104 protein-coding genes, 1 tRNA gene and 1 pseudogene (2 of these 106 running past the window's edge) are annotated in these 112,039 nt (G+C 65.1%); 46 read left to right on the top strand and 60 right to left on the bottom strand.

The genetic code is table 11. The features are described 5' to 3' along the window. Positions 1–300 carry the final stretch of an EAL domain-containing protein gene (locus tag E3U47_RS00775; protein ID WP_177414178.1) on the top strand. It extends 1,320 nt beyond the left edge of the window, so the window shows 300 of its 1,620 coding nt (coding positions 1,321–1,620); the start codon falls outside the window, past its left edge; the stop codon is at positions 298–300. Between the two features lie 38 nt (positions 301–338). Here E3U47_RS00775 and E3U47_RS00770 read toward each other — a convergent pair whose 3' ends face one another. Beyond that, positions 339–2,117 (bottom strand): KinB sensor domain-containing domain, encoded by a 1,779-nt coding sequence (locus E3U47_RS00770; protein WP_134689038.1) that lies wholly within the window; start codon positions 2,115–2,117, stop codon positions 339–341. Next, positions 2,114–3,460, bottom strand: a complete 1,347-nt coding sequence (gene algB, locus E3U47_RS00765; RefSeq protein WP_134689037.1) for a sigma-54-dependent response regulator transcription factor AlgB — start codon at positions 3,458–3,460, stop codon at positions 2,114–2,116. Before algB ends, E3U47_RS00770 begins: the two co-directional genes overlap by 4 nt. Before the next feature lie 212 nt (positions 3,461–3,672). On the opposite strand from algB, the gene E3U47_RS00760 reads away from it, so the two are divergent. The 6 genes from E3U47_RS00760 (at position 3,673) to E3U47_RS00735 (ending at position 9,144) form a co-directional block, all read left to right on the top strand. Further along, positions 3,673–4,494, top strand: coding sequence for a BON domain-containing protein (locus tag E3U47_RS00760; RefSeq protein WP_134689036.1), 822 nt, complete (start codon positions 3,673–3,675; stop codon positions 4,492–4,494). A gap of 174 nt (positions 4,495–4,668) precedes the next feature. Further along, a complete protein-coding gene (locus E3U47_RS00755; RefSeq protein ID WP_134689035.1) occupies positions 4,669–4,953 on the top strand; it encodes a hypothetical protein in 285 nt (94 codons plus the stop codon). A gap of 45 nt (positions 4,954–4,998) precedes the next feature. Continuing rightward, positions 4,999–5,160, top strand: a complete 162-nt coding sequence (locus E3U47_RS00750; protein WP_008092060.1) for a DUF1328 domain-containing protein — start codon at positions 4,999–5,001, stop codon at positions 5,158–5,160. A 5-nt stretch (positions 5,161–5,165) separates the two neighbouring features. Further along, entirely contained in the window at positions 5,166–5,636 is a 471-nt protein-coding gene (locus E3U47_RS00745) for an inhibitor of vertebrate lysozyme family protein (RefSeq protein ID WP_134689034.1), read from the top strand. Positions 5,637–6,365: 729 nt separating this feature from the next. Next, a complete protein-coding gene (gene gltP / locus E3U47_RS00740; protein ID WP_134689033.1) occupies positions 6,366–7,700 on the top strand; it encodes a glutamate/aspartate:proton symporter GltP in 1,335 nt (444 codons plus the stop codon). Positions 7,701–7,914: 214 nt separating this feature from the next. Beyond that, positions 7,915–9,144 (top strand): nucleoside recognition domain-containing protein, encoded by a 1,230-nt coding sequence (locus E3U47_RS00735; RefSeq protein ID WP_134689032.1) that lies wholly within the window; start codon positions 7,915–7,917, stop codon positions 9,142–9,144. On the opposite strand, the gene E3U47_RS00730 is transcribed toward E3U47_RS00735, so the two are convergent. The 9 genes from E3U47_RS00730 to E3U47_RS00690 all read right to left on the bottom strand — a co-directional run bounded on the left by E3U47_RS00730 (position 9,126) and on the right by E3U47_RS00690 (position 19,279). Continuing rightward, positions 9,126–9,740 (bottom strand): ABC-type transport auxiliary lipoprotein family protein, encoded by a 615-nt coding sequence (locus E3U47_RS00730; RefSeq protein WP_134689031.1) that lies wholly within the window; start codon positions 9,738–9,740, stop codon positions 9,126–9,128. The two genes, E3U47_RS00735 and E3U47_RS00730, sit on opposite strands and share 19 nt — an antisense overlap. After that, entirely contained in the window at positions 9,737–10,675 is a 939-nt protein-coding gene (locus tag E3U47_RS00725) for an MlaD family protein (RefSeq protein WP_134689030.1), read from the bottom strand. Before E3U47_RS00725 ends, E3U47_RS00730 begins: the two co-directional genes overlap by 4 nt. Before the next feature lie 3 nt (positions 10,676–10,678). Continuing rightward, positions 10,679–11,464 (bottom strand): ABC transporter ATP-binding protein, encoded by a 786-nt coding sequence (locus tag E3U47_RS00720; protein WP_134689029.1) that lies wholly within the window; start codon positions 11,462–11,464, stop codon positions 10,679–10,681. Continuing rightward, positions 11,461–12,594: an ABC transporter permease gene (locus tag E3U47_RS00715; RefSeq protein ID WP_134689028.1), complete on the bottom strand. Its 1,134-nt coding sequence runs from the start codon at positions 12,592–12,594 to the stop codon at positions 11,461–11,463. Before E3U47_RS00715 ends, E3U47_RS00720 begins: the two co-directional genes overlap by 4 nt. A gap of 62 nt (positions 12,595–12,656) precedes the next feature. Next, positions 12,657–13,682, bottom strand: a complete 1,026-nt coding sequence (locus E3U47_RS00710) for a DUF5924 family protein (protein ID WP_134689027.1) — start codon at positions 13,680–13,682, stop codon at positions 12,657–12,659. Between the two features lie 122 nt (positions 13,683–13,804). Continuing rightward, positions 13,805–15,211 carry a pitrilysin family protein gene (locus tag E3U47_RS00705; protein ID WP_134689026.1) on the bottom strand — a complete coding sequence of 469 codons (1,407 nt, stop codon included), beginning with the start codon at positions 15,209–15,211 and terminating at the stop codon, positions 13,805–13,807. 31 nt (positions 15,212–15,242) lie between these two features. Next, a complete protein-coding gene (locus tag E3U47_RS00700; RefSeq protein ID WP_134689025.1) occupies positions 15,243–16,901 on the bottom strand; it encodes a Na/Pi cotransporter family protein in 1,659 nt (552 codons plus the stop codon). A gap of 227 nt (positions 16,902–17,128) precedes the next feature. Then, positions 17,129–17,899 (bottom strand): TerC family protein, encoded by a 771-nt coding sequence (locus E3U47_RS00695; RefSeq protein WP_134689024.1) that lies wholly within the window; start codon positions 17,897–17,899, stop codon positions 17,129–17,131. A gap of 72 nt (positions 17,900–17,971) precedes the next feature. Further along, positions 17,972–19,279 carry a CitMHS family transporter gene (locus E3U47_RS00690; RefSeq protein WP_134689023.1) on the bottom strand — a complete coding sequence of 436 codons (1,308 nt, stop codon included), beginning with the start codon at positions 19,277–19,279 and terminating at the stop codon, positions 17,972–17,974. A 268-nt stretch (positions 19,280–19,547) separates the two neighbouring features. Here E3U47_RS00690 and E3U47_RS00685 point away from each other — a divergent pair, with 268 nt between their 5' ends. Further along, complete coding sequence (locus tag E3U47_RS00685) at positions 19,548–19,949, top strand: GFA family protein (RefSeq protein WP_134689022.1); 402 nt, start codon at positions 19,548–19,550, stop codon at positions 19,947–19,949. A 164-nt stretch (positions 19,950–20,113) separates the two neighbouring features. Here the strand turns inward: E3U47_RS00685 and E3U47_RS00680 are convergent, their stop codons facing one another. The 6 genes from E3U47_RS00680 to E3U47_RS00655 all read right to left on the bottom strand — a co-directional run bounded on the left by E3U47_RS00680 (position 20,114) and on the right by E3U47_RS00655 (position 25,417). Beyond that, the gene (locus tag E3U47_RS00680; protein WP_134689021.1) at positions 20,114–22,072 is read right to left on the bottom strand and encodes a DUF4105 domain-containing protein; all 1,959 of its coding nucleotides are present in this window, start codon (positions 22,070–22,072) and stop codon (positions 20,114–20,116) included. After that, entirely contained in the window at positions 22,069–22,389 is a 321-nt protein-coding gene (locus E3U47_RS00675) for a DUF2388 domain-containing protein (protein ID WP_134689020.1), read from the bottom strand. Before E3U47_RS00675 ends, E3U47_RS00680 begins: the two co-directional genes overlap by 4 nt. A gap of 36 nt (positions 22,390–22,425) precedes the next feature. Next, positions 22,426–22,719 (bottom strand): DUF2388 domain-containing protein, encoded by a 294-nt coding sequence (locus E3U47_RS00670; protein WP_134689019.1) that lies wholly within the window; start codon positions 22,717–22,719, stop codon positions 22,426–22,428. An 86-nt stretch (positions 22,720–22,805) separates the two neighbouring features. Then, a complete protein-coding gene (locus E3U47_RS00665) occupies positions 22,806–23,123 on the bottom strand; it encodes a DUF2388 domain-containing protein (RefSeq protein ID WP_134689018.1) in 318 nt (105 codons plus the stop codon). A gap of 299 nt (positions 23,124–23,422) precedes the next feature. After that, positions 23,423–23,635, bottom strand: coding sequence for a DUF1127 domain-containing protein (locus tag E3U47_RS00660; protein WP_011531561.1), 213 nt, complete (start codon positions 23,633–23,635; stop codon positions 23,423–23,425). A gap of 393 nt (positions 23,636–24,028) precedes the next feature. After that, entirely contained in the window at positions 24,029–25,417 is a 1,389-nt protein-coding gene (locus E3U47_RS00655) for a NorM family multidrug efflux MATE transporter (protein WP_134689017.1), read from the bottom strand. A 156-nt stretch (positions 25,418–25,573) separates the two neighbouring features. On the opposite strand from E3U47_RS00655, the gene E3U47_RS00650 reads away from it, so the two are divergent. The 3 genes and pseudogenes from E3U47_RS00650 (at position 25,574) to E3U47_RS25340 (ending at position 28,616) form a co-directional block, all read left to right on the top strand. Continuing rightward, positions 25,574–26,503: a LysR substrate-binding domain-containing protein gene (locus tag E3U47_RS00650; RefSeq protein ID WP_134689016.1), complete on the top strand. Its 930-nt coding sequence runs from the start codon at positions 25,574–25,576 to the stop codon at positions 26,501–26,503. Between the two features lie 205 nt (positions 26,504–26,708). Continuing rightward, positions 26,709–27,749, top strand: a pseudogene (locus E3U47_RS25345) (Cache 3/Cache 2 fusion domain-containing protein); the annotation flags it as partial. Beyond that, the gene (locus tag E3U47_RS25340; RefSeq protein WP_372239464.1) at positions 27,747–28,616 is read left to right on the top strand and encodes a methyl-accepting chemotaxis protein; all 870 of its coding nucleotides are present in this window, start codon (positions 27,747–27,749) and stop codon (positions 28,614–28,616) included. The pseudogene E3U47_RS25345 and the gene E3U47_RS25340, both read left to right, overlap by 3 nt. Positions 28,617–28,679: 63 nt before the next feature. Here the strand turns inward: E3U47_RS25340 and E3U47_RS00640 are convergent, their stop codons facing one another. Both E3U47_RS00640 and E3U47_RS00630 read right to left on the bottom strand, forming a co-directional pair. Then, complete coding sequence (locus E3U47_RS00640) at positions 28,680–30,065, bottom strand: VOC family protein (RefSeq protein WP_134689014.1); 1,386 nt, start codon at positions 30,063–30,065, stop codon at positions 28,680–28,682. A gap of 226 nt (positions 30,066–30,291) precedes the next feature. Then, positions 30,292–31,182 (bottom strand): LysR family transcriptional regulator, encoded by an 891-nt coding sequence (locus E3U47_RS00630; RefSeq protein WP_134689012.1) that lies wholly within the window; start codon positions 31,180–31,182, stop codon positions 30,292–30,294. A gap of 135 nt (positions 31,183–31,317) precedes the next feature. On the opposite strand from E3U47_RS00630, the gene E3U47_RS00625 reads away from it, so the two are divergent. Continuing rightward, positions 31,318–32,808, top strand: coding sequence for an aldehyde dehydrogenase family protein (locus tag E3U47_RS00625; RefSeq protein ID WP_134689011.1), 1,491 nt, complete (start codon positions 31,318–31,320; stop codon positions 32,806–32,808). A 143-nt stretch (positions 32,809–32,951) separates the two neighbouring features. Further along, positions 32,952–34,238 carry an FAD-binding oxidoreductase gene (locus E3U47_RS00620; protein ID WP_134689010.1) on the top strand — a complete coding sequence of 429 codons (1,287 nt, stop codon included), beginning with the start codon at positions 32,952–32,954 and terminating at the stop codon, positions 34,236–34,238. 34 nt (positions 34,239–34,272) lie between these two features. Here the strand turns inward: E3U47_RS00620 and E3U47_RS00615 are convergent, their stop codons facing one another. Then, positions 34,273–35,700, bottom strand: a complete 1,428-nt coding sequence (locus E3U47_RS00615; protein ID WP_134689009.1) for a mechanosensitive ion channel family protein — start codon at positions 35,698–35,700, stop codon at positions 34,273–34,275. 207 nt (positions 35,701–35,907) lie between these two features. Here E3U47_RS00615 and E3U47_RS00610 point away from each other — a divergent pair, with 207 nt between their 5' ends. From E3U47_RS00610 to E3U47_RS00600, 3 genes are all read left to right on the top strand, one after another. Next, positions 35,908–36,234 (top strand): hypothetical protein, encoded by a 327-nt coding sequence (locus E3U47_RS00610; RefSeq protein WP_134689008.1) that lies wholly within the window; start codon positions 35,908–35,910, stop codon positions 36,232–36,234. Positions 36,235–36,389: 155 nt separating this feature from the next. Continuing rightward, the gene (ycaC, locus tag E3U47_RS00605) at positions 36,390–37,019 is read left to right on the top strand and encodes an isochorismate family cysteine hydrolase YcaC (protein ID WP_134689007.1); all 630 of its coding nucleotides are present in this window, start codon (positions 36,390–36,392) and stop codon (positions 37,017–37,019) included. A gap of 269 nt (positions 37,020–37,288) precedes the next feature. Then, the gene (locus E3U47_RS00600; protein WP_167659418.1) at positions 37,289–39,127 is read left to right on the top strand and encodes an amidohydrolase; all 1,839 of its coding nucleotides are present in this window, start codon (positions 37,289–37,291) and stop codon (positions 39,125–39,127) included. Positions 39,128–39,159: 32 nt separating this feature from the next. On the opposite strand, the gene E3U47_RS00595 is transcribed toward E3U47_RS00600, so the two are convergent. The 11 genes from E3U47_RS00595 to E3U47_RS00545 all read right to left on the bottom strand — a co-directional run bounded on the left by E3U47_RS00595 (position 39,160) and on the right by E3U47_RS00545 (position 51,381). Further along, positions 39,160–40,071: a LysR substrate-binding domain-containing protein gene (locus E3U47_RS00595; protein ID WP_134689005.1), complete on the bottom strand. Its 912-nt coding sequence runs from the start codon at positions 40,069–40,071 to the stop codon at positions 39,160–39,162. A gap of 89 nt (positions 40,072–40,160) precedes the next feature. After that, complete coding sequence (locus tag E3U47_RS00590; RefSeq protein ID WP_134689004.1) at positions 40,161–40,445, bottom strand: DUF6124 family protein; 285 nt, start codon at positions 40,443–40,445, stop codon at positions 40,161–40,163. 538 nt (positions 40,446–40,983) lie between these two features. Beyond that, complete coding sequence (locus E3U47_RS00585) at positions 40,984–41,550, bottom strand: PBECR2 nuclease fold domain-containing protein (protein WP_134689003.1); 567 nt, start codon at positions 41,548–41,550, stop codon at positions 40,984–40,986. 126 nt (positions 41,551–41,676) lie between these two features. Then, positions 41,677–43,464 carry a monovalent cation:proton antiporter-2 (CPA2) family protein gene (locus tag E3U47_RS00580; RefSeq protein ID WP_134689002.1) on the bottom strand — a complete coding sequence of 596 codons (1,788 nt, stop codon included), beginning with the start codon at positions 43,462–43,464 and terminating at the stop codon, positions 41,677–41,679. Between the two features lie 224 nt (positions 43,465–43,688). Beyond that, entirely contained in the window at positions 43,689–44,705 is a 1,017-nt protein-coding gene (locus E3U47_RS00575) for an alpha/beta hydrolase (RefSeq protein WP_134689001.1), read from the bottom strand. Between the two features lie 31 nt (positions 44,706–44,736). Then, positions 44,737–44,988, bottom strand: a complete 252-nt coding sequence (locus E3U47_RS00570; protein ID WP_134689000.1) for a DUF2790 domain-containing protein — start codon at positions 44,986–44,988, stop codon at positions 44,737–44,739. A gap of 178 nt (positions 44,989–45,166) precedes the next feature. Beyond that, positions 45,167–46,654, bottom strand: coding sequence for a YifB family Mg chelatase-like AAA ATPase (locus E3U47_RS00565; RefSeq protein WP_134688999.1), 1,488 nt, complete (start codon positions 46,652–46,654; stop codon positions 45,167–45,169). 51 nt (positions 46,655–46,705) lie between these two features. Further along, positions 46,706–47,140 carry a DUF2493 domain-containing protein gene (locus E3U47_RS00560; RefSeq protein WP_134688998.1) on the bottom strand — a complete coding sequence of 145 codons (435 nt, stop codon included), beginning with the start codon at positions 47,138–47,140 and terminating at the stop codon, positions 46,706–46,708. A 10-nt stretch (positions 47,141–47,150) separates the two neighbouring features. Next, positions 47,151–49,862 (bottom strand): magnesium-translocating P-type ATPase, encoded by a 2,712-nt coding sequence (mgtA, locus tag E3U47_RS00555; protein ID WP_134688997.1) that lies wholly within the window; start codon positions 49,860–49,862, stop codon positions 47,151–47,153. 802 nt (positions 49,863–50,664) lie between these two features. Then, positions 50,665–51,093 carry a molybdopterin-binding protein gene (locus E3U47_RS00550; RefSeq protein ID WP_110697037.1) on the bottom strand — a complete coding sequence of 143 codons (429 nt, stop codon included), beginning with the start codon at positions 51,091–51,093 and terminating at the stop codon, positions 50,665–50,667. A 24-nt stretch (positions 51,094–51,117) separates the two neighbouring features. Continuing rightward, entirely contained in the window at positions 51,118–51,381 is a 264-nt protein-coding gene (locus E3U47_RS00545) for an accessory factor UbiK family protein (RefSeq protein ID WP_134688996.1), read from the bottom strand. Positions 51,382–51,785: 404 nt separating this feature from the next. On the opposite strand from E3U47_RS00545, the gene glnK reads away from it, so the two are divergent. The 3 genes from glnK to sutA all read left to right on the top strand — a co-directional run bounded on the left by glnK (position 51,786) and on the right by sutA (position 54,266). After that, positions 51,786–52,124 (top strand): P-II family nitrogen regulator, encoded by a 339-nt coding sequence (glnK, locus tag E3U47_RS00540; protein WP_002555808.1) that lies wholly within the window; start codon positions 51,786–51,788, stop codon positions 52,122–52,124. A 46-nt stretch (positions 52,125–52,170) separates the two neighbouring features. Further along, positions 52,171–53,502: an ammonium transporter gene (locus tag E3U47_RS00535; protein WP_134688995.1), complete on the top strand. Its 1,332-nt coding sequence runs from the start codon at positions 52,171–52,173 to the stop codon at positions 53,500–53,502. 434 nt (positions 53,503–53,936) lie between these two features. Then, on the top strand, positions 53,937–54,266 hold the full coding sequence (gene sutA, locus E3U47_RS00530; RefSeq protein ID WP_134688994.1) for a transcriptional regulator SutA: 330 nt from the start codon (positions 53,937–53,939) through the stop codon (positions 54,264–54,266). A 75-nt stretch (positions 54,267–54,341) separates the two neighbouring features. On the opposite strand, the gene E3U47_RS00525 is transcribed toward sutA, so the two are convergent. Genes E3U47_RS00525 through E3U47_RS00500 form a run of 6 tightly spaced genes read right to left on the bottom strand, consistent with a single transcriptional unit; the run spans position 54,342 to position 58,952 of the window. Continuing rightward, complete coding sequence (locus E3U47_RS00525; protein WP_134688993.1) at positions 54,342–55,037, bottom strand: HAD family hydrolase; 696 nt, start codon at positions 55,035–55,037, stop codon at positions 54,342–54,344. After that, entirely contained in the window at positions 55,034–55,933 is a 900-nt protein-coding gene (xerC, locus tag E3U47_RS00520; RefSeq protein ID WP_134688992.1) for a tyrosine recombinase XerC, read from the bottom strand. Before xerC ends, E3U47_RS00525 begins: the two co-directional genes overlap by 4 nt. Next, complete coding sequence (locus tag E3U47_RS00515; RefSeq protein WP_134688991.1) at positions 55,933–56,631, bottom strand: DUF484 family protein; 699 nt, start codon at positions 56,629–56,631, stop codon at positions 55,933–55,935. The genes xerC and E3U47_RS00515 overlap by 1 nt, the downstream gene beginning before the upstream one ends. 13 nt (positions 56,632–56,644) lie before the next feature. Continuing rightward, positions 56,645–57,475, bottom strand: a complete 831-nt coding sequence (gene dapF / locus E3U47_RS00510) for a diaminopimelate epimerase (protein WP_134688990.1) — start codon at positions 57,473–57,475, stop codon at positions 56,645–56,647. 4 nt (positions 57,476–57,479) lie between these two features. Continuing rightward, the gene (gene lysA, locus E3U47_RS00505) at positions 57,480–58,727 is read right to left on the bottom strand and encodes a diaminopimelate decarboxylase (protein WP_134688989.1); all 1,248 of its coding nucleotides are present in this window, start codon (positions 58,725–58,727) and stop codon (positions 57,480–57,482) included. Between the two features lie 9 nt (positions 58,728–58,736). Then, the gene (locus E3U47_RS00500; RefSeq protein WP_134688988.1) at positions 58,737–58,952 is read right to left on the bottom strand and encodes a lipoprotein; all 216 of its coding nucleotides are present in this window, start codon (positions 58,950–58,952) and stop codon (positions 58,737–58,739) included. 207 nt (positions 58,953–59,159) lie between these two features. Between E3U47_RS00500 and cyaY the strand changes: the two genes are divergently transcribed. The 3 genes from cyaY to rnk all read left to right on the top strand — a co-directional run bounded on the left by cyaY (position 59,160) and on the right by rnk (position 60,280). After that, positions 59,160–59,492: an iron donor protein CyaY gene (cyaY, locus tag E3U47_RS00495; RefSeq protein WP_134688987.1), complete on the top strand. Its 333-nt coding sequence runs from the start codon at positions 59,160–59,162 to the stop codon at positions 59,490–59,492. A gap of 1 nt (position 59,493) precedes the next feature. Beyond that, positions 59,494–59,712, top strand: a complete 219-nt coding sequence (locus E3U47_RS00490; protein WP_134688986.1) for a DUF1289 domain-containing protein — start codon at positions 59,494–59,496, stop codon at positions 59,710–59,712. A 157-nt stretch (positions 59,713–59,869) separates the two neighbouring features. Beyond that, positions 59,870–60,280: a nucleoside diphosphate kinase regulator gene (gene rnk / locus E3U47_RS00485; RefSeq protein WP_134688985.1), complete on the top strand. Its 411-nt coding sequence runs from the start codon at positions 59,870–59,872 to the stop codon at positions 60,278–60,280. Here the strand turns inward: rnk and E3U47_RS00480 are convergent. From E3U47_RS00480 to E3U47_RS00465, 4 genes are all read right to left on the bottom strand, one after another. Further along, positions 60,247–61,137, bottom strand: coding sequence for a hypothetical protein (locus E3U47_RS00480; protein WP_134688984.1), 891 nt, complete (start codon positions 61,135–61,137; stop codon positions 60,247–60,249). The two genes, rnk and E3U47_RS00480, sit on opposite strands and share 34 nt — an antisense overlap. A 90-nt stretch (positions 61,138–61,227) precedes the next feature. Beyond that, on the bottom strand, positions 61,228–64,086 hold the full coding sequence (locus E3U47_RS00475) for a class I adenylate cyclase (RefSeq protein ID WP_134688983.1): 2,859 nt from the start codon (positions 64,084–64,086) through the stop codon (positions 61,228–61,230). 167 nt (positions 64,087–64,253) lie between these two features. Beyond that, a complete protein-coding gene (locus E3U47_RS00470) occupies positions 64,254–64,505 on the bottom strand; it encodes a TIGR02647 family protein (RefSeq protein WP_028688612.1) in 252 nt (83 codons plus the stop codon). Positions 64,506–64,556: 51 nt separating this feature from the next. Then, positions 64,557–64,859 (bottom strand): hypothetical protein, encoded by a 303-nt coding sequence (locus E3U47_RS00465; protein WP_134688982.1) that lies wholly within the window; start codon positions 64,857–64,859, stop codon positions 64,557–64,559. A gap of 143 nt (positions 64,860–65,002) precedes the next feature. On the opposite strand from E3U47_RS00465, the gene E3U47_RS00460 reads away from it, so the two are divergent. After that, entirely contained in the window at positions 65,003–65,665 is a 663-nt protein-coding gene (locus tag E3U47_RS00460; RefSeq protein WP_134688981.1) for a glutathione S-transferase, read from the top strand. A 99-nt stretch (positions 65,666–65,764) separates the two neighbouring features. On the opposite strand, the gene argH is transcribed toward E3U47_RS00460, so the two are convergent. Beyond that, complete coding sequence (gene argH / locus E3U47_RS00455; protein WP_134688980.1) at positions 65,765–67,159, bottom strand: argininosuccinate lyase; 1,395 nt, start codon at positions 67,157–67,159, stop codon at positions 65,765–65,767. Between the two features lie 298 nt (positions 67,160–67,457). Between argH and E3U47_RS00450 the strand changes: the two genes are divergently transcribed. The 7 genes from E3U47_RS00450 (at position 67,458) to rsd (ending at position 73,921) form a co-directional block, all read left to right on the top strand. Then, a complete protein-coding gene (locus E3U47_RS00450; RefSeq protein WP_134688979.1) occupies positions 67,458–68,207 on the top strand; it encodes a LytTR family DNA-binding domain-containing protein in 750 nt (249 codons plus the stop codon). Positions 68,208–68,344: 137 nt separating this feature from the next. After that, positions 68,345–69,286, top strand: coding sequence for a hydroxymethylbilane synthase (gene hemC, locus E3U47_RS00445; RefSeq protein WP_134688978.1), 942 nt, complete (start codon positions 68,345–68,347; stop codon positions 69,284–69,286). Further along, a complete protein-coding gene (locus E3U47_RS25160; RefSeq protein ID WP_256660209.1) occupies positions 69,283–70,050 on the top strand; it encodes a uroporphyrinogen-III synthase in 768 nt (255 codons plus the stop codon). The genes hemC and E3U47_RS25160 overlap by 4 nt, the downstream gene beginning before the upstream one ends. A gap of 45 nt (positions 70,051–70,095) precedes the next feature. Continuing rightward, complete coding sequence (locus tag E3U47_RS25155) at positions 70,096–71,196, top strand: uroporphyrinogen-III C-methyltransferase (protein WP_256660208.1); 1,101 nt, start codon at positions 70,096–70,098, stop codon at positions 71,194–71,196. Further along, complete coding sequence (locus E3U47_RS00435) at positions 71,193–72,431, top strand: heme biosynthesis HemY N-terminal domain-containing protein (RefSeq protein WP_134688977.1); 1,239 nt, start codon at positions 71,193–71,195, stop codon at positions 72,429–72,431. The genes E3U47_RS25155 and E3U47_RS00435 overlap by 4 nt, the downstream gene beginning before the upstream one ends. Positions 72,432–72,713: 282 nt before the next feature. Next, positions 72,714–73,220, top strand: a complete 507-nt coding sequence (locus E3U47_RS00430) for a disulfide bond formation protein B (RefSeq protein ID WP_134688976.1) — start codon at positions 72,714–72,716, stop codon at positions 73,218–73,220. Positions 73,221–73,450: 230 nt separating this feature from the next. After that, positions 73,451–73,921 carry a sigma D regulator gene (gene rsd / locus E3U47_RS00425; RefSeq protein WP_134688975.1) on the top strand — a complete coding sequence of 157 codons (471 nt, stop codon included), beginning with the start codon at positions 73,451–73,453 and terminating at the stop codon, positions 73,919–73,921. Between the two features lies 1 nt (position 73,922). Here rsd and E3U47_RS00420 read toward each other — a convergent pair whose 3' ends face one another. Next, complete coding sequence (locus E3U47_RS00420; RefSeq protein ID WP_134688974.1) at positions 73,923–74,588, bottom strand: FKBP-type peptidyl-prolyl cis-trans isomerase; 666 nt, start codon at positions 74,586–74,588, stop codon at positions 73,923–73,925. A 224-nt stretch (positions 74,589–74,812) separates the two neighbouring features. Here E3U47_RS00420 and E3U47_RS00415 point away from each other — a divergent pair, with 224 nt between their 5' ends. After that, a complete protein-coding gene (locus E3U47_RS00415) occupies positions 74,813–75,811 on the top strand; it encodes an AlgP family protein (RefSeq protein WP_134688973.1) in 999 nt (332 codons plus the stop codon). Here E3U47_RS00415 and E3U47_RS00410 read toward each other — a convergent pair. Beyond that, a complete protein-coding gene (locus E3U47_RS00410; RefSeq protein ID WP_134688972.1) occupies positions 75,787–76,266 on the bottom strand; it encodes a TIGR02444 family protein in 480 nt (159 codons plus the stop codon). The two genes, E3U47_RS00415 and E3U47_RS00410, sit on opposite strands and share 25 nt — an antisense overlap. A 50-nt stretch (positions 76,267–76,316) precedes the next feature. Here E3U47_RS00410 and E3U47_RS00405 point away from each other — a divergent pair, with 50 nt between their 5' ends. From E3U47_RS00405 to E3U47_RS00395, 3 genes are all read left to right on the top strand, one after another. Beyond that, on the top strand, positions 76,317–78,227 hold the full coding sequence (locus E3U47_RS00405) for an ATP-binding cassette domain-containing protein (protein ID WP_134688971.1): 1,911 nt from the start codon (positions 76,317–76,319) through the stop codon (positions 78,225–78,227). Next, the gene (locus E3U47_RS00400; protein ID WP_134688970.1) at positions 78,227–78,814 is read left to right on the top strand and encodes a mechanosensitive ion channel family protein; all 588 of its coding nucleotides are present in this window, start codon (positions 78,227–78,229) and stop codon (positions 78,812–78,814) included. Before E3U47_RS00405 ends, E3U47_RS00400 begins: the two co-directional genes overlap by 1 nt. An 86-nt stretch (positions 78,815–78,900) precedes the next feature. Further along, positions 78,901–79,533 (top strand): LysE family transporter, encoded by a 633-nt coding sequence (locus E3U47_RS00395; protein ID WP_134688969.1) that lies wholly within the window; start codon positions 78,901–78,903, stop codon positions 79,531–79,533. 89 nt (positions 79,534–79,622) lie between these two features. Here the strand turns inward: E3U47_RS00395 and E3U47_RS00390 are convergent, their stop codons facing one another. Further along, a complete protein-coding gene (locus E3U47_RS00390) occupies positions 79,623–80,375 on the bottom strand; it encodes a slipin family protein (RefSeq protein WP_134688968.1) in 753 nt (250 codons plus the stop codon). Positions 80,376–80,378: 3 nt separating this feature from the next. Next, positions 80,379–81,722, bottom strand: a complete 1,344-nt coding sequence (locus E3U47_RS00385; RefSeq protein ID WP_134688967.1) for a nodulation protein NfeD — start codon at positions 81,720–81,722, stop codon at positions 80,379–80,381. A gap of 96 nt (positions 81,723–81,818) precedes the next feature. Between E3U47_RS00385 and E3U47_RS00380 the strand changes: the two genes are divergently transcribed. From E3U47_RS00380 to E3U47_RS00370, 3 genes are all read left to right on the top strand, one after another. Further along, positions 81,819–82,277, top strand: coding sequence for an aminoacyl-tRNA deacylase (locus E3U47_RS00380; RefSeq protein ID WP_134688966.1), 459 nt, complete (start codon positions 81,819–81,821; stop codon positions 82,275–82,277). Positions 82,278–82,337: 60 nt separating this feature from the next. Next, positions 82,338–82,580, top strand: coding sequence for a DUF2789 domain-containing protein (locus E3U47_RS00375; protein WP_134688965.1), 243 nt, complete (start codon positions 82,338–82,340; stop codon positions 82,578–82,580). 70 nt (positions 82,581–82,650) lie between these two features. Next, positions 82,651–83,289: an NADH:ubiquinone oxidoreductase subunit N gene (locus E3U47_RS00370; RefSeq protein ID WP_134688964.1), complete on the top strand. Its 639-nt coding sequence runs from the start codon at positions 82,651–82,653 to the stop codon at positions 83,287–83,289. Between the two features lie 6 nt (positions 83,290–83,295). Here the strand turns inward: E3U47_RS00370 and E3U47_RS00365 are convergent, their stop codons facing one another. The 5 genes from E3U47_RS00365 to E3U47_RS00345 all read right to left on the bottom strand — a co-directional run bounded on the left by E3U47_RS00365 (position 83,296) and on the right by E3U47_RS00345 (position 88,370). Further along, entirely contained in the window at positions 83,296–83,733 is a 438-nt protein-coding gene (locus tag E3U47_RS00365; RefSeq protein WP_134688963.1) for a CBS domain-containing protein, read from the bottom strand. 141 nt (positions 83,734–83,874) lie between these two features. After that, positions 83,875–85,605: a dipeptidase gene (locus E3U47_RS00360; protein ID WP_134688962.1), complete on the bottom strand. Its 1,731-nt coding sequence runs from the start codon at positions 85,603–85,605 to the stop codon at positions 83,875–83,877. 159 nt (positions 85,606–85,764) lie between these two features. After that, positions 85,765–85,841, bottom strand: a tRNA-Arg gene (locus tag E3U47_RS00355). 85 nt (positions 85,842–85,926) lie between these two features. Next, positions 85,927–86,790 carry an ABC transporter ATP-binding protein gene (locus E3U47_RS00350; protein ID WP_134688961.1) on the bottom strand — a complete coding sequence of 288 codons (864 nt, stop codon included), beginning with the start codon at positions 86,788–86,790 and terminating at the stop codon, positions 85,927–85,929. Further along, complete coding sequence (locus tag E3U47_RS00345) at positions 86,787–88,370, bottom strand: ABC transporter permease (RefSeq protein ID WP_134688960.1); 1,584 nt, start codon at positions 88,368–88,370, stop codon at positions 86,787–86,789. Before E3U47_RS00345 ends, E3U47_RS00350 begins: the two co-directional genes overlap by 4 nt. A 299-nt stretch (positions 88,371–88,669) precedes the next feature. Here E3U47_RS00345 and E3U47_RS00340 point away from each other — a divergent pair, with 299 nt between their 5' ends. Next, positions 88,670–89,710, top strand: a complete 1,041-nt coding sequence (locus tag E3U47_RS00340) for an ABC transporter substrate-binding protein (RefSeq protein WP_134688959.1) — start codon at positions 88,670–88,672, stop codon at positions 89,708–89,710. 27 nt (positions 89,711–89,737) lie between these two features. Continuing rightward, positions 89,738–90,643: a TauD/TfdA family dioxygenase gene (locus E3U47_RS00335; RefSeq protein WP_134688958.1), complete on the top strand. Its 906-nt coding sequence runs from the start codon at positions 89,738–89,740 to the stop codon at positions 90,641–90,643. A gap of 32 nt (positions 90,644–90,675) precedes the next feature. On the opposite strand, the gene E3U47_RS00330 is transcribed toward E3U47_RS00335, so the two are convergent. After that, entirely contained in the window at positions 90,676–91,581 is a 906-nt protein-coding gene (locus E3U47_RS00330; protein ID WP_134688957.1) for a LysR family transcriptional regulator, read from the bottom strand. Positions 91,582–91,773: 192 nt separating this feature from the next. On the opposite strand from E3U47_RS00330, the gene E3U47_RS00325 reads away from it, so the two are divergent. The 6 genes from E3U47_RS00325 (at position 91,774) to E3U47_RS25150 (ending at position 101,372) form a co-directional block, all read left to right on the top strand. After that, positions 91,774–94,107: a TonB-dependent receptor gene (locus E3U47_RS00325; RefSeq protein WP_134688956.1), complete on the top strand. Its 2,334-nt coding sequence runs from the start codon at positions 91,774–91,776 to the stop codon at positions 94,105–94,107. Between the two features lie 17 nt (positions 94,108–94,124). Then, positions 94,125–95,798: an aryl-sulfate sulfotransferase gene (locus E3U47_RS00320; protein ID WP_134688955.1), complete on the top strand. Its 1,674-nt coding sequence runs from the start codon at positions 94,125–94,127 to the stop codon at positions 95,796–95,798. A 278-nt stretch (positions 95,799–96,076) separates the two neighbouring features. Next, on the top strand, positions 96,077–97,519 hold the full coding sequence (gabD, locus tag E3U47_RS00315; RefSeq protein WP_023632033.1) for an NADP-dependent succinate-semialdehyde dehydrogenase: 1,443 nt from the start codon (positions 96,077–96,079) through the stop codon (positions 97,517–97,519). A gap of 182 nt (positions 97,520–97,701) precedes the next feature. Next, positions 97,702–98,979 carry a 4-aminobutyrate--2-oxoglutarate transaminase gene (gabT, locus tag E3U47_RS00310; protein WP_134688954.1) on the top strand — a complete coding sequence of 426 codons (1,278 nt, stop codon included), beginning with the start codon at positions 97,702–97,704 and terminating at the stop codon, positions 98,977–98,979. 135 nt (positions 98,980–99,114) lie between these two features. After that, entirely contained in the window at positions 99,115–100,452 is a 1,338-nt protein-coding gene (locus tag E3U47_RS00305) for a response regulator (RefSeq protein ID WP_256660207.1), read from the top strand. Positions 100,453–100,919: 467 nt separating this feature from the next. Then, entirely contained in the window at positions 100,920–101,372 is a 453-nt protein-coding gene (locus tag E3U47_RS25150) for a hypothetical protein (protein ID WP_256660206.1), read from the top strand. 6 nt (positions 101,373–101,378) lie between these two features. Here the strand turns inward: E3U47_RS25150 and E3U47_RS00295 are convergent, their stop codons facing one another. Together E3U47_RS00295 and desA are read right to left on the bottom strand one after the other, a co-directional pair. After that, positions 101,379–102,368, bottom strand: a complete 990-nt coding sequence (locus tag E3U47_RS00295) for a sensor domain-containing diguanylate cyclase (RefSeq protein WP_134688953.1) — start codon at positions 102,366–102,368, stop codon at positions 101,379–101,381. 140 nt (positions 102,369–102,508) lie between these two features. Beyond that, positions 102,509–103,693 (bottom strand): delta-9 fatty acid desaturase DesA, encoded by a 1,185-nt coding sequence (desA, locus tag E3U47_RS00290; RefSeq protein ID WP_134688952.1) that lies wholly within the window; start codon positions 103,691–103,693, stop codon positions 102,509–102,511. Positions 103,694–103,843: 150 nt separating this feature from the next. Between desA and dibA the strand changes: the two genes are divergently transcribed. Beyond that, positions 103,844–105,739, top strand: a complete 1,896-nt coding sequence (gene dibA / locus E3U47_RS00285; protein WP_134688951.1) for a phosphodiesterase DibA — start codon at positions 103,844–103,846, stop codon at positions 105,737–105,739. A 150-nt stretch (positions 105,740–105,889) separates the two neighbouring features. On the opposite strand, the gene E3U47_RS00280 is transcribed toward dibA, so the two are convergent. The 6 genes from E3U47_RS00280 to E3U47_RS00255 form a co-directional block, all read right to left on the bottom strand. After that, complete coding sequence (locus E3U47_RS00280; RefSeq protein WP_023632119.1) at positions 105,890–106,534, bottom strand: methionine ABC transporter permease; 645 nt, start codon at positions 106,532–106,534, stop codon at positions 105,890–105,892. After that, a complete protein-coding gene (locus E3U47_RS00275) occupies positions 106,524–107,633 on the bottom strand; it encodes a methionine ABC transporter ATP-binding protein (protein ID WP_134689224.1) in 1,110 nt (369 codons plus the stop codon). Before E3U47_RS00275 ends, E3U47_RS00280 begins: the two co-directional genes overlap by 11 nt. Before the next feature lies 1 nt (position 107,634). Then, positions 107,635–108,435: a MetQ/NlpA family ABC transporter substrate-binding protein gene (locus E3U47_RS00270; protein WP_134688950.1), complete on the bottom strand. Its 801-nt coding sequence runs from the start codon at positions 108,433–108,435 to the stop codon at positions 107,635–107,637. Continuing rightward, on the bottom strand, positions 108,428–109,816 hold the full coding sequence (locus E3U47_RS00265; RefSeq protein ID WP_134688949.1) for an LLM class flavin-dependent oxidoreductase: 1,389 nt from the start codon (positions 109,814–109,816) through the stop codon (positions 108,428–108,430). The genes E3U47_RS00270 and E3U47_RS00265 overlap by 8 nt, the downstream gene beginning before the upstream one ends. Next, positions 109,816–110,997, bottom strand: coding sequence for an SfnB family sulfur acquisition oxidoreductase (locus E3U47_RS00260; protein WP_134688948.1), 1,182 nt, complete (start codon positions 110,995–110,997; stop codon positions 109,816–109,818). The genes E3U47_RS00265 and E3U47_RS00260 overlap by 1 nt, the downstream gene beginning before the upstream one ends. 136 nt (positions 110,998–111,133) lie before the next feature. Beyond that, positions 111,134–112,039 carry the 3' portion of an SfnB family sulfur acquisition oxidoreductase gene (locus E3U47_RS00255; RefSeq protein ID WP_134688947.1) on the bottom strand. Its footprint extends 336 nt past the window's final position, so the window shows 906 of its 1,242 coding nt (coding positions 337–1,242); the start codon falls outside the window, past its right edge; it ends in the stop codon at positions 111,134–111,136.

Here is a 112,039-nt window from a genome sequence, read left to right as displayed (position 1 = left end):
TATCTGCAGACTTTGCCGGTGGACTGCCTGAAGATCGACAAGTCGTTCATCGATGCCCTTGGTCACGATGCCGCCAGCAGCGGCGTGGCCCCGCACATCATCCGCATGGCCCACGACCTGCACCTGCGGGTGATAGCCGAGGGCATCGAGTGCGAGGACCAGGCAGTGCTGCTCAACGCCGAGGGGGTTCACTATGGCCAGGGCTGGCTGTTCGCCCACCCGCTGAATGCCCGTCAGTTCGCCGAGTTGATCACCCGCGGTCGGCGGGTGGCGGGCCGGCGCATCGACGATGAGCCTTGAGGCTACCCTCGCGTGCCAGCGGCACCCTGCAGGGCATGTCAGACCGGCAAGGCCATGTAGAACTGCGTGCCCTGCCCTGGCCGGGAGAACACCCCCATGCGCCCGCCATGCAGCTGTACGATTTCCTTGCACAGCGCCAGGCCCAACCCCGCCCCGCCTTTCTTGCGGCCAACCTGCACGAAGGGCTCGAAAATCCGCCCCTGTTGGCCATAGGCGATACCCTCGCCGCTGTCCTCGACACTGATGATCACCCGTTCGGCGTGCCGACGCGCATGCAGACGAATGCGCCCGCCGCTGCCGGTATGGCGGATCGCGTTGTGCAGCAGGTTGTCCAGCACTCGGTCGAGCTGGGCGATGTCGGCCTGGATCCGCGGCAGTGGCGGCTCCAGTTCGGCAACCAGTTCGACCTGCTTGGTCGTGGCCTGCTCGGCGAAGCGCGCCTGGGCGCGCTCGAACAGCTCGCCGAGGTTGCACGGTTGCAGCTCCAGTTTCTGCAGGCCGCTCTGGTAGCGTGAGAAGTTCAGCAGGTCATTGATCAGCTGGGTCAGGCGCTGCATCTCCTCGCCAATGGTCTCCAGCAGGTCGGTCTCGCGCGCTTCGGGCGGGAAGCTGACGCGTTCGCGCAGCAGGCCGAACGCCATGTGCATGCCGGTGACCGGCGTGCGCAGCTCGTGGGAGGCACGCAGCACGAATTCGCTGCGCACCCGCTCGAAGGCGCGTTGCTCGGTGACATCGTGCAGCACCATCACCGCCCCGAGAATCGGCCCCTCGGGGTGGCTGACCGGCGTCAGGCTGTAGGTCAGCAGGCGGCTTTCCTCGTCCACCTCCAAGCTCAGGTCGTCGGGCGGGCGATCCAGGCTGCCACCGCGCAGCACCTGGCGCAGTTGCTGCTCCAGCTCTGGGCGTTGCAGGGCCTCGGCCAGGCTTACCCCCAGGCGGCTGGGGTCCCAGCCGAGCTGGCGCTGGGCTACCGGGTTGAGGTGTTCCAGGCGCCCCTGGCGGTCGATGATCAACAGCCCGTCGTCGATGCTGTCAAGCACGGCTTGCAGCCGCTGCTGCCCGGCCAGCAACTCGTCGATATTGGTGGCCTGGTGCTTGCGCAGGGCATCGGCCATCAGCCCGAAGCGCCGGGTCAGCTGGTTGAGCTCGGTGGCTTGGGTGACCGGCAGGGTCACGTCGAAGTTGCCCTGGCCGACCTGGTCGGCGGCTTTGGCCAGGGCCTCGATCGGCTGGCCGAAGCGCCGGGCGATGTTGTGCGCGGTAATGAAACCCAGGACCAGCACGGTCAGGCCCATCAGGCCGAGGACGCCGCCGACCAGCAGGGCGTGGTCGCGGGACTGTTCCTCGCTGCGGGTGATGTGCTCCAGGGCCTGCTTGTGCGAGTCGATCAGGTCGTTGCGCACCTGGTTGAACGCCGCGCCCAGCGGCTGCTCGACCCCCATGCTGCGGGCCGGTACCGGGCTGTCGCGGTAGGCCTGGAGGAAGGCCTGGTAGTTGCTGCTGGCCTTGCTGAACCCGGTGCGCTCGCCACCCTGCTCCAGGCCTTGGTTGAGCAGGTGCTGGAACTGGTTCTGCAAGGTGACCAAGTTGTTTGGATCGGTGTCCAGATCGAGCATCAGATTCAGCTGTTCGCCGAGATTCTGTCGCAGTTGCAGGCCCAGGGACAGGGTGTGGGTGGTGTCCTGCACCAGGCGCTGCTGCAGGGTCGCCATCTGCAGCACGCTGACCAGCCCCAGCAGCAAGCCCAGCAGCGCCACGGTCACCAGCGCAGAGATGCTGAGGAACAGCCGTGTGCGCAGCTTCATCGGCCATCTCATAGGTTGTACTGCTTGCGCTTGCGGTACAGGGTGGAGGCGTCGATGCCGAGGGTCTTGGCGGCCTGGTCGAGGGTGTCGCTGGCGGCCAGCACCGCACCGATATGGGCCCGCTCCAGTTCATCCAGGCTGAGTGCGGCGCCGACTCGTGGGGCGTTGCTGGCGGGCGCCTCGGCCATGCCCAGGTGGCTGATTTCCACGCGCTCCTGAGGGCAGATGATGCTGGCGCGTTCGATCACGTTGCGCAGTTCGCGGATATTGCCCGGCCAGCGGTAGTTCAGCAGCGCGGTACGGGCTTCGTCGCTGAAGCCCCGGGCTGGGCGCGAGTACTCCTTGACGAAGCGCGCCAGGAAACGGTCGGCCAGGGTCAGGATGTCCTCGCTGCGCTCGCGTAGGGGCGGCAGGTGCAAGGTGATGACATTGAGGCGATACAGCAGGTCTTCGCGGAAGCGGTTTTCGCGCACCATCTCATCGAGGTTGAGGTTGGTCGCGGCCAGGATGCGTACATCCGCGCGACGGGTGACGGGGTCGCCGACCCGCTCGTATTCCTTGTCCTGGATGAAACGCAGCAATTTTGGCTGCAAGGTGAGGGGGAAATCACCGATCTCGTCGAGGAACAAGGTGCCGCCGTCCGCCTGGCTGACCCGTCCCAGGGTGCTTTCGCTGGCACCGGTGAAGGCGCCGCGGGTATGGCCGAACAGTTCGCTTTCCATCAGTTCGGCGTTCAGCGACGGGCAGTTGATGGTCACGCAGGCCTTGCGCGCCCGCTTGCTCCAGCCATGGATGGCCCGGGCCAGCTCGCCCTTGCCGGTGCCGGATTCGCCAAGGATGAGGATGTTGGCGTCGGTGGTCGCTACCTGCCGGGCGGTCTCCAGTACCGCCATCATTGCCGGGCTGTGGGAGTCCAGGCCGTCCTTGGGCTTGCGCACCTCGCCTTCGAGGGCTTCCAGGCGTGCCGACAGCTGGCGCACCTCCAACTGCTTGGCGGTCGCCAGGCGCAGCTGGTCGGGGCTGCACGGCTTGACCAGGTAGTCGGCGGCGCCGGCCTGGATCGCATCCACCGCGGTGTCGATGGCCGAGTGGGCGGTGACGATCACCACCCGCATCCACGGCGCCTGGATACGCATCTGTGCCAGGACATCCAGGCCGTTGTCCTCGCCCAGGCGCAAATCGAGGAAGCACAGGTCGAACACCTGGCGTTGCAGCAGGGTCTCAGCCTGTGCGGCGCTGTTGGCGGTGGCCACGCTATAGCCCTCGTCTTCGAGGCAGTAGCGGAAGGTACGCAGGATGGCGGACTCGTCGTCCACCAGCAGAATGCGGCCTTGGTTGTCCTGGGCTGATTCCATTTTTCCTGCGCTCCTTAGGGATTGGTCTCAATTAGTGTCGGAAAAATCGGGCAAGTTGCATGGTCGATTCTGATTGATTCCGCGCCATGCATGCTAGCTGAGTGCCTTCATGATGGCTAAGTGATTGATAAACCGCAGGATGGTTCCCTGTTTTGCACTGGCACGCCGCTTGCGCCTGCCTTGGGTTGAGCTATTCGCAAGGAGATCTCTTCATGTTTCGTTCCCTCCGAATGACCGCGCTGGCTGCCTGCCTGCTCCCGATGATTGCCCCGGCGCTGGCCGACCCGGTGCAGGATGCCCGCCTGGAAGGCGCCCTGCAGACGGCGTTGTCACTCAATCGCATGCTCAATCCCTTCTCTATAAAGGTGCAGGTCGATGGCCAGCGGGCACGGCTGACCGGCGAAGTCGAGAACCCGGTAGAGCGCGCCTTGGCCGAGCAGGTGGCGTTGGCCACCCGTGGCGTGGAACAGGTCGACAACCAACTGCGGGTCAATCCGCAACTGGTGGAGCGGCCACTGGAGCTGCGGGCTTATGCCCAGCGCCTGGAGGACGCCACCTTGGCCGCGGTGATTCGTGCCCGTTTGTTGTGGAGCCGGGTGACGGAAAAGGCCCCCATCGAGGTTCAAAGCCGCGACGGCGTGGTGACCTTGCGCGGCAAGGTGGACAGCCCGCAGGCCAAGGAACTGGCCGGTGTGTTGGCGCGCACCAGCACCGGCGTGCACCTGGTCAACAACCTGGTCAGCCTGGACAGCACCGCGCTGGCCAGGGCTCGGGAGGTGCCGGTGGATGCGCCGGATGGCCCGCAGCCCAGCGATAGCTGGATAGTGGACAAGATCCAGGCCAGCTATCGCTTCAGCCGCAACCTCGACGGCCTGAACCTCAAGGTTGCCAGCGAGCAGGGGCTGGTCAGGCTGGCCGGCGAGGTGGTCAGCAGCGAGCAGAAGACCATCGCCGTGGAGGTGGCGCGGCAGATAGTCGGTGTGCGTGGTGTGGACGCCGACCTGCTGAAGGTGGCGACCAAGGTGGAAGGCTGAATCGTGCAATTCGCACGGTTCGCTAGCCGGCATCGTGCAGGATACGTCCTTTAGGTTTTTCTGATTAACAGTTAAGTATCTGATTTGTAAGTATTTTTTTAGATAGTAAACACTGGCATGCAGCCTGCAACAGTCCTTCCAGCATGGATAACAAGTACAGCAGGAGGAGCCGGCATGAATCGCCACAACGTCAACCGCGCACAGGTCACCGACTGGCCGCTGCGTCAGCTGCTGTTCCTTGGCATGGCCGTATTGCTCACCCTGGCGGCCGGCCAGGCGTACTACAGCTGGCAGACCGCTCGGCTGGCCGAGCAGGTGGCGGCGCAGACCGCCCTGTTGACGCAGTTGAGGGCCACTACCGGCAACACCTTGGTTCGGGCCGCCGAACCGCTGCCCCAGGGCGACGCCGCGCCGGCAGTGCTTGAACGTGTCGAGCCTCAGGAACGCTGGGTGTTCTGATCCTGCCACCGCATACCGATTTCGCACGAGAAAAGGAGAAACATCATGCTGAGTTGGGCTATCACCTTCCTGATCATCGCCATCATCGCCGCGGTTCTGGGCTTTGGTGGTATCGCCGGCGCCGCGACCGGCATCGCGAAGATTCTGTTCATCGTCTTCCTGGTGCTGTTCGTGGCGTCCTTCTTCTTTGGCCGCGGCAGGGGTTGACGATCATGGGCAGGATGCTCCCCAAGCTGCTGGTCACCGCCCTGTTGCTGGGCGGTGGCACGGCGGTGATGGCCGCCAACGACGGCCAGGCCCGGGTCAACCAGCTGCTGGGCAGCGACCCGGAATACCGCCAGACCTGGCAGAAGACCATCAAGGATGAAGAACGCTTGCCCGAGTGGGTGATCAACCTCAGCGGCAGCTCGGCGCAGCAGATGTCGGCGGTGACCGAGGATGGCGATCGCTACCTGGTCGGACCGCTATGCGAAGCTGAGGACAAGTGCACCTACAAGCGCCTGATCGTCGCATTCAGCTGGGACAAGGACGATGCCTACGGGATGCTCGTGGAAGTGCCCGAAGGCTTGCCCACGGACAAGTCGCCTACCCGCCATGCGGACTACCGCTGGCTGGGCAAGCCGGACGACGGCATGAAGGCCTTGTTGCAAGAGCAACTCAAGCGCGACCCGAACTGGTACTGACCAACGGTCGCGCGCTGTAACGCTATAGAAGCTGAACCTTTTTATCTTTCTGGCTTCTATGATGCGCCGCCCCGAGGAGGGGTAGCGCATGACCAGGGGGCCGGGCTGTTCTGATTGTTGCAGGATCGGAGTGGCCTAGGGGCACAGGGAGTGCCTCCGTCATGGGCCGGGTCAGGAGAAGGTGGCATCGGAAGTTGCAGGTCGGTTGGCGCGCATTTGGGTGTGACTGATCTGGCTTCCGAAGCGCCTTATGTAGGAATCCTTTCCTATATACGGGCGACATTTTTCTCAGACACATTTTGTCGCTACCGTACATCGAAATTTTTTTACCTGTCCGACACGTCAGCTTGAGTGGCATTTCAGCCATTCGGATTGTCGAACACGCCACGTCCACCCATATCGTCACCCCGCCAAATCTGCCGGAAAATGGCGTTTTGGTCTTGTTCGGAAATCCGAACGTTGAAAATCAAGGGCTTGGCGATGCCCGATTTTGCCTTCCGGTATCATGCCGATTCGGCATAGGGTAGTCGTTTCCGGCATTAGACTGCCCCCTCCCCGCATCGCAATAGTTGCCGCCTTTTTCCTCGGCCCGAGCGCCAGTCAAGCTCGCTCGCGGTGTCCTTACAGAGGGGCAGCGGCCCGCAAAGTTGTCATCCAAGATCCTTTCCAAGGCTCTGGGATGCGCTTTTCAGACCGATGCTCGTGACCACTACAACAAAGGGTAATGACATGAAGAAGGCAAAACTGAGCCTCGCCTGGCAGATCGTCATCGGTCTGTTGCTGGGCGTTGCAGTCGGCGCGCTACTGAATCATTTCAGTGCAGAAAAGGCATGGTGGATCAGCAACGTCCTCCAACCTGCCGGCGACATCTTCATTCGCCTGATCAAGATGATCGTCGTCCCGATCGTGATTTCGTCGCTGATCGTGGGCATCGCCGGGGTTGGCGACGCGAAGAAACTGGGCAGCATCGGTCTGAAGACCATCATCTACTTCGAGGTGGTGACCACCATCGCCATCGTCGTCGGCCTGGTCCTGGCCAATGTGTTCCATCCGGGCGCCGGCATCGACATGAGCACCCTGGGCACCGTCGACATCTCCAAGTACCAGGCCACCGCGGCCGAGGTGCAGCATGAGCACGCGTTCATCGAGACTCTGCTCAACCTGATCCCGTCGAACATTTTCGCGGCGCTGATGCGTGGCGAAATGCTGCCGATCATTTTCTTCTCGGTGATGTTCGGCATGGGCTTGTCGAGCCTCAACGCCGACCTGCGCGAGCCGCTGGTGCGTACCTTCCAGGGTGTGTCGGAGACCATGTTCAAGGTCACCCACATGATCATGAACTACGCCCCGATCGGCGTGTTCGCCCTGATCGCCGCCACCGTCGCCAACTTCGGCTTCGCCTCGCTGCTGCCGCTGGCCAAGCTGGTGCTGCTGGTGTACTTCGCCATCGCTTTCTTCGCCTTCATGGTGCTGGGCCTGGTGGCGCGCGTGTTCGGTTTCTCGATCATCCGCATCATGCGCATCATGAAAGACGAGCTGATCCTCGCCTACTCCACCTCCAGCTCCGAGACCGTGCTGCCGCGCGTGATCGAGAAGATGGAGAAGTTCGGTGCGCCGAAGTCGATCTGCTCGTTCGTGGTGCCGACTGGCTACTCGTTCAACCTCGACGGCTCGACCCTGTACCAGAGCATCGCGGCGATCTTCATCGCCCAGCTGTACGGTATTGACCTGTCGTGGAGCCAGCAGTTGCTGCTGGTGCTGACCCTGATGGTCACCTCCAAGGGCATCGCCGGCGTGCCGGGCGTGTCGTTCGTGGTGCTGCTGGCCACCCTGGGCAGCGTGGGCATTCCGCTCGAAGGCCTGGCCTTCATTGCCGGTGTCGACCGCATCATGGACATGGCCCGTACCGCGCTGAACGTGGTGGGCAACGCCCTGGCCGCGGTGGTCATCGCCAAGTGGCAGGGCATGTACGACGCCGAGAAGGGCGAGGCGTACTACCAGTCGCTGGTGCTGGCCAAAGGCGCCCAGCCAGCGTCGGTGGCGGGCAAGACCGTCAACCAGTAAGCCTTTTGCGCTGAACGAAGAGCCCCGACCTGGTCGGGGCTTTTTGCATTATGCAGGGCGACATGGCCCCCGTAGGAGCCGGCTTGCCGGCGAATCAGGCGACGCGAATGTGGCACCGGCCTTGCCGGTGTTCGCCGGCAAGCCGGTTCCTACAAGGGCAGTGCAATGCCAGTTTGCGCTATCATTCGGGCATTTTTCACGGGGGACTACACGGATGCTCAACGGCCTGTGGCTCGGCTTTTTCCTGGTGGCGGCCATCTCCGCCCTGGCCCAGTGGCTGGTAGGCGGCAACGCTGGCATCTTCGCCGCCATGGTCGAGAGCATCTTCGCCATGGCCAAGTTGTCGGTGGAGGTCATGGTCCTGCTGTTCGGCACCCTGACATTGTGGCTGGGCTTTCTCAAGATCGCCGAGAAGGCCGGCATCGTCGAATGGCTGGCCAAGGTCCTTGGCCCGCTGTTCGCCCGGCTGATGCCGGAGGTACCGCCGGGCCACCCGGCCCTGGGCCTGATCACCATGAACTTCGCCGCCAACGGCCTGGGCCTGGACAACGCCGCCACGCCGATCGGCCTCAAAGCCATGCGTGCGTTGCAGGAGCTCAACCCCAGCAGCAGCACGGCGAGCAACGCGCAGATCCTGTTCCTGGTGCTCAACGCCTCGTCGCTGACCCTGCTGCCGGTGACCATCTTCATGTACCGCGCCCAGCAAGGCGCTACCGACCCGACCCTGGTGTTCCTGCCGATCCTGCTGGCCACCAGCGTTTCTACCCTGGTCGGCCTGCTGTCGGTGGCGGTGATGCAGCGCTTGCGCCTGTGGGACCCGGTGGTGCTCGCCTACCTGATCCCCGGCGCGTTGTTGCTGGGCGGCTTCATGGCGTTGCTCGGCAGTTTGTCAGCCGTGGCCCTGGCCGGCTTGTCGTCGATCCTCGGCAACCTCACGCTGTTCGGGGTGATCATCGTGTTCCTGGTGATTGGCGCGTTGAAACGGGTGCAGGTGTACGAAGCCTTCATCGAAGGCGCCAAGGAAGGCTTCGACGTGGCCAAGGGGGTGTTGCCCTACCTGGTGGCGATGCTGGTGGCGGTTGGTGTGCTGCGTGCCTCGGGTGCCCTGGAGCTGGCCCTGGACGGCATCCGCCATGCGGTGGGCTGGCTGGGCCTGGACACCCGCTTCGTCGAGGGCCTGCCAACCGCGCTGGTCAAGCCGTTCTCCGGCAGCGCGGCGCGAGCCATGTTGATCGAGACCATGCAGACTCATGGCGTCGACAGCTTCCCGGCGCTGGTGGCCGCGACCATCCAGGGCAGCACCGAGACCACTTTCTACGTGCTGGCCGTCTACTTCGGCGCGGTGGGTATCCAGCGCGTGCGCCACGCCGTTGGCTGCGCCCTGCTGGCCGAGTTGTCCGGGGTGATCGCGGCGATCTTCGTCTGCTACTGGTTCTTCGCCTGAGCCTGGGCGACCGTCCAGGCGATCACCTGGCGCGTCAGTGTGTCACTGGCCGCGCCAAAGCCGGCGACCACGGCCGGTACCTTGCCGTCGTTCAATGGCTGGCGTACTTCGAAGCGCTGACTGGCGAGGATGCGCTGGTTGCGCCCCTGCACCAACCGGGCATCGTAGCGGATCACCACTTCCAGTTGGGCGCCCGCGTGGTATTCGCTCTGGAACGCCTGTAGCTCACCGCCCAGTTCGTAGTCGGCCTGCAGATTGCTGTCGTCGGCGCTCAGGCGCTGTACTCGGCCGTCACGCTGGAAACCGTCGAGCAGGCGGTTGCGCAGCAGCATCGGCACCGGGTCGCTCCAGCGCGCGCCCTTGTAGCTGCTGATCACGTCACCCTGGGGGATCACCGCGATGCGCGGGCCGGCCAGGGCTTCGCTGGTTAGCGGCTTGTTCAGGCGCAACGACCAGTCCAGCGGCGCGGCGTTGGCCGTGGCCTGGCCCACCGGCAGGCGGTAGACATCCACAGGCTCGCTCTGCGGCAGGATCGAGCAGGCCGAGACCAGGCCCAAGGTGGCGGCCAGCGCGGCCAGGCGCAGCGACGGGATCATGGCTGGAACTCCTTGTTGTTGTCGCGACCTAGCAGGTAGCCGCTGGGGTCGGCCTCCAGGCGCCGGGAAATGCCCTTGAGGGCGTTGAGGGTCTCGCGCAGTTCACGAATGGCCGGGGCCAGCTGGTTGAGGCCTTGGGCGCCGTCGTCGAGGGACTGGCGGTTGTCCTTGAGCAGGTTGTTGATGGTCGCGGTGCTCTCGGCCAGTGACTGCATGGCCTGCTCGGCGCTGCCGATAGCCTGTTTGCCCTGGTTGCCGAGCAGGCCGTTGGCGTTGCGCATCAGTGCCTGGGTCTCGGCGAGGGTGGCGTTGGCCTGGCGGCCGACTTCGGCCAGTTGCGCCAGGGCGTCGGCGATGCCGCCGCGCTTGCTGGCGAAGGCGCCGGTGGTCTGGTCGAGATTGGCCAGGGTGTTGCTCAGGTGCTCGACGTTGCTTTGCGAGAACATCTGGTTGGCGTTGTGCAGCAGCAGGTTGATGTTGGTCACCAGGTCGCTGCTGTCGTTGAGCAGGCGCGAGATTGGTGATGGCGAGGCGACGATCACCGGCAGCTTGCCGTCCTTGCCCTTGAGCTCGGGGCTTTGTGGGGTGCCGCCGCTGAGCTGGATGAACGAGTTGCCAGTCACCCCGGCCAGGGTCAGCTTGGCCTGGGTGTCCTGCTTGACTGGCGTGTCGGCGCTCAGGCGCACCCGCGCCAGTACCCGGCGCGGGTCCTTGGGGTCCAGGCGCAGGGTGCTGACGTCGCCGACCTTGATGCCGTTGTACTGCACCGGGCTGCCGCGCGACAGGCCCGACACCGCTTCGTTGAACACCACCTCGTAGTCCTTGAAGGTGTCGTCGACGCTGGCTTTGGTCAGCCACAGGCCGAACAGCATGGCGCCGGCCACCACCAATACGGTGACCAGGCCGATCAGGACATGATGAGCTCGGGTTTCCATCGTTCAGCGCTCCTGGCGGGCGCGCAGGGCGGCATCTTCGGCCGCCCGGCCGCGCGGGCCGTGAAAGTATTCATGGATCCAGGGATCAACGGTCTGCTCGACCTCGGCCAGCGGGCCGGCTACCAACACCTTCTTCTGCGCCAGCACGGCGATGCGGTCGGTGATGGTATACAGGGTGTCGAGGTCGTGGGTGATGAGGAACACCGACAGGCCCAGGGCGTCGCGCAGGGTCAGGATCAACTGGTCGAAGGCGGCGGCGCCGATCGGATCGAGGCCGGCGGTGGGTTCGTCGAGGAACAGGATGTCTGGGTCCAGGGCCAGGGCGCGGGCCAGCGCGGCGCGCTTGACCATGCCGCCGGACAGCGAGGCTGGGTACTTGTCGGCGGCGCTGATCGGCAGCCCGGCCAGAGCCAGCTTGACCCCGGCCAGGTGCTCGGCGTCGGCCCGCGACAGCCCGGCGTGCTCGATCAACGGCAGGGCGACGTTCTCGGTCACGGTCAGCGACGAGAACAGCGCGCCCTTCTGGAACAATACGCCGAAGCGCCGCTCGATCAGCGAGCGCTGCGTCTCGCTGGCCGTGGCCAGGTCCTCGCCGAACACCTTTACCTTGCCCTCGTTGGGCCGGCGCAGGCCGACGATGCTGCGCAGCAGCACCGACTTGCCGCTGCCCGAGCCGCCGACCACGGCGAGGATCTCGCCGCGGTACAGGTCCAGGTCGAGGTTCTCGTGCACGCTCTGGCTGCCAAAGCGGTTGCACAGGCCCCGGGCTTCGATCACCGCTTCGCTCACCAGCCCATCTCCATGAGGAACAGCGCGGCCACGGCGTCCAGGACGATGACCACGAAGATCGATTGCACCACTGCCGAGGTGGTGTGGGCGCCGACCGACTCGGCGCTGCCGCTGACCTTGAAGCCTTCCAGGCAGCCGATGGCGGCAATCAGGAAGGCGAAGAACGGCGCCTTGGCCAGGCCCACCAGGAAGTGCTGCACGCCGATGTCGCTTTGCAGCAGCGAGAGGAACATGGCCGGCGAGATGTCCAGGGTCAGGGCGCAGACCACCGCGCCGCCGACCATGCCGCAGATCATCGCGACGAAGGTCAGCAGCGGCAGCGCGATCAGCAGTGCCAGTACCCGCGGTACGACCAGCAGCTCGATGGGGTTCAGGCCCAGGGTACGGATGGCGTCGATCTCTTCGTTGGCCTTCATCGAGCCGATCTGCGCGGTGAAGGCGCTGGCGGTGCGCCCGGCCATGAGGATGGCGGTCAGCAGCACGGCGAACTCACGCAGGAAGGAGAACGCCACCAGGTCGACGGTGAAGATGGTCGCGCCAAAGTCGGCCAGCACCGTGGCGCCGAGGAAAGCCACCACCGCGCCCACCAGGAATGTCAGCAGGGCGACGATCGGCGCGGCGTCCAGGCCGGTCTGCTCGAGGTGGGCGACCACCGGGGTTACACGCCAGCGGTGCGGCTGGAACAGGCGCAGGAACAGGGTCTGCAGGATCAGGCCGATGAAGCCCAGCACCTGAAGGGTATCCTGCCAGAGCTGATCGACGGCGCAACCGATGCGCGCCAGCAGCAGGATCAGCACCGGTCGTTCGGGTTGCTTGACCGGGATGCAGTAGTCCTGCACCGAGCGATACACGTTCTCCAGTAGCGCGCGGCTGGCTTCGGGGAGCTCGTCGGTGCAGTGGGCCAGGCGCTTGGCACCGAGCAGTTCGGCCAGCAGCGAAGCGCCGGCGGTGTCCAGGCGGCCAAGCTGGCTGAGGTCGGCGAGGGTATCCTCGCCGTACTGGCTGCCCAGGTGCTCGCATTCGCGCTTGAGCTCGGCGTAGTGGGCCAGGGTCCAGTCGCCGACGATGCGCAGGCGCGAGGGCTGCTCGGTGGTGTCCAGGGTGGCGCTCGGAACGGTCATGGGCTCCATGCTTCTGACAATGGGCGGCGAGTCAGATCATAGCGCAGCAGGCAGCGATGAGCAGTGCATTCCTACAAGGGCTTTGGGGTGTCTTCCACCACCTTGAACCGCAACACCCCGATCACCTGCCCGTCCTCGGTCAGCACCCTCACCTGCCACTTGCCCACCGCGTTGGGCGGGAAGTTCTGCTTGTGGGTCCAGGCGCGGTAGCCTTCCTTGCGCCCGCCGTGGATATCCAGGGCGATACGGTCGACCTCTTTGCCGTCGAGCTGCCACACATGGTAGATGCGCTCGTTCAGCCCGCGCGGCGCGTTGATGGCGGTGTAGGCATACAGCCCACCACTGCGGATGCGGCTGGCCGCCACTTCCTCCAGCGACGCGCCTGGCTGGCGGTTGAGCACCTCGGTGCTGATCGCCACGTCGGTCATCCACAGCGTGGCCGGCGGCACCCACGAGCGCAGCAGCCAGCCGCCGCCGCCCACTGCCAGGGTGACCAGCACCAGGGCCACGCCGCGGCGCCAGTTGTTGATCGGGAAGCTGCTGGCCAGACTCGGGAACGACAGCGCCATGGCGGCGATCAGTGCCAGCTTGAAACTTTGCGCGGTAGTCAGATGCAGGATGATCGGCAGCGCCGTGAGCATGGCCGCGAACAGCGTCAGGGTGTGCAGCGCCAGGAATAGCCAGCGCCGCGGCGCCAGCCACTTGTGGTACAGCGGGTCGACGATCGAGATCAGCCCCGCGGCACCGAGCAGGCCGGTGAACACCAGCTGGCCGCTGTTCCAGGTGGTGGTGATGAAGAAGAACGGCAGGACGAAGAACAGGCTTTCCTGGTGGATCATCTGTGTCGCGAAGCGTAGCAACGGTTGCGGGATCTCGCGCTTGAAGGTGCGGGCGAACAGCTCGGTGAGAGTGTTCTCCAGCATCAGCCAGACCCAGCTGACCAGCATCGCGATGGCGATCCACCTGGCCAGGCCGGCCTGGCGGTCGACCAGGATGAAGCTGCCGATCCCCGAGAGGAAACCGTAGAGCGCGATGATGCCGGGGTAGCGCTTGAGCAGCTCGATGATGCGCAGGATGAAGCTGGGGAGTGGGGGCATGGGTTTACAACAGGAAAAGGCGTGTTCGAGGCGTCGTGGGAGCGGGCTTGTCCCGCGATGACCTCATCGCGGGGCAAGCCCGCTCCCACGCAGACGCTGTTGGCCGACAGGATACCGCCGAATCAAGGCTCCCGTGTAGCGCCACTGGGGCGATTGGCCACCACGCGGCGCCGGCGGACCAGCCCCGCGGCCAGGATCAACCCCAGCAACAACGCTACCAAGCCATACAGCTCGTCATACCCCAGCAACGGCTTTTCGATGCGCAGGTATCCCGGCTCCTTGAGCAGCTCGCGCAGCGCCGCATCGGCCTGTTGCAGGCTGACTTGGCGAAGTTCTCGCACCGGGTCGGTGAAACGCCCGTCCTCGTAGGCGTTGAGCGCCCCCCAGTAGTAGTCGGCGAGCGCCGCGTTGCCCTGGGTGGTCCAGCTTTCCCGGGCAATCGTCGCCTCCTTGATGCGGGCGAAGGTGTCCGGGTCCAGGCCATGCTTGCGCAGGTGGTCGAACAACTGCTCGAGTACCTTGAGTGCCTTGTCGAGGTCCTGGCGCTCGAGGTCGGCATTCAGGCTAAGCAGCCCGCTGTCGCCAAAGCTCTCGCGTTGCGCCGACGGCCCGTAGGACAACCCATGGCGCAGGCGCAACTGGTCGTACAGCGCCCAGTCGAGGTAGCGCGACAGCAGTTCGAGGGTCTGGTCGTGCCCCTCCTCCAGGGTCGGCTCGATGAACAGCCAGTGCAACTTGACGTTGTCGCCCAGCCAGCCGCGGGTCAGGTCGCGACGCGGCTCGGCCTGCTGGCTGATGCTTTCGAGGTTGCGGCGTTCTTCGGGCTCGGTCGCCGGCAGCTCGCCAAAGGTGCGTTCCAGGTAGGCCGGCAGCAGGCGGTCGAGGCCGCCGACGACGATCAGCGACATGTTGTTGGCCACATACCAGTGCTCGCGCAGCTGCTGGACCTGTTCCAGGGTCATGTCGTCGAGGTTGGAGCGCTCCGGGCATTTCAGGCCCAGCTCGGTAGCCAGCTGGTCACTGGCTGGGTGACCGATGTCCTGGCGGTCCAGCCAGCGCTGCAGTCGGCCGTAATGGCCACCGTCCTCGCGTTCGATGATCTTTTTCGCGGTGGCCAGCGCCTTGGCGTCGATTTGGGTATCGCGGACCACCGCCAGCAGCAGGTCGAGCACCTTGCGCTGGTTGCGCGCCGGGGCTTCGATGACGAAGGTGGTGTCGGCGCTGCTGGTGAAGGCGTTCCACTCCCCGCCCAGGGCCTGGATGCGTTCCTCCAGGCCGCCCTCGCCCGTCTCGTCGATACCGCTGAACAGCAGGTGCTCTAGCAAGTGTGGCAGCTCGCGCTGGTCACAGTCGAAGTCGTCCAGGCCCACGCCTACCACCAGGCGGATCGACACATGGTCGCGCTCGTAGCCGGACTTTAGGATCACCTGCAAGCCGTTGGGCAACAGGTAGCCCTCCACCCGCGAGCGGTCGAGGGCGAATGTGGGCAGGCTGCAGATCAGCAGGCAAACGAACATCAGGCAACGCATGGGCGAGCTTCGGTCTCCGGGGTGTGTCGATTCAGGGCTGACGGGCTTCGTCCGGCACGCTGTCGAGCATCAGCCCGCCGGTGTCGGTGCCGCCCAGTACCACATAGGCACTGCTGCAGAACAAAGAGTTCAAACGCTTCATGTCGGCAATCAGCTCCAAGTGTAGCGAACTGGTTTCGATACTCTGCACCACTTTACGTTGCAGGCGGCTGACATGGGCGTGGGCCAGGCGTCGCTCCTGGGCGCGGAAGCGACGTTTTTCGCGCAGCAGCTGGCGCGCGCTGTGCGGGTCGGCGCTGAGGAATACCGACAGGCCCAGGCGCAGGTTGGCCAGCAATTGTTCCTGCAAGCCGGTCAGTTCTTCCAGGCCTACCTGAGAAAACTCCCGGCGTTGCGAGGTCTTCTGCTGCTGGACCTTGCGCAGCATGCGCTCGATCAGGTCGCTGGCCAGCTTGAGGTTGATCGCCAGCTCGATGATTTCCGCCCAACGCCGGTTGTCCTGCTCGCCGAGGTCTTCGCGGGGCATCTGCGCCAGGTACAGCTTGATGGCGTTGTACAGCGCCTCGGCGTCCTCGCCCAGGGTGCGCACCTGTTGCGGCATGGCGGTCTGGGTGCCGCGCAGAGCGCCGAGCATGGCCTCGAGCAGGCTGTCGACGATGTCGCCCAGGCGCAAGGTTTCGCGCACGGCGTTGGCCAGGGCCAGGCTGGGGGTGTTCAGCGCGGTCGGGTCGAGGTGGCGTGGCTGGGTATGGCCGTTGCCATTGTCGCGCTCAGGCAGCAGGTAATTGCACACCCGCCCCATGGGCTTGACCGTCGGCAGCATCAGCAGGCAGCGCAAGGTGTTGTAGAGCAGGTGGAAGCCGATCACCAGCTCCTGCGGGCTGAAGCTCAGGTTGTCCATCCAAGCCACCAGCGGGTGCAGCACCGGGATGATCAACAGCAGGCCGATGACCTTGTACAACAGGCTGCCCAGCGCCACGCGGCGCCCGGCGCTGTTCTGCAGGCTGGTGGTGAGGAAGGCGAGCAGGCCGCTGCCGATGTTGGCGCCGATCACCAGGCCGATGGCCACCGGCAGGCTGATCACCTCGGCGCCGGCCAGGGTGGCGGTGAGCAGCACGGCGGCCAGGCTGGAATAGGAAATCATGGCAAACAGCGCGCCGATCAGGGCATCGAGGAGGATGTCTCCGGTCAGCGAGGCGAACAGCACCTTCACCCCTTGGGCATGGGTGATCGGCGCGGCGGCATGGACGATCAGTTGCAAGGCCAGGATGATCAGGCCCAGGCCGATGCCCACCCGGCCCAGTTGCCCGGCGCGGGTCTGCTTGCGCGAAAGAAAGAAGATCACCCCGAGGAAGATCAGCAGTGGCGACAGCCAGGACAGGTCGAAGGTCAGTACCCGCGCCATCAGCGCGGTCCCGACGTCGGCGCCGAGCATGATCGCCAGGGCTGGGGTCATGGCCATGAGGCCCTGGCCGACGAACGAGGTGACCAGCATGGCGGTGGCGTTGCTGCTCTGCACCATGGCGGTGACCAGGATCCCGGCGATGAAGGCCAGCGGACGCTTGTTCATGTTCTGGCCGAGCACGCGGCGCAGGTTCGAGCCATAGACCCGCAGGATGCCGGTACGCACGATATGGGTGCCCCACACCAGCAACGCCACGGCGGAGAGCAGGTTGAGCAGGGTCAGCATGGTCGGGCCCCCTTTTCTTCTATGCCCCTGGGCGGGGCCAATGGGTGCAGCGGTGAGCCTGGCCCGGGGGTGGGCTGTTTTTTCCAGTGCTCACTGAAGCTTTAGTTGTTTTGCCTGGCTGGCGCCAGCTTGGCATGGGTGAAACCTATTTGAAACATGCGCTAGCACAGTCCAGAACGCAAAAAGGGCCCTGCGAAGGGCCCTTTGTCTTTCTGCGCTTCCTGGGTTTATTGACCCGGGATGTCCTTGCGCAGTTTCACTGGGTCGTGTTCCTTGCCCTTCTTGCGCGCCAGGGCGGTGCGCATGCGGATGTTGATCGCCTCCACCGCCAGCGAGAAAGCCATGGCGAAGTAAACATAGCCCTTGGGCACATGCACATCGAAGGATTCGGCGATCAGCACCGTACCGACGACGATCAGGAACGAAAGTGCAAGCATCTTCAGAGACGGGTGTTTGTCGATGAAGTCGCTGATGGTGCCGGCGCAGAGCATCATCACCAGCACCGCGACGATGATCGCGGCGATCATCACCGGCACGTGGGAGACCATGCCCACCGCGGTGATCACCGAGTCCAGCGAAAACACGATGTCGATGATGGCGATCTGGATGATGGTGTAGAAGAACTTGCCGCCCGCGCCTTTCGGTTCCTCGGCACTTTCGTCCTCGCCTTCCAGGCCGTGGTAGATCTCCTGGGAGCTTTTCCACAAGAGGAACAGGCCGCCGAAGAACAGGATCAGGTCGCGGCCGGAAATACCCTGGCCGAGCACATGGAACAGGTCGTCGGTCAGGCGCATGACCCAGGTGATCGACAGCAGCAGCATGATCCGCGTGACCATGGCCAGGGCCAGGCCGAAGATCCGCGTGCGCGGCTGCATGTGCTTGGGCATGCGGCTGACCAGGATCGAGATCATGATGATGTTGTCGATCCCGAGCACGATCTCAAGCGCGGTGAGGGTGAAAAAGGCAACCCAGATTTCCGGGCTGGTCAGCCATTCCATGTGTATTCCTTCGAGCGGTAAAGGCAAAGCGCCCTGATGGCGGGCGCTTTGCGGTTGGATGAGGCGCTTGTATTACAGACTGCTGAACAGCGGGAAAGTCCGCAGTGCCAGTGCGCCGAACATTATGCACAGGCACACCAGCACTGCCCACTTGAGGGTGAAGCGCTGGTGATCGCCGAACTCGATGCCGGCCAGGGCCACCAGCAGGTAGGTGGAGGGTACCAGCGGGCTGAGCAGGTGTACCGGCTGCCCGACGATCGACGCGCGGGCCATTTCCACCGGGGTGACGCCGTAGTGGCTGGCGAACTCCGACAGCACCGGCAGCACGCCGTAGTAGAAGGCATCGTTGGACATGAAGAAGGTGAACGGCATGCTGACCAGTGCGGTGATCACCGCCATGTAGGGGCCGAACGCTTCCGGGATCACCGCCAGCAGGCTCTTGGACATGGCATCGACCATGCCGGTACCCGACAGGATGCCAGTGAAGATGCCGGCGGCGAAGATCAGCCCGCTCACGGCCAGCACGCTGGAGGCGTGGGCGGCGATGCGGTCCTTCTGCTGCTGCAGGCACGGGTAGTTGACGATCATGGCGATGCTGAAGGCGATCATGAACAGCACCGGCAGCGGCAGCGCGCCAGCGATCAGCGCGACCATCAGCGCGGCGGTCAGCGCGCCGTTGAACCAGATCAGCTTGGGCCGGCGGGCTTCCGGGAACTGCGACACGCTGATTTCGCTGTGGTCGATGTCGTCGGTGGGCAGGTGCAGCTCGCCCAGGCGGGCGCGCTCGCGCTTGCCGTACCAGTAGGCGATGGCCAGGATCGCCGCCACGCCGAAGGCCATGGCCGGGATCATCGGCACGAAGATGTCCGAAGGGTCCACGTGCAGGGCGCTGGCGGCGCGGGCGGTGGGGCCACCCCAGGGGGTCATGTTCATCACCCCGCCGGCGAGGATGATCAGGCCGGCCATGATTCGCGGGCTCATGCCCAGGCGGCTGTACATCGGCAGCATGGCGGCGCAGCAGATCATGTAGGTGGTGGCGCCGTCACCGTCCAGCGACACCACCAGGGCCAGCACCGCGGTGCCGACCGAGACTTTCAGCGGGTCGCCCTTGACCAGCTTGAGGATCTTGCGCACGGCGGGGTCGAACAGGCCGGAGTCGATCATCAGGGCGAAGTAGAGAATGGCGAACATCAGCATCACGCCAGTGGGCGCGAGCTTGCTGATGCCCTGCAGCATCATCGGGCCGATGTCGCTGTAGAAGCCGCCGAACAGGGCGAACAGGATCGGTACCAGGATCAGCGCGATCAAGGCCGACAGGCGCTTGGTCATGATCAGGTACATGAAGGTGATGACCATGGCGAAGCCGAGGAAGGTCAGCATGGCAGTACTCCAGGCGTGGCGCGGCGAAAGGAAGGACGCTTCGGGCGGATCAGCGCGTCAGGCGCTGCGCGGGGAGTAGCTGCGGGGGTACGGCGGGAAGGCGGGCACAGGAAAACATCGGGAATCACCATTGTTGTTGTTGATTGGGCCGGGCACGGAAAATTCCGGGTGCCCTGGCTGACCGGTCTTTGCCGGTGGTGGCGCTATCCTAGGTGGGCAAGCTTTCAGCCAGCTTTCGGCTGGCGCCAGGCGACGGGAGGTCGTTTCGATGGTGGATGTCGTGGAAGGCGGGTGCCATTGCGGTGCCCTGCGTTATCGCTTGTCGGGCGCCTTGGGCGATGTCGCCCATTGCCATTGCTCGATCTGCCGGCGGGTCAGCGGGGGCACTCTGGTGACCTGGGTCACCCTGCCCTTCGAGGCTTTCCAGTGGTTGGCGGGCTCACCGCAGCGCTACATGGCGCCGGAAACCTGCAACCGGTACTTCTGTGGCAGTTGCGGGGCGCACGTGGCATTGGTGACGACTCGTAGCCCGGATTCGATCGATGTAACCGTGGCGACGCTGGATCACCCGGAGCGGGTGCCGGCCAATCGGCATATCTGGGTGGGGAGCCGGTTGCCGTGGTTGCAGGTGGATCAAGGGTTGCCGGAGGAGGATGAGGAGCGCCTTTGAGGCGAGGGGCTGCGAGGCTTTCTGTAGGAGCGGCCTTGTGTCGCGAATGGGCTGCAGAGCAGCCCCCGGCGATCTCTGCTGCGACGCTGAAATCTGGGGCCGCTTCGCGGCCCTTTCGCGACACGAGGCCGCTCCTATAGCAATGAAGGTGTACCTGGCATGCCTCAGGGCAGCTGCAACCCGCCTGCGGCCTTGTGCAGTGCCCGCAGGCGCTCGCCGATCTGCTTGATGTTGGCCTCCACCGCCTTGATCTGCTTGCCTCGTTCTGGCCCCAGCAGCGCCCTCACCTGCTGGTCGAGGTCAGTGCTCAGGCGCAGCAGCTGCGCCTGGCGCTCGCTGCTCACCTGCTCCAGTTGCTTGCGCTCGTCTGGCTGCGGCAGGCCGTAGCCCCCTGCCCCGAGCAACTCCGCCGGGCGGCTGAGGAAGCCGCTGTTGGCCAGCATCGCCTGCAAGGTTTCGTTGGCCTTGTCGAAGCTGCCATCCTTGAGCGCTCGCCCGTTCAGGTAGCGTTGCTTGACCTCATCCTGGGCCAACAGCAACTGGCGGCGCAGGCCGGCCTGTTCGAGCAGCAGCAAGGCCGCGCTGGTGCGCAGGTCGGCACGCTCGAACCACGGGCGGCGTTGTTCGGCATCCAGCGCCAGCCAGTCTTCCACCGCCGTCTGCTTGATCGGCAACTGCTTGCGCAACACGTCGAACATGGCCTGGTAGCGTTCGCGGTAGGAATCGAAACGATAGCCCAGGCGTAACGCCTCGCGTGGGTCGTCGAGCACGCTGGTATCGGCCAGCCCCCTACCCTTGAGCACCTCCAGCAGGCCGTTGGGCATGATGTTGTCGAGATCGTTCAGGCGCGGGTTGCCCGTGCCACTGCGCAGCAGCTTGAGCGACTCCACCGCGCAGTTGTTGGACAGGAAGTAGTAGTTGCCGTCGTAGCTCCAGTGCATCTCGGCGGCCTGGCGCACCAGGTTCTCGATTTCGTCGCGGCTGAGCTTGAGCGGCACCGAGGCCAGGCTGCGCAGTTCGGTCTTGGTGTACTCGTCGATCACCTGCCCCAGCGGCAGCACGAACAGTCGCGACGGGTAGGCACCGACCAGGCCGTCCCAGCTGGACAGCTGCACATCGTTGACGAAGGCGCGGTATGACAGCACCAGGCTCTGGTCGAGGTCCAGGCGACAGGCCGGCCCGCGTGGGCGGCCCGGGGCGCAGATCACCAGACGCAGCATGCTGTGGCCCCAGCGGCTGACCCAGTTCTGGTTGGCCTCGGCCAGCAGGTAGTCCACCTCGTAGACCCGCTCCGGGTCGATCTCGCCCAAGGGCTGGCGGGCGAAGTCGTTGCCGGCGTTGAGGAACGGCAGGCCCTTGGCGCAGGCATCTTGTTGCGGCGCCCAGGCAAAGTGTTCGCGCAGATACTGGTTCAGTGCCGGTCGGCGGCAGCCGTAGCTGGGGTCGAGGAGGAAGTACTCCATGTTGACCGCGACGAACTCCTTCGGGCTGCTCAGCTCGTAGGGATCCGGGCTGCGCACCAGCTGGCCATTGTGCTGCTCGCGCTCGCCGCGCCGGCCGACGTACTGCGGCCAGCCGGCCAGGTCTAGCAGGCGCGGGTCATCGCTCAAGGTGAAGCGGCGTTCGGCCTGGCCGCGGCAGTCCTGCGGCAGGCCGACCTTGCCCAGGGCGCCCTGCTGGCGCGCGCAACGGCTGATCAGCCGGCGCTCGGCGCTGGGCCATAGGCGCGCGCGGTCGTAGATATGGGTCAATTCGTGCAGCACGGTGGCCAGCAGCTCCTGGCGGACCGTGCCGTGGGGGCGGTTGGTCTGTTCACGGGCGGCGCTGCCATCGACCAGGCCTGGCAGCAGGCGGCGGTTGAGGTCGAGGGTGGCCACCGGCGAGGCCTGCCCGTAGGCGTCCTCGGGCATGCGCGCGCTCCAGCTGACCAGGATCTGCCGGTCAAGTTGCTGCTTGAAGCGCGGTGGCAGCTTGGCCATGGCCTCGTCGAGCAGTGCCTGGCTGGCCTGCTGTTGGGTTGAATCGAGGCCGTCGCGTTGCAACAGCAGTTGCAGGTCGGCCAGGGCGGGCGTGCCGAGCAGCGTCAGGGCGCAGCCCAGCAGCCAGGCACGCACGCGCTTCACAGGGCGAGGATAGCTTCGGCCAGCACTTGGTCGCTGGCGTCACGGGCCTCTGGCACACGGGCGCGCAGGGTGCCGAACGCGGCTTCCAGCTGGGCGCCACGGATGTCGCCGTTGCTGGCGACGAAACTGGCGGCGTCGTCGTGGGCCTCACGCACCACTTTGGAGTCGCGGATCGAGGTGGTGGTGTCCGAGGTGAAGTCGATCGAACGGCCGAAGGCACGGACGATGATGTTGCTGGTGGCCACCAGGGTGTGCGCCTGGGCCAGGTCGGCGAGCAGCAGCATGCCGAGGGTGGCGGCGATCAGCGGTTTACGCATGGAGCATCTCCGGGAATGCAAAAGGAGCAGGTGTAGTTATTGGACGAGAATCGCTTCGGCCAGTTCACGGTCGCCGACAGAGTGCCGGGTGCAGCCCTGGCGCAGGGTGTCGAACGCCGCTTGCAGGCGCGCGCCGCGGATCAGGCCGTCACTGGCGACGAACGCGGCGGCATCGTCACGGGCGGCGACGATACGCTTGCGGTCGAACGGCGCGGCGGTCACCTGGCTGGTGACATAGCCGGTGATGACCAGGCTCTGGGTGGTGGCATCCATGGCATGGGCGCTGCCCACGCAGGTGAGGGCGAACAATGATGGCAACAGATAACGCATGGCTGGCTTGAAAGCAGTTGTCTCGGGCGGCGAAGGCTACCCCGGATGCACCGGCCGGGGCCAGTGAATCCGGGCTGATAGCGGGATCAGAGGGCGAGGATGGCGCTTGCCAGTTGCGCGTCGCTGGCCTGCAGCGCCGGCAACTGCTGGCGGATATGCACGAACGCGCTCTCCAGCTTGGCGCCGCGGATCGCGCCTTGGCTGCCGACGAAGCTGGCGGCGTCGTCGCGGGCGGCCTGGACGATCTTGTCGTCACGGAACGAGGAGGAAATGTCGGAGGTGGCGTCGGTGGAAGCGGCCACCGCGCCGACCACGGCATCGGTGGTGACGACGAAGCTGGTGGCATTGGCCGCGCCGGCCAGGGACAGCAGCAAGGCGGCGCCAAACAGGTGATAACGGGACATGATCGGTGGACTCCTGCACAGGGTCTTGGGTGGTTCTGGTTATCGGACGCTCGCTTGGCTCGTCACGGTACTTTATCTGCCAGGCGCGTAGGACAAGCGTAACACGCGCAGGTTCTAACGCTTGGCTTGGGTAAACATCACAAAACGTAACTGTACTGGTTGTATTTTTACTCTATAGAACTGTACATGTTTAGGTCCGAGGCGCTCTAACTCGGGGCATACAAACAAAAAACCCGTCGCAGTAACCTGCGACGGGTTCTTGGGCATTCGCGGTGCCGGGCCAGGCCGGCAGCCGGGGCTTAGCGCCAGAACGGCTTGCTGAGCTCTTCGTAGCGCTGCGACTCGCTGATACCGGCGTCGGCCAGCAGGCGAGAGTCCAGGCGCGCCAGCTGGCGGCGGCTGGCCATGCGGCGCTGCCACAGTACCAGGGTGGACAGAACGCGCAGCGGCAGGGCAGCGTTGGAAGCTTGGGCGTTTTCGAAAACCAGGTCGGAACTGAGGGTACGTTCCATGATGTGTCATCCTTCCGCTTGTGGCGGGATTAGGTAGTGATTTAACTGGTGCCCATCTTCCTCCTCTCTCGTCCAGAACAGTAGGTACAGTTCAGTTGTATTGCGATGGCTCAGTTAACTGTTGGAAGGGACTGTTGCACCAGTTATTGAGGGAACTGTACTGGCGCGCACTAGTTTGGTGCGATTTTGTGGTGTTGGTAGAGAAATGGAACGCAGGAAGTGATGTTTTAGGCGGTACAGTAGTACAGTTTTAGATGGTTTATGCTTCAAGGTGTTCGACGATACAGTTGCAGCGCCTATGAGATCGAGCGCCGCCCGCGCGGCGCTCGATCTCAAGGGCCCTGCAAGACCATTGCCAGGCACCTGTCCGCCATTACGCGATCCCCAACCCCCTCAAACCGAAACCGTCACCCCTCGAGCCCGCCCGGCCTTGCCCAACAACCGCTTCATCCGCCACTCAAAGCCAAGCGTCAGCGCCACTGCCGCACACGCCAGGCCCAGCGCCAGCCCCCACCAGATCCCCGGAGCGCCACCGCCAAGGGTGAACGCGAACAACCATGCGCTCGGCGCGCCCACCAGCCAATAGCACACCAACCCGATCAGGAACGTGGTCTTGGCATCCTTCAAGCCCCGGATAGAGCCCATGGCAATGGTCTGCACGCCATCGAACAACTCGAACCACGCCGCAACCATCAGCAACTGTACTGCCAGCATGAAGATGGCCGCGAAGGCCGGGTCGTTGCGATCGATGAACAACGCCACCAGGCTATCAGGCAGCAACCAGAACAGCGCGGCGAAGGCGAACATCAGCGAGGCGCCGAAACCAATGCCCACGCGCCCGGCACTGCGCGCCGCCAGCAGGTTGCCAGCGCCATAGTAGAGGCCGACGCGCATGGTCACCGCATAGGACAGCCCAGTCGGCACCATGAACGCGGTGGAGACGATCTGCAGGGCGATCTGGTGCGCCGCGAGCTCGGTGCTGCCCAGCACGCCCATGCACAGGGCTGCGAAGGCGAACAAGCCAACCTCGACCATGTAGGTGCCGCCAATCGGCAGGCCCAGCCGCCACAGTTCGCGCAGGGCCGGCAGGGAAGGGCGCGACAGGCCTTTGCGCAACGGGTAGTCGGCATAGGCCTTGTGCCAGCGGATGTACAGCGCCAGGGCAATGGCCATGCCCAGGGTCACCAGCGCAGTGACCAGGCCGATACCCATCAGCCCCAGCTTGGGCAGGCCGAACATGCCCTCGATCAGCGCGTGGTTGAACAGGTAGTTGAACACCGTGCCGACCAGGCTGATGACCATCACCGGCGTCGAGTGGCCAAGGGCGCTGGTAAAACCGCGCAGGGCCATGAAGGTCATGTAGCCGGGCAGGGCCAGCGGCAACAGGGTCAGCAGTTGCATGGCCGAGTCGACGTTCTCGGGCTGCTGCCCGAACAACAGCAGCACCGGCTTGAGGTTCCACATCACCAGCGCCGCCACCAGCGCCAGGCCCCAGGCCAGCCATAGGCCGCTCTGCGCCAGGCGGGTGACGCCCTCGGTGTCATCGGCGCCCTTGCGGATGGCCACCAAGGTACCGACTGCGGCGATCACCCCCAGGCAGAAGATCGATACGAATGAGTAGCTGGCCGCGCCCAGGCCGCCACCGGCCAGGGCCTGCGGGCTGATACGGGCCATCATCAGGGTGTCGGTGAGCACCATCAGCATGTGCGCCAGCTGCGAGGCGATCAGCGGCCCGGCCAGGCGCAGCAAAGCCTTGAGTTCGGTGGTGGGCGCGACATGCATGGGGGTGGTCCTTCTGGATGGTGCGAAAGTGCGAGCAGGCAATTCTGAAGCCTCGGTCAACTTTGCACAAAAGGATAAAAGCGATTGCTCGCATGAGTTTGACTCATGGATATATGATCCAGGTATCGCGTTTCGGCCCCGTATGACAGGTGCATCATGTCCCGCCAGCTTCCTCCGCTCTATGCGCTGCGCGCATTCGAAGCCGCCGCCCGGCTGAGTTCCTTCACCCGTGCCGGGGAAGAGCTGTCGATCACCCAGAGCGCGGTCAGCCGGCATATCCGCACGCTGGAGGAGCATTTCGCCTGCCGCCTGTTCGTGCGCAACGGCCGTAGCCTGCAACTCACCGAGGCGGCGCGGGTGTTGCTGCCTGGGGTGCGTGAGGGGTTCGCCGCGCTGGAGCGGGCCTGCGATACCTTGCGCGGCGAAGATGACATCTTGCGCATGAAGGCGCCGTCGACCCTGACCATGCGCTGGCTGCTGGCGCGCCTGAGCCGCTTTCGGCATTTGCAGCCAGGTAATGAAGTACAACTGACCAGCGCCTGGATGGACGTCGACCACGTGGACTTCAACCAGGAACCGTTCGATTGCGCGGTGTTGCTCAGCGACGGTAGCTTCCCGGCGGACTGGGAGGTGCGTCGGTTGTTCTCCGAGCTGTTGATTCCGGTCGGCGCGCCGGACCTGCTGGACGACGCGCCGTGGGACGAGCGGCGCTTGTGCGGCATCGAGCTACTGCACCCCACCCCCGACAAGCGTGACTGGCGGGCATGGCTGGCGCGCATGGGGCTGACCGACAAGGTGTCGCTCAAGGGCGGGCAGGTGTTCGACACCCTGGAGCTGGGCATGATCGCGGCCGCCCGGGGTTATGGGATTTCCATGGGCGACCTGTTGATGGTGGCCGAGGATGTGGCCGGTCGGCGGTTGAGCCTGCCTTGGCCGACGGCGGTGGCCAGCGGCATGGACTACTACCTGGTATGGCCACGGACCCGACCGGGTGGCGAGCGCCTGCGTCGGTTGAGTGTGTTCTTGCAAGAGGAGGCGGCGGCGATGGACTTGCCGGCGGTGCAGATCCTGTCGGCTCAGCATTGAGCCGTTCGACCTTGCCGGCGAACAGGAGCCTGCCGCCGAGCACCAGGCAAAGGTTTGCGAATATCCAGGTTCCACGCTCAAGTATTGCGCCGCCAAGCCGATCAAGTTGCACCAGCGTCCCGGAAGAGGGCGCGATTACCCGTCGATTGGAAGCGGGCGGTCAGCGTGATCAGGATGATCCCGGCCTCTTGCCAGGAGCTTTTCCATGTCTCAACCGCGTGCCCGCATCGCCTCGCAGCTCGGCATCGCCCTCGCCATCGTGCTGGCGCTGGTGATCACCGGCAGTACCTTGTTCGCCCTGCGTTCGCTGGACGACGCCAACCTCGCCACCCGCCAGGAACACTTGGCCAGCGAGGCGCGGCTGCTGGCCGACCAGCTCGACACCTTCCACGGTTCGCTCAAGGACAACACCCAACGCCTGAGCGGCCTGTTCGAGCGCCGCTTCGCCACCGGCCTGGCGCTGCACGCCGGCGAGACCGTGCAGGTGGCAGGCCAGGCCACGCCAGCCCTGTACCTGGGCGAGCGGCTGTTGAACAACGACTTCCAGGTGGTCGATGAATTCCAGCAGATGACGGCCGGGATCGCGACGCTGTTCGTGCGCAGCGGCGACGATTTCGTGCGCATCAGCACCAACCTGAAGAAGCAGGATGGCAACCGCGCCATCGGCACCCAGCTGGACCGCCAGCACCCGGCCTATGCCAAGTTGCTGGCCGGGCAGATGTACGTTGGCCGCGCGGTGCTGTTCGAGCGCAACTACATGAGCCGCTACGTGCCAGTGCGCGATGGTAGCGGCCGGGTCATCGCCGTGCTGTTCGTCGGCTTCGACTACACCGATGCGCAGAACGCCCAGTTCGCCAACCTCAAGCGCTTCCGCATCGGCCAGACCGGCTCCTTGGCCATTCGTGACGACCAGGGCCAATGGCTGGTGCCCCCGGCCAATGCCGACCGGGACCTGTTCAGTGTCAGCGCGCCGTTCGCCGAAGGCCCATGGACCGTGGTGGCGAGCATGCCCAAGGCGGAAATCCGCGAAGTGACCTGGAGTGTCGGCCTGCGCCTGGCCATCGGCAGTCTGCTGGCCATGCTCCTGGCCGTCGCCGCCACGCTCTGGCTGCTGCGCCGCAAGCTGCGCCCGCTGGGCGAGCTGGTGCGCCAGGCCGAAGCCCTAGGCGCTGGCGACCTGAATGCCCGCCTGAGCGTCACCAGCCACGACGAGATTGGTCAGCTGGCGCGCAGCTTCAATCAGATGGGCGAGGCCCTGGCGACCATGGTCGAGCATATCCGCGGCGCCTCCGACCAGGTCAGTGACCGTGCTCGTTCGTTGTCCGGCTTGTCGTCCGGGGCTTGCGAGGGCATGGACCAGCAGTCCGGCGAGATCACCAGCATGGCCGGCGCGGTGGAGGAGTTCAGCGCCACCTCGATGAACATCGCCGACAACATGGCCGGTACCGAGCGCATGGCCCGCGACAATGCCCAGCAGACCCGTATTGGTCGCGGTGCCATGGACGAAGCGTCGGCCTCGCTCAAGCAGATCGCCGACGCGCTGGGCGGCACCGCCGCGGTGATGGACACCCTGGGCGCGCGGTCCCAGGAGATTGGCGGGATTGTCGGCGTGATCACCGCCATCGCCGAGCAGACCAACCTGTTGGCGCTCAACGCGGCCATCGAGGCGGCGCGGGCAGGGGAGCAGGGCCGTGGTTTTGCCGTGGTCGCCGACGAGGTGCGCGGCCTGGCCGCGCGTACCCGCCAGGCCACCGACGAGATTTCCGGGATGATCGCCAGCATCCAGCAGCAGACCGGGCATGCCATCAACACCCTGGAGCAGGGCAACCAGCTGATGCAGGAGGGCCTGGCGCGCAACGACAAAGTGGCCGAGGCACTGGCGCGGATCGACGAGCAGAGCAGGGCGGCGGGCGAGCAGTTCGCCGTGATCAGCACCGCGACCCAGGAGCAGAGCAGCACCGCGACAGTGCTCAGCCGCAACCTGCAGAGCATCGCCCAGGCCAACAGTGAGCAGCGAGATGTGGCCAATGAGCTGGCCACGACGGCCCGCGAACTGGAAGGACTGGCGGGGCAGTTGCGTCAGGAAGTGGATCGGTTCCGAGTGGGCCGCTAAGACTTTCGCGGGGCAAGCCCGCTCCCACCGACCCTGTGGGAGCGGGCTTGCCCGCGATGACGTTTACAGGGCCGACAGCCCCAACGCCTGCGCACACGCTTGCAATGAGCGGCGCTCGCTCTGGGCATACAACGCCAGTTCGTCCTGCACCATCAGCCCCAGCGCTGCCTCGAAGGCATCCCGATTGGCATTGCTGCCATAGTCGGCCTGGCCTTCGTCGCCCAGGTTGGACTGGAAGATCCCCGCCGCGCTCACCGGCAGGAAGTCCTCGTACACCAGCGCCTCGTAATGCACATGCCCGGCGTCGATCAGCTCTTGCAAGGTAGTGGGGCGGCCAGGCTGCCCGCGTGCCGCCAGCCCCTTGTCGGTGGCGAAATAGCGGAAGTAGGCCAGCCCTTGTTCGCGCATCTGCCCCAGGTCGTCTGGGAAGTCAGCGAAATGCTTGGCGAGCAGGGTCATGTAGCGTTCGGCATTGGCCTCGGCCGGCACACCGCCCAGGGCTGCGCGGGTCGTGTCCAGCAGCCGGTCGTACAGCTGGCGGCCCTTGGGCGTCAGCGCTGCGCCGCGTTGTTCGATCTCGCCGAAGCGCGCCGTGTGGCTGCCCTGGGCATCGCTGAAAGCGACCCTTTCCTGCAGGGCCTTGAAGCTGGTCTGGCGCAGCAGGATCGGCTGGCGACGGGTGGGTGGCCCTTCGACCACGGCCTTGGGTGGAATGCCCTTGGCCGGCATGCCGAGCTGGATGGCGTCGATGTCCAGGGTGCGTGGGGTCAAGTGGTTGATGTGGGGGCCTTTGAACGCCACCACATCCGCGATCAGGCGGTGCTGGTCGTGCAGTTGCTGGTACTGCTCGGCGGTAACGGTGGCGTCCTGGTGCCAGCGGAAGGTGTGCAGGGCTTCCTGGACGAAGGTCTCGGCATCGCTAGCGCTCAGGCCGCCATCGCGTTCGCATTGGGCGATCAGTTCGAGCACACGGGCGGTGAAGATCTGCCGTTTGTCGAGGATGCCCTGGGCCAGTGCGCGCAGTTGCGGGTTGTCGATCAGCTCCAGGCGCAGCAGCGAGGTGAACACCCGAAACGGGCTGATGTGCAGGGATTGCTCGTGCACGGCGCGAAACGCGGTGGAATGTACCGGCACCCCGGCCGAGCTCAGGTCGTAGTAGCCGACCGGGTGCATGCCCATCACCGCGAACAGGCGGGCGATGGTCGCCAGCTCCGCTGCGTTGCCGACGCGGATGGCGCCGTGGCGCTCCTGATCGAGGCGCTCGATTTCGCCGGTCCAGCGCAGGGCCTCGGCCACCTTGGGCTGTTCGGCCATGACTTGCTGGTTGATCTCGCTCACCAGCTCGAGCAGGGTGCCGTACAGCGGCACTTCCTGCTTGTACATGAGCGACATGGCGGCAGAGAACTGCGCGCGGATGTGGTCGGGGCTGACGAAATCGTGGGCGGGCATCGCAAGCTTCCTGGGGTGAGTTGAGGAGGCTTACATGAAAACTGGGAATGGACTTACCGTACAAGCGAAAAAAAGTGCGGGTTTCATTCCTTTTTTGATCGATCTTGATGGCCATGGGGCCGCTTTGCGGCCCTTTCGCGACACAAGGCCGCTCCTACAGGGGATCGCGTACCCCTGTAGGAGCGGCCTTGTGTCGCGAAAGGGCTGCGCAGCAGCCCCAGCCATCTCAAGCCTGAAGCTGCTCGCGAACCCACTCCACCAACGCCCGCACCTTCGGCACCTCCGCCGCATGTTCGGCAAACGCCAGGTAATACGCGCCGTTGCTGCGCATCGCATGGTTCCAGGCCAGCACCAGGCTGCCCTCGGCCAACTCCTTGGCCACCAGGTAGCGCGGCACCAGCGCCACCCCACAGCCGGCCTGCGCCGCGCTCAGGGCCATGTAGAAGGTGTCGAAGCGCGGCCCGTGGTAGCTGTTGTCGGTGTGCAGCCCTTGCTCCAGGAACCACTCGTGCCAGGCCTGCGGGCGCGAGGCGCTTTGCAGCAGTACCAGCTCCGCCAGCGCACCCACGTCGGGCAGCGTGCGCCCTTGCAGCAGCTCCGGCGCGCACACCGGCACCACCTCCTCACCGAACAACTCCAGGCAAGTTGCTCCCGGCCAGGTCCCATGGCCGTAGAAGAACACCACGTCGGCGGAGCCCTGCAGAAGGGCGAACGGCTCCATCTCGTTGCGGATGTCCAGGTGGATGTTCGGGTGGCGCTTGCCGAAGCCCTTGAGGTGCGGGATCAACCAGCGCACGCCGAAACTCGGCTGAGTGGCTACTTTCAATACTTCGGTCTGCGTGCCGTAGGTGAGCACGTAGCGGCTGGACATGTCGACCTGGGTGAGGATCTTGTTCACCTCGGCCAGGTAAAGGGCGCCGGCGGGGGTCAGTTGCAGGCGCCGGCGGATGCGCAGGAACAAGTGATGGCGCAGCATCTCTTCGAGCTGCGCCACCTGCTTGCTCACCGCGCTCTGGGTCAGGTGCAGCTCTTCGGCGGCGCGGGTGAAGCTCAGGTGGCGGGCGGCGGCCTCGAAGCACTGCAAGGCGGTCATGGAGGGAACCAGGCGTTTGGACATAAGGGTCTCGGCGGCTGAAATCATTACCTGACGGAATGATATGCGGAATAAAGGTCGTTTGTTGCACCTGTGTAATCGGATTAATACTGACCCACGTCATTTTCCAACCCTTCACCCGATGAAAGGAGAAGCACAATGGTTGCTGGACTGCTCGAGCGCCTTGGCGTTGCCGCCGCGGCTTACACCCAGGGCGACTACCCTGTTCACACCCCGATCGACGGCAGCCAGATCGCCGCGGTGAAGCTGCTCGGCAAGGCCGACACCATTGCCCGCATCGACCAGGCTCAGCAGGCCTTCGAAGCCTGGCGCAGCGTGCCAGCGCCACGTCGCGGCGAGCTGGTGCGCCTGTTCGGCGACGTGTTGCGTGCGCACAAGGCCGACCTCGGTGAGCTGGTGTCCATCGAAGCCGGCAAGATCACCCAGGAAGGCCTGGGCGAAGTGCAGGAGATGATCGACATCTGTGACTTCGCCGTCGGCCTGTCGCGCCAGCTGTACGGCCTGACCATCGCCTCCGAGCGCCCGGGCCACCACATGCGTGAATCCTGGCACCCGCTGGGCGTGGTCGGCGTGATCAGCGCCTTCAACTTCCCGGTCGCCGTGTGGGCCTGGAACACCGCGCTGGCCCTGGTGGCCGGTAACGCGGTGGTGTGGAAGCCGTCCGAGAAGACCCCGCTCACCGCCCTGGCCTGCCAGGCCCTGTTCGAAAAAGCCCTCAAGGCCTTCGGCGACGCGCCGGCCGGCCTGAGCCAGCTGGTAATCGGCGGCCGTGAAGCCGGTGAAGCCCTGGTCGACGACCCGCGTGTGCCGCTGGTCAGCGCCACCGGCAGCACCCGCATGGGCCGGGAAGTGGGCCCACGTGTGGCGGCACGCTTCGGCCGCAGCATCCTCGAGCTGGGTGGCAACAACGCCATGATCCTCGCCCCGAGCGCAGACCTGGACCTGGCCGTGCGCGGCATCCTGTTCTCTGCCGTGGGCACTGCCGGCCAGCGCTGCACCACCCTGCGCCGCCTGATCGTGCACCGTTCGATCAAGGATGAAGTGGTGGCCCGGGTCAAGGCTGCCTACGCCAAGGTGCGCATCGGTGATCCGCGCAAGGACAACCTGGTCGGCCCGCTGATCGACAAGCAGTCGTTCGACGCCATGCAGGGCGCGCTGGCCAAGGCCCGCGATGAAGGCGGCCAGGTGTTCGGCGGCGAGCGCCAGCTGGCCGAGCAGTACCCGAACGCCTACTACGTGACCCCGGCCATCGCCGAAATGCCGGCCCAGAGCGACGTGGTGCGCCACGAAACCTTCGCGCCGATCCTCTACGTGCTGGCCTATGACGACTTCGAAGAGGCCCTGCGCCTGAACAACGAAGTGCCACAGGGCCTGTCGTCGTGCATCTTCACCACCGACATTCGTGAGGCCGAGCGCTTCCAGAGTGCTTCGGGCAGCGACTGCGGCATCGCCAACGTCAACATCGGCACCAGCGGCGCCGAGATCGGCGGGGCGTTCGGTGGCGAGAAAGAGACCGGCGGTGGCCGTGAGTCGGGCTCCGACGCCTGGAAAGGCTACATGCGTCGCCAGACCAACACTGTGAACTACTCGCGCGAGTTGCCGCTGGCGCAGGGCATCGTGTTCGACTGATGATCGCAGGCGGGGGCTCTGCCCCCGTTTCGCGGCACAAGGCCGCTCCTGCAGGAGATTGCGTTGCCTGTGTAGGAGCGGCCTTGTGCCGCGAAAGGGGCGCAACGCGCCCCCAACAAGAACAACACCGCTGGAGCCGGGCCATGTCCGAACTGCGTCAAGAATGTCTGTGGGAACACGTCACCCAGCCGACCGTCGCCGCCCAGGCCCTGGCCGGCGAGCACAAAGCTGACGTCTGCGTGATCGGCGGCGGCATCACCGGGCTGTCCGCGGCGATCCACCTGCTGGAGCAAGGTAAATCGGTGATCCTGCTGGAGGCCTGGAAGATCGGTCACGGCGGCTCGGGGCGCAACGTCGGCCTGGTCAATGCAGGCACCTGGATCCGCCCCGACGACGTCGAGGCCACCCTCGGCCACAAGCAAGGCAGCCGCCTGAACAAGGTACTGGGCGAGGCACCGGGCGAAGTGTTCGCCATGATCGAGCGTTTAGGTATCGACTGCCAGGCCCAGCACAAAGGCACCCTGCACATGGCGCACAATGCCACCGGCATCGCCGACCTCGAAGCTCGCCACCAGCAATGGACCCGGCGCGGCGCCGATGTCGAGCTGCTGACCGGGGCGCACTGCCAGGAATACTGCGGTACCGACAAGATCTCCGCCGCGCTGCTCGACCGCCGCGCCGGCACCATCAACCCCATGGGTTACACCCAAGGCCTGGCCGCCGCTGTGACGCGCCTGGGCGGCAAGTTGTTCCAGCAATCCGCTGTCGAGGGCCTGGAGCGCGACGGCGACACCTGGCAGGTGAAGACCGCGCGCGGCACGGTGCGCGCCGACAAGGTGGTGATCTCCACCGGCGCCTACACCGAAGGGGATTGGAGCAACCTGCAAAAACAGTTCTTCCGTGGCTACTACTACCAGGTGGCTTCCAAGCCCTTGCACGGCGCCGCCGCCGACAAGGTCCTGCCCCATGGGCAGGGCTCGTGGGACACCCGCACCGTGCTCAGCAGCATCCGCCGCGATGACCAGGGCCGCCTGCTGCTGGGCAGCCTCGGCCGGGTCGACAACAAGCCGGCGTGGTTCGTGCGCAGCTGGGCCGACCGCATCCAGAGCCACTACTACCCGGAGCTGGGCAAGGTGGAGTGGGAAATGCACTGGACCGGCTGCATCGACTTCACCCCCGACCACCTGATGCGCCTGTTCGAGCCGGCGCCGGGGCTGGTGGCGGTGACCGGCTACAACGGCCGTGGCAATACCACCGGCACGGTGATCGGCCGGGCCTTTGCGGAGTTTCTGCTCAAGGATGACCCGGACCGCCTGCCAATCCCGTTCTCGCCGATGAAGCCGGTGAGCGCGCCATCGTTGCGCACGGCGTTCTACGAGTCGGGGTTCTCGCTGTATCACGCCGGGCAGTGTCTGCGGGTAGTGCTGTAATCGCCATCGCGGCCCGACTTGCGCCGCGACAGGCTCACTTATGCAGCCAGCTCAGGAAACCGCCTTTCTTCACCACCGCCGGCTTCTGCAATAACAGCGATTCGCGCTTCTGCCGCCGGAACCGTTGCAGCTTGGTCAGTGCCGACTTCACATCGCCGCTTTCGCTCAGGCAACCGCGCACCTGTTCCTTGTCGATGCGATACAGCATGCAGCCGCTCAGGGCGCGGAACTCCACGGGCGAGGCCTCATCGTCCACCAATCCCTCCAGCCCCAGCACCTCTCCAGGCCCCATGCGCCCGCCTTCGATCAGCCGTTCGCCATCGCGCACCGACGCCAGTACCACGCCGCGGCTGATCAGCAGCACATGCTCCGAGCGCTCGCCAATGTCGAGGATCACCTGGTCAGCGAGGTATTCCACCGTGGTCATGCGCTGGCTCAGGGCGTCGCGTTCTTCGTTGCTCAGCGAGCGGAACACCCGTACTTCGTCCAGCAGCTCGCGCTGGCGGCTGCGCACCGGGGCGCCCAGCTCGGTGTTCCAGGTCACGCCGCTGGCTTCCAGGTGGCGGTGGGCGAGGTCGAACAACTGGTTGCGCACTTCGGTCTTGCGCGACATCTCGGCGATGAAGCCGCTGGCCTCGTACTCCACTGACTCCAGTGTCGCAGCCTTTACCGTGACCTTGGGCGCCGGCTTGTCCAGCAGGATGCTGGTGCCTTGTAGGGTTTTCTCCAGTGCATCGAACACCCGTTGCGGGCGCACCTTGGCCGGCACCACCACGCTGATCGACACCCCGTGCACCTCGGCCGGGCGGCTGAAGTTGAGAATCTTGGCCTTGGCTGCCACCGAGTTGGGGATGACCGCCAGGCTGCTGTTGCCAGTGATCAGCCGGGTGGCCCGCCAGTCGATATCAACCACCTTGCCCTCGGTGCCGTCGATCGAGATCGCGTCGCCGATCTGGTAGGGCCGTGTGGTGTTCAGCACGATGCCCGAGAACACGTCGGCCAGCGTGCTCTGCAGCGCCAGGCCGATGACGATGGCCATGACCCCTGAGGTGGCCAGCAGCCCCTTGACCGGCAGTTGCATCACATAGGCCGCCGCCGCCACCGCTGCGACCAGGAAGATCAGCGCCCCGACCACATCCTGCAGCAGACGCCCGCCGTGGCTGCCCCGCGCCACCAGCAACAAGCCGAACACCACCGTCACCGTGCGTGCGCCGAACAGCCACCAGCCGATCCCCAGCACTGTGGCCATCAGGTTGCGCGAGACATCGTCGGCCCAGGGCGGTGGTTGCAGGGGGCTCATGCCCGCGGCCAGCAAGAGCCAGCTGAACAGCAGGAAAATCGCCAGCCGCGACGCGATGCGCCAGGCGCGGCGCTCCAATGGGATCAGGTGCCAAAGCAGCAGGTCGAGGAAGATCAGGGCGGTGCCGAGCAACAACGGGGAGGACTCGATGAAGGCCAGCATGATGGTCTCGGTGCGGGGGAGGGCTGTGGCTAGTAATAGAGCAGGTTGAAGGGGCACGCAATGGGCATGCAGGAGGCGTAGAACGGGCTGCTTCGAGGGCATGCCGTTCTTGCTGTATGCCGAAGAGTTGGAAACAATGGCGCGCGGCCGGTCTGATTCCGTCGAATGGGGCATCCAATTGGTGGAGCATGCCGGCAAGGAGCAGCAATGACATTGTGTGAAACCCTCAGGCTCATCAATCTGCTCATGTTCGGGGGGGTGATGGTGTCCGCATCCGCCCTGGCGATCTATGCCTGGTTCTTCGCCAGGCAGCGCGGCCTGGACATCAACACCTTCGAAGGGGCGGGCGAGGTCCACAGGCTGGCCATGACCTTCGAGCACAAACTGCTCTCGTTATTGCTCATCCTGGGGCTTTATGTGTTCCCCCTGTTGCTTGCCCTGTCGTTCGGCCCGTTGATCTGGGGGTTGTTCCAGGGGTGCGAGTACAGGCTCAGTGGTCGCAATTCACACATTGTCTGGAAGCTGGTCCGTTGAGCGGCTCTGCGTAAAGGGAAAACTATCGTTCATAAAACAGAACGCTAGGGCCAATTTTTGCCGTCTACCGGCTCAAAGGTGATCAATCTAATCTTTGCCCATCAACGCGAAACACCGATGGCAACGACAATCACACACCTTTGGGAGCAACGACCATGAGCAAATTCACTTACACCCGCCTGAACAAAGACGACGCCGCCGTACTGCTGGTCGACCACCAGGCCGGGCTGCTGTCCCTGGTCCGTGACATCGAGCCGGACCGCTTCAAGAACAATGTGCTGGCCCTGGCCGACCTGGCCAAGTACTTCAACCTGCCGACCATCCTCACCACCAGCTTCGAGCAAGGCCCCAACGGCCCGCTGGTGCCGGAGCTCAAGGAGCTGTTCCCGGATGCCCCGTACATTGCCCGCCCCGGCCAGATCAACGCCTGGGACAACGAAGATTTCGTCAAGGCAGTGAAGGCCACCGGCAAGAAGCAGCTGATCATTGCCGGCGTGGTGACCGAAGTGTGCGTGGCCTTCCCGGCGCTGGCGGCCCTTGAAGAAGAGTTTGAAGTGTTCGTGGTCACCGACGCCTCCGGCACCTTCAACGAAATGACCCGCGACGCCGCCCATGACCGCATGAGCCAGGCCGGTGCCCAGTTGATGACCTGGTTCGGCGTGGCCTGTGAGCTGCACCGTGACTGGCGCAACGATGTCGAAGGGCTGGCGGCGCTGTTCTCCAACCACATCCCTGATTACCGCAACCTGATCACCAGCTACAACGCCCTGACCGCCGGCAAGTAAGACACCGGGCGCCGGAAACGGCGCCTGGTTGTTCCCGCTGCTAGTCTTCCACGGCCAGCCCAGCCCCCTTCTCTGTCATGTATCGGTGGCAAGCTCAGTCGCGCTTGCCGCCCTCGAGGGAGAACGCCATGTCCCAGGATCCCAACGACAAGAGTCGCCGCCAGTTTCTGGCCACCAGCACGGTACTCGGCGCCGCTGGCGCACTTTGGTCCGCATTGCCCTTCGCCGGCGCCGCCGGTTTCGCCCACGCCGCCACCCAAGGAAGCGCCATGACTGCCGACCTCATCCTGTTCAACGGCAAGCTGCATACCGTTGACCGTGAAAAGCCCCGCGCCAGTGCCGTTGCCATCAAGGACGGCAAGTTCCTTGCCGTGGGCAGCGACGCCGAAGCCATGGCCCACAAGGGCGCCGCCACGCAGATCATCGACCTCAAACAGCGCACGGTCATCCCGGGCCTCAATGACTCGCACCTGCACCTGATCCGTGGCGGCCTGAACTACAACCTCGAACTGCGTTGGGAAGGCGTACCGTCCCTGGCCGACGCCCTGCGCATGCTCAAGGACCAGGCCGAGCGCACGCCGAGCCCGCAGTGGGTGCGCGTGGTCGGCGGCTGGAACGAATTCCAGTTCGCCGAAAAGCGCATGCCCACCTTGCAAGAGATCAACCAGGCCGCGCCGGACACCCCGGTATTCCTGCTGCACCTGTACGACCGCGCCTTGCTCAACCGCGCCGCGCTCAAGGCCGTGGGCTACACCAAGGACACGCCGAATCCGCCGGGTGGCGAGATCCAGCGTGACAAGTTCGGCAACCCCACCGGCATGCTCATCGCCCGGCCAAATGCCACGATCCTCTACGCCACCTTGGCCAAGGGACCGAAGCTGCCGCTGGAGTACCAGGTCAACTCTACCCGCCAGTTCATGCGCGAGCTTAACCGCCTCGGCCTGACCAGCGCCATCGATGCCGGCGGCGGTTACCAGAACTACCCGGACGACTACCAGGTGATCCAGGAACTGGCCGACAACGACCAGCTGACCGTGCGCATTGCCTACAACCTGTTCACCCAGAAGCCCAAGGAAGAGCTCATCGACTTCAAGAACTGGACGCAGAAGGTCAAGCCGGGCGACGGCAATGACTTCTTCCGCCACAACGGTGCTGGCGAGATGCTGGTGTTCTCCGCCGCCGACTTCGAGGACTTCCTCGAACCGCGTCCGGACCTGCCGCAGACTATGGAGCAGGAGCTGGAGCCGGTGGTACGCCACCTGGTCGAGCAGCGCTGGCCGTTCCGCCTGCACGCCACCTACGACGAGTCGATCTCGCGCATGCTCGACGTGTTCGAGAAGGTCAACCGCGACATTCCGTTCAATGGCCTGCCATGGTTCTTCGACCATGCCGAGACCATCACCCCGCAGAACATCGAGCGGGTGCGGGCGCTGGGCGGGGGTATCGCCATCCAGGACCGCATGGCCTTCCAGGGTGAATACTTCGTCGATCGCTACGGCGCCAAGGCCGCCGAGCACACCCCGCCGATCAAGCGCATGCTCGACATGGGCGTGCCGGTGGGGGCCGGGACCGACGCGACCCGGGTGTCCAGCTACAACCCGTGGACGTCGCTGTACTGGATGGTCAGCGGCAAGACCGTCGGCGGGCTGGAACTGTATCCGGAAGGCCTTAGCCGCGAGACCGCGCTGCAGCTGTTCACCCACGGCAGCGCCTGGTTCTCCAGCGAGCAGGGCAAGAAGGGGCAGATCAAGGTCGGCCAGCTGGCGGACTTGGCGGCGTTGTCGCTGGACTTCTTCAGCGTCGATGAAGAGGCGATCAAGGGCATCGAGTCGGTGCTCACTGTTGTCGATGGCAAGGTGGTGTACGGCGCCGCCGAGTTCGACAAGCTGGGCCCGGCGCAGGTGCCGGTGTTGCCCGAGTGGTCGCCGGTGGCCAAGGTACCGGGGCACTGGCGCGCCGGGGCACCGATGGCGGCGGCGCTGCACCAGTGCGTCGGGCCGTGCGGGGTGCATGCCCATAGCCATGAGAAGGCGCGGCACTCCAGTGTGCCGGTGAGCGATTACCAAGGGTTCTGGGGCGCGCTGGGCTGTTCCTGCTTCGCGTTCTGAGTGGGCCTGGGGCTGCAACGCAGCCCCTGTATCTAAGCCATGTCGCTGATGGCGAATTCTTCCGCCAGATGGTCGATCAACGACCGCACCGACGGCAGCAGCCCGCGCCGCGACGGGAAGATCGCATGCACGATGCCGCATCGCGGATGCCAGTCCGGCAGAAGCTCCACCAGGCGCCCCGCCGCCAAGTCCTCGCGCACCGCCACCCTGGGCAGGTGCGCGATCCCCACGCCTGCCACCACGAAGTGTCGCAAGGCAAACAGATCATCGGTGACCATTCGCGGCGTGTGCGGGATTACCAGGCTGCGGCTCATGTCCTCGCCCTGGAACAGCTCCCACTGGTACTCACGCTGGGCGCTGCCCCAATGGACGCTGGGCAGCTCACTGAGCTGCTGCGGGTCGAAGCCTTCAGCCAGCCGTTCGAGAAACGACGGATGCCCGACCAGGCACTGGGTGCTGTTGCTCAGCACCTTCATCACCATGTCGGTGTTCTCCAGCGGCGGGAAGCGCACCCGCAGCGCCACGTCGAAGCCCTCGTGCAGCAGGTCGACGCGGCGGTTGGTGCTCTCGATGAACAGCTCCACCTGCGGGTACTTGAGCATGTAGCGGGTGAGCATCGGACCGACCCAGGAGTTGAGCAGGGTGGTCGGGCAACTGATGCGCACCAGCCCCCTCGGTTCGCTGCGGTTGCGCTCGATGATCTCGGCAGCGCCCTCGGCCTCAACGCGCATGGCCAGGCAGCGGTTGTAGTAGGCCTGGCCGATCTCGGTCAGCGAGCAATGCCGGCTGGTGCGGTGCAGCAGGCGCACGCCGAGGCGCTCCTCGAGGTCGGCGATGCGCCGGCTGAGCTTGGATTTGGGCATGTCCAGCGCCCGCCCGGCCGGGGCGAAGCCACCGTGCTCGACCACCTGGGTGAAGTAGTAGAGGGAGTTGAGGTCTTCCAAGGGGCGATCTCCACAGCGCGCCGGGGTAGTGGGGCGCAGTCTACCGGGCGGTGATGGCCTTCATCCAACTCCCTTGAAGGCAATGTCGCTCAGGGCGACTCGATACCCTCCAGCATCGCCTCGGTCAGGCCCTCGGCCATCTCGATCCCATGCAGGCTGGCCCACAGCAGGCTCCTGCCGGTTTCATCCGTATGCTCCAACGCCTTGTAGCCGACGTTGTAGGCACTGCGCAGGTACTCGGCGACATGCACCAAGGCGTCGTGGGCGTTGATATTGGGGTTGACCGCGAACAGCGGTGGGTGGCCGGCGTCGCATTTGCCGAAGGTGTGGTGGCGGGTGTCGGGAAGGGGTGGGTCGGGGACGATTTTTTTCATTGCAGTGATCCTCTAAGGGTTGAACCGCAACCGTCCGTTTCCACGCAGAGGGTGGCAGTCGTACGCGGGGTGGAAACCGGTTAGAGGTCAACCCGGCAGGCCAGGCGGCCTCCCGCGCACAACTGCCATTGAAGGCAATAACCCTAACCGGATTTCCACGTCCGATCGCTGAACAGACAGCGACCGGGAGATCCTAGAGGGCATGATTTCCCCGGACAATCAGACGGGAATCGACAGACTTCGTAGAGTATTTCCCGGCTTATAGGCTGCCTAGTGAGAAGATTCTTCAAGGCTTGTGGGAAATTGCCAGAACCCCCCGTTTTGGCGCTATTAGCCGGCCATTTCTGGCTACATTCCATTTGTCCGCTTCCGTTGACTTGCCTGGCGGCTGTTGTTAGCGTTTCAGATGAGCGCGAAACCAGTTGCCATTCAGCGGCAATAGCTGGCGTAGGAACCCCGTCGATGGCTGAATCATCAGCGTAGGGTGAGACCTCCACACCCCGGCTTGAGGGTGTGTATATGAATATCAAGCATCGCTTCAGGGCCACTGTTCGCAGTGGCCCTTTTCTTTGCCTGGCAGAAACTCATAGCGCTGATACAGCAGCTCGCCGTGACGGCGCTTGTTCAGTGCTTTCGCATCGCATTGCATGAAATTCCACAACAGCTTGCCCTGCTCCAGCGTAACGATCACCAGCATCTGCCGCTTGGATTCATAGGCGCCGATGAACGCCAACCTATGGGTGTCGTTGCTGTATGCGACCCGCCATACCTCGAATGGTCCGGTTAGTGTATCCAGCGCCACTCTGGCAAAGCGTTCTCTGGCATCCTGGCGCTTCTCGACGATGTGGGCGATGCAGCTGTGGCGGATCTGGACCACACCAAGAGGGGTGTCGATGCCCCGCGAATACATGGACGATGTATTCAGGCCCAGGTGATACGCGACCAAATCCACTGCGACGAGATGATTGTCAGCTGCAATGAGTTCTTCGACGGTAGGCGCACGCCATGCCCGATCAAGGGTCCTGAGATCGGGTAATTGCAGGTCCAGCCAAGTGCTCTGACCTTTCTTCTCGGTAATCTTCGGGGACGCAGAGTAGGGGCTCAAGGAAATCCCTGGCAGCGATCAGGTTCGCTGTAATGGCGGCGACCTGATCAGCCTAGGGAGCAGGGTGTGCTCGAACAATCAGAGGGCCATCGACAGGTTTCGTAGGGTATTTCCTGCGCCTGGCCCTCAATCCTCATCCGACGCAAACAACCGCTCCAGCTCCACCCGCGCTTCCTTGGCCGTCTGCATCACCTTGGCCCGATCGTCGCGGACCTGCCCCTGGGCTTCCAGCACCTGTTCGTCATGCTCGGTGAACCGGGCGATGCGGTCTGTCGCCTGGGCTTCGGAGAGCCCCAGCCCGACCAGCGCGCGGCGGCTCATCTCCAGGCTGGAATAGAACGTCTCGCGAATCGGGTCGGCACCCACGTCCATCAGCTTGTGCACATGCTGACGGTTACGTGCCCGGGCGATCACCTTCAGGTGCGGGTACAGGCGCTTGGCCCGCTCCGCGGTGTGAATGGCCACCTCGGGGTCGTCGATGGTGATGATGAAATACTCGGCCTCGCCGACCTTGGCCGCGTGCAGCACTTCGGGGCGCAGTGGGTCGCCATAGAACACCGGCACCTGTTCGAACATGCGGGTCATCTCGATGGCGTCCACCGAGGTCTCCAGGGCTATGAACGGGATCTTCTGCGCCCGCAGGATGCGCGCGACGATCTGGCCCATGCGGCCCATGCCGGCGATCACCACGCGCGGGGTGCCAGCGTCGATGGCCTTGTACTGCTCGGGCACCTCGCGGGCGGGTTGCGGGCGCTTCAGGGCGCGGGCGCAGCCGAGCATCAGCAGCGGCGTTAGGGCCATCGACAGGGTGATGGTCATCAGCAGCAGGTCGTAGGTCTGGGTGTCGAACAGGCCCTGGTCCTTGCCCAGCTTGAACACCACGAAGGCGAACTCGCCGCCGGCAGCCAGCACCATCCCCAGGCGCAGGGCGCTGGCGCTGTTCAGGCCACCGGCCAGGCGGCCGACGCCGATCAGCAACGTAAGCTTCACGCCGATCAACAACAGGGTCAGGCCCAGCAGTACCAGCGGCATTTCCAGCAGCAGGCGCAGGTTGGCGCCCATGCCGACGCTGATGAAGAACAGGCCCAGCAGCAGGCCTTTGAACGGCTCGATCTGCGATTCCAGTTCATGGCGGTATTCGGAGTCGGCCAGCAGCAGGCCGGCGAGGAAGGCGCCCAGGGCCATGGACACGCCGGCCTCCTCCATCAACCAGGCGGTACCGATCACCACCAATAGCGCGGTGGCGGTGGACACTTCCGGCAAACCGGTGCGGGCGACGATACGGAACAACGGGCGCAACAGGTAGCGACCGCCGACGATGACGATGGCGATGCTGGCGAACACCTTCAGGCCATGCTCGAGGCTGTCGCCGTGGCTGGTGTCCGGGCCGCTCGCGGCCAGCAGCGGCACCAGGGCGATCAACGGGATGGCGGCGATGTCCTGGAACAGCAGGATGGCGAAGGCCAGCCGACCGTGGGGCGCATTGAGCTGCTTGCTTTCGGCCAGGCTCTGCAGGCCCAGCGCGGTGGACGACAGGGCCAGGCCAAGGCCGAGCACGATGGCCGCGGGTAGCGTCTGGCTGAAGCCGAACAGGGCGATGGCGCCCAGTACCGCGCCGGTCAGGATCACCTGCGCGGTGCCGACGCCGAACACCGATTTGCGCATCAGCCACAAGCGTCGTGGTGAAAGCTCCAGGCCGATGATGAACAGCAGCAACACCACGCCCAGTTCGGAGATGTGCGCGACGCTCTCGGTATCGCGGATCAGCCCCAGGGCCTGCGGGCCGATGGCCACGCCGGCCAGCAGGTAGCCGAGCACGGCGCCCAGTTGCAGGCGCTTGGCCAGTGGCACGGCGACCACGGCTGCGAGAAGGAAGATGACGGCGGTTTGTAGCAGGCTGCCTTCGTGTGGCATTGCTCGGACTCCTTGAACTGCGTGCGGCAGCGTGTGATGCAACAGCTTATGTCATCGATGAAAGAGGCGGGCATTTTCGGGTGAGATGGGAAGCAGGGCAATTCCTGGGTTACAGGAAGCAGCGTTCTGAAAGTGGGACCTTTGCTGAATCAATCGCGGGGCAAGCGCGCTCCCACGAAGGTCTGATACCTGCGTGGGAGCGCGCTTGCCCCGCGATCAACTGCTTACTGCAAATGGGCTTTCAGCGCCTGCGCCGCCTGGTCCATGGCACTGCGCACACTGGGCACGGTGCGCAGCACGTTGAGCAGGCCGTAGTCATGGATCAGGCCGTTGTAGCGCACGGCGGTCACCGGTACCCCGGCGGCGTCCAGCTTGCGGGCGTAAGCCTCGCCTTCGTCACGCAACACATCCATCTCGGCAGTCTGCACCAGGGCCGGTGGCAGGCCTTGCAACTGCTCGAGGCTGGCGCGCAGTGGCGAGGCGTGGATGTCATCGCGCTGGCGCGGGTCGGTGGTGTAGTTGTTCCAGAACCACTGCATCATGTTGCGGGTCAGGAAGTGGCCTTCGCCGAACTGGTTGTAGGACGCGTTGTTGAAGTTGGCGTCGGTCACTGGCCACAGCAGGGCCTGGAAACGCAACTTCGGCGTGCCGGCCTCCTTGGCCTTCAGTGCCACCACCGCGGCCATGTTGCCGCCGACGCTGTTGCCGGCCACCGCCAGGCGGCTACCGTCAACACCGATCTCCTGGCCGTGCTCGGCGACCCAGCGGGTGGCGGCGTAGGCCTGGTTGATCGCGGTGGGGAACTTCGCTTCCGGTGACGGCGTGTAGTCGACGTAGACCGCCGCAGCGCCGGAGCCCACCACCAGGTCACGGATCAGGCGTTCGTGGGTGGGGTAGTCGCCCAGCACCCAGCCGCCGCCGTGGAAGAACATGAACACTGGCAGATCGCCCTTGGATCCTTCGGGCCGCACCACGCGGATCTCCAGCGGCTGGCCGTCGGCCTGGATGGTCCGGCGTTCGACGCGGATCCCAGACACATCGACCTTCACCCCGGCCTGGGCACCGCTCAGCACCGCACGGGCATCCTTGGGCGCGAGGGTCTCCAGCGGCTTGCCGCCACCGGCGGCCAGGGCGTCGAGGAAGCCTTGGGTGGTGTGCTCGACGCCGGGGCTGCCAGCGGCGAAGGCGCTGTTCACGGCAAGGGCCAGCAGGCCGGCGGTCAGGGTGTGGGACAGTTTCATGTTCTAGCTCCTTTGGCGGGCAAGCCGCGGCTCAGTTCTGGTTGGCGAGGACGGTGGGTTGCACGTAGCTCACGGCGCGCAGCTGGCCGCTGCTGTCGCGGTAGGTCAGGGTGGCGGTGCTGGTCTGGCCTTGGGCGCTGGCGGGGGCATCGACGCTGACGACCTTGGCGATGTCCAGGTCCATGCCGTAGCGGTACGGGGTGGCTTCGCTGGCGAAGCTGCTGACGCTGGTGCCGAGGGCCAGGGTGGTGACGGTGACGGCGAAGGCTTTGCGAAGGGGCATGATCGTTCTCCGGGTTCTGCTGAGTAGGGTTGGCGACTGCTTGCTGCTTGAGATGAATGGTGCGCGCAAATATTTGGTGCGCAAAATATATTTCCGCTATTACGCTGATTGAGTGGGTCTGTCGACGGGGCTCAGCCTTGATACAGCGGGTGATTGCGCGGAAAACCGCCGTAAAGGATCAGGCGCTGGGCCGATACTGCAGCGCCTCCGCCAGGTGCGACCTGGCTATGGCTTGCGTGCCCTCCAGGTCCGCCAGGGTGCGGGCCACCTTCAGCAACCGGTGCGCTGCCCGCAACGACAGCGTCAGCCGTTCGCAGGCCTGCTCCAGCCAGGCCTGGTCGACCGGCTCCAGCGGGCAATGCCGGCGCAGCCCCTTGAGGTCGAGGAAGGCATTGGCGCAGCCCTGCCGGCGCTGCTGCAGCTCCCGTGCCTCGGCCACCCGCTGGCCAACACTGGCGCTGGTCTCGCCGCTGGGCTGGTGAGTCAGCACGGTACTTTCCCGGGCCACCGTCAGGTGCAGGTCGATGCGGTCGAGCAGGGGGCCGGACAACTTGTTGCGGTAGCGCTGGATCTGCTCGCTGCTGCACCGGCAACGGCCGGTGGGGTCGCCCAGGTAGCCGCAGGGGCAGGGGTTCATGGCCGCCACCAGTTGAAAGCGCGCCGGGAAGCGCACCCGGTCCTTGGCCCGGGCCACCACGATCTCGCCGGACTCCAGCGGCTCGCGCAGCACCTCCAGCACGCGCCGTTCGAATTCGGGCAGCTCATCGAGGAACAGCACGCCATGGTGCGCCAGGGTGATCTCGCCGGGTTGCGGTCGGCTGCCACCACCCACCAGCGCCGGGCCGGAGGCGGAGTGGTGGGGGTGGCGGAACGGCCGCTGTGGCCAGCAATCGAGCGGGGCATGGCCGCTGACCGAGCGGATCGCCGCCACCTCCAGCGCCTCGCGCTCGTCCAGCGGCGGCAGCAGCCCGGGCAGGCGGCTGGCGAGCAGGGTCTTGCCGGTGCCCGGCGGCCCGGAGAACAACAGGTTGTGCGCGCCAGCCGCGGCGACCAGCAGCGCCCGCTTGGCAGCGATCTGGCCCTGCACTTCGCTGAGGTCCGGGTAGGGGCGTTGCTCAAGCAACAGGCCATTCGCGGCGTAGGGTGGCAGCGAAGGTTGCGCATTCAGGTGGGCGACCAGTTCCCGCAGGTGCCCCACCGCGTACACCACCAGGCCGCTGGCCAGGCTCGCCTCTTCGGCGTTTTCCCTGGGCACCACCAGCGCCCGACCCGCGTCGCGCGCCGCCAGTGCCGCAGGCAGTACACCCTGTACCGGACGCAACGTACCCGACAGCGCCAGTTCGCCCAGGCATTCGATGCCGTCGAGGGCGGCAACCGGTACCTGGCCATTGGCGGCCAGGATGCCCAGGGCGATGGCCAGGTCGTAGCGGCCACCGTCCTTGGGCAGGTCGGCCGGGGCGAGGCTCTGGGTGATGCGCCGGGCCGGGTAGTCCAGCCCGGAGTTTACGATGGCGCTGCGGACCCGGTCCTTGCTCTCCTTGACCGTGGCCTCCGGCAGACCGACCAGGGTGAGCGTGGGCAGGCCGTTGGCCAGGTGGGTTTCGACGCTTACGGCGGGTGCTTGCACCCCCACCTGGGCGCGGCTGTGGACGAGGGCGAGGGACATGGGGCACTCCGTGTTTGCAGGTGATGGCCGCGTCCTGCGGCCTGGCAAAGCTTAGTGGTGCCCCTGTGCAGGTGGACGAGAAGAGTGCGTCGAATTTTGTCCGGCCTGGCCCCCAGGACCGTGGGCGCCCGCCGTCCGTGGCTGCCTGGCGCAGATTACCGCAATCCCCGCACCCCGCGCCCGGGCCAGCAGCTCCTCGGTATCGTCGCCGCCCGGCAGCGCCAGCACCAGGTCGGGGCGGCTGTCGCGCAGCATGAAGACGTTGCGCAGGCGCTCGGCCAGCTTGCCGTGCAACTGCCAGTTGGGCGGATAGCGCACGATGTCGGCGCCCTGTTCGCGGGCCCAGCCTTCGATTTCGCCGCCCAGGTGCTGGCTGCCGCCGTGGATCAGCACCCGGATCGGTTGCTGGCGCTGGAGGGCGTCCAGCGCCTGGCGGCAGCGTTGGTTGTCGGCGTAGTTGCGCCCCGCGCAGATCAGTACGCGCATGCCCACCCCCTCAGAACCACTGGCCGAAGCGGCGGATGTACAGGGTCTTCATGCCCTGGGCCACCAGGCAGTAGCCGAGCAGGGTAGCGGCCAGCCATGGGAAGTATTCCCACGGCAGCGGCACCAGCCCGACCATCGCCCCCAGGGGCGAGAACGGGATATAGATGCCCAGGCACATCACCAGGCCGGTGGCCAGGATCACCGGCAGCGCCGCGGTGCTCTGGATGAACGGCACCTTGCGGGTACGCAGCATGTGCACCACCAGGGTCTGCGACAGCAAGCCCTCGATGAACCAGCCGGACTGGAACAACGCCTGCATTTCCACGCTGTTGGCGGCGAACACGTACCACATCAGGGCAAAGGTGGTGATGTCGAAAATCGACGAGGTCGGGCCGATCCACAGCATGAAGCGACCGATGTTGCGGGCATCCCACTTGCGTGGCTCGCGCAGGAATTCCTTGTCCATGCGATCCCACGGTAGCGACAGCTGAGAGAAGTCGTACATCAGGTTCTGCAGCAGCAGGTGGATCGCCAGCATCGGCATGAACGGGATGAACGCGCTGGCCACCAGCACCGAGAACACGTTGCCGAAGTTGGAGCTGGCGGTCATGCACAGGTACTTCATGATGTTGCCGAAGGTTTCGCGGCCCTTGAGCACCCCTTCCTCCAGCACCATCAGGCTCTTTTCCAGGAGGATGATGTCGGCCGATTCCTTGGCGATATCGGTGCCGCTGTCCACCGAGATGCCCACGTCGGCATCGCGCAGCGCCGGGGCGTCATTGATGCCGTCACCGAGGAAGCCCACGGTGTGGCCATTGGCTTGCAGCGCCTTGAGCACCCGCGATTTCTGCAGCGGTGTGAGCTTGGCGAACACCGTGCGCTCTTCGACCAGGGCCTTGAGCTGGGTGTCGTCCAGGCGTTCGATGTCCTGGCCGAGCAGCGGCTGGCCGGGCTCCAGGCCCACTTCGCGGCAGACCTTGCAGGTGACCACCGGGTTGTCGCCGGTCAGCACCTTCACCTTCACGCCCATCTCGCGCAGGGCGGCGATGGCCGGGCCGGCGGTTTCCTTGGGCGGGTCGAGGAAGGTCAGGAAGCCACGAATCACCAGCTCGCGCTCGTCATCGGTGTGGTACTGGGGCTTGCCGTCAACGGCCGGAATATCACGGGTGCCGACCAACAGCACGCGGAAACCCTCCTGGTTGTAGCTGCTGGCGGTGGCCAGCAGTTGCTGGCGTCGCCCGGCATCCAGAGCGATCCGCTGGCCGCCTTCTTCCACATGGGTGGCGATGGCCAGCATTTCCTCGACGGCGCCCTTGCTCACCAGCAGGTGGTCGCCCAGGGCATCCTTGACGATCACCGACAGGCGCCGGCGGATGAAGTCGAAGGGCAGTTCGTCGACCTTGGCGTAGGCATAGGGAGGCTGGAAGCCCTGGTCTTCGCCGGCAAAGCGCAGCACGGCCTGGTCCATCAGGTTTTTCACGCCGCTCTGGTGGTGGCTGTTGAGCCAGGCCAGCTCCAGCAGGCGCGGGTCCTTGTGGCCGCTGGGGTCGACGTGGTGTTCGAGGATGATGCGGTCCTGGGTCAGGGTGCCGGTCTTGTCGGTGCACAGGACATCCATCGACCCGAAGTTCTGGATGGCGTTCAGGCGCTTGACCACCACCTTGCGCCGGGCCATGGCCACGGCGCCTTTGGCCAGGTTGGCGCTGACGATCATCGGCAGCATCTCCGGGGTCAGGCCCACGGCAACGGCCAGGGCAAACAGGAAGGCGTCGCTCCAGTCGCCCTTGACCACGCCGTTGAGCATGAACACCACCGGTACCATTACCAGCATGAAACGGATCAACAGGCGGCTGACGCTGTTCACCCCACGGTCGAAGGCAGTCTGGCTACGCGAGCCGACGATGGCCTTGGCCAGCGAGCCGAAGTAGGTGCGCTTGCCGGTGGCCACCACCACGGCGCGGGCGCGGCCGCTAACCACGTTGGTGCCCATGAAGCCGATGTTGGGCAGGTCGAGCAGGCCGCTTTCATCGCTGGCGCTGCCCCCGGCGGACTTCTGCGCGACGTGGCCGAGGGTGTCGTACTTCTCCACCGGCAGCGCCTCGCCGGTCAGTACCGCCTGGCTGATGAACAGGTCGCGGGACTCGATCAGGCGGATATCGGCGGGGATCATGTCGCCGGCCGCCAGTTGCACGATATCGCCAGCCACCAGCTCGTTCATCGGCACTTCGCGCAGGCGCGCCGGCTGGTCGTGGCGCTCGCGGCGCAGCACGGTGGCGGTGGTGCGGACCATGGCCTTGAGGGCGTCGGCGGCCTTGCCCGAACGGTACTCCTGCCAGAAGCGCAGCAGGCTGCTGAGGCTGACCATGGTCATGATGATGATGACCTTGGTCAGGTCCGCGTCTTCCAGGTCGCCTGCGCGTACCGGCAGCCAGTAGTCGGTGACGAAGCTGATGCCGGCGAGGGTGAGCAGCACGTAGATGAAGGGGTTGTGCAAGGCCTTGAGCAGTTGCACCAGGGCCGGTTGCGGCTTGTCATGGGCGACTTGGTTGACGCCGTCGCGCTGCAGGCGCTTGGCGGCTTCGTGCTCGGTCAGGCCCAGTTCGCTGGCATCGAGGTTGGCCAGGGTCACGGCCAGGCCGTTGCGTGCCTCGCGGGCGGCACGCATGGACAGGCGAGTGTCTGCGCCGGCTTTGCTGCGGGTGTTGCGGTCTTTTACGGTCATTTGGCTGTGCTCCTGCCGCAGGAGGCGGCACGACACACAGTCGACTCACGGTGGGGAAGGTGAGTGAAGGTGTCCCGTGTCGCAATGATTCAAACAATGAAAAACGTGGTTTTTCCGACGGTTACGTGTTCGCTGGCGAATGCCGGAAATAAGATCGGCAGCGAACTTTCTACTGGCTGATTCCATGGTCGGTTAATCCAATTTGCTAAATGGCGGGCAATAGAACTCCAGCGAACTTTAATTAATAAAAGTTCGGAAGTTTCTGACGATTTAAATGGCGTCAGTTCAGTGAACGGACAGCATCGCGCGCGTCACTGCAGGCAGCAACGGGCGCGCTATCGACTGGGCGGTTTCAGGGGCGAGGACAAGCCCCAGCCGCGGACAGGACGGTACGGGGCCTTGTGCGCAAAGGCGCGCAGGCGAGGGGTAGCGATATCGGGGTTCATGAGCTTGCCTCCGACCGGGCGGGCACCCGGGGCGGCAAGCTACGGCGGAGCATCAGGCTCTGGCGCGGCTTGCCCGACCTAGGGGCGGGCCCGGAGTTCCGGTTCAAGTGCCTGGCGGCCAACGGCTGCCAGACAGCGACTAGATACTGTGTCCATTGAATTCTTCGTGAGTTGAAATAAAGGCCCGCTTTTCGGGGCGGGTGAACTTTATGCAAAGCATAGCGGGGAAGTCAACCGGGAAGACGTAACTTAAACAAGTTTCATCTGCTGGGAGGGGAATTAATCCAGTATGCCGCGCGATTAGCATCGCGGGGCAACCCCGCTTCTACCTTGGCAAGGTAGAAGCGGGCATTCGATCAGGGCTTGGCACCCAGGATGATGTGCGAGGCCTTGATCAGCGCGGTGGCCTTCACACCCGGCTTCAGGCCAAGCTCCTGCACTGCTTCGCGGGTGACGATGGCATACACCTCGGTGCCGCCGGACAGCTTCAGCACCACCTCGGCATTCACCGCGCCGTCGCCGACCCGCAGCACTTCACCTTCGAGGCTGTTGCGCGCCGACAGCCTGTAGCCAGCGGCATCGGTCATCAGCACCACCCACGGTGCCTTGACCAGTGCCACGGCCTGCTTGCCGACGTTGATACTGAGGTTGTGCAGGCTGGCCATGGTGACCACTGCCACCAGTTTCTCGCCGCCGCCCAGGGTCAGCTCGACCTCGGCATTCACCGCGCCAGGCTGGACGGCGCTGACGGTACCTTCGAAGACATTGCGGGCACTGACTTTCATGGCGAACACTCCGTGTATCGGGGGTTATTCTGTGGCGGGCGGTGTCATCCGGGCTTCCAGCTCGGCGACCTGCTTCTCCAGCGCCTCGAGGCGCGCGCGGGTGCGGGCCAGCACCACCATCTGGCTGTCAAACTCTTCGCGGCTGACCAGGTCGAGCTTGCTGAAGGCGCCTTGCATCAGCACCTTGAACTGGCTCTCGAGCTCGGCGCGGGGCTGTGCGGTGTCGCCGCTGAACAGGCGCGAAGCCTGGTCGCTCAGGGCATCGAGAAAGGCTTTGGGGGCGAGCATGTGTGGCTATCCGCTGATCTGTGAAAGGCCTGCAGTGTAGCACGCCCCTTGGGCCCGCCTGCTCTGCACGCTTTTCGCGCAGAGCGGCTGAAGGTCGCGCACCGAAGTTGTGCAGCTTTTCCCTGCTGGCAACTGGCCAATCCCGACTGTTTCGCGCAAGTCGCTGTTTTTGGACGCTTTGCTTGAGCTGGCAAGGTTTCTGCAAAGACCTTGGCGAGCCATGCACTGATGCGAGCCGTCGTGACCAGGCAGTGCCAGGCCCGCCGTCAGGCCCCTTTTCAGCCGCGTGATGCGTTTCAGCCGGGGGAGGGTGCCGACGACGCGTTACAAAGCCAGGCGCTGCGCTTAGACTTGAGACGGGTTTGTTTTCCTGGGGCAAGTCCACCAAATCGGGAGAGAGTTTCATGAAGCTAGTCACTGCCATCATCAAGCCGTTCAAGCTGGACGACGTGCGCGAGTCGCTGTCGGAAATCGGCGTGCAGGGCATCACCGTGACCGAAGTCAAAGGCTTCGGTCGGCAGAAGGGTCACACCGAGCTGTACCGCGGCGCCGAATACGTGGTCGATTTCCTGCCCAAGGTGAAGATCGATGTGGCCATCGACGACAAGGACCTGGACCGCGTGATCGAAGCCATCACCAAGGCGGCCAATACCGGCAAGATCGGTGACGGCAAGATCTTCGTGGTCAATCTGGAGCAGGCGATCCGCATCCGTACCGGCGAAACCGATACCGACGCGATCTAAACAGCAGCACCGCCTCACCAAACCCAACGCCCCAGGAGAAAACAACATGACTCTGCGCAAGATCGCAGGGCTAGGAGCCCTATTGTCCCTCGTAATGCCAGGGCTGGCCCTGGCCGAGGAAGCTGCCCCGGCGCTGAACTCCGGCGACACCGCCTGGATGCTCACCGCCACGGCGCTGGTGCTGTTCATGACCATCCCTGGCCTGGCCCTGTTCTACGGCGGCATGGTGCGTTCGAAGAACGTGCTGTCGGTGATGATGCAGTGCTTCGCCATCACCGGCCTGATGAGCATTCTGTGGGTCGTCTACGGCTACAGCCTGGCGTTCGACACCACGGGCATGGAAAAGGGCGTGCTCAACCTCAATTCCTTCATTGGCGGCTTCTCCAAGGCCTTCCTCAGCGGCGTCACGCCGGCCAACCTGACCTCGGCCACCGCCTTGTTCCCGGAAGCGGTGTTCATCACCTTCCAGATGACCTTCGCGATCATCACTCCGGCGCTGATCGTCGGCGCCTTTGCCGAACGCATGAAGTTTTCGGCGATGCTGATCTTCATGGCGGTGTGGTTCACCCTGGTCTATGCGCCGATCGCGCACATGGTCTGGAGCGGTGACGGCGCGCTGATGTGGGACTGGGGCGTGCTGGACTTCGCCGGCGGCACCGTGGTGCACATCAACGCTGGTATCGCCGGCCTGGTCTGCTGCCTGGTGCTGGGCAAGCGCAAGGGCTACCCGACCACGCCGATGGCCCCGCACAACCTGGGCTACACCCTGATGGGCGCGGCCATGCTGTGGATCGGCTGGTTCGGTTTCAATGCCGGCTCCGCCGCCGCCGCCAACGGCACCGCCGGCATGGCCATGCTGGTGACCCAGATCGCCACCGCCGCCGCCGCGCTGGGCTGGATGTTCGCCGAGTGGATTGGCCACGGCAAACCCAGCGCCCTGGGCATCGCCTCCGGCGTGGTCGCGGGCCTGGTCGCCATTACCCCGGCCGCCGGCACTGTCGGCCCGATGGGCGCGCTGGTGATCGGCCTGGCCTCGGGGGTGATCTGCTACTTCTGCGCCACCAGCCTCAAGCGCAAGCTCGGTTATGACGACTCCCTCGACGCCTTCGGCGTGCACGGTATCGGCGGGATCGTCGGCGCGTTGCTTACCGGTGTGTTCGCGGCGCCTGCCCTGGGCGGCTTCGGCGCGGTGACCGACATCGGCGCGCAGTTCTGGATCCAGGCCAAGGGGGTGATCTTCACCGTGGTCTATACCGCCATCGTCACCTACGTGATCCTCAAGGTACTCGACCTGGTGATGGGCCTGCGAGTCAGCGATGAAGAAGAGTCGGTCGGCCTCGACCTGGCTCAGCACAACGAGCGCGGCTACAACCTGTAATCGCCCTGTAGGAAAACTTGCCCGGTTCGCCGGGCATTTTTTTGCCTGTAGTTTGTCGCTTGGCGCCGGGCAAACGGTTTCGCTGTCCTGTTCGCGACCTGGGCGGAAAACTTACAAGTCATTGGGCGTTTCTGGTGCTTTGCTTTTTCCGCGAGCGCGCTAGAATGCGCGCCGAAGAGTGAAGGACGAGTCGTCCACACACACTTCGCCACCCTTTGCTAGGCTTGCCAATAGCCTGTGGCCAGCAAGGGTCAAACACGATTTCGTCAGGCCTTGCCAGGAGCAGGGCCTGCAGGGTGCCGGGCCCTCCACCAGGGGGCGGACACCCAGGGCAGTGGCCAACCCACGGCCAGTTGAATTTTCACTGGTGGCTGCCGGTCTACGGCTGCGCCGGTCTATAACTAACCTGCTTTTCGCAAGTCATGAGGTAGAACATGAGCGACGACGATCTGGAAAATGATGACCTCGAAGTAGGCGACGAAGACGAGGGTGATGAAGGCCTCGAAGCCGCGGCTGACGACGGCGCGGAAGACTCCGGCGACGACGACAGCAGCCCGGCGCCGGCGGCCAAGGGCAAGTCCAAGGCGGCGGTCTCGGTAGACGAGATGCCGAGCATGGAAGCCAAGCAGAAAGAGCGCGATGCGCTGGCCAAGGCGATGGAAGAGTTTCTGTCGCGCGGTGGCAAGGTGCAGGAAGTGGAGGCCAACGTGGTCGCCGATCCGCCCAAGAAGCCGGACAACAAGTACGGCAGCCGCCCTATCTGAGTGGCTGAACGCAAAAAAGCCCGCCGTCGCTGCGGGCTTTTTTGTGCCTTTGGGTTTTGTGCCGCGTCCTCAATGTCAGCGCCAGCGCGACAGCACGTCGGGCAACTGCGACAGCCGCTGGATTTCGGCATCCGGCGCCTGCTCGCCGGCCCAGGGCCTGTGCTGCGGGTTGAACCACACCGCCCGCAGCCCGGCGCGTTGGGCTCCGGCGATGTCGTCGCCGGGGTGATCGCCGATGTGCACCGCCGCTCCGGCGTCCACCTCGCCACGCTTCAGTGCTTCAAAGAAGGGGGCCGGATCAGGCTTGCCTATCCCCAGGTCCTCCGCGCACAGGGCGAAGCGGAAGTAGTCTGCCAGACCCAGTCGGCGCACGTCGGCATTGCCGTTGGTGACCACGCCGAGGGTGTAGTGGTGGCGCAGGATCTCCAGCACCGGCAGCACCTCGGGGAATACCTCCACCTGGTGGCGGGCGTGCAGGAACACCTCGAAACCTTCGTTGGCCAGTTCCTGGGCGTGTTTCTCGCTGTAGCCGACCTCTTCCAGGGCGTGGAACAGCACCCGCCGGCGCAGGGCGCTGATACGGTGCTTGAGGCCCGGCTCGGCCTGTACCAGGCGCTCGCGGATGGCGAACAGGTGCTCCACCGGCACGCCGCCGAGGATCGGCGCGTTAGCTTCGAGCCAGTCGCGCAGGACGACTTCGGCGCTGGCGATGACCGGCGCGGTGTCCCACAAGGTGTCGTCGAGGTCGAAGGTGATCAGCTTGATGCTCATGAGTCCGTGCCCTTGCTGCGTTTGGCCCGAGGATGGGCGCTATCGTACACCGCGGCCAGGTGCTGGAAGTCCAGGTGGGTGTAGATCTGCGTGGTGCTGATGTCGGCGTGACCGAGCATCTCCTGCACCGCGCGCAGGTCCTGGGACGACTCCAGCAAATGGCTGGCGAAGGAGTGGCGAAGCATGTGCGGGTGCAGGTGCTGGCCCAGCTCGCGCTCACCGGCGGTCTTGACCCGCATCTGGATGGCTCGGGGGCTCAGGCGCTTGCCCTGGCGAGTGATGAATACTGCATCGTCCAGCGGGCCGCCGATGCCGCGCAGGCGCAGCCAGGCCTGCAGCGCCTCGCGGGCCTTGCGCCCGACCGGCAGCACGCGGCTCTTGCCGCCCTTGCCGAGCACCTGCACCAGGCCGGCGGCCAGGTCCAATTGGGCTAGGTCGAGGCCGGTCAGCTCCGACAGGCGCAGGCCGGAGGAGTAGAACAGCTCGAGAATGGCTTGGTCGCGGCGGGCGATGAACTCATCGTCGACGCCGCCGTCGAGCAGTTGCAGGGCGCGGTCGGTGTCCAGCGCCTTGGGCAGGCGGCGGTCGCCCTTGGGCGGCGTCAGGCCGTTGGCTGGGTCGTGCTGGCACAGGCCTTCGCGGTTGAGGTAGCGGTACAACCCGCGCACCGCCGAGAGCAGACGCGCCAGGCTGCGCGACGATTGGCCATGGTGATGCTGGCGCGCCACTAGCTGGCGCAGCTGCTGGACTTGCAGCCCGGCCCAGCCGGCGATGCCTTGGGTGTTGCAGAATTCGATGACTTTCTCGAGGTCGCGGCGGTACGCCAGCAGGGTGTGCGCGGACACCTGGCGCTCGTTGCGCAGGTGTGCGCAATAAGCTTCCAGCTGGCGTTCCATCAGCGCACCGAGCGCAGCGTCAGGGTGAAGCGCGGCACCACGCGGCCGAGCACTTCGGCGATGTAGCTGAGGAACAGGGTACCGACGCTGCTCTTGTAGTGCTGCGGGTCGCGGCTGCCGATCGCCAGCACGCCGTGCAGGCCCTGGTACTCCAGGGTGGCCACGGCGCTGGAACCGACTTCCTTGTACTGCGCGTCACCGAACAGGAACGCCAGTTCGTGTTCGCGCAGGCTGCCGCTGGTGGTCTTGCCACCGGCGATCAGGCCACCGATCGCCTGCTGTGCCTCGGCCCCGGAGACCCAGCGCCCTACGGGGGCTGCGTTTTCACCGAACAGGATCAGGCTGACGAAGGGCACCTGGAACTCCTGGCGCAGGCTGTCCTCGACCGCCATTACCACCTCTTCCAGGCTGTTGGCGTCGAGCAGGTCGAGGATCAGCCGACGGGTCTTGTCGAACAGCCGGTCGTTGTCGCGAGCCACATCCATCAGTTGCGACAGGCGATGGCGCATCTCGATGTTGCGGTCGCGCAGTAGCTTGAGCTGGCGCTCCACCAGCGACACGCTGTCGCCACGCTGGTGGGGAATGCGCTGTTCGACCAGCAGTTCGTCGTGCTCGGCGAAGAAAGTCGGGTGGGCGCGCAGGTAGGCGACCACGGTTTCGACGTCGAGCTCGGGTGCAACGTTAGGCTGATCGGTCATGGCGGATACTCGCTTAAAGACGAACTTGTCCTTCGAATACGCGAACGGCTGGGCCGGTCATCAAGACGGGCTTGCCGGGGCCGGCCCATTCGATGTTCAGACGGCCGCCGGGCAGGTCGATGGTCACTGGCGAATCCATCCAGCCTTGGCTGATGGCCGCAACGGCAGCGGCGCAAGCACCGGTGCCGCAGGCCAAGGTTTCACCGGCGCCACGCTCCCACACCCGCAGGTTGGCGCGGTGGCGGTCGACTACCTGGATGAAGCCGGCGTTGACCCGCTGCGGGAAGCGCGGATGGTGCTCGATCTTCGGCCCCAGCTCGTGCACCGGCGCGCTGCGCACGTCGTCGACGCGCAGCACCGTGTGCGGGTTGCCCATGGACACTGCGGCGATCTGGTGCACCTGGCCATCGACCTGCAACGCATAGCTTGGCGCCTGCTGGTCGGCGACGAACGGGATCTCGGCCGGGGCGAAGCGTGGAGGGCCCATGTCGACGCAGACCTGGCCATCGTTGCGCACGTCCAGCTCGATGATGCCGCCCTTGGTTTCGACGCGGATGCGCTTCTTCGCGGTCAGGCGCTTGTCCAGCACGAAACGGGCGAAGCAGCGCGCGCCGTTGCCGCATTGTTCGACCTCGGAGCCGTCGGCGTTGAAGATCCGGTAGCGGAAGTCCACTTCCGGGTTGTTCGGCGCCTCGACGATCAGCAACTGGTCGAAGCCGATGCCGGTGTTGCGGTCACCCCATTGCTTGGCGTGCTTGGGTTGGATATGCGCGTGCTGGCTGACCAGGTCGAGGACCATGAAGTCGTTGCCCAGCCCATGCATCTTGGTAAAGCGCAGCAACATGGGCTTACTCCGGCAGCAGGCTTTCGCCGGCGAACAGTTCGGCGACGGTCTCGCGGCGACGCACTTCGAAGGCCTGGTCACCATCGACCAGCACTTCGGCGCAGCGGCCACGGGTGTTGTAGTTGGAGCTCATGACGAAACCATAGGCGCCCGCCGAGCGCACGGCCAGCAGGTCGCCCTCGGCGAGGTCGAGCACGCGGTCCTTGGCGAGGAAGTCGCCGGTCTCGCAGATCGGCCCGACCAGGTCGTAGGCACGGCCCTTGCCGTCACGGGGCTTGACCGCGCTGACATCCATCCAGGCCTGGTACAGGGCCGGGCGGATCAGGTCGTTCATGGCCGCGTCGATGATGGCGAAGTCCTTGTGCTCGGTATGCTTGAGGTATTCCACGTGGGTCAGCAGCACGCCGCCGTTGGCGACGATGTAGCGGCCCGGCTCGAACACCAGGGCCAGGTCGCGGTCGCCGACGCGCTCGCGGATGGCCTGGATGTAGTCGGCCAGTAGCGGGGGCTGTTCGTCGCGGTAGCGCACGCCGACGCCGCCACCGAGGTCGAGGTGACGCAGGTGGATGCCGCATTCGCCCAGGCGGTCGACCAGCACCAGCAGGCGGTCCAGGGCATCGAGGAACGGTTCGACGCTGGTCAGTTGCGAGCCGATGTGGCAGTCGACACCGACCACCTCGAGGTTGGGCAACTGCGCGGCGCGCACGTAGAGCGTTTCGGCATCGGCGATGGCAATACCGAACTTGTTTTCCTTGAGACCGGTGGAGATGTACGGGTGGGTGCCGGCATCGACGTCCGGGTTGACCCGCAGCGATACCGGGGCCACCTTGCCCAGTTCGGCAGCTACCACTTGCAGGCGCTCGAGCTCGTCGGCGGATTCGACATTGAAGCAGTGCACGCCGACTTCCAGGGCGCGGCGCATGTCGGCGCGGGTCTTGCCGACCCCGGAGAACACCACGCGATCGGCGCGGCCACCGGCGGCCAGCACGCGCTCAAGCTCCCCGCCCGAGACGATGTCGAAGCCAGCGCCCAGGCGTGCCAACAGGTTCAGCACACCCAGGTTGGAGTTGGCCTTGACCGCGAAGCATACCAGGTGGTCGACCCCTTGCAGGGCCTCGGTGTAGCTACGGTACTGGGCCTCGATATGGGCGCGCGAATACACATAGGTGGGGGTGCCGAAGCGTTCGGCGAGCGCCGCCAGGGCCACCCCTTCGGCGAACAGTTCGCCGCCGCGGTAGTTGAATGCATCCATGGGATTTCCTTACTGAGCGGGCGACGGCTCAGCCTGCTCTTGCGGCTCCAGGTCCTGTTGCTGCTGCACAGGCTGGGCCCGCTGGTGCTGGTGCGACGACGACTTGCGTGGGCCTTTGCCGTCCTTGCCGTCTTCAGGCAGGTACAGGGGGCCTTTCTGACCGCAGGCGGAAACGAGGCAGGCAACCGCGACCAGCGCCGCGAGAGAGGAAATCAGGCGTTTCATGGGTGAAATCCTTGGAAATATGCAGTATTGCGCCCGAGTATACCGAGCGCCCACCTGATTGCCTATGCAAGGGGCGCCCCCGCTCGGCGGGCCTAGGCGACCGAAGGACATATGGCTTTTTCTTACAGCTATTAGCTTGTAGCTTGAAGCTTTCGCCCTTATCGTGCCCGGCTTGCGTGTGTGAAGCCATTTTTCGAGGTCCCTGCAATGAGTTTGAGCGAAGCGCGTTTCCACGATCTGGTCGACGCCACCCAACAGGCCCTGGAAGACCTGTTCGACGAGAGCGGCATGGACTTGGACATGGAGAACTCCGGCGGTGTGCTGACCGTCAAGTTCGACAATGGCAGCCAGCTGATCTTCAGCCGCCAGGAGCCACTGCGTCAGCTGTGGTTGGCCGACAAGTCCGGCGGTTTCCACTTCGACTACGACGAAGAGAACGGCAAGTGGACCTGCGAGAAGACCGAGGAGCTGCTGGGCGAGATGCTCGAACGCATCGTCTGGGAGCGGGCCGGCGAGAAGCTGGACTTCGACGAGATCTGAAATGAGCGTTCAGCCTCGGCCAGCGAAGCCGCTCTACAGTAATGTCAGCCCGGCGGTGCCATCACCTTGTATCAATGTGTGTCGGCTGGATGAGCACAAGGTGTGTACCGGCTGCCATCGGCATGTCGAGCATATCCGCGAGTGGCGCTCGGCCGATGACCAGCGACGCCGGCAGATCTGCCTGGAAGCGTTGGCCCTGAAAAGCCAGGCGCGGGCATAACCCCAACGAAGGTGCGGGCTTGAGTATTTGCCCGGCTGTGGTAGTGTCGAGTTCTGCGTCGCTGACGCCAAAAGCTTTTCGCAAACCCCGCCCTTGGGCGGGGTTTTGCTTTATCTGCCTGTAGAAAACTGTTTGTTCAAAGGAGTCTGACTGGATCATGAGCACCAAGCCTTCCCTCATCCTCACCCGATTGGACGTACAGCGTCTCGAACGCCTGCTCGATACCCTCGATGAAAGCACCCCGGGTGTGCTCGCCCTGCAAGACGAGCTGGACCGCGCCGAGAACGTGGTCGGTCACGACGAGGTGCCCGCCGGCGTGGTGACCATGAACTCCCGCGTGCACTGCCGCGAGATCGCCAGTGGCAAGGACTACCACTTGACCCTGGTGTACCCGAAGGATGCCGGGCCAGAAGGCAATGTCTCGATCCTCGCGCCGATCGGCTGCGCGCTGCTGGGCCTGTCGGTGGGTGACCAGATCGATTGGCCGGCCCCGGGCGGCAAGACCCTCAAGCTCGAACTGCTGGCAGTGGAATATCAGCCGGAAGCGGCCGGTGACTTCGATCTTTGAGCACCAACTGCGGATCTGCCCATGTGCCACGCTTTGTAACGGCTGGCGTGGATGCAGTTTTCGACGATGCGACTGCGCAGTGACCAGTCGGTGTTGATGATCCGGAACTGCTGGATATAGCTGTCCATGTCCCGGGACTCGAACCACTCGTCGATCTTGTCGCTGAAATCGTCGGGGGTGAAGATTAACTTGTTGTACTTGGCGCACTGGATCGAGCTCAGCGGCAGGCGGTACCGCGCGCCCATCGCGATTTCGTCCATGAATGCCTTCAGCTCGTGGGTGCTGGGGGTGTTCCTGCCTATCCAGCCATGGTCAACGCCCTCCCAGTAGCGATAGGGGGCGGGTCCGTTGTAGGCGATGACCAGGGTTCTGCCTGGGTAATGCTGCCAGAGTTGATCCAGTGTCAGGGTGTTCAGGTCGTAGTGGATCATGCGTGGCTCCAGGTGTTCGTCGAGCAGTTGCTGGAACCGCGCGTGCTCTTCGTCACTGAACCTGTCGAATTCGTGGAAATCTAGCACGATGATCTCCCTGGCGTTGGCAGGGTTCTCATAGAATTGCTCGAGGGCCATTACCACATCGCCCAGTACCGTACGCCCTGAGGACGTCAGGTGGTACAGCTGGTAGCGCGCTGGCTGGTCGGGTGTATACGAGTGGTGCGACTGTACTCGCAGGTCCAGCACGCGGATGCCAGCGCGGATCTGCTCGATGCACGGTACGTCCTGGGTGATCTCCTGGGGGATGGAAAAGTTTGGCGCCTGCTTGTCCATGCCGGAGTCGTGGCTGCCCGGCAGGATCAGTTGGTCAATGCGCAGGCATCCCAGCTCCGGGTGTGCGCCCATCCAGTTTTCTTTGTTCATGTTGCGCTCCTCATCAGGTTGGAGCGCAGAGGATGCTTCCTACAAATCAGGCCTGGGCAGCAGGAAGCTGTTCCTGAACGGGAAACTGTTTCAGGGTTCGAACGTTGCCTGCAATCGATCCAGGCCTTCGTTGAGCGCTTGTTCCAACTGGCTTTTGTAGCGCAGATAGAGGCTGGTCGAGCCTGGTTCCTCGCCTAGCAGTTCGGACATGTCCAGGTCGGTGATGTAGCAGCGGTAGCTGCCAGGGCCCTGGCGTTGCCGCAGGATCTGTCGGGCGACTACCGCATACAGGCGCTCGCCATGCTCCAGCTGGGAAAACTCTTGCTGGTCGCAATACAGGGTTACGTGGATGTCATCGCCCATCCCAGCCTGGAGGATCGCCTGAACCTCATAATAGGGCTGGTTGTGGCCATCCTGCGGTGCCAGGCGTGGCTCGATGCCGCGCGCCTTGCCAGCGCCAGACGGCAGCAATTGGGCGTAACGCAGTTCCAGCGCGGCCTGGGGCAGGCTGTCCAGCGGTAACTGCGCATCGCGGCGCATCAGCATCGATTGCAGGAAGCGCTGCAGCGGCAGCAGCAGGTGGCGTTCGTCCTGCAGCGGTAGGCGCTGCTGCCACAGGGCATTGTGCTCATCGAGGACATAGAGGTCGGCCCAGCCCTCGTACAGGCGGTAGAACACCTGGATGGCGTGGGGCTGGCCCTGGGCCAGGACCAGCGCCAAGTCGCCGTCCTGCAGGGCGTTGCCATCCAGGTGCAGCGGGCTGTAGCGGCTACGCTCCTCGCCCAGTGCGGCGAGCACTTGCGTGTGGTCGTCGAAGGTGGCGAGGGTCACCTGCCCTGGTGTCAGTTCCAAGACATGGGTGTGCTCGGCCACTTGCACCAGGTAACGCTGATCGCTTTGCTGGTCGAGCAGCAATTGCGCGGTGTCGAAGAGCTCCTCGACCCGCTGGCTGATGGCCTGGGCGCGGTTGTGGCAGTAGCAGCGCACCCGCAACCGCGGGCGGTGGCTGCGCTGGCCTAGGCTATTGAGAAAGTCGCGCAGGCAGCGTAGCAGCGCGTGGTCGCCGTCGTAGCGCTGCACCAGCACCTCGTTCCAGCTGTTCAGGGTGATCTGGTCCAGGGTCAGCACCAGGTTCTCGCGTACGCCGGCATAGCTCAGCGAGTCGGTACGCTCGGTGGTCATCAGGATGTTCAGGTCGCGGTGGTGGCGCAGGGGGTCGAGCGCGACGTTGACCAGCAGCAGGATTTCGTCGGCCACGCTGGGTTGCAGCAGGCGCACCTCGCTGACCGGTTCCAGGGGTAGCGGCACGCCCTGCTGCAAGGCACCGAGCAGGTTGAACAGCTCGAACTCGCTAAGATCGCTGACCCCGGGGTGCAGGGCCAGGCGCGTGCTGCTGTCGATTACCCCGTTGCGGTGGGCCCAGGTGAGTAGCTCGAGCAGCTCGCGACAGCGCTTCAGAGGGCTGAAGTGCTCCCATTCGTGCACCCCCAGGTTGCCGTTGTACAGCCCCCAGTGGTGGCTGCCCGGCTCCTTGCGGTTGGCGGACTGGACCAGGGTCAGGGTGTCTTCGGCCAGGTCCGGGGCGATGCCCGGGTTGATCACTTCGATCTTGCCGGCCCGGCGCTCGAAGGCGGCGTACAGGCGCCGTCCGAGCACATTCAGGTCGCGCTGGTCGGCACGGCTGTTGGCATTCTGCAGACGAGCGAACTGGGTCAGGAAACGGTAGCTGTGGTTGAGCTCGGCCACCAGCTCGCGGCGCTCCAGCGCCACCTGGCGCACCTTCCACTGGCTGCGGCTGTCCAGCAGGCTCAGCTGGCGTTCATCCCAGCCCCACTCCGTGGCCAGGCGTGCCAGTAGTTGGCGCTGCCAGCCATTGCTGCGGCTGCGGTCGCTGAGCTTTTTGTTCACCTTCAGGTACAGGCTGCGCCGCACCAGCTCCAGGCGTACGTTTTCGCCGCGCTGTTGCAGGTAGCGCTCGATCCGCCGGTAGACCATGACATAGGGGTCCAGCTCATCGAGGTCCAGCTGGTTGGCGAACACCGCCTGCTTGTAATCCAGGCTCAGGCAGCGCACGTCGGGGTGTTCGCTGGCATAGGCCTCGGTCAGCAATAGCTTGAGCAGCGATTTGTAGGGCGAATCGATGCCCTTGTACAGCTGCCACAGCCCGGCACCGACGAACTCGCCGGGCGGGATATGTGCCAGGTGGCCGAGGTCGAGGCCGTCCTGGGCGCGGATGAAGCGCTTGGACAGCAAGGTCTGGGTGTAGTCGCGGTAGTTGTGCTCCTGGTAGACCGGCACCAGCCACCACAGCGGAGTGCGCCCGGCCAGCCAGATGGCGGTGCGGTAGAACTCATCGAGCAGTAGGTAGTGCTGGGTAGTGCCGCAGTCGTCCGAGCTGAGCTGGCTGTCGCGCTCGCCCTGGACGAAGCTTTGCGGCTCGATCAGGAAGCAGTGCGCCTCGGCGCCCAGGCTGGCGGCCCAGGCCTCGAGCAGCTGGCATTTGCGGCGCAACTCGGCCAGGGCCTGCTCGCCCAGGTCGGGGGCGTGACATACCCACAGGTCCATGTCGCTTTGCTCGGCCTGGGCCAGGGTGCCCAGGCTGCCCATCAGGAACAGGCCATGGATCGGCTGTGGTGGGTTGCCATGGCGGGCCTTGTAGGTGAACGAGCGGGTCAGGCGCAGGGCTTCGGCGAGCAGCTCGTCGTCGGGCTCGAAACCGGAGACACCGGCGGGGGTGGTGCCGGAAACATAGCCTGGTAGCAGCGGATGATTGACGTGGAAGAACAGCGGCAGCAGCGTGAGGACCTGCTGCTGGCGTGTGGATAACCCTTCCATCGCCCGTGCCATACGGCCCTGGTTGATCTTCAGGAAGCGCGCACGCAGCTTGGCCAGCTCCTTGCGGTCGATGCCTTGTTCCAGGTCGGGGCGGATTTCGTGGCGGTGGTTCATTGCGCGCTCAGGCAGGCCAGGGAAAGCACTGGCGAGTTTAGCCTGAGTGGCGCGGTCGGATAAGGGGTTGCTGGCTTTTTGACGTCATATTTACAACGCCTGTGCAAGCCATCGACGGTAAGCCCGCTCCTGCAGGTCTGCCGAGCTGCAGGAGCGGGAGCAGGGGTTCAGGCCGGCTGGGCGGATTTCGATTTGAGGATGGTCAGCAAAAGCCGGACGCTTTCAGCGGCATCGTTACCGAGGCTGGTGAGGTAACCGCCATCGGGTTGGTCGGTGAGCCCTTTGTCATGCAGGCGCTTGGCGGCGGCGACCAGGGCGGGGGAGGCGTCGCTGCTAACCTTGATGCCTTCCTGGTGGTTGTCCAGGTTGAACTGGGAAAGGACTTCCAGTTCGGCGATCAGTTCGGGGGTAAAAGGCATGGGCAACTCCTGACTTCGGGACAAGGATGGAAGTCAGGAGTGTAGTCAGGCTTATTCGATGTCGCCTTGATCCGCCTCAGGTGGTAGTTCCGGTAGGGCGCGCAGGGCGGTTTCGTACCACTCGGTATCGAACGGGCGATCTTCGTCGAGCATCGCATCGATCTCGATGGCCAGCACGTGGGCCATGAGGTTGAGGATGTCTTCACGCTCGTAGCCGACCAGGGTCAGCTTGTTGAAGGTGGCCTTGGCGGCTGGCGGCTCGCCGCTTTCGATCTGGTTCTCGATGGCCTGGGTCAGCGTGGCCTCGGCGAAGTCTTCTTCATCATTGCCGTCGATGTCTTGGGGTTCGCTCATGGCGGTGCTCCTGTGGTGAGGCGCACAGTGTGCCATGCCTGCCTTGGCAATGCCCGGCATTCACGGCGTGCATGGCGCTGGCCAGGGGCCGGCCAACGGGGCTATAACAGGCCAACCCCATACGGCCCTGGAGGCTGCTTCACATGCTCAAGCTTCATGGATTCGCTGTCAGCAACTACTACAACATGGTCAAGCTGGCGCTGTTGGAAAAAGGCCTGCCCTTCGAGGAGGTGCCGTTCTTCGGCGGCCAGACGCCCCAGGCCCTGGCGGTCAGCCCCCGTGGCAAGGTGCCGGTGCTGCAGACCGAGCACGGTTTCATCAGCGAGACCGGGGTCATCCTCGACTACATCGAGCAGACCCAGCCAGGCAAGGCGCTGCTGCCGGCCGACGCCTTCGGCCAGGCCAAGGTGCGCGAGCTGCTGCGGGAGATCGAGCTGTACATCGAACTGCCGGCGCGTACCTGCTATGCCGAGGCGTTCTTTGGCGCGGCGGTGGAGCCGCTGATCAAGGAGCGTGCGCGCGCGGACCTGCTGGCGGGCTTTGCCACCCTCAAGCGCAATGGCGAGTTCGCGCCTTATGTGGCGGGTGAGCAGTTGACCATCGCCGACCTGATGTTCTGCTTCTCGGTCGATCTGGCCTGCGCGGTGGGCAAGAAGGTGCTGAACATCGACTTCCTGGCGGACTTCCCGCAAGCGCAGGCGCTGTTGCAGTTGCTGGGCGAGAACCCGCACATGGCGCGGGTCGTGGCGGACAAGGACGCGGCGATGCCGGCGTTCCTGGAGATGATCAAGAGCGGCAAGCGCTGAGAAAGCAAGGGGCCGCTGTGCGGCCCATCGCTACAAAGTACCCGATCCCTGTAGGAGCCGGCTTGCCGGCGATGGGCTGCACAGCAGCCCCTATAGGGTTTAGCGCGAAGCCAGCAGCGTTTTGCCGCGAGCCACCGCCGCGCGCACCTGCGCCGGCGCAGTACCACCGATGTGGTTACGGGCGTTGACCGAACCTTCCAGGGTCAGCACGGCGAACACGTCCTGCTCGATCTGGTCGCTGAACTGGCGCAGTTCGTCCAGGCTCATCTCGGCCAGGTCCTTGCCACTGTCCACGCCGTATTTCACGGCATGGCCGACGATCTCGTGGCAATCACGGAACGGCAGGCCGCGGCGCACCAGGTAGTCGGCCAGGTCCGTGGCGGTGGAGAAACCGCGCAGGGCCGCTTCGCGCATGATGGCGTGCTTGGGCTTGATCGCCGGGATCATGTCGGCGAAGGCGCGCAGCGAGTCGCGCAGGGTGTCGGCGGCATCGAACAGCGGCTCTTTATCTTCCTGGTTGTCCTTGTTGTAGGCCAGCGGCTGGCCTTTCATCAGGGTCAGCAGGCCGGTCAAGGCGCCGAACACGCGGCCGCTCTTGCCACGCACCAGCTCGGGCACGTCCGGGTTCTTCTTCTGCGGCATGATCGAGCTGCCGGTGCAGAAGCGGTCGGGCAGGTCGATGAACTGGAACTGCGCGCTGGTCCACAGCACCAGCTCTTCGGAGAACCGCGACAGGTGCATCATCGCGATGCTTGCGGCGGCGCAGAATTCGATGGCGAAGTCACGGTCCGAGACACCGTCCAGCGAGTTGCCGGCCACGGCCTCGAAGCCCAGCAGCTTGCAGGTCAGCTCGCGGTCGATCGGGTAGGTGGTGCCGGCTAGTGCGGCGCTGCCCAGGGGCATGCGGTTGGCGCGCTTGCGGCAGTCGACCAGGCGCTCGTAGTCGCGGCTGAGCATTTCGAACCAGGCCAGCAGGTGGTGGCCGAAGGTAACCGGCTGGGCGGTCTGCAGGTGGGTGAAGCCGGGCATGATGGTCTCGGCTTCGCGTTCGGCCTGCTCCAGCAGGCCTTTTTGCAGGCGGGTGATCTCGGCCAGGATCAGGTCGATCTCGTCACGCAGCCACAGGCGGATGTCAGTGGCCACCTGGTCGTTGCGGCTGCGCCCGGTGTGCAGCTTCTTGCCAGTGATGCCGATGCGGTCGGTCAGGCGCGCCTCGATGTTCATGTGCACGTCCTCGAGGTCGACGCGCCAGTCGAAGGTGCCAGCCTCGATTTCGCCCTGGATGGTCTTCAGGCCGTCGATGATCGTGTCGCGTTCGGCGTCGCTGAGCACGCCGACCTGCGCCAGCATGGTGGCGTGGGCGATCGAACCCATGATGTCGTGGCGGTACAGGCGCTTGTCGAAATCGACCGAGGCGGTGAAGCGGGCGACGAAGGCGTCGACGGGCTCACTGAAGCGGCCGCCCCAGGACTGATTGGTCTTGTCGGTGCTCATGGATTCACTCGTTGAAGGGGTGAACGGAAAAAGTGCCGCGATCATAGCAGGGTTGCGCCCGCCACCGCAGGGGGCGCTGGTCGTGAGAAACGTCCCAGGGCCGGGGGTGCGGCATATTCAACGATTGAACGGCAGTGTTCCACGGACCGTCTACAGTTGGACAGAGGACTGGCGGTGAATCTGCCGGCCCAGTGAATCTTTGGCCTTCGCACCGGTCTGTAGCGTGACCGCATTTCGGTCATCCCACACTTGTCTACGCTATACCCGTGCGAGACTCACTCAGGAATCCAGCGCAATTATGAATGTCCTGATCGTTGATGATGAACCCCAGGCCCGCGAGCGCTTGAGCCGGCTGCTCGGCGAGCTGGAGGGCTATACCGTGATGGAACCCAGCGCCACCAACGGCGAGGAGGCCCTGGCGCTGATCGAAAGCCTCAAGCCCGACGTGGTGCTGCTGGATATCGGCATGCCTGGCCTGGACGGCCTGCAGGTCGCCGCGCGCCTGTGCGAACGCGAAGCGCCGCCGGCGGTGGTGTTCTGCACCGGCGATGACGAATACGGCAGCCAGGCCTTCAAGGACAGCACCCTCAGCCATGTCGACAAACCCATCCAGCCCCAGGCCCTGCGCGACGCGCTGCGCCGCGCCGAGAAACCCAACCGGGCGCAACTGGCGGCCTTGACCCGCCCGGCCAGCGACGCCGGGGGTGGCCCGCGCAGCCATATCAGCGCCCGTACCCGCAAGGGCATCGAGCTGATCCCGCTGCCCCAGGTGATCTATTTCATTGCCGACCACAAGTACGTCACCCTGCGCCACGAGGCCGGCGAGGTGCTGCTCGACGAACCGCTCAAGGCGCTGGAAGACGAGTTCGGCGAGCGCTTTGTACGCATCCACCGCAACGCGCTGGTCGCCCGCGAGCGCATCGAGCGCCTGCAGCGCACGCCGTTGGGGCATTTCCAGCTTTACCTGAAGGGGCTCGACGGCGATGCCCTGACGGTAAGCCGGCGGCATGTGGCAGGCGTGCGCAAGATGATGCAGGCCCTGCACTGACTTACCTTCGACAGTCTGGGAGCGGGTTTGCCCGGCGGCTAAAGCTCGCTCCACGTGGCGCTTTGCTGATCTGAATCTGCGGGTACACCGGGAGGAGCTGTTATCATCGGCGGTATTTCTCTGGTTCGGTGCGCTCCATGTCCACTCGCGAAATCCGCATTGCCACCCGTAAAAGTGCCCTGGCCCTGTGGCAGGCCGAATATGTCAAAGCCCGCCTGGAGCAGGCCCACCCCGGCATCCAGGTGACCCTGGTGCCCATGGTCAGCCGCGGCGACAAGCTGCTCGACGCGCCGCTGGCGAAGATCGGCGGCAAGGGCCTGTTCGTCAAGGAACTGGAAACCGCGCTGCTGGACAACGAGGCCGACATCGCCGTGCACTCGATGAAGGACGTGCCCATGGACTTCCCCGAAGGCCTGGGCCTGTACTGCATCTGTGAACGTGAAGACCCACGCGATGCCTTTGTTTCCAACACCTTCGCCAGCCTCGAAGCCCTGCCGGCCGGCAGCATCGTCGGTACCTCCAGCCTGCGTCGCCAGGCCCAGTTGCTGGCACGCCGCCCGGACCTGAAAATCCAGTTCCTGCGCGGCAACGTCAACACCCGCCTGGCCAAGCTCGATGCCGGCGAGTACGACGCCATCATCCTCGCCGCCGCCGGCCTGATTCGCCTGGGCTTCGAAGAGCGCATCACCTCCACCATCAGTGTCGACGACAGCCTGCCGGCCGGTGGCCAGGGCGCCGTGGGCATCGAGTGCCGCAGCGCCGACCGCGAGATCCATGCGCTGCTGGCGCCGCTGCACCACGTCGACACCGCCGACCGGGTGATCGCCGAGCGTGCCCTGAACAAGCGCCTGAATGGCGGCTGCCAGGTGCCGATTGCCTGCTACGCAGTGCTCGAAGGCGATCAACTGTGGCTGCGTGGCCTGGTCGGGCAACCGTCCGGTGGCACGCTGTTGGTGGCTGACGCCCGGGCGCCACGTGCTGGCGCCGAAGCCCTGGGGGTGCAGGTCGCCGAGGCCCTGCTTGGCCAGGGCGCCGCGGCGATCCTCCAGGAAGTCTATGGCGAGGCCGGCCACCCGTGAGCCCCTGGCGCCTGCTGCTGACCCGCCCCGAAGAGGACTGCGCGGCACTGGCGCAGACCCTGGCAGAGGCGGGCATCGCCAGCGCGAGCTTGCCTTTGCTGACCATCGAGGCCCTCGAACAGGGCCCGGCGCAACGGCTGGGCCTGCAGGCCGTCAGTCAGGCGCGGGCGATCATCGTGGTGAGCAAGCCGGCAGCGCGCCTGTTGCTCGAGGCCCTGGACCGCGCGGGCATCGCAGCGCCGCGCACAGGGTGGTTCACGGTGGGCGAGGCTACGGCACGCGTGCTGCAACAACGTGGGCTTTTGGTGACTTTCCCTACAGCCGGTGACGACAGCGAGGCCTTGCTTTGCCTGCCTGCCCTGCGCGAGGCTGCCAGCTTTCCTACAGCCCGTGTCGTGATTGTCCGTGGCGAGGGAGGTCGCGAACTGCTGGCCGAGCGTCTTGCCGAGCTAGGTGCTAGTGTCGATTATCTGGAACTGTATCGGCGCAACCTGCCGCATTATCCGCCTGGCACCCTGGTGCAGCGCATCGTTGGGGAACGCCTCAACGGCCTGGTGGTCAGCAGTGGGCAGGGGCTTGAACACCTGCGCCAGTTGGCGGGCGTGGATTGGCCAAGGCTGTCGCGCCTGCCGTTGTTCGTGCCCAGCCCGCGTGTGGCCGATCAGGCCCGCGCCCTGGGCGCTCGAGAAATTGTGGATTGCCGTGGCGCCAGTGCCGCGGCCTTGCTGGCAGCTGTGCAGCGAACCGCTGCGCCTGCCCCTTAAGGCGCTAAGCTTCACAGCGATGCGCACCCTGCAAAGGATGGATACGTGAGCGAAACTGTCTTGTCCAACACCGAACAGCCCAAGGCGTCCGAAGCGCCGAACACCACTACCGCCACGCCCGCCCGACGCTCCGGCAGCGGCTTGGCGCTGCTTGCGCTGCTGCTGGGCGCCGCCGGGGTCGCGGTTGGCGGCTGGGGCGCCTGGCAGGTGCGGCAGCTGCAAGGCAGCGAGCAAGGCCAGGGCGAGCACCTGCAAGCCTTGAATCAACGCGCTGACGCCTTGCAGCAGCGTGAGCAGCAGCTAACTGCGCAACTGGCCAGCCTGCCGGCGGCCAGCGAGCTGGAAGACCGTCGGCGCCTGGTGGCGCAACTGCAGGGCGACCAGCAGCGCCTGAGCCAGCGCCTGGAGACCGCGCTTGGCGAAAGCCGCAAGGAGTGGCGCCTGGCCGAGGCCGAGCATCTGCTGCGCCTGGCGACCCTGCGCCTGTCGGCGCTGCAGGACATCGCCAGCGCCAGGGCGCTGGTCGAAGGCGCCGATGAAATCCTCCGCGAGCAAAGCGACCCAGGCGCCTTCGCCGCCCGTGAGCAGCTGGCGCGCAGCCTGGCCACGCTCTCCAGCACCCAGCAGCCGGACCGCACCGGGCTGTTCCTCAAGCTGGCCGCCCAGCGCGAGCAGGTCCAGAAGCTCAGTGCCCAGTCGCCGGAGTTCGACGGCAAGGCCGATGCCCTGGGCGCGCTGACGGCCGATGGCGACGGCGCCAGCCGCTGGTCGCAGTGGTGGGCCGAGATATCCAAGTACTTCCAGATCGAATTCAACGCCGACGACAATGTGCGCCCGTTGCTGTCCGGGCAGTCGCTCAACCAGCTGCGCCTGGCGCTGAGCCTGACCATCGAGCAGGCCCAGTGGGCGGCGCTCAACGGTGAGGCCAAGGTGTATGCCCAGGCCCTGGACGATGCGCGCAGCGTGCTGCTGGCCAACTTCAACGCGGACAACCCGCAGAGCAAGGCCATGCTCGACAGCCTCAACCAGTTGGCCGAACAACCGGTGTCGGTGGTCACGCCTGACTTGAGCGAAAGCCTGGCCGCGGTGCAGGCCTATATCCAGCGGCGGCACCAGCCGGTCAGCGCCGAGGGGGCCAAGCCATGAAACGTGTCTACCTGCTGGCGGTGCTGGCGATCGTGATCGCCGCGGCACTGGGCATCGCCATCGCCAAGCACAGCGGCTATGTGCTGATCGCCTATGGCGGTTTCCGTTACCAGTCGGGGCTATGGGCCGCGCTGGGCGCATTGGCCGGGTTGGTGGTGCTGCTGTTGGTGCTGCGCTACCTGGTCGGTCTGGTGCTGACCTCAAGCGGTGTGGTCAATCCATGGTCGCGGCGCAATCGCAGCCGGCGGACCCGCATCGCCGTCGAGCAAGGGCAGTTGGATCTGGCCGAGGGCCGCTGGGCAAGCGCTCAACGGCATCTGCAACGGGCCGCCGAGTCCGCCCGCCAGCCCCTGCTGTATTACCTTGGCGCCGCCCGCGCGGCCAACGAACAGGGCCGTGTCGATGACCGCGACAATCTGCTCGAGCGCGCCCTGGAGCGCCAGCCCCAGGCCGAGTTGGCCATTGCCTTGACCCACGCCCAGTTGCAAATGGACCGTGGCGAGAACGACGGTGCGCTCGAAGCCCTGCAGGCCATGCAGGAGCGTCACCCGCACAATGCCCAGGTGCTGCGGCTGTTGCAGCGCCTGCACCTGGAGCGCGGCGATTGGCCGGCGCTGATTCGCCTGCTGCCAGACCTGCGCAAGCACAAGGTGCTGCCGCCGGCCGAGCTGGCAGATCTGGAGCAGCGTGCCTGGGGCCAGAACCTGGGCCTGGCGGCCAGCCGTGGCGAGGACCTGCAGACTGCCCGCCAGGCACTGGAGCGGGCCTGGCAGCAACTGACGGCGGCCCAGCGCCAAGAGCCCCAGCTGGTGTCGGCGTATGCCGAGCAATTGCGTCAGAGCGGTGCCCAAGGCGAGGCCGAACAGGTGCTGCGGGCCGCGCTCAAGCGCGGCTACGAAAGCCATCTGGCGCGTTTGTATGGCCTGGTGCGCGGCGATGACCCGGCGCGCCAGTTGCAGGTTGCCGAGGGTTGGCTCAAAGAACACCCGCAAGACCCAAGCCTGTTGTTGACCCTGGGGCGCCTGAGTTTGCAGAACCGTCTGTGGGGCAAGGCACGCGACTACCTGGAGAGCAGCCTGCGCCTGGAGCGCAACCCGGAGGCCTGTGCGGAGCTGGCGCGGTTGTTGGCCGGGCTGGGCGAAACGGAGCGCAGCAACCAGCTGTTCCAGGAAGGCCTTGGGTTGTTGGACGAGCGCCTGCTGGCCTTGCCCTTGCCGGAAGGCGTGCGGGCCTGACCGCCCGCCGTTCGCACTTCTTGTAGGAGCCAGCCTTGCTGGCGAACCAGGCGCCGCTTTGCCGGTGTTCGCCGGCAAGGCTGATGCCCTTGGCGCACGTTTCCAACGCGCTAATGCCGTGCTGTTGACTGCATCTGCCTCCTTGTCAGAACTTTCCTGCCTGCCACAGAATCAATTCTGAGCCCATTCAGCGACTTGTCCCCGCTGTAGCGCCTTGATACAAAGCGCACCTTTCCTCTACCGTTTTCACCATCCTCCCTGACTCGCGGACACCCCTTGCCCATGTCGCTGGCCTGCTTGCGCAGCTTTTACCTTCCCGCCTTCCTGATTGCCCTGGGGGTGCTGGTCGCCTCGTTCCGGCTCGAATCGGTGGTTGGCCTGATTCCCTGCGCGCTGTGTTTCAGTCAGCGTCTGATGCTCGGCCTGTATGCCTTGGCCAGCCTGGCGGCGTTGCTGCACGCCCCCCGCTCATGGGCCAAGCGCGGCTATGCCTGGCTGACCCTGGCCACCGCCGTGGCCGGGGCGTTGCTGGCGGGGCGGCATGTCTGGCTGCAGAGCGACCCATCGCCCATCGCCGGTTGCCACCTGCCGCTGGAGCAGCTCATGCAGCGGCCCCTGGGCGAGATCCTGCGCATGTTCGTGTTGGGCAGTCCCGATTGCGTCTCCATCAGTTGGAGCTTCCTCGACCTGACCTTGCCCGAATGGAGCCTGCTGGCCTTTTTGCTGCTGGCCGCGCTGCCCGCGTCCTGGCTGGTGGCGTATCGATTCCGCAAGGGCGCGCTGCGTTGACCCAGGGCAATGCCCGTGGCGTTGTTCGACCAGTGGTGCAGGCGAAAGGGATTAAACGCTTGTATGAACTTTGTCTGCTGCGTACCTTGATGGGCAGGTCGCGCGGGCATAATCTCCCAGCACGCCCACCGAAAATACAACTGCTCGATGCCGTTTGCTGATGTCACCTTTGTGCCACGGTATTGTGTCGCGAGGTGCAGCGGCATCCACCCAGAAGGGATGAGATTGCCATGCTCGATAGTTGCCAGAACGCCCAGGAACGCTGGGGCGGAGTTCACAAGCTGATCGATCGTTGGCTGGAGGAGCGCCAGGACCTGGTGCAAGCCTTCCGCGCCCTGCGCGATGCAAAGCCGGCGTTTGCCGACAAAGAGAAGAACCGCGATTTCTGCGCGGTGCTGGTGGACTATGTCTCGGCCTGGCATTTCGAAGTCAGCGAGCAATTGGTCAGTGAAGCCAAGGCATTTGGTGATACCGGTGCGTTGGAACTGGCAAAGCAGATCAACCCACGCATCGATGACAGCACCCAGATCGCCCTGGCTTTCAATGATCATTGCGAGAAAGGCGAGTGCAGGGATACCGAGCGTTTTGCCGAGAAGCTGGCCAAGCTCGGCGGCCTGCTGCACGAGCGCTTCGAACTGGAAGATTGCCTGATCGAGGTGTTGCACAACGCCCACAAGCAAGAAGACGCGGTGCAGGCCTGATTCAGTCGGCCACGTCCAGCAGCTCGATTTCGAACACCAGAGGGGTATAGGGCGCGATCAGGTCGCCCGCCCCGTCGGCGCCATAGGCTTTGGCCGATGGCACCACCAAGCGCCATTTCGCCCCGGCCTTCATCTTCGGCAACGCCACCTGCCAGCCTTCGATCACCGAGTCGAGCTTGAACCATTGCGGTTGCAGGTTCTGGTCGAACACCGTGCCGTCCGGCAGGCGTCCCACATAGCGTACCTGCACCCTGCCGCTGGCCTTGGGCTGGGCGCCCGTGCCGCTGGCCAGCTCGCTGTAGAGAATGCCGTCGGCCAGCTCGTGGACGCCGTTGCGGGCGCGTTCGCCGGCGAGGAAGCGTTTCTCCTCGGTCAGTAGCTTGTTCACCTGCGCCTGTTCGGCGGCGGCATTGGCCTGTTCTTCATGCTGCGCGAGGATGGCCTGCATGCGCGACTTGGCGATACGCGGTGGCTCACCTTGATACGCCTGGCGCAGGCCCTCCACCAGGGCCTCGAGCTGTAGCCCAGGCACTTCCTGGCGCAGCCGTTCGCCCAGACTGCTACCCAGGCTGTAGGCCAGGTCAGCGTCATTGGCGGGTGGGTTATCGGTGCTGGCCAGGCACAGCGCAGGCACCAGGCACAGGCCGAAAATCAGAGAGCGATGCATGGAAGACTCCTGCGGCAATGAGCGCGAAGTATGCCAGCCTTGTCGCTGAAAGATGTGTAAATATCGGCAACACATTAACGGGCAACTACACTTGCTTGCAGCTGCAAGACAACAACTTTGCCCAGGCATGCAACGCGGCGCTACCGAGACGGTCAACATGCCCTAGCGGCGGTAGCAGCAGAAGCATAGTATGAGCCGCACTCTCGTCAGCCAGGAGGTAAACCATGTCGGCCAAAAAGAAGCCAGTAAGTACGCCGTTGCACCTGCTCCAGCAACTTTCGGGCAGCCTGCTCGAACATTTGGAAGATGCCTGCTCCCAAGCGCTGGCGGATGCCGAGAAACTATTGGCCAAGTTGGAAAAACAACGTGGCAAGGCGCAGGAGAAACTGCACAACGCCCGCTTGAAGTTGCAGGACGCGGCCAAGGCGGGTAAAGCCAAGGCGCAGGGCAAGGCGAAAAAAGCCGCGGGCGAACTTGAAGATTTGCTCGACTCGCTCAAGGATCGCCAGACCCAGACCCGCACTTATATTCAGCAACTCAAGCGCGATGCCCAGGAAAGCCTGAAACTGGCCCAGGGTGTCGGCAAGGTGCGCGAGGCCGCGGCCAAGGCACTGGACTCGCGTGCGGCAGCACCGAAAGCCGCCGCCAAGCCTGCGGCGAAAACCACCGCGGCCAAACCGGCAGCAAAACCAGCTGGCAAGCCAGCCGCCAAGGCGCCGGCTCGGGCTGCTGCTGCCAAGCCAGCGGCTAAACCCGCTGCGGCCAAGGCCCCGGCCAGAACTGCCGCCGCCAAGCCTGCCGCTGCCAAGGCCCCGGCCAGAGCCGCTGCGACCAAGCCTGTCGCTGCCAAGGCGCCGGCGAAAACCGCCGCAGCCAAACCCGCCGCCAAGCCAGCGGCTAAACCAGCCGCTGCCAAGCCTGCCGCCGCCAAGGCCCCGGCGAAAACCGCAGCGGTCAAACCCGCGGCCAAGCCAGCTGCCAAGGCTCCGGTGAAAGCTGCGGCGACCAAACCTGCTGCCACCAAAGCGCCAGCCAAACCGGCCGCCAAGCCTGCTGCCGCCAGGACGCGGTCCAGGCCCGCCGCCGCCAAGCCGGTTGCCAGCAAACCCGCTGACAGCAAACCTGCCACTGCGGCCAACGGCGCCTCCCCGGCGTCGGCAACCAGCGTGGCAGCGCCAGCAGCAACTGCCACCCCGGCTCAGTCGCCGACTTCGGCGTCCTGAAGCTCACGGGCCGCGACGCGCAGCTGATGCAGCGCGTCGTGGTTCCGGGCCTGGTCCGGCGCCAGTCGGGCCAGCCAATCCTGCCCAGCGTCCGCTGTCGCAGGCCATTCCCGCGCCAGCGCCTCCAGGCGTTCCAGCAAGGCGCGCTCAGCCTGTAGTTCCAGGTCCTTGACCTGTTCACGCAACACGCTCAACCGCGGGTCGGCCAGCGCGTGCTCGCGCCACTGCTGGCGTAGCGTGCGCAGCGGCGCAACCACGTCGCGTTGCCAGGGGCCGGCCAAGGCCTGCAAGGCGGCCGTTCGTTGCTCGTCGGCGGCCACGCCACGGGCCTGCAGCCAGGTGGCGCAGAGCAACAGGCAGACATCGCCGCCCAGTTCCTGAAGGGCCAGGCTGGCCGCTTCGACACCCGGTCGGGCGTACAGGGTCAGGGCGTGATTCCACAGGTCGGTGTGCATGGTTTCACTCGCGCCAGGGGTCGGCGAAGCTGGTAGACTCCGCGACCATCATGATCAGACTATCGAACCTCACTTTACAGCGTGGTCCACAGCGCCTGCTAGAAGGCGCTGAGATGACCCTGCACACCGGTCACAAGGCCGGCCTGATCGGCGCCAACGGCGCCGGCAAATCCAGCCTGTTCGCCCTGCTGCGCGGTGAGCTGTCGCCCGATGCCGGCGACTGCCAGCTGCCCGGTGACTGGCGCATCGCCCACATGCGCCAGGAGGTCGACACACTCGAGCGTATCGCCGTGGACTACGTGCTCGACGGCGATGTGCGCCTGCGCAAGGTTCAGGCCGAACTCGCCGCCGCCGAGCAGGCCCACGACGGCACCGCCCTGGCTCGCCTGCACAGTGAGCTGGACAGCGCCGACGGCTACACCGCCGATGCCCGCGCGCGCAAGCTGCTGGCGGGCCTTGGTTTCAGCAACGAGCAGATGGACCGCCGGGTCGGCGACTTCTCCGGTGGCTGGCGAATGCGTCTGAACCTGGCGCAGGCCTTGATGTGCCCGTCCGACCTGCTGCTGCTCGACGAGCCCACCAACCACCTGGACCTCGATGCCATCCTCTGGCTCGAGGACTGGCTCAAGGGCTACCCGGGCACGCTGTTGCTGATCTCCCACGACCGCGACTTCCTCGATGCCGTGGTCGACCATGTGCTGCATGTCGAGCAGCGCAAGCTCAATCTCTACAAGGGCGGCTACAGCGCCTTCGAGCGCACCCGCGCCGAACGCCTGGCACAGCAGCAGCAGGCGTACGAGAAGCAGCAGGCGCAGCGCGCGCACATGGAAAAGTACATCGCCCGCTTCAAGGCCCAGGCCACCAAGGCGCGCCAGGCGCAAAGCCGGATCAAGGCCCTGGAGCGCATGGAGGAGCTATCGGCGGCCCATGTCGACTCGCCATTCGACTTCGTCTTCCGCGAGTCGGAGAAAATCTCCAGCCCGCTGCTCGATCTCGCCGAAGGCCGCCTGGGTTACGGCGACAAGGCGATCCTCGAGAAGGTCAAGCTGCAACTGGCGCCCGGTGCGCGCATCGGCCTGCTCGGCCCCAACGGCGCGGGCAAGTCGACCCTGATCAAGAACCTCGCCGGCGAGTTGCAGCCGCTCTCCGGGCGCCTGGTGCGCGGCGAGAACCTCGCCGTCGGCTACTTCGCCCAGCACCAGCTCGATTCGCTGGACGACAAGGCCAGCCCGCTGCTGCACTTGCAGCGCATCGCGCAGAGCGAGCGAGAGCAGACCCTGCGTGACTTCCTTGGTGGCTTCGACTTCCACGGTAATCGCGTCGACGAGCCGGTGGTCAACTTCTCTGGCGGCGAAAAGGCTCGCCTGGCCCTGGCGCTGATTGCCTGGGAACGGCCTAACCTGCTGCTGCTGGACGAGCCGACCAACCACCTCGATCTGGAGATGCGCCTGGCGTTGACCATGGCCCTGCAGGAGTTCGCCGGTGCAGTGGTGGTGGTGTCCCACGACCGTCACCTGCTCAAGAGCACCACCGACGATTTCCTGCTGGTGGCCGAGGGTAAGGTCGACACCTTCGACGGCGACCTCGACGATTACAGCCGCTGGCTGATCGAGTACCGTCAGCGCAACGCGCCGGTCACCACTACTTCGGTCAACCCGGACAAAACCGACAAGAAAGCCCAGCGCCAGGCCGCCGCCGCCCTGCGTCAGCAGTTGGCGCCGCACAAGAAGGCCGCCGACAAACTCGAGGCCGAGCTCAACCAAGTGCACCAGCAACTGGCCGAGATCGAGACCGCCCTTGGCGACAGCGGGTTGTACGAGGCCTCGCGCAAGGATGAGCTGCGCGACCTGCTGGCCCGCCAGACCAAGCTCAAGCAACGCGAAGGCGAGCTTGAGGAAGCCTGGATGGAAGCCTTGGAAACGCTGGAAAGCATGCAGGCCGAACTCGAGGCGCTGTCCTGATGGAGGAGCTGCGCTCGCTGTTGCCGGGGCAATGGATGGACTCGATGTGGCTGGGGTTGCAGATTCTGCTGATCCTGATCGCAGCGTTCGTCCTGCAGCGCATGGTCGCTCGCGGGTTGAGAAGCCTGGGCGAACGCTACCCGTTGCCGCACGAGCTGATGGTGCCGGTGCGCGGCGCCCTGCGCTGGCTGATCATGGGCAGCGCGCTGCTGTTCGTGCTCGAGCGCCTGGGCGTCTCGGCCACGGTGCTGTGGACCGCGCTGTCGGGTTTCGTCGCGGTGGCGGCGGTGGCGTTCTTCGCTATCTGGAGCGTGCTGTCCAACCTGCTGTGCGCGGTGTTGATCTTCACCGTCGGGCCGTTTCGTATCGGCGATGTGGTCGAGCTGGTCGATACCCTCGACAAGCCGGGGGTGAAGGGCCGGGTGATCGCCATCAACCTGCTGTACACCACGCTGATGGAAACACCAGAGGCCGGTGGCGCGCTGGTGCAGGTGCCCAACAGCCAGTTCTTCCAGAAGGCCGTGCGCCGCTGGCGTGGGGCCGAGGCGGCGGTCATGCTGCAGGACTCACCGGCCCTCGACGACTGATCGTTGCAAGCGCAAAAACCGCTGGTTATTTTTTCGCCATCGCCGTAGCTTAACGTTTTGCAAAAGTTGTTCGAGCGAGGTGTGCGATGTCGATGGAAACGTGGTTGGCGTTCTTTGCCGCGTGCTGGGTGATCAGCCTGTCGCCGGGCGCCGGGGCAATCGCCTCGATGTCCAGTGGGCTGCAGTACGGTTTTTGGCGTGGCTACTGGAACGCCCTGGGCCTGCAGCTAGGCCTGATCGTGCAGATCGCCATCATTGCCGCCGGTGTGGGCGCTATCCTCGCCGCCTCGGCCACGGCCTTCCAGGTCATCAAGTGGTTCGGCGTTGCCTACCTGGTCTACCTCGCCTACAAACAGTGGCGCGCGCTGCCGATGGACATGAGCGACGAGTCCGGCGTGCGGCCGATCGGCAAGCCGCTGAGCCTGGTGTTCCGTGGTTTCCTGGTCAACGTCAGCAACCCCAAGGCGCTGGTGTTCATGCTTGCGGTGCTGCCGCAGTTCATCAACCCGCACCAGGCGTTGCTGCCCCAGTACGTGGCGATCACCGTGACCATGATCAGCGTCGACATGCTGGTGATGGCGGGTTACACCGGCCTGGCTTCGCGGGTGCTGCGCCTGTTGCGTACGCCGAAGCAGCAGAAGCGCTTGAACCGCACCTTTGCCGGGCTGTTCATCGGTGCCGCGACCTTCCTGGCCACCCTGCGTCGGGCACCGATCTGAACTTCATACTGTTCCTCCTGTAGGAGCCAGCTTGCTGGCGAATGGCCCTGTTCGCCAGCAAGCTGGCTCCTACAGGGGATCGTGTGGCCTCAACGTTGTTTGTCCACCAACCCCCTGAGCAGGTCCAGCGGCAACGGGAAGACGATGGTCGAGCTCTTGTCCCCGGCGATACTGCCCAGCGTCTGCATGTAGCGCAGTTGCATCGCTCCAGGTTCCTTGCCCAGCATCTGCGCGGCCTGCATCAGCTTTTCCGAGGCCTGCAACTCGCCCTCGGCATGGATCACCTTGGCCCGCCGTTCGCGCTCGGCCTCGGCCTGGCGGGCGATGGCGCGGACCATCGACTCGTTGAGGTCGACATGCTTGATCTCGACGTTGGCCACCTTGATGCCCCAGGCGTCAGTCTGCGCATCCAGCACTTCACGAATGTCCATGTTCAACTGCTCGCGCTCGGCCAGCAGTTCGTCCAGCTCGTGCTTGCCGAGCACGGCGCGCAGGGTGGTCTGGGCCAGCTGGCTGGTGGCAGTGAGGAAGTCCTCGACCTGGATGATCGCCTTCTGTGGGTCGAGCACGCGAAAGTACAGCACCGCGTTGACCTTGACCGAGACGTTGTCGCGGGTGATCACGTCCTGGGGCGGCACATCGAGCACCACGGTGCGCAGGTCGACACGGACCATCTGCTGGATGCCGGGGATCAGGATGATCAGCCCCGGGCCCTTGACCTGCCAGAAGCGCCCGAGCTGGAACACCACGCCGCGCTCGTACTCGCGCAGGATGCGCAGCGCCGAGAGCAGCAGTATGGCCAGCAGCACCAGCACGGCGCTGAAACCGAATTGCATGAACATCGTCTATTCTCCTTGCGCCGTGGGCGCAGTGGCGCTGACCTCCAGGGTCACGCCATGACGGGCCGTCACCCGCACGTGCTGGCCAGGTTGCAGCGGTGTCGCGCACTGCACCTGCCATTGTTCGCCCTGGGCCTGTACCGAGCCGCAGAACGGGTTGTCGGTGCGCACCTGCGTCACCGTGACCAGGCTGCCCAGCAATCCGGCATCACCGCTGACCAAGGCGCGCCGCCGCGCCTTCAGTGCCATGCCCAGCACGCCGCCGAGCAACAGCGCCGAGAGCACCGCCAGGCTGATGATCAGCGCCAGCGGAATGCCGAAGCCGGGGGCGTCGGTGTCCATCAGGATCACCGCCCCGACGACGAAGGCGACGATACCGCCGAAGCCGACCACGCCGAAGCTGGGCAGGAAAGCCTCGGCGACCATGAACGCCACCCCGAGCAGGATCAACGCCACCCCGGCATGGCTCACCGGCAACAGTTGCAGGGCATACAGCGCCAGCAGCAGGCAGATGCCACCGACCACGCCGCCGACCCCGGAGCCCGGGTTCATGAATTCGAACAACAGGCCGTACACGCCGATCATGATCAGGATCAGCGCCACGCTGGGGTTGGTGATCACTGCGAGCAGGCGGGTGCGCCAGTCTGGCAGGTGTTCGGTCACGCTGGCCGCATGGGTGAGCAGTTGCACGGGCTGGCCCGCGACGAGCAGTGACTTGCCATCGAGCTGGCGCAGCAGGTCGGGAAGGTCAGCGGCGACCAGGTCGATTACCTTTAACCGCTGGGCTTCGCTGGCTGACAGGCTGACGGCCTCGCGCACGGCCTTCTCCGCCCAGTCGGCGTTGCGCCCGCGCAGCTGGGCCAGGCCGCGGATGTAGGCGGCGGCGTCATTGACCTGTTTACGTGCCAGCGTGCCTTCTTCGCTGTTCGTGGCGGGTTGGTCATCTTTGCCGGGGGCGCCGATCTGGACTGGCGTCGCGGCGCCGAGGTTGGTCCCCGGTGCCATGGCCGCGACGTGACTGGCATAGAGTATGTAGGTGCCAGCGCTAGCCGCCCTGGCGCCACCCGGGGCGACGTAGGTGGCCACCGGCACGGGGCTGGCGAGGATGGCCTTGATGATCTGGCGCATGGCGCTGTCCAGCCCGCCGGGGGTGTCGAGGCGGATCACCACCAGTTGCGCCTGCTGCTCGCGTGCCTGCTCCAGGCCGCGCAGCAGGTAGTCGGCGCTGGCCGGGCCGATGGCGTCGTCGACACTGAGCAGCCAGACGCTGCCGGCGGGCGCGGCCTGCCCGCCCGGCGCCAGGCCAAGCATCAGCAGCAACAGCAACACACGCCAGCCGTGAGCGATCACCTGTCGTCACCTCGTGCGGACCTGTTCCTGAAGTTTAGCCGTGCCTGCCGGGGCACGGCCTAAACTTCAGGGTGGGGGCTAAACCGGAGGTGCAACATGCGTATGGCCAAGACCCTGCAGCAGCGCCTGGACCAGGCCAACTGCGACTACGACATCATTCCCCATCCCCATTCGGCCACCAGCCTGGAGTCGGCGCGCACGGCCGGGGTACCCGCCGAGCGGGTCGCCAAGTCAGTGATGCTCGACGACCGCCATGGCAACTACATCATGGCTGTGCTGCCGGCAAACCGGCACCTGGACATGACCGAGGTGCGCATGACCGGTGCCTGGCAACTGACCCGTGAGAGCAACCTGCCAAGCCTGTTCGGCGATTGCGAGCGCGGGGCTGTCCCGGCGCTGGGCAGCGCCTATGATATTCCGATGCTGCTCGACCGGAGTCTTACCCGCCAGGGCGATGTCTATTTCGAGGCAGGTGACCACGATCACCTTATCCACATGAGCATGGAGCAATACTTGAAGCTGGTGCCGCACGCCGAAGTGCGCGAATTGAGCTGATGCTCGCAACCCATGCCGGGCTGGCGTCGTGGACGACTGGCCTGGCCAAAGGAGTGAATCATGGAAGCGCCGATCCACAAGTTTTCCGAGCTGTTCAAGCAACTGGGCCTGGCCGATGATGCCCAGGGCATCGACCAGTTCATCACCAGCCATTCCCCGCTCAAGGGAGATGTGAAACTGGTGGATGCGCCGTTCTGGAACGACGCCCAACGCGCCTTCCTCAGAGACAGCATCAATGAGGATGCCGATTGGGCGGAGCTGTTCGACCAACTCAACGAAGCCTTGCGTCGCCCCCGCAAATAAAGCGCCGAGCGGCACCTGATGGGTGATCGGGCCGTTGCTATGCTCAGGGAAAACAACAGGGGATGGCGCAATGAAAGATCCCTACGCACCAGGCTTCTGGTGCACCGTGACGATCCTGGGCACCCTGAGCGCCGGCTACTTCTACGGTATCCGGCACACCCACACGATGAATCATGCCGTGCAGTTTCTCTATGCCGCCGCCGCCGTGACCGGGGCGGTGGCGCTCTGCGGCCTGGTTTGGATCGCCTGGCAGCAGTTGCACCTGAACCGGCGGGAAGTGGCCCAGGGGCGAACGTTGCTGACCATCTGGAACACCAAGGTTGCCTTGCGCCGGGTCGAAACGGTGTTCGACCGCTATTTCTGGGGCAGCTACTGGCACTCCGGGCGCACCTTCGAAGAGGTCATGGGCGAACTCAAGGGCACGCCCCTGGAGCAGAGCCTGGATGCCCTCAAGCGCCAGTGCCGCGAGCTTGACCGGGAAATCCATGACCACCATCATCACTGGCTGGCCAACGCCCGCGACCTGTCCAGCGTGGCCACGGCCATGGCCCGCGAGCGCTATCAGCTTGACCTGTGCGACGCTCCCGCGCGTGACGGCGGTAATACCGCCGTGCTCAATCGCGACCTGGAAGTGCTGGTGTACACCTGGTCGGCGCGCCTGCGCAGCTTCGACCATCAGCTGGACGAGCTGGAGCGCGCCTATCACTGAGCAGGGTCATTCGCCACGAATGTACTGCTCCAATTGCAGGATCAGGTTGGCTTGTTCGGCGATGGTTTCCTTGACCAGGTCGCCGATCGACAACAGCCCGAGCAGTTTGCCGTTGTCCACCACAGGCAGGTGGCGCAGGTGGCGATTGGTCATCAGGTTCATGCAGTACTCGAGGTTGTGCTTGGGCTCCACGGTGACCACCGGCGAGCTCATGATCTCGCGCACTGGCGTGGCTGCCGAGGAGCGACCCTTGAGCACCAGCTTGCGGGCGTAGTCGCGTTCGCTGACGATGCCCACCACCTGGTCGTTCTCCACCACCGGCAGCGCGCCGACGTTCTTCTCCGCCAGCAGCTTCAAGGCATCCAGCACCGAGTCGTCAGGGCCGATGGTGTAGACGCTGTGGTGCTGGGCTTTGGCTTTGAGGATTTGTTCGACGTTCTTCATACGGGCCTCGGTGAATGGAAACGCGACGTGTCGGAGTAAATAAAGCATCCGGCACGGCGCTCTGCACGGCAATGCCGGAAACGGCATCGAGGTGATTGAAAAACGTCATGGGGTGAGGGGCCGTCAAGCGGCCCCCGGATCTCAGAGTTTCGGCATCTGCCCGAGGCGCGCGACCATCTCGCTGACCACCTGCAGGTCGAGCATGAACTGCTCCACGGTCTTGAACTCGTTGTCGTTGTGCCCGGTGTACTTCACATCCGGCATGGCCAGGCCGAACTGCACGCCATTGGGCAGGTCATGCACCGAGGTGGCGCCGGCGGAGGTGCCGAACTCGTGCTTCATGCCCAGGTTCTCGCTAGCCACCGCCAGCAGCGCCTTGACCCACTCGCCTTCCGGGTTGCGGTACATCGGCTCGTCGAGGCTGTAGTCGAAGGCCACCGAAGTGTGGCTGTTGCGCGCCCAGGCACCGAGCTTGTCGGAGATCTCGGTCTTGAGGGTTTCCAACGGCTTGCCCTTGGGAATGCGCAGGTTCACCGCCAGCTTGAGGGCCTTGTCATCCAGGCCGACAAAGGTCAGCGAGGTGGTCAGCGGGCCCATGAAGCCGTCCTTGAAGCCGACGCCAAGGGTGTTGCCCAGGTAGTCCAGCCCCCAGTTGTCGGCCGCGTAGCGGGCCGCGTCGGTGATGTGGTTGTGCTTGAGCGGTACCTGCTTTTGCACGCCATTGAGGAAATCGAGCATGCGCGCCACCGGGTTGACCCCGGACTCCGGCTCGGAGGAGTGCGCCGACACGCCGGTGACGGTCAGCAGCACCTGCTTGCCATCGGCCTTGGCGTCGATGCTGAAGTCGCCACCGTGCTGCTTGACGTACTCGGCGCCGGCTTTTTCCAGGGCCTTGGCCAGGTCTGCCGGTTTGTCGCCAAGCAAGGTTGCCACCGAGCTGCCGGGGATCTGGTTGGTGGCCAGGCCACCGGTCAGGCCCACCACCTCGGCACCTTTGCCTGTGCCTGCGCGTTTGGTGAAGGTGGCCATCACGGTGCCGTAGCCCTTCTCGGCGATCACCACCGGGTAGCCGCCGTCCAGCGCCAGGTTGTAGTCGGGGGTGGCGTTGCGTTCGAAGTAGTAAGGAATGGCGTCGCCGGTGGTTTCCTCGGTGGTGTCCACCAGCAGCTTGAACTGGCGGGCCAGGGGCAGCTTCTCGTCCTTGGCCACTTTCAGCGCGTACAGCGCGACGACGATGCCGTTCTTGTCGTCCTCGGTGCCGCGGCCGTACATGCGATCGCCTACCAGGGTGACCTTGAACGGGTCCAGCTTGGTGCCGTCCTTGAGCTTCCAGTTGTCCGGATTGACCGGTACCACGTCGGCGTGGGCATGGATGCCGATCACTTCCTTGCCTTCGCCCAGGGTGATTTCGTAGACGCGGTTGTCGATGTTGCGGAACTGCAAGCCGAAGCCCTCGGCCAGGGCCTTGATCTTGTCGGCGATCTTGTGGAATTCCGGGTTCTCGTGCTGCGGCACGCCCTCCTTGCGCACGGTAGGGATCGCCACCAGTTCGCGCAGGGTCTCGGTGGCGGCCTTGGCGTACTTGATACGGGTGTACAGGCCCAGCAGGCGGTTGATCTCGTCCTGCTGCTCGGCGGTCAGCGACTTGCCGGCCAGGTAGGCCTTGAGGGTCGCGTCGAGTTTGTCGGCCTTGGCCAGGTCGCTGCCGGCCAGCTTGCCGAGGAACTGCTTGAAGTCGGCCGGGTTGCTGCCGTCGTAGGCCTTGACGATGGCGGCGGACTGTTGCTGGGTGAGGTTGGCCTGGGCCGGGATCGCGAACATGGCCGCGCTGGCCAGCAGCACGGAGGCGGCGGAAAGCTTGGTAAATGGCATGGGCGTGCGCATTCCTTTGCAAGTGGGGGAAGGTGCCCGTTTACGCAAACGGGAAGTGCCCACGCTAACACCAATGACCCCTCTCGCGGGAGAGGTGGCACTGTGCAGTCACGCACAAACGAAAAAGCCCCGGGGCAATGCCCCAGGGCTTTTTGAAGATGGCGCACTCGGCGGGATTCGAACCCACGACCCCTGCCTTCGGAGGGCAGTACTCTATCCAGCTGAGCTACGAGTGCAACGGGCCGCATGATACCCATGTGTATCGGTGGCGTCCATGGTCTTGATCTGCGGATGTTTTTCCCCGGGGCGCGGGCCGCCTGGTCACAGGGCGATCAGTTCCGGTCGCAAGCCCTCCACGCGCTGCACGCTGGGCTTCAAGTAACCCTCGGCGCCGGTGATCTGGTGCAGCACTTTCTCGCGCAACCCATGCAGGGCCACCCCGGTGCGTTGGCGCGGATGTGGCAACGCGATCTCCACCACCGCCTTGATTCGCCCCGGTCGCGGCTCCAGCACCACTACCCGGTCGGCCAGGTAGGTCGCTTCCTCGGCGTCGTGGGTGACCAGCAGGATGGTAATACCCGAGCGCTTGCGAATGGCCAGCAGCTCATCCTGCAACTGCTGGCGGGTCAGGGCGTCGAGCGCGCCAAACGGCTCGTCCAGCAGCAGGATCCGCGGGCTGGCCACAAGCCCCCGGGCGATCGCCACCCGTTGCGCCATGCCGCCAGACAGCTGGTGTGGATAGGCCGACTCGAAACCGACCAGGCCCACCAACTGCACGAACTCATGCACGCGCCGGGCGCGCTCGCCCTGGCTCAGGTGCTCGTTCACCAGGCCCAGGCCGATGTTCTGTTCCACGTTCAGCCAGGGGAACAGACGGTGCTCCTGGAACACGATGCCGCGCTCGCCGCCAATGCCGCGCACGGGCTGCCCGTCGACCTGGATACTGCCGCTGTAGTCGGTGTCCAGCCCCACCAGCAGGCGCAGCAGGGTGGACTTGCCGCAGCCGGACGAGCCGACGATGGCGATGAACTCGCCCTCGTTGATCGACAGGTCGAAGTCGCGAATGGCTTCGAACGGCTGGCCGTCGACGCTGAAGGTCTTGCCGACTTTCTCGAAACTGACCAGCGGCGGTGTGGCATCAGCTTGGTTGGCCGCGTGCAGGGCCGGGGTGATGAAGGCATTCATGCGGATCTCCAGCGCGTGGCGCGCGATTCGAGGCGTTGGCCGAGGTGGCCGAGCAGGGCGCCGACCAGGCCGATGAGGACCATGGCGGCCATCACCTGGTCCATGCGGAACAATTGCTGGGCGCCGATCATCAGGCTGGCGATGCCGCCGTCCGAAGGCATGAAGTACTCGGCGCCGATGGTGCCGAGCCAGGCGTAGATCAGCGCCAGGCGCAGCCCGGCGAAGATCGCCGGCGCGGCGCCGGGCAGCACCAGCAGACGCAGCCGGTGCACCAGGTCCAGGCGCAGGGCCTGCGCCGCCTCGCCCAGCTGTGGCGCAAGGCTGGCGATGCCGCGTTGGGTGGCGATCAGCATCGGGAAGAACGCCGCCAGTGCGACGAACACCAGCTTGGCGCCTTCACCCAGGCCGAACCAGGCGGTCAGCAGTGGCACCCAGGCGAACAGCGCCACCTGGCGCAACGCCGACAGGCTTGGGCCGAGCAGGCGCTCGGCGTTGGCTGACAGGCCCAGCAGCAGGCCCAAGGCGAACCCCGCGCCACCGCCGACCAATAGACCGGCCAGGGTGCGTTGCAGGCTCAGACGCAGGGCCTCGGGTAACGAACCGTCGAGCAGGCCTGCGTACAGGCTGCGCAGCACATCCAGCGGTGAAGAGAGGATGTTGGCATCGACCCAGCCAAGGCTGTTGGCGGCCTGCCACAGCAGCAACAGCCCCGCAGGCAGCAGCAGGCTTTGCCAGCCGCGTGGCACCTGGCCGCGCAACTGCTCGCCAGTGGCCGGTTGCGGCCAGTGCAACAGGCTGCGTTCCAGGCGCGAGAAGCCGCGCTCCATCAGTGCGCCGACCAGGCCGATCAGCAGGATGCAGAGGAACACCAGGTCGAGCATGAACAACTGCCGCCCCCAGACCATCAGGTAGCCGATGCCTTCGCTGGAGGCCAGCAGTTCCACAGCCAGCAGCGAGGTCCAGCCAGTGGCCAGGGCCAGCCGCACACCGGCGAGAAAAGCCGGTAGCGCGGCAGGCAGCAACAGGCGCAGGAACAGCAGGTGAGGGCGCAGGCGCAGGACAGCGGCGGCCTCGCGCAGCTTGGGCTGGGCGTCGCGCACCCCGACCAGGGTATGTAGCGTTACCGGCACCACCACCGCCTTGACCAGCACCACCAGCTTAAGTAGCTCGCCGATGCCGAAGAACAGCATGAACAGCGGGATCCAGGCCAGGGTTGGGATTTGCGCCAGGGCAACGAAGGTGGGCAGCACCAGAGTCTGCGCCCGTCGCGACCCGCCCAGCCAGGTGCCCAGCAGCAGGCCGCTGGCGATTCCTGCCAACAGCCCCCAGATCAGGCGCTGCAGACTTATCCACAGGTGACCCCAGAGTTCGCCGGAGCCGAACTCCAGCGCACTCTGCCAGACCAGCGCGGGGGCGGGCAGGATCTGTTCGCTCATCCAGTGCTCACGGCTGGCGACGACCCACAAGGCCGCCACCGCCAACGGCACGATCCACGGCAGGTAGGAGCGGCCTTGTGTCGCGAAAGGGCCGCGTAGCGGCCCCCACAGGCGCCGCGGACTTGCGCTCAAGACTTCGCTCATCGGGGCATCTCCCAAACCGTTCCTTGTTTATTCATTTATGGAATTAAAAATTCACATAAATTGCATTCAAGAGATAAGAGCATGCGGCCGGTGCATGCGAAAGCCCCGTCCCGTTGCGTTTTCCTCATATTTTCCATGCGTTTCCTGCAAGCTCGTCGCAGGCCCGCATGGCGCCTGGGTTATGTCTTCTGGTTACTAAAAAATGAAGTTTTGATCTTTGTAGGATCTAACCGGACCTGCCTAGCTTCTGGCCCATAGCGCCGGCCATCGCCGGTGGCAGCCTGCCAAGGAGCCTTGCCATGAAAACCACCTTCCGCCACCTGCTCAGCCCGTTGCTCGCCGCCTTGTTGAGTGCCGTGCCCGTGGCCGCGCATGCCGCCCAGCCGGATGTGATCCGTATCGCCGTGCCCGACCTCAGCGCCGGCAGCAAGCCCAGCGCCGGCGGCGTGGTGGATGTGCTGCGCGACCAGCAACTGCTGGAGAAAGAGTTTGCCAAGGACGGCATCCGCATCGACTGGCGCTTCTTCAAGGGCGCAGGCCCCGTGGTCAACGAGGCCCTGGCCAACGGCCAGGCAGACTTCGCCTACCTGGGCGACCTGGCCGCGATCATCGGCAAGGCCAGCGGCCTCGACACCCGCGTGCTGTCGGCAGGGGTGCGCGGTGTGAAGAGCTACCTCGGCGTAGTCCCGGGCTCGGGCATCCACAGCCTGCAGGATCTCAAGGGCAAGCGCGTGGCAGTGTTCCGCGGCACCGCCAACCAGCTGTCGTTTGCCAGTGCCCTGGCCAGCCAGGGGCTGTCCGAGCGTGAACTGAAAGTGATCAACCTCGACTTCAACGCCGCCAATGCCGCCCTGGCCGCCAAGCAGATCGACGCCACCTGGGGCCTGTCCAACCTGCTGTCGCTGCGCGAGCGGGGCCTGGTCGAGTTGCCGGTCAACTCACGCAACCTGCAGGGTGCCGGCAGTACTCAAGCGGTGCTGCTCGGCACCGGCGCGTTCATTCGCCAGCACCCCGACCTGGTGCAGCGCCTGGTCAATGCCCAGGAACAGGCGGCGAAGTGGCTGCGCGACGAGCGTAACCGCGAGGCCTATGTGGACCTCGTGGCCAATACCGCCAACTGGCCGAAGTCGATCCTGCGCGACGACCTGGCCGAGGAAAATCTTGCCGAGTACTTCGACCCACGCCTGGACGCTGGCTTCGTCGCCCTGCTGCAACAGGGCGTCGACCTGGCCGCCAAGGAGCGCCTGATCCGCCGCGGCTTCCAGGTGGCCGACTGGGTCGAGCCACGCTTCATCGATCACGCCCTGCAACAGGACCAAGCCGTCCAGGCCGCCCGCTGACCCGACACAACCCTGAGGAGCACGACCATGAGCAACGCCGCATTGGCCACCGCGCCGCAAACCCTCGAACTCGACATCCACCCCGTTGCCGGGCGCATTGGCGCCGAGATTCGCGGTATCAAGCTGTCCGCCGACCTCGACCCGGCAACCGTCGATGCCATCCAGGCGGCGCTGGTGCAGTACAAGGTGATCTTCTTCCGAGGCCAGGAGCATCTGGACGACGTCGGCCAGGAAGCCTTCGCCCAGCGGCTCGGCGACCCCATCGCCCACCCCACGGTGCCCGTGGTCGACGGCACCAGCTACCTGCTCCAGCTCGATGGCGCCGAGGGGCAGCGGGCCAACTCCTGGCACACCGACGTGACCTTCGTCGATGCCTACCCCAAGGCTTCGATCCTGCGCAGCGTGGTGGCCCCGGCCTCCGGTGGCGACACGGTGTGGGCCAACACCGCCGCGGCCTACCAGGAACTGCCCGAACCGCTGCGTACCCTGGCCGACCAGCTTTGGGCGGTGCACAGCAACGAGTACGACTACGCCAGCGTGAAACCGGATGTCGATCCGGCCAAGCTGGAGCGCTACCGCAAGGTGTTCACTTCGACGGTGTACGAGACCGAGCACCCGGTGGTGCGCGTGCATCCGGTCAGTGGCGAGCGCGTGCTGCAACTTGGGCATTTCGTCAAACGCATCAAGGGCTATTCGCTGGCCGACTCGCAGCATCTGTTCGCGGTACTGCAGGGGCATGTGACACGCCTGGAAAACACCGTGCGCTGGCGCTGGCAGGCCGGGGACGTGGCGATCTGGGACAACCGCGCAACGCAGCACTATGCGGTGGATGACTACGGTACACAGCCGCGCGTCGTGCGCCGCGTTACCCTGGCTGGCGAGGTGCCGGTGGGGGTGGATGGGCAACCGAGCCGGACCACGCGCAAGGGCTGAGATCGCTGGGGCCGCAAAGCGGCCCCTGTTCGCTACAACTCGGCGTCACAGGCCAGCAACTGCCTCACCAATCCCTGCGCCAGCGCCGACAAGCCATACCCCACCCGGCTCACCACCCCATAGCGGGTGTAGAACGCCTCCTCCTGTTCCGCCGCTAGGTCCGCCAACTTGAGCGCCACCAGCCCTTCATACGGCCGCAGGTTTGCGCCGCAGGCAATGCCGATGGTGTCCGAGTGCAGCACCACATTGAGCAGCGCATAGCCATGCTCGCATTCCACGCTGGGCAGGAAGTCCTGGCGCCCACTGAGGTCGCTGAGGATCTTGCGGATGTTCGGCGGGCGGAAGGTGGTCGCCAGCGGATAGTCGAACAGGTCCTGCGCCCGTACTTCGCCACGCTCGGTCAGCGGATGCCCGGCGCGGCAACAGAAATGCCAGCGTTGTGGCGTGAGCTTGTGCACCTGGTAATCCGGGTCGGCTTCGAACTGGCGGGTGTCGGCGACGAAGAACTCGATCTCCTCGGCGATCAGCCGGCGGTTCAAGGCCTGCCAATTGTCCACCTGGAAGCAGGTGCGCGCTGCCGGGTACTCGGCGACGAAGCGTGCAACCGCCCGCGGCACCAGCCCGCCGGCGGGCGCCGGCCCCGAGCCAAAGCGCACCACGCCGGTGGTGGCGCCGTTGAACTGGTTGATCTCGTTGACCAGGTTGTGCGCCCCATGCACCAGGCGCCGCGAATGCTCCAGCACCAGCAGGCCCTGGCGGGTCGGCGCCAGTTCCTTGCTGGCGCGGTCGACCAGGCGGCAGCCGACATTGTGCTCCAGCGTCTGGATGCTGCGGCTGAAAGCCGATTGCGAAAGGTTCACCGCAGCCGCCGCGGCGACGAAGCTGCGGTGCTCGACAAGGGCGATGAAGTGGCGGAGCTGGCGCAGGTCGATATGCATTTTCTACATGGAAACTTTCGGTGGAATGCAATTGCTGGGAAGGGTTGGGAACCTTATAAAGGGAGTCACTTATTCCACAAAATATGAATTACAAATATTTATATCTCTTAAAAGAATATAAGCCCGCCTGACCGCGATTCGGTTCCGCCAACGGAAATGCTCGCCTGGGCCCTTGCCTCAAGGAGCATCTGCATGTCCCGACTTTCCCGTTGGCCCGCGCGCGCCTCGTTGTTCGCCCTGCAACCCCTGGCGGCTGGAGTGCTGCTGGCCGCTTCCGGCAGCAGCTTCGCCGATGAGCCCAACGCCGCCCCAGCCGTGACGCAGGAAGCCCAGCTCGGCACGGTCACCGTCAATGCCCGGCGACGCGAAGAGACCGCGCAGAGCGTGCCCACGCCGATCAGCGTGCTGGGCAGCGAAACCCTCGAGACCCAGCGCATCTACCGCGTGCAAGATTTGCAGCAACTGGTGCCGAGCACCAACGTCGCCTATGTGCACGCCCGCCAATCGAGCATCTCCATCCGTGGCCTGGGCAACAACCCGGCCAGCGATGGCCTGGAAGGCAGCGTCGGTGTGTACCTGGACAACGTCTACCTGGGCCGCCCGGGCATGGCGGTGTTCGACCTGCTCGACGTCGAGCAACTGGAAGTGCTGCGCGGCCCGCAGGGGACGTTGTTCGGCAAGAACACCACTGCCGGGGTGCTCAACATCACCACGCGCAAGCCAACCTTCCACCAGGAGGGTAGCGTGCAGTCATCGCTGGGCGAAGATGGCTACTGGCAGACCCAGGGCAGTTTCTCCGGCCCTTTGACCGACACCCTCGCCGGGCGCATCAGCGCCTACCACACCGAGGACGACGGCTATGTGAAGAACGTCTACAACGGCCATGACCTCAACGGCGGCAAGCGCCAGGGTTTCCGTACCCAGTTGCTGTTCAAGCCCAGCGAAACTTTCAACCTGCGCTGGATCGGCGAATACAACGAAGAAAACTCCGACAATGGCATCCTCAGCCTGTACAGCACCGGACCGACCCTCAACGGCGTCAACCGCTATGAAAGCCTGGCGCGCCAGGCCGGTGCCACGCTGGTGTCGGGCAAGGATCGCAAGGTCAATTTCGACGCCGACCAGATGGTCAAGGTGTTCCAGGGCGGCACTTCGGTGGAGGCCAACTGGACCCTGCCCAACGACTTCACCCTCACCTCGATCAGCGCCTACCGCTGGTGGGACTTCACCCCGCGCAACGACGATGGCCTCAATGTGCCGGTGTTCTACAACGCCGGTGTTTCGGTGCGCGACAAGCAGTACTCCCAGGAAATCCGCCTGGCTTCGCCCACCGGCGGCTTCTTCGACTATGTACTCGGGGCCTACTACTTCAAGCAGGACCTGGACAACAAATCGTTTACCTACAACGGACCGCAGGCCGACATCTGGAACCTGACCCCGGCTGGCGCCCTGGCCAACGTCACCACAATCGGCAACGGCCATATCGATACCGACAGCTACGCGTTGTTCGCCCAGGGCACCTGGCACCTTACCGAGCGCCTGGATTTCACCGCCGGGGTGCGCGGCACCTATGAAGAGAAAAGCGCCTGGGTGACCCGCGACGCACCGTCCGGCGGCGCGGCCGTTACCGGTGCGGCGGCCGCGGCTCGCCAGGGCCGGGTGGGCGCCTACGATTCGGGCGACCTCAACCAGTACAGCTTCGCGCCATCCGGGCTGCTGAGCCTGAGCTACCGCTTCAGCGATGACCTGCTCGGTTATGCCAGCTTGTCCCACGGCGAGAAGTCCGGTGGCGTCAACCTGACCGTCGGCGCCGCGCCACGGCTGGGCACCGATTCGTTGCTGGTGGGCACCGAGCGCGCCAACAACGCCGAACTCGGCATCAAGAGCAGCTGGTTCGACAACCGCCTGCAACTGAACAGCAACCTGTTCTGGACCGAGGTCCATGGCTACCAGGCCAACGTCTACGACCAGGTCAACCGCGTGCAGTATCTGGCCAACGCCGGCAGCGTGCGCTCCCGCGGCCTGGAGTTCGAGGCCACGGCAGCGCCGTTGCGCGGGCTGACCCTGAACTTCAACGGTTCGTGGAACGACGTGCGCTACACCGAGTACGACGACGCGCCGTGCCCGCCGGAGGTGAGCCTGGTCAATGCCGCCGCCACCTGCGACCTGTCTGGCCACCAAGTGGTGGGTGCCTCCAAGTACATCGCCAACCTCAACGGCCAGTACAAGTGGCAGCTGACCGAGCGTATCGAGCCCTATGTCACCGCCAGCTACGCCTTCCGTTCCAAGGCCGTGGGCACCATCGACGACTCCGATTACGGGCAGATCCCCAGCTACGCCATCGTCAACCTGTCCACCGGCGTGCGCCTGGACCAGGGCGACGGCGTGCTCGACCTGTCGCTGTGGGTGAAAAACGCCGGCGACAAGACCTACTTCACCAGCCTGTGGAACTCCGCCAACGGCGGTTACGCCGGGGTGCTGGGTACTCCGCGCACCCTGGGCGCCACCGCCCGTTACGACTTCTGAGCACAAGGAGCTTTGCCATGAATGCCAAGACCCAACCGCATGACTTGCCCGAGGGCGCCTGCCTCACCGCCAAGGTGCCCGACCGCGACCAAGCCCTGCTCGGCGACGTGGTGGTCAACCCGTACCGCCTGGCGCCGTTGACCGCGATCATCCGTGATGGCGGGCGCACCCTGAGCGCCGCCCATGTGCGGGTGCTGGGGCGCGGCGAGCGCGGTATCGATATTGTCTACGACGTGTCCGACCGCTCGCTGTGGACCTACGGCGGCATTCCGGTGTTCGGCCTGTACCCCGACCATGTCAATGAGATCGAGGTGAGCTACAAGCTCGATGGCGGACGCATCCGCGAGCGTTACGAAATCTACGCCCCGGCAGTGCGCCTGCCGGTGGTGGCGAAGCAGACCGCCGCGCTGCCCGAAGTTGAGTCGGTCAAGGTCGCGCCCGGTTTCGAGCAGCGGCTGTACCTGTTCAACCACCTGTTGGCCGAGATCCCCGGCGGGCGTGCCTTCAAGTGGAACGGCCTGGGTGGCGCCGCCGAGTGGGACTCGGTGGGCAACAACTGGATCGCCGACAGCAACGGCGATGTGCGCTGGTACCTCGATATCGAGCAGATCCACGATTCCAACCACCGCGACGGCCTGGGCGGGACCATGGGCTTCCACCAGACCCGTGACGGCAAGCTGATCTGGGGCCAGGGCCAGACCTACTCCAAGTACGACCTGCTTGGCCGGCGTATCTGGCAGCGCAACCTGCCGGACAAGTTCGCCGACTTCTCCCACGAGATTCGCGAGACGCCCAACGGCACCTACCTGTTGCGGGTCGGCACCAGCGACTACCGCCGCCCGGATGGCAAGCGCGTGCGCTCGATCCGCGACCATATCATCGAGGTCAACGAGGCCGGCGACGTGCTGGACTTCTGGGACCTGAACCAGATCCTCGACCCGTACCGCGGCGAGTTGCTGGAAACCCTGGGCAAGGCCGCGATCCAGCTGCCGGACGGTGTGCAGAAACAGGACGAGCGCCTGGCCAACGAGCTGGCCGAAGGCGACCTGCCGTTCGGCGACACGCCCGGCGTCGGTACCGGACGCAACTGGGCCCACGTCAATGCCATCGACTACGACGCCGATGACGACAGCATCATCGTTTCAGCTCGTCACCAGGGCGTGGTAAAGATCGGTCGCGACAAGCAGGTGAAGTGGATTCTTGCCGCGCCCCAGGGCTGGCCGGCGCGCCTGCAGGAAAAGGTGCTCAAACCCGTGGGCGAGGGCTTCGAGTGGTCCTGGACCCAGCACACTGCCTGGCTGACCGGACGCGGCACGCTGACCGTGTTCGACAACGGCTGGGGCCGGGACTTCGGCCCTACCAAGTTGGCGGACAACTACAGCCGGGCGGTGGAGTACAAGATCGACGAGGCCAAGGGCACGGTCGAGCAGGTGTGGCAGTACGGCAAGGAACGCGGTGACGAATGGTACAGCCCGATCACCTCGGTGGTGGCGTATCGGGCCGATACCGATACCCAGTTCATCTATTCGGCGTCGGTGAACTTCCTCACGCCCCAGAAGCTGACGACCAGCGTGCTCAATGAAGTGCGTCGCGGCACCCAGGAGGTGGCCGTGGAGCTGAAAGTGCACAGTCGTCAGCCTGGCAGCGTGGGCTACCGGGCGCTGGTGATCGAACTCGACAAGGCGTTCTGATGGACTAACCTGCCAAGGCCCTATCGCGGGGCACCTAGCATCGGCGCACCGGTGCGAGGTGCCCCGCGATGCATTTCCACTGATCTGAATCTCGACCACTCGTTCTTTTTTTCGAACAGCCTATTGTCCAACCCCCCAGCGCCCGCTTAGCATTCCGTTTGAGATTTCAAACGCTCGGCACCCAGGCGTCGAACACCCTGGTGCACGAATTCCTGACGGCCGCCCTTGTATGCGGGCGCCTTTTCAACAATCAAAATTCGCAGTTAAGGGAAGCCGACATGCAGCTCAAAGACGCTCAGTTGTTCCGCCAGCAAGCCTTCATCAATGGTGAGTGGCTGGATGCGGACAGCGGTCAGACCATCAAGGTGACCAACCCGGCCACCGGTGAAGTGATCGGCAGCGTGCCGAAGATGGGCGCCGCCGAGACCCGCCGCGCCATCGAGGCCGCCGACAAGGCGCTGCCGGCCTGGCGCGCACTGACTGCCAAGGAGCGTGCCGGCAAGCTGCGCCGCTGGTTCGAGTTGATGATCGAGCACCAGGACGACCTGGCTCGCCTGATGACCACCGAGCAGGGCAAGCCACTGGCCGAGGCCAAGGGTGAGATCGCCTACGCCGCCTCGTTCATCGAGTGGTTCGCCGAGGAAGCCAAGCGCGTCTATGGCGACGTCATCCCTGGCCACCAGCCGGACAAGCGCCTGATCGTCATCAAGCAGCCGATCGGTGTCACCGCCGCCATCACCCCGTGGAACTTCCCGGCCGCGATGATCACCCGTAAAGCCGGCCCGGCCCTGGCCGCCGGTTGCACCATGGTGCTCAAGCCCGCTTCGCAGACCCCGTACTCCGCCCTGGCCCTGGTCGAGCTGGCCACCCGTGCCGGTATCCCGGCTGGCGTGCTGAGCGTCATCACCGGCAGCGCCGGCGAAGTCGGCTCCGAGCTGACCGGCAACTCGCTGGTACGCAAGCTGTCGTTCACCGGCTCGACCGAAATCGGTCGCCAGCTGATGGAAGAGTGCGCCAAGGACATCAAGAAGGTTTCCCTGGAGCTGGGCGGCAACGCGCCGTTCATCGTGTTCGACGACGCCGACCTGGACAAGGCGGTCGAGGGCGCGATCATCTCCAAGTACCGCAACAACGGCCAGACCTGCGTCTGCGCCAACCGTATCTACGTGCAGGACGGTGTCTACGACGCCTTCGCCGAGAAGCTCAAGGCCGCCGTGGCCAAGCTGAAGATCGGCAACGGTCTGGAAGAAGGCACCACCACTGGCCCGCTGATCGACGGCAAGGCTGTCGCCAAGGTCCAGGAGCACATCGAGGACGCGGTATCCAAGGGCGCCAAGGTACTGTCCGGCGGCAAGCTCATCGAAGGCAACTTCTTCGAGCCGACCATCCTGGTCGACGTGCCGAAAACCGCTGCGGTGGCTAAAGAAGAGACCTTCGGCCCACTGGCGCCGCTGTTCCGCTTCAAGGACGAGGCCGAAGTCATCGCCATGTCCAACGACACCGAATTCGGCCTGGCCTCGTACTTCTACGCCCGTGACATGAGCCGCGTGTTCCGCGTCGCCGAGGCCCTGGAATACGGCATGGTCGGTATCAACACCGGCCTGATCTCCAACGAAGTCGCGCCGTTCGGTGGTATCAAGGCCTCGGGCCTGGGCCGCGAAGGTTCCAAGTACGGTATCGAGGACTACCTCGAGATCAAATACCTGTGCATCAGCGTCTGATCGCCGGGTAAACGGTTTTACCTCTGCCAGCGGGGCGCGAGAGCGACGCCTCGCTGGCCTTTTTGACATAGCGGTACCCGGTGGCCAGGGCATTCGTGGCAGTCGATCAACGAATACTGTGCGCGCATGCGTCCAGCCACCCCCGAATAAAAGCGCCTGGAATGGGCGCAATTGAGGGCACTATGAGCAAGACCAACGAATCCTTGATGCAACGTCGTGTCGCCGCCGTCCCACGTGGCGTTGGCCAGATTCACCCGATCTTCGTCGACACCGCGAAGAACTCGACGGTGCTCGACGTTGAAGGCCGCGAACTGATCGACTTCGCCGGTGGCATCGCCGTACTGAACACCGGCCACCTGCACCCGAAAGTGGTTGCCGCGGTGCAAGAGCAGCTGACCAAGGTCAGCCACACCTGCTTCCAGGTGCTGGCCTACGAGCCTTATGTCGAACTGTGCGAAAAGATCAACAAGCTGGTACCAGGCAACTTCGACAAGAAGACCCTGCTGGTCACCACCGGCTCCGAAGCCGTCGAGAACGCCGTGAAGATCGCCCGTGCCGCCACTGGCCGTGCCGGCGTGATCGCCTTCACCGGCGGCTACCACGGCCGCACCATGATGACCCTGGGCCTGACCGGCAAGGTCGTGCCGTACTCCGCCGGCATGGGCCTGATGCCAGGCGGCATCTTCCGCGCCCTGTTCCCGAGCGAACTGCACGGTGTCAGCGTCGACGACGCCATCGCCTCGGTCGAGCGTATCTTCAAGAACGACGCCGAGCCGCGTGACATCGCCGCGATCATCCTCGAGCCGGTGCAAGGCGAAGGTGGCTTCCTGCCTGCGCCGAAAGAACTGATGCAGCGCCTGCGCGCCCTGTGCGACCAGCACGGCATCCTGCTGATCGCTGACGAAGTGCAGACCGGCGCTGGCCGGACCGGCACCTTCTTCGCCATGGAGCAGATGGGCGTCGCGCCTGACCTGACCACCTTCGCCAAGTCCATCGCCGGTGGCTTCCCGCTGGCCGGTGTGTGCGGCAAGGCCGAGTACATGGACGCCATCGCCCCGGGCGGCCTGGGCGGCACCTACGCCGGTTCGCCGATCGCTTGCGCCGCAGCCCTGGCGGTGATCGAAGTGTTCGAGGAAGAGAAGCTGCTGGATCGCAGCAAGGCCGTTGGCGAGCGTCTGACCGCCGGCCTGCGTGAAATCCAGAAGAAGCACCCGATCATTGGCGATGTCCGTGGCCTGGGCTCGATGATCGCCGTGGAAGTCTTCGAGAAAGGTACCCATACCCCGAACGCCGCCGCCGTCGCTCAGGTGGTCGCCAAGGCACGTGACAAGGGCCTGATCCTGCTGTCCTGTGGCACTTACGGCAACGTCCTGCGGATCCTGGTGCCGTTGACCGCCGAAGATGCGCTGCTGGACAAAGGCCTGGCCATCATCGAAGAGTGCTTCGCCGAACTGGCCTGAAACATGTGACACGCTGCAGAAAAAACCCGCCTCGGCGGGTTTTTTTGTGCCCTTCGTAGTCATCAGGCGCTAAGGTTGTACGAGGAATCCGTGGAAGCTGCGATGGATCGCGCGTCATTTTCTGGAGACTCGCTCATGAGCGCTGCCGACCCCCTACCCCCTTGCGTGCTGATTGCCGAGGGCGACCCCTGGGTACGCGACATGCTCAGCGAAATGCTGCTCAGCGTGCGCTGCGATGCGCGCTTGCAGGTTTGCGCCGATGGCTCGCAGGCGCTGAGCGCGCTGGCGAGCAAGCCTGACCTGATCATCGCCGCCCGCGAACTCGCCGGCCTCGATGGCCTAGACCTGCTGCGCAAGGTGCGCGCCAAGGGCGACAGGCCTGGATTGCCATTTATCCTCATGAGCGACCGCACCGACAGCGCCAGCGTGCGCGAGGCCGTGCCGCTGCAGCCCACGGCGTACCTCAGCAAGCCGCTCGACCTGGACAACCTGCGCAAGCGCCTGGAAAACCTGCTGCTGGCAGTGGGCGAGCAGATTGCCTGCCCAGTGCCGCCGCTGCAGCCCGGCGTGCAATTGCCGGCCTACCTCGAGCAGCGTCGCGCCACGGCCGACGGTGGCCCGCTGTTCGCCGACGTGCAGGTGGCGGTCAAGCGCGCGCTCAACCCCCAGGGGCTGAACCTCAAGGTGCTCGAGGAAGAGCTACGCAACGACCCGCAGATCACCGGTGTGCTGATCGCCGCCGCCAACAGCGCCGCCCTGCACCGCGAAGCGCCGGTACAGACCTTGCTGCAGGCGTTGAACAAGCTCGGCAGCACCCAGAGCATGAACCTCATCCTCGGGCTGACCCTCAAGCGCAGCGCGCGTCTGAGCGACCCGCTGCTGGCCCGGCATGCCGCGCATTACTGGAACCTGTCGCTGCACACCGCCGAATATGCCCGCACCCTGGCGCGCATGCTCGAAGTGGACGAAGGGCGCTGCTACTGCGCGGGTTTGTTGCATTGCCTGGGCGACCTGGCGGTACTGCGCACCTTGCAGGAGTGGCGACTGGCCGGTGGCGAGCTGGACGAGGACCAGGTGGAGCTGTCGCTCAACGAGTTCGGCGCCCCGTTCGGCTCGGCCCTGCGCACCCGCTGGCGCTTGCCGCTCGACCTACGCGAGCTGATCGCCGCGGTGTATCAGTTGGGCGGCGGTGTCTACTCCCGCGAAATCCTGGCGATGAACCTGGCCGGACAACTGTCGCGACTCAGGCCCAGCGAGGGGCTGGAGAAGATCGCCAGCAGCAAGACGGCGCGGTTGCTCAAGCTGGGATTGCCGGAGTTGTCGCGGCTGCGCAAGGTGGACCCGGAGGCGCTGGCGCGGGAGGAGGCTGAGCGTCTGGTGGCGGAAGCTGCTGCGAGCGAGCCGGAGGTTGCCCCGGTTATTGCGCCGGCTACTGATGCAGGCCCGGCCGAAGATGAGGAACCACAGGCTTGATCAGCGCGCCGCCGGGATTGCATCAGGCTTGGGAGCATTCCTACAGGTATTGCGGACGGTAGTTCGTATCCAGAGAAGTTCTTCAGGCGTAGCTTTCCCTCCACTCCACCAACGGAATGGCAGGAAGGTTTCGGCTGAAGATGAGTACGTATAGACACCGTGGTCTGCGCTATCAGGTCTTTCGATCGCAAGCGCGAAAGCTGGCCCAGGAAGCATTCTGCGAGAGCCAACCTGTGCCCAGGCCTGGGCTTGACGTCGACAAGGTATGTTTCGAACCTATTGGTCACAGGGCTTTCTAGGCTTTTCAGGGCTGGGGCGAGCAGACCCACCACTTTCCTTGGGAGGAGGTGCCGCGATGGACGGACTTCGACCTCAAAGGCTTCGACCTGTCGTTGTGGTCTGCGCGAGAGCTCTGTGGGCTCTGCTATGCCAGCCCCCGGCGAAGCAGGCGCTGCATCAAGATCATCTTGCTGGAGGGCAAGCCGGGCCCGGAGAACCCATTGAGGGGGCTGGTGGCGTCACTGTCGGTGTTGGCGGTTGCAGAGTACGCAAGGATGCTCAAGTACTCGCGAATTGAGGTTCAACAGCCGGACCCGGGGGCCGAGCCCCTGTACCAGTCGCTTGGCTTCGCTCGCGATCCGGGCGGAAGTCTCGTGATATCCGTTGCGGCAATGAGCCCGCAACGTACTTTCCATATCTCGGAGGTGCCTGTGAGCTATTCGAAAGATTCCAAGAGAGCTGCACTGATCAAGCGCTACACAGCCCAGGCTATTGCTCTGGCGGGTGAAATCACCGATCAGCAACGACATTTTCTCGAAGTTGGCTTCAAGGAAGGCCTGGAGAAAGAGCCTGAGGGGATACTGGCTGGGCCACGTAGCGGGCCGATCGATTATGAATGGAGTGCCGCCGCCGTGAAGTGACCCGCTTCAGCCTTTCACAATCTGGTTCTTGCCCTGGCGCTTGGCACGGTACATGGCCGCATCCGCCCGGGCGAACAGGTTGTCGAGCGTTTCATCCTCATCCTGCAGCCCGGTCAGCCCTTGGCTTACAGTAACCCCGTAGGTGTGCTCTCCATGGCTGAAACTCAACCGCTGTATTTCCCGCTGCAGCCGCTCGGCAATCTGTTCGGCCACCTGCGCGGTGCAGCCGGGGAACACGGCGGCGAATTCCTCTCCCCCTATGCGCCCGAACTGATCGCCCCGACGTAGCACGGCCTTGCCGCTGTCGGCGATGCGCTGCAGCACCTGGTCACCTTCCTGGTGACCATAGCTGTCGTTGATGTGCTTGAAGTCGTCGATGTCCAGCAGCAGGAAGGCCATCGGCGTGCCGTCCTCGCGGGCGCTGTCGAAGGCCTGCTGGGCGCATTCGAAGAAATGCCTGCGGTTGCTGCTCTGGGTGAGCACGTCGGTGGTGGCCAGGCGTTGCAGCTCGCCTTCGAGCTGCTTCTTTTCGGTGATGTCCTCGGCGATGCCGACGATGATCACCCGCTGGTCGCCTTCGCGCTGCTGGTTGATGTAGCACTTGTCGCTGAGCCAGCGCACCTCGCCGGCGGCGTTGAGGATGCGGTACTCGCGGTCCTCGACGGTGCCTTTGACCAACACCTGGGCCAGGCTGCGCTCGGCGTATTCCAGGTCATCCGGGTAAATGGCGTCGCGCCACTCGTTGTAATCGGCCAGCACCAGGCTGGCGGGGCGGCCGAAAATGCGCTCGTAGGCGGGGCTGACATAGAGCACCTGGCGGGTTTCCCAGTCGAAGGCCCAGAGTACGGCATTGACGCTGTCCAGCAGCGAGCTGTACAGCTGCTCGCGCTCGCTCAGGCGCGCCACCTCGCCTTGGGCATGCAGCAAGGCGAGCAGGGTCTGGGCGGCTTCGGGGCGGGCGTGGCCCGCATGCGTGGGAGGGAGGTCTTTGGCCATGAGCACGGAACGGTTCTCGACGATGGGCGTGCGGCCACGGACCGGCCCGCCACGCGGGCGATATGCCGAATTTGAGTCGGTTTCTAGGGGGGAAGTTCCGGTGGGCATGCCCCGTTGCGGGGCATGCCGATCAACGGCGGTCAGGCGCCGCTGGGGCGCAGCGAGTAGGTCTTGAGCTGCTCGGCGAAGTCACGCAGCGATTGGATACCGCTGGCCTCGGCCTCGTGTACCCAGTCCTTCATGGCCGCGAGCATGTCGTGGCCGTTTGCGCTGGTGCGCGCCCAGATCTGCTGCAGCGCCAGGCGCTTTTCATAGATGGTCTTCAGTGCCTGGCTGTGGGCCAGCATCGATTCGATGCGCACATGGTGGCGGTCCTGCAGCAGGCTGGTTTCCCGCGACAGCAGGCGCTTGGCGCGGCGGAAGCGGTGGCGCACCGAGGCGTCGACCTTGTCCAGCTCCTGCTTGACCAACGGGCCGATCACCAGCTTGCGGTACTGGGCCATGATCTGGAAGCGGTTGTTGAGGATGGCCATGGCGGTGTCCATGTCCAGCGAGGCCTTGCCTTCGACCCGGTGGGCGATGGGCGCGACGCGCTGCACCTTGGCCAGGCGCAGCAGGCTCAGCAGGCGGATCCACATCCAGCCCATGTCGAATTCCCAGCGGCGTACCGAAAGCTTGGCCGAGTTGGGGTAGGTGTGGTGGTTGTTGTGCAGCTCCTCGCCGCCAATGATGATGCCCCAGGGCACCAGGTTGGTGGCGGCGTCGCGGCACTCGAAGTTGCGGTAGCCGACCGCGTGGCCCAGGCCGTTGACCACGCCGGCGGCCCAGAAGGGTATCCACATCATCTGGATGGCCCAGATGGTGATGCCGATGGTGCCGAACAGCAGCAGGTCGATTACCGCCATCAGGGCGATGCCGCCAAGCTTGTAGCGACTGTAAAGGCTGCGCTCGATCCAGTCGTCCGGGCAGTTCTTGCCATAGATGCGCAGGGTTTCCTCGTTGCGCGCCTCGGCACGGTACAGCTCGGCGCCCTTGCGCAGCACCGTGGCCAAGCCCTTGTGCACCGGGCTGTGCGGGTCGTCCGGGGTTTCGCACTTGGCGTGATGCTTGCGGTGGATGGCGGTCCACTCGCGGGTGTTCTGCGCCGTGGTCAGCCACAGCCAGAAGCGGAAGAAATGCTTGAGGCCCGCGTTCAGCTCCAGGGCGCGGTGGGCCGAGTAGCGGTGCAGGTAGATGGTGACGCTGACGATGGTGACATGGGTCAGCAGCAAGGTGACGGCGACCAGTTGCCAGGCCGACAAGTCGAGTAAACCGTAGTACCACATAACGGGAAAGACCCTCGGAAAACAGGGGGAACAGCGCTGGCATTATCCCTTGGCGGGGAAATAAAACCAGTCGCCCTTTTTGATAGGAGGTCACAGGGTGTTTCAGCCCTTATAATGCCCCTTCATTTTTCATGGGCTCATCCACCCGACATGTCTGTTTCCGTTCGCGACGCCTTGCGCATGGCCGGGCTCTATGTGGTGCTTTCGATCCTCTGGCTGGTGCTCTCGGAACTGGTGCTGCACAGCATGACCGAGGACCCGCTGGCGCTCACCGTGGGGCGGCAGATCAACGTGGTGGTCTGGGTGTTGCTCAGCGCCTTGCTGATTTTTGTCTCGCGCGCCCGGCTGCTGAACTTCATCGGCATCGGCGCACGCCTGCGCAGCGAGGACCGCGAGCGCTTGCGCATGGCCGCGGCGGTGTTCGACAGCACCCTGGAAGGGGTACTGGTAACCGACCGCAATGGCCTGATCGTGCACGTCAACCGGGCCTTCATGCGCATCACCGGTTACCAACAGGACGAGGTCATCGGCCAGCGCCCGAGCAAGTTCAAGTCTGGCCGCCATGGCGCGCCGTTCTACCAGCAGATCTACGCCACCCTGGCCGACAAGGGCGAGTGGAGCGGGGAGATCTGGAACCGCCGCAAGAGCGGCGAAATCTACCCGCAATGGCAGACGATCTGCGCCATTCGCGACGACAGCGGCGCACTCAGCCATTACGTGGCGGTGTTCAGCGACATCAGCGCGATCAAGCATAGCGAGGAAGAATTGGCCTACCTCGCCCACCATGACCCACTGACCGGCCTGCCCAATCGGCTGTTGTTCAATGACCGGGTAGAGCAGGCCCTGGCCGCGGCGCAGGCCAACAAGCGCGGCTGCGCGCTGCTGCTGCTCGACCTCGACCATTTCCAGAGCATCAACGACGGCCTCGGCCATACCATTGGCGACCAGTTGCTCAAGCTGGTGGGCGAGCGCCTGCGCGAGGTGCTGGGCAACGGCGTGACGCTGGCGCGCCTGGGCGGCGACGAGTTCGGCGTGCTGGCCGAGAACTGCCAGCAGGTCGGCCAGGCCGGCAAGCTGGCGCAGACCATCATCGAGCGCTTGAAGGAACCCTTCTGTTTCGAGGGCAACCGCCTGTTCATCAGTGTCAGCATCGGCATCAGCCTGTTCCCCAGCGATGCGCTGGGTGGCGAGCAATTGCTGCGCAATGCCGACTCGGCGCTGTTCAAGGCCAAGAGCAACGGCCGCGCCTGCTATGCGTTGTACACCGAGGAGCTCACCGCCCACGCCCAGCAGCGGGTCGAGACGGCCGGCGAACTGCGTCGGGCGCTGGAGCAGCAAGAGCTGCGGGTGTTCTTCCAGCCGGTGCACGACCTGTTCACCGCGCGCATGGTCGGGGTCGAGGCCTTGGTGCGCTGGCAACACCCTCAGCGTGGCCTGGTGCCGCCCGGGGAGTTCATCCCCATCGCCGAGCGCACCGGGCTGATCGCCGAGATCGACGCCTGGGTGCTACGCCAGGCCTGCCGGCAGATGGTGCAGTGGCAGACCGAGGGGCGGCAGCTGTCATTCGTCGCGGTGAACATCTCCAGCCGCCTGTTCAGCCAGCGCGACCTGTACCGGCAAGTGGCCGATGTGCTGCACGACAGTGGCCTGGACCCGGCGTTGCTGGAGCTGGAGGTGACCGAAAGCGCGGTGATGGAAGACCCTGAGGTGGCGCTGGAGCAGTTGCACCGCCTGCGCGAGCTGGGCTTGAGCCTGGCCATTGACGATTTCGGCACGGGCTACTCGTCGTTGCTGCGGCTCAAACGCCTGCCGGTGCAGAAGCTCAAGATCGATCAGGGTTTCGTTGCCGGGCTGCCGTTCGACGATGACGATATCGCCATCGTTCGGGTGATTATCGCCCTGGCCCGGAGCATGGGCATGCAGGTGCACGCCGAAGGCATCGAGCAGGCCGAGCAGGCGCGCTTCCTGCTGGAGCAGCAGTGCCAGCTGGGGCAGGGGTACTGGTTTGGCAGGCCGGTGCCGGCTCAACAGCTGCACTGGGGCTGAGATCGCTTGGTCATGTGCAACCGCCGTAGGAGCGGCCTTGTGCCGCGAATGGGCTGCGTAGCAGCCCCATGGCGCAGTGGAGCACTGAAGCTGCCGGGGCCGCTTCGCGGCCCTTTCGCGGCACCAGGCCGCTCCTACATCCGTAACACATCAACGCTTGTTCAAGCCTTTGGCCAGACGGTCGCCACCCAGCTGGATCACCGCCACCAGCGCCACCAGCATCACGATCACGGTCAGCATGATCTGGCTGTCGAAGCGCTGGTAGCCGTAGCGGTAGGCAATATCGCCCAAACCCCCGGCACCGATTGCCCCGGCCATGGCCGAGGAATTGATCAGCGTCACCAGGGTGATGGTGAAGCCGCCAACGATCCCCGGCAGCGCCTCGGGCAGCAGCACGTGCCAGACGATGTGCCAACGCCGGCAGCCCATGGCCTGGGCCGCTTCGATCAGGCCGTGGTCGACTTCGCGCAGGCTGACCTCGGCGATTCGCGCGAAGAACGGCGTGGCGGCGATGGTCAGCGGCACCACTGCGGCCCACACGCCATAGGTGGTGCCGACCACCAGGCGGGTGAAGGGAATCAGCGCGACCATCAGGATCAGGAACGGGATCGAGCGGAACAGGTTGACGATGGCGCCCAGCACCCGGTTCAGCGCGGCGGCCTCGAAGATCCCGCCCTTGTCGCTGGTGACCAGCAGCACTGCCATCGGTACCCCGACGACCAGCGCGACCAGCGAGGACACGCCGACCATCAGCAGGGTGTCGAGCAAGCCTTGCAGCAGGCGATCAATCCACATGGCCAAGTACCTCCACATCCACGGCCCAGCGGCGGGCGCGTTCGAGCAACTGGTGGGTGTCCAGCGGCGAGCCGCGCACGGCCAGGATCAGTTGCCCCAAGGCATGCTCGCCGATGGTCTCGACGCCGCCCTGGAGCAGCCGCACGCGCCCGCCCAGATCGCTGAACAGGGCGCTGAGCTCCGGCTCGCCCACAAGGTCGAGCTTGAGCACCACAGCCGCGTCGCGGCTGACCGGCTGGGCACGCAGGCTGGCCTGCAAGGCGGCCGGCAGCTTGGTCTGCAGCGGTGCGAGCAGGGTGCGGGTGACGTCGTGGCGCGGTGTGCCGAACACTTGCCAGACCTCGCCCTGTTCGACGATCTCGCCCCGCTCGAGCACCACCACGCGCTGGCAGATATCGCGGATCACCGCCATTTCATGGGTGATCAGCACTACGGTCAGGCCCAGGCGTTGGTTGATGTCGCGCAGCAGCTCGAGGATCGAGGCCGTGGTTTCCGGGTCCAACGCGGAGGTGGCTTCGTCGCACAGCAGGATCTCGGGGTCATGCACCAGCGCCCGGGCGATGCCGACGCGCTGCTTCTGCCCGCCCGACAGTTGCGCGGGGTAGACATGGTGCTTTTCCGCCAGGCCGACAAGCTCCAGCAGCTCGCGTACCTTGCGCTGGCGTTCGGCCTTGGCCACGCCGGCCACCTTCAGCGGCAGCTCGACGTTCTGCCACACGGTCTTGGCCGACATCAGGTTGAAGTGCTGGAAGATCATGCCGATGCGCCGGCGCAGGGCGACCAGACGATCCTCTTCGAACGGCGCGATGTCCACCTGGTCGATCAGCACCCGGCCCTGGCTGGGCTGTTCCAGGCGGTTGATGGTGCGCAGCAGCGAAGACTTGCCGGCGCCGCTGCGGCCGATGATGCCGAAGATCTCGCCGCGGCGGATGTTCAGGTCGATGCCTTGCAACGCCGGCTGGACCTGGCCCGGATAGGTCTTGCCCAGGCCGATGAAGCGGACGTGCGCCTGGTTCACTTCCGGGCGCAGGGCCGTTTCTTCGGCCTTGAGCGGTTCGGCGGGCGGGATGGGCGCCCTCAGGGCGCTGGCCTGGGCCATGTCAGCCTTCCCAACCGGCTTGGTAGAGCTTGCCATGGGCTTTGTCCAGGGCGGCGCGCACGGCTGGCGAGTGTTGGTAGATATCGACGAACTTGGCCAGGCGCGGGTCGTTTTTCTCCTGTGGGCGGATAACGAACTGGATCACGTACTCCTTGTTCTCCAGGCCGTCGAACAGCAGCGCCGATGTAGCGTCAAAGGTGTTGGCCAGGCGGATATAGGCCGGGTAGCCCTGCACCAGGTCGGCGTCGTCATAGGCGCGCACCAGCTGCACCGCTTCTACCTGGAGAATTTTGATTTTCTTCGGGTTGGCGATGATGTCGTCCTCGGTGGCCTTGTAGCCCACGCCCTGTTTGAGGGTGATCAGGCCGGCCTTGGCCAGCAGTTGCAGGCCACGGCCGCTGTTGATCGGGTCGTTGGCGATGGCCACGCTGGCGCCTTCGGGCAGCTCGGCAAAGCTTTTGTACTTTTTCGAGTACAGCCCGACGTTGTTTATGATCCCCGGTGCATAGGGGACCAGGTTGAAGCCAGCGGCGGCCTTGGCGTTTTCCAGGAAGGGGATGTGCTGGAAGTAGTTCACGTCGATGTCGCCGCTGTTGAGGCTGACATTCGGCGCGATCCAGTCGCTGAACTCGATCAGCTTCACTTCCAGGCCTTGTTTGTGGGCTTCTGCCACCGCCGCTTCCAACGGGATGGCGAAGGCGGCGGTGGTGCCGATCTTCAGTGGCTGCGCAGCGAAGGCGGCGGCGGACAGGCCGAGGCCCAGGGCGATGGCCACGACGGGCCGGAACAGTTTTTCAAGCATGGTGCAAGGCTCCAGTCGGGGCAGGGGTCGGGTGGCGGTAGGCGGCGCCGGGGTGGTCGGCAGGCAGCTGGGCCGGGGCGCCGGCGAACAGTTTCTGGCGCAGGGTGCCGTCGCGGTAGGCGGTCTTGTAGCGGCCCCGGCGTTGCAGCTCGGGCACCACCAGTTCGATGAAGTCCTCGTAGCTTTCCGGGGTGACGGTACGGGTCAGGTTGAAGCCGTCCAGGCCGGTTGCGTCGATCCAGCTGATCAGCTGTTCGGCGACCTGTTCGGGGGCGCCCACCAAGGTCACGTAGCGCCCGCCCAGGGCGTGCTGCTCGAGCAGGCGGCGGCGGGTCCAGGCGCTTTCCTGCAGCTGGCGGGTGGCCGATTGAATGGCGTTGCCCTTGGCAAAGCCAATGGGTTCGTCCAGGGCGTAGCGCGCGAAGTCGATGCCGGTGGAGCTGGCGAAGTGGGCCACGCCGGCCTCTGCACTGGCGTAGCGTAGGTACTCGGCGTGCTTGGCCTGGGCCTGGGCTTCGCTCGGCGCGACGATCACGGTGATGCCCATGAACACCTTGAGCGCCTGCGGATCACGCCCGGCGGCCTTGGCGGCGGCGCGCACCTTGTCGACCTGGGCGCGGGTGGCAGCCTGGTCCTGGCCGCTGATGAACACGCACTCGGCGTGATTACCGGCGAAGGCCAGGCCACGTGGCGAACTACCGGCCTGGAACAGCACAGGGGTGCGCTGTGGCGAGGGTTCGCACAGGTGATAGCCCTCGACGTCGTAGAACTCGCCATGGTGCTCGACCTTACGCACCCTGTCCGGCCGCGCATACACGCGCTGCGCGCGGTCGGCGACCACGGCATCGTCGGCCCAGCTGCCTTCGAGCAGCTTGTACAGCACTTGCAGGTACTCGTCGGCCTGGTCATAGCGACGGTCGTGTTCGGGTTGCTGCGCCAGGCCCATGGCCCGGGCGGCGCTGTCGAGGTAGCCGGTGACGATGTTCCAGCCGACCCGGCCATTGCTCAGGTGGTCGAGGGTGGAGAGGCGCCGGGCGAACAGGTACGGCGCCTCGTAGGTGAGGTTGGCGGTGAGGCCGAAGCCCAGGTGCCTGGTAACGGCGGCCATGGCCGAGACCAGCAGCAGCGGGTCGTTGACCGGCAGCTGGATCGACTCCTTGAGCGTCACGTCCAGTGACTGGCCATAGACATCGTAGGTGCCGACGATATCGGCGATGAACAGCCCGTCGAACAGCCCCCGCTCCAGCAGGCGGGCCAGGTCGGTCCAGTAGTCGAGGGTCTTGTACTGGGTCGAAGTGTCCCGCGGGTGGGTCCACAAACCGTGGTTGATGTGCCCGATGCAGTTCATGTTGAAGGCATTGAGCAGGATCTGCTTGGCCATCAGATGGTCCCCCGGCGCGGCGGTTTCTCGTCGTTGAGGTAGTAGTTGCCGATGGCGTGGTACTTCCAGCGCACCGGGTCGTGCAGGGTGTGCACCCGGGCGTTGCGCCAGTGGCGGTCGAGGTTGTGCTCGGCCAGGGTGGCCTGGCTGCCGGCCAGCTCGAACAGGCTGGTGCCGGCGGCCAGGGATATCTCGGTGCTGATCGCCCGGGCCTCGGCGACGGCAATCGAGGCGGCGGCCAGGGTCTCGGCGTTGCTGTCGGCCTGGGCGGTGTCGAGGATTTCACCCGCGCGCTCGAGCAGGGCCTCGGTGGCGTGCAGGCGGATTGCCAGGTGACCGAAGCTCTTCAGGGTGAGCGGATCGTCGCTGGCCTTGTCGAGGCCGGAGTCGATCCAGGGTCGGCTGCGGGTGCGCACGAAATGCAGGGCGTCCTCGTAGGCGGCGCGGGCAATACCGGTGTCGATCGCGGCATGGAGGATCTGCGCCAGTGGGCCGACCGTGGTCGGGCGTTCGAAGGCGCTGGCGAACGGCACCACGTCCTCGGCACGCACCGGGACCTGGTTGAACACCACCGAGCCGCTGCCGGTGGTGCGTTGGCCGAAGCCGCTCCAGTCATCGATCACCTCGATGCCTTGGCTGTCGGCGGGCACGAAGGCCAGGTGCGATACGCCCTGCTCGTCGATCACCAGGGTCGGGATGCGCTGGGCGTAGATCGCGCCAGTGCAGTAGAACTTGCGGCCATCGATGCGGTAATGCTCGCCGTCGCGGCTCAGGCGGGTGGTGCGTTCGTGGGCATTCTTCGTGCCGAGCTCGGCCAGGGCGTTGCCGAAGCGCCGGCCGGCGAGGACCTCGGCGTACAGGCGGCGCTGTTGCTCGGGGGTGCCATTTACCCGCAGCACTTCCAGGGCGTAGAAGTGGTTCTGCGGGATCTGCCCGAGCGAGGCGTCGGCCCGGGCGATGCGGGCGATGACCTTGGCCAGGGTGGCGTTGGACACGCCAGCGCCGCCGAAGGCCTTGGGCACGCTGATGCCCCACAGGCCGGACTGCACGAAGCGCTCGAGTTCGGCGTGGGGCAGGCGGCGTTCGCGGTCGCGCAGGGCGCTGTCCTGGCGCAGGTGCTGGGCGAGTTCGTCGGCGACGGCCAGGGCCTGGGCGTCGGTGGTGATGATGGATGCAGTCATTGTGCTCTCCGGGCACTTGGGGCCGCTGTGCGGCCCTTTCGCCGGCAAGCCGGCTCCTACAGTGAGACTTCACAGAAATCCTTGTGGGAGCCGGCTTGCCGGCGAAAGGACTGCACCGCAGCCCCTGGGCCGTGAATCAGATCCAGGAATGGCGGGCTGGCAAGGCGCCGTTGAGGTAGTAGGCGCCGACGGCGTGGTACTTCCAGCGCACCGGGTCGTGCAAGGTGTGCACCCTTGCGTTGCGCCAGTGCCGGTCGAGGTTGAACTCAGCCAGGCTGGCGCGGCTGCCGGCCAGTTCGAACAGCTTCTCGCTGGCCTGCAAGGCGATCTCGGTGGTGAGCACCTTGGCCTCGGCCACGGCGATCGAGGCACGGGCCGCGGCGGCGGCATCGATCACACCGGCGTTCACTTCGTCGAGCACCCTGGCAGCCTTGCGCAGCAGGGCCTCGGCGGCGTGCAGCTCGAGCTTCAAGCGGCCGATGTCGGCGATCACATAGGGATCGTCGCTGTTGCGTTCGACCTTGGCCTCGATCCAGGGCCGGGACTTCTCCCGCACGAACCGGATCGTGTCCTCGATGGCCGCCTCGGCGATGCCGGCGTCGATGGCCGCCTGGATCAGCTGCGAGGCGGCGCCCTGGATGCTGGGCTGTTCACCCAGGCGCCAGTTGTCCACCACCAGGTCGGCGTCCACCGGCACCTGGTCGAGCAGCACGGTACCGCTGGCGGTGGTGCGCTGGCCGAAGCCGGACCAGTCGTCGACGATGCGCAGCCCCGGGCTGCCGCGACGGACGAAGGCCAGGCGTTGCCGGCCGTCATCGTCCAGGGCCTTTACCGCCACCCAGTGGGCGTACAGGGCGCCGGTGGAGTAGAACTTCTCGCCGCTGATGCGATAGCCATCGCCCTCGCGGGTGATGCGCGCCTTGAGTGTCAGGGTGTCCTTGGTGCCGCGCTCGGGCCCGGCATTGCCGATGCGCCAGCCGTCGAGCACGGCGCGGAAGATCGCTGCCTGCTGGGCCTCGGTGGCGGTCAGGCGAATCAGTTG

Source organism: Pseudomonas sp. RIT623 (assembly GCF_004519305.1).
GTDB lineage: Bacteria > Pseudomonadota > Gammaproteobacteria > Pseudomonadales > Pseudomonadaceae > Aquipseudomonas.
This window is presented reverse-complemented; position numbering and strand designations above follow the sequence as displayed.

Bases quoted from the DNA above. Each gene is read 5' to 3' on its own strand.
- E3U47_RS00770 (WP_134689038.1), bottom strand. From the start codon at position 2,117: ATGAGATGGCCGATGAAGCTGCGCACACGGCTGTTCCTCAGCATCTCT.
- algB (WP_134689037.1), bottom strand. From the start codon at position 3,460: ATGGAATCAGCCCAGGACAACCAAGGCCGCATTCTGCTGGTGGACGAC.
- E3U47_RS00760 (WP_134689036.1), top strand. From the start codon at position 3,673: ATGTTTCGTTCCCTCCGAATGACCGCGCTGGCTGCCTGCCTGCTCCCG.
- E3U47_RS00755 (WP_134689035.1), top strand. From the start codon at position 4,669: ATGAATCGCCACAACGTCAACCGCGCACAGGTCACCGACTGGCCGCTG.
- E3U47_RS00750 (WP_008092060.1), top strand. From the start codon at position 4,999: ATGCTGAGTTGGGCTATCACCTTCCTGATCATCGCCATCATCGCCGCG.
- E3U47_RS00745 (WP_134689034.1), top strand. From the start codon at position 5,166: ATGGGCAGGATGCTCCCCAAGCTGCTGGTCACCGCCCTGTTGCTGGGC.
- gltP (WP_134689033.1), top strand. From the start codon at position 6,366: ATGAAGAAGGCAAAACTGAGCCTCGCCTGGCAGATCGTCATCGGTCTG.
- E3U47_RS00735 (WP_134689032.1), top strand. From the start codon at position 7,915: ATGCTCAACGGCCTGTGGCTCGGCTTTTTCCTGGTGGCGGCCATCTCC.
- E3U47_RS00730 (WP_134689031.1), bottom strand. From the start codon at position 9,740: ATGATCCCGTCGCTGCGCCTGGCCGCGCTGGCCGCCACCTTGGGCCTG.
- E3U47_RS00725 (WP_134689030.1), bottom strand. From the start codon at position 10,675: ATGGAAACCCGAGCTCATCATGTCCTGATCGGCCTGGTCACCGTATTG.
- E3U47_RS00715 (WP_134689028.1), bottom strand. From the start codon at position 12,594: ATGGAGCCCATGACCGTTCCGAGCGCCACCCTGGACACCACCGAGCAG.
- E3U47_RS00710 (WP_134689027.1), bottom strand. From the start codon at position 13,682: ATGCCCCCACTCCCCAGCTTCATCCTGCGCATCATCGAGCTGCTCAAG.
- E3U47_RS00705 (WP_134689026.1), bottom strand. From the start codon at position 15,211: ATGCGTTGCCTGATGTTCGTTTGCCTGCTGATCTGCAGCCTGCCCACA.
- E3U47_RS00700 (WP_134689025.1), bottom strand. From the start codon at position 16,901: ATGCTGACCCTGCTCAACCTGCTCTCCGCCGTGGCGTTGCTGGTGTGG.
- E3U47_RS00695 (WP_134689024.1), bottom strand. From the start codon at position 17,899: ATGGAATGGCTGACCAGCCCGGAAATCTGGGTTGCCTTTTTCACCCTC.
- E3U47_RS00690 (WP_134689023.1), bottom strand. From the start codon at position 19,279: ATGCTGACCTTCCTCGGCTTCGCCATGGTCATCACCTTCATGTACCTG.
- E3U47_RS00685 (WP_134689022.1), top strand. From the start codon at position 19,548: ATGGTGGATGTCGTGGAAGGCGGGTGCCATTGCGGTGCCCTGCGTTAT.
- E3U47_RS00675 (WP_134689020.1), bottom strand. From the start codon at position 22,389: ATGCGTAAACCGCTGATCGCCGCCACCCTCGGCATGCTGCTGCTCGCC.
- E3U47_RS00670 (WP_134689019.1), bottom strand. From the start codon at position 22,719: ATGCGTTATCTGTTGCCATCATTGTTCGCCCTCACCTGCGTGGGCAGC.
- E3U47_RS00665 (WP_134689018.1), bottom strand. From the start codon at position 23,123: ATGTCCCGTTATCACCTGTTTGGCGCCGCCTTGCTGCTGTCCCTGGCC.
- E3U47_RS00660 (WP_011531561.1), bottom strand. From the start codon at position 23,635: ATGGAACGTACCCTCAGTTCCGACCTGGTTTTCGAAAACGCCCAAGCT.
- E3U47_RS00655 (WP_134689017.1), bottom strand. From the start codon at position 25,417: ATGCATGTCGCGCCCACCACCGAACTCAAGGCTTTGCTGCGCCTGGCC.
- E3U47_RS00650 (WP_134689016.1), top strand. From the start codon at position 25,574: ATGTCCCGCCAGCTTCCTCCGCTCTATGCGCTGCGCGCATTCGAAGCC.
- E3U47_RS25340 (WP_372239464.1), top strand. From the start codon at position 27,747: ATGGGCGAGGCCCTGGCGACCATGGTCGAGCATATCCGCGGCGCCTCC.
- E3U47_RS00640 (WP_134689014.1), bottom strand. From the start codon at position 30,065: ATGCCCGCCCACGATTTCGTCAGCCCCGACCACATCCGCGCGCAGTTC.
- E3U47_RS00630 (WP_134689012.1), bottom strand. From the start codon at position 31,182: ATGTCCAAACGCCTGGTTCCCTCCATGACCGCCTTGCAGTGCTTCGAG.
- E3U47_RS00625 (WP_134689011.1), top strand. From the start codon at position 31,318: ATGGTTGCTGGACTGCTCGAGCGCCTTGGCGTTGCCGCCGCGGCTTAC.
- E3U47_RS00620 (WP_134689010.1), top strand. From the start codon at position 32,952: ATGTCCGAACTGCGTCAAGAATGTCTGTGGGAACACGTCACCCAGCCG.
- E3U47_RS00615 (WP_134689009.1), bottom strand. From the start codon at position 35,700: ATGCTGGCCTTCATCGAGTCCTCCCCGTTGTTGCTCGGCACCGCCCTG.
- E3U47_RS00610 (WP_134689008.1), top strand. From the start codon at position 35,908: ATGACATTGTGTGAAACCCTCAGGCTCATCAATCTGCTCATGTTCGGG.
- ycaC (WP_134689007.1), top strand. From the start codon at position 36,390: ATGAGCAAATTCACTTACACCCGCCTGAACAAAGACGACGCCGCCGTA.
- E3U47_RS00600 (WP_167659418.1), top strand. From the start codon at position 37,289: ATGACTGCCGACCTCATCCTGTTCAACGGCAAGCTGCATACCGTTGAC.
- E3U47_RS00590 (WP_134689004.1), bottom strand. From the start codon at position 40,445: ATGAAAAAAATCGTCCCCGACCCACCCCTTCCCGACACCCGCCACCAC.
- E3U47_RS00580 (WP_134689002.1), bottom strand. From the start codon at position 43,464: ATGCCACACGAAGGCAGCCTGCTACAAACCGCCGTCATCTTCCTTCTC.
- E3U47_RS00575 (WP_134689001.1), bottom strand. From the start codon at position 44,705: ATGAAACTGTCCCACACCCTGACCGCCGGCCTGCTGGCCCTTGCCGTG.
- E3U47_RS00570 (WP_134689000.1), bottom strand. From the start codon at position 44,988: ATGCCCCTTCGCAAAGCCTTCGCCGTCACCGTCACCACCCTGGCCCTC.
- E3U47_RS00565 (WP_134688999.1), bottom strand. From the start codon at position 46,654: ATGTCCCTCGCCCTCGTCCACAGCCGCGCCCAGGTGGGGGTGCAAGCA.
- E3U47_RS00560 (WP_134688998.1), bottom strand. From the start codon at position 47,140: ATGCGCGTACTGATCTGCGCGGGGCGCAACTACGCCGACAACCAACGC.
- mgtA (WP_134688997.1), bottom strand. From the start codon at position 49,862: ATGACCGTAAAAGACCGCAACACCCGCAGCAAAGCCGGCGCAGACACT.
- E3U47_RS00550 (WP_110697037.1), bottom strand. From the start codon at position 51,093: ATGAAAGTCAGTGCCCGCAATGTCTTCGAAGGTACCGTCAGCGCCGTC.
- E3U47_RS00545 (WP_134688996.1), bottom strand. From the start codon at position 51,381: ATGCTCGCCCCCAAAGCCTTTCTCGATGCCCTGAGCGACCAGGCTTCG.
- glnK (WP_002555808.1), top strand. From the start codon at position 51,786: ATGAAGCTAGTCACTGCCATCATCAAGCCGTTCAAGCTGGACGACGTG.
- E3U47_RS00535 (WP_134688995.1), top strand. From the start codon at position 52,171: ATGACTCTGCGCAAGATCGCAGGGCTAGGAGCCCTATTGTCCCTCGTA.
- sutA (WP_134688994.1), top strand. From the start codon at position 53,937: ATGAGCGACGACGATCTGGAAAATGATGACCTCGAAGTAGGCGACGAA.
- E3U47_RS00525 (WP_134688993.1), bottom strand. From the start codon at position 55,037: ATGAGCATCAAGCTGATCACCTTCGACCTCGACGACACCTTGTGGGAC.
- xerC (WP_134688992.1), bottom strand. From the start codon at position 55,933: ATGGAACGCCAGCTGGAAGCTTATTGCGCACACCTGCGCAACGAGCGC.
- E3U47_RS00515 (WP_134688991.1), bottom strand. From the start codon at position 56,631: ATGACCGATCAGCCTAACGTTGCACCCGAGCTCGACGTCGAAACCGTG.
- dapF (WP_134688990.1), bottom strand. From the start codon at position 57,475: ATGTTGCTGCGCTTTACCAAGATGCATGGGCTGGGCAACGACTTCATG.
- lysA (WP_134688989.1), bottom strand. From the start codon at position 58,727: ATGGATGCATTCAACTACCGCGGCGGCGAACTGTTCGCCGAAGGGGTG.
- E3U47_RS00500 (WP_134688988.1), bottom strand. From the start codon at position 58,952: ATGAAACGCCTGATTTCCTCTCTCGCGGCGCTGGTCGCGGTTGCCTGC.
- cyaY (WP_134688987.1), top strand. From the start codon at position 59,160: ATGAGTTTGAGCGAAGCGCGTTTCCACGATCTGGTCGACGCCACCCAA.
- E3U47_RS00490 (WP_134688986.1), top strand. From the start codon at position 59,494: ATGAGCGTTCAGCCTCGGCCAGCGAAGCCGCTCTACAGTAATGTCAGC.
- rnk (WP_134688985.1), top strand. From the start codon at position 59,870: ATGAGCACCAAGCCTTCCCTCATCCTCACCCGATTGGACGTACAGCGT.
- E3U47_RS00480 (WP_134688984.1), bottom strand. From the start codon at position 61,137: ATGAACAAAGAAAACTGGATGGGCGCACACCCGGAGCTGGGATGCCTG.
- E3U47_RS00475 (WP_134688983.1), bottom strand. From the start codon at position 64,086: ATGAACCACCGCCACGAAATCCGCCCCGACCTGGAACAAGGCATCGAC.
- E3U47_RS00470 (WP_028688612.1), bottom strand. From the start codon at position 64,505: ATGCCTTTTACCCCCGAACTGATCGCCGAACTGGAAGTCCTTTCCCAG.
- E3U47_RS00465 (WP_134688982.1), bottom strand. From the start codon at position 64,859: ATGAGCGAACCCCAAGACATCGACGGCAATGATGAAGAAGACTTCGCC.
- E3U47_RS00460 (WP_134688981.1), top strand. From the start codon at position 65,003: ATGCTCAAGCTTCATGGATTCGCTGTCAGCAACTACTACAACATGGTC.
- argH (WP_134688980.1), bottom strand. From the start codon at position 67,159: ATGAGCACCGACAAGACCAATCAGTCCTGGGGCGGCCGCTTCAGTGAG.
- E3U47_RS00450 (WP_134688979.1), top strand. From the start codon at position 67,458: ATGAATGTCCTGATCGTTGATGATGAACCCCAGGCCCGCGAGCGCTTG.
- hemC (WP_134688978.1), top strand. From the start codon at position 68,345: ATGTCCACTCGCGAAATCCGCATTGCCACCCGTAAAAGTGCCCTGGCC.
- E3U47_RS00435 (WP_134688977.1), top strand. From the start codon at position 71,193: ATGAAACGTGTCTACCTGCTGGCGGTGCTGGCGATCGTGATCGCCGCG.
- E3U47_RS00430 (WP_134688976.1), top strand. From the start codon at position 72,714: ATGTCGCTGGCCTGCTTGCGCAGCTTTTACCTTCCCGCCTTCCTGATT.
- rsd (WP_134688975.1), top strand. From the start codon at position 73,451: ATGCTCGATAGTTGCCAGAACGCCCAGGAACGCTGGGGCGGAGTTCAC.
- E3U47_RS00420 (WP_134688974.1), bottom strand. From the start codon at position 74,588: ATGCATCGCTCTCTGATTTTCGGCCTGTGCCTGGTGCCTGCGCTGTGC.
- E3U47_RS00415 (WP_134688973.1), top strand. From the start codon at position 74,813: ATGTCGGCCAAAAAGAAGCCAGTAAGTACGCCGTTGCACCTGCTCCAG.
- E3U47_RS00410 (WP_134688972.1), bottom strand. From the start codon at position 76,266: ATGCACACCGACCTGTGGAATCACGCCCTGACCCTGTACGCCCGACCG.
- E3U47_RS00405 (WP_134688971.1), top strand. From the start codon at position 76,317: ATGATCAGACTATCGAACCTCACTTTACAGCGTGGTCCACAGCGCCTG.
- E3U47_RS00400 (WP_134688970.1), top strand. From the start codon at position 78,227: ATGGAGGAGCTGCGCTCGCTGTTGCCGGGGCAATGGATGGACTCGATG.
- E3U47_RS00395 (WP_134688969.1), top strand. From the start codon at position 78,901: ATGTCGATGGAAACGTGGTTGGCGTTCTTTGCCGCGTGCTGGGTGATC.
- E3U47_RS00390 (WP_134688968.1), bottom strand. From the start codon at position 80,375: ATGTTCATGCAATTCGGTTTCAGCGCCGTGCTGGTGCTGCTGGCCATA.
- E3U47_RS00380 (WP_134688966.1), top strand. From the start codon at position 81,819: ATGCGTATGGCCAAGACCCTGCAGCAGCGCCTGGACCAGGCCAACTGC.
- E3U47_RS00375 (WP_134688965.1), top strand. From the start codon at position 82,338: ATGGAAGCGCCGATCCACAAGTTTTCCGAGCTGTTCAAGCAACTGGGC.
- E3U47_RS00370 (WP_134688964.1), top strand. From the start codon at position 82,651: ATGAAAGATCCCTACGCACCAGGCTTCTGGTGCACCGTGACGATCCTG.
- E3U47_RS00365 (WP_134688963.1), bottom strand. From the start codon at position 83,733: ATGAAGAACGTCGAACAAATCCTCAAAGCCAAAGCCCAGCACCACAGC.
- E3U47_RS00360 (WP_134688962.1), bottom strand. From the start codon at position 85,605: ATGCCATTTACCAAGCTTTCCGCCGCCTCCGTGCTGCTGGCCAGCGCG.
- E3U47_RS00350 (WP_134688961.1), bottom strand. From the start codon at position 86,790: ATGAATGCCTTCATCACCCCGGCCCTGCACGCGGCCAACCAAGCTGAT.
- E3U47_RS00345 (WP_134688960.1), bottom strand. From the start codon at position 88,370: ATGAGCGAAGTCTTGAGCGCAAGTCCGCGGCGCCTGTGGGGGCCGCTA.
- E3U47_RS00340 (WP_134688959.1), top strand. From the start codon at position 88,670: ATGAAAACCACCTTCCGCCACCTGCTCAGCCCGTTGCTCGCCGCCTTG.
- E3U47_RS00335 (WP_134688958.1), top strand. From the start codon at position 89,738: ATGAGCAACGCCGCATTGGCCACCGCGCCGCAAACCCTCGAACTCGAC.
- E3U47_RS00330 (WP_134688957.1), bottom strand. From the start codon at position 91,581: ATGCATATCGACCTGCGCCAGCTCCGCCACTTCATCGCCCTTGTCGAG.
- E3U47_RS00325 (WP_134688956.1), top strand. From the start codon at position 91,774: ATGTCCCGACTTTCCCGTTGGCCCGCGCGCGCCTCGTTGTTCGCCCTG.
- E3U47_RS00320 (WP_134688955.1), top strand. From the start codon at position 94,125: ATGAATGCCAAGACCCAACCGCATGACTTGCCCGAGGGCGCCTGCCTC.
- gabD (WP_023632033.1), top strand. From the start codon at position 96,077: ATGCAGCTCAAAGACGCTCAGTTGTTCCGCCAGCAAGCCTTCATCAAT.
- gabT (WP_134688954.1), top strand. From the start codon at position 97,702: ATGAGCAAGACCAACGAATCCTTGATGCAACGTCGTGTCGCCGCCGTC.
- E3U47_RS00305 (WP_256660207.1), top strand. From the start codon at position 99,115: ATGAGCGCTGCCGACCCCCTACCCCCTTGCGTGCTGATTGCCGAGGGC.
- E3U47_RS00295 (WP_134688953.1), bottom strand. From the start codon at position 102,368: ATGGCCAAAGACCTCCCTCCCACGCATGCGGGCCACGCCCGCCCCGAA.
- desA (WP_134688952.1), bottom strand. From the start codon at position 103,693: ATGTGGTACTACGGTTTACTCGACTTGTCGGCCTGGCAACTGGTCGCC.
- dibA (WP_134688951.1), top strand. From the start codon at position 103,844: ATGTCTGTTTCCGTTCGCGACGCCTTGCGCATGGCCGGGCTCTATGTG.
- E3U47_RS00280 (WP_023632119.1), bottom strand. From the start codon at position 106,534: ATGTGGATTGATCGCCTGCTGCAAGGCTTGCTCGACACCCTGCTGATG.
- E3U47_RS00275 (WP_134689224.1), bottom strand. From the start codon at position 107,633: ATGGCCCAGGCCAGCGCCCTGAGGGCGCCCATCCCGCCCGCCGAACCG.
- E3U47_RS00270 (WP_134688950.1), bottom strand. From the start codon at position 108,435: ATGCTTGAAAAACTGTTCCGGCCCGTCGTGGCCATCGCCCTGGGCCTC.
- E3U47_RS00265 (WP_134688949.1), bottom strand. From the start codon at position 109,816: ATGGCCAAGCAGATCCTGCTCAATGCCTTCAACATGAACTGCATCGGG.
- E3U47_RS00260 (WP_134688948.1), bottom strand. From the start codon at position 110,997: ATGACTGCATCCATCATCACCACCGACGCCCAGGCCCTGGCCGTCGCC.